This window comes from Hymenobacter telluris (assembly GCF_017313265.1).
Taxonomy (GTDB): domain Bacteria; phylum Bacteroidota; class Bacteroidia; order Cytophagales; family Hymenobacteraceae; genus Hymenobacter; species Hymenobacter telluris.
In genome coordinates this window covers 1-115,343 of the sequence record NZ_JAFLQZ010000017.1, presented here as the reverse complement: position 1 = coordinate 115,343, position 115,343 = coordinate 1, and the positions used below count along the sequence as shown (strand labels likewise).

General features: G+C 56.9%; 100 protein-coding genes, 2 tRNA genes and 1 pseudogene. 50 read left to right on the top strand and 53 right to left on the bottom strand.

Annotation, left to right across the window (positions count from 1 at the left end):
- Positions 1–252: 252 nt before the first annotated feature.
- From J0X19_RS20070 to J0X19_RS20055, 4 genes are all read right to left on the bottom strand, one after another.
- Positions 253–2,064 carry an ABC transporter ATP-binding protein gene (locus J0X19_RS20070; RefSeq protein WP_206986214.1) on the bottom strand — a complete coding sequence of 604 codons (1,812 nt, stop codon included), beginning with the start codon at positions 2,062–2,064 and terminating at the stop codon, positions 253–255.
- 100 nt (positions 2,065–2,164) lie between these two features.
- A complete protein-coding gene (locus tag J0X19_RS20065) occupies positions 2,165–2,491 on the bottom strand; it encodes a ribonuclease E inhibitor RraB (RefSeq protein ID WP_206986213.1) in 327 nt (108 codons plus the stop codon).
- Positions 2,492–2,524: 33 nt separating this feature from the next.
- Positions 2,525–2,815 carry a putative quinol monooxygenase gene (locus tag J0X19_RS20060; RefSeq protein ID WP_206986212.1) on the bottom strand — a complete coding sequence of 97 codons (291 nt, stop codon included), beginning with the start codon at positions 2,813–2,815 and terminating at the stop codon, positions 2,525–2,527.
- A gap of 72 nt (positions 2,816–2,887) precedes the next feature.
- On the bottom strand, positions 2,888–3,583 hold the full coding sequence (locus J0X19_RS20055) for a hypothetical protein (RefSeq protein WP_206986211.1): 696 nt from the start codon (positions 3,581–3,583) through the stop codon (positions 2,888–2,890).
- Positions 3,584–3,800: 217 nt separating this feature from the next.
- Here J0X19_RS20055 and J0X19_RS20050 point away from each other — a divergent pair, with 217 nt between their 5' ends.
- The gene (locus J0X19_RS20050) at positions 3,801–5,372 is read left to right on the top strand and encodes a M28 family metallopeptidase (RefSeq protein ID WP_206986210.1); all 1,572 of its coding nucleotides are present in this window, start codon (positions 3,801–3,803) and stop codon (positions 5,370–5,372) included.
- 199 nt (positions 5,373–5,571) lie between these two features.
- On the opposite strand, the gene J0X19_RS20045 is transcribed toward J0X19_RS20050, so the two are convergent.
- Together J0X19_RS20045 and J0X19_RS20040 are read right to left on the bottom strand one after the other, a co-directional pair.
- Complete coding sequence (locus J0X19_RS20045; protein ID WP_206986209.1) at positions 5,572–5,889, bottom strand: hypothetical protein; 318 nt, start codon at positions 5,887–5,889, stop codon at positions 5,572–5,574.
- Between the two features lie 166 nt (positions 5,890–6,055).
- The gene (locus tag J0X19_RS20040) at positions 6,056–7,567 is read right to left on the bottom strand and encodes a hypothetical protein (RefSeq protein ID WP_206986208.1); all 1,512 of its coding nucleotides are present in this window, start codon (positions 7,565–7,567) and stop codon (positions 6,056–6,058) included.
- Between the two features lie 198 nt (positions 7,568–7,765).
- On the opposite strand from J0X19_RS20040, the gene J0X19_RS20035 reads away from it, so the two are divergent.
- From J0X19_RS20035 to ilvA, 10 genes are all read left to right on the top strand, one after another.
- Positions 7,766–8,932, top strand: a complete 1,167-nt coding sequence (locus J0X19_RS20035) for a 2-isopropylmalate synthase (RefSeq protein ID WP_206986207.1) — start codon at positions 7,766–7,768, stop codon at positions 8,930–8,932.
- Between the two features lie 81 nt (positions 8,933–9,013).
- A complete protein-coding gene (gene leuC, locus J0X19_RS20030) occupies positions 9,014–10,408 on the top strand; it encodes a 3-isopropylmalate dehydratase large subunit (protein WP_206986206.1) in 1,395 nt (464 codons plus the stop codon).
- Positions 10,409–10,524: 116 nt separating this feature from the next.
- A complete protein-coding gene (leuD, locus tag J0X19_RS20025; protein WP_206986205.1) occupies positions 10,525–11,121 on the top strand; it encodes a 3-isopropylmalate dehydratase small subunit in 597 nt (198 codons plus the stop codon).
- Entirely contained in the window at positions 11,109–12,233 is a 1,125-nt protein-coding gene (gene leuB / locus J0X19_RS20020; protein ID WP_206986204.1) for a 3-isopropylmalate dehydrogenase, read from the top strand. The genes leuD and leuB overlap by 13 nt, the downstream gene beginning before the upstream one ends.
- 362 nt (positions 12,234–12,595) lie before the next feature.
- On the top strand, positions 12,596–13,483 hold the full coding sequence (locus J0X19_RS20015) for a branched-chain amino acid transaminase (protein WP_206986203.1): 888 nt from the start codon (positions 12,596–12,598) through the stop codon (positions 13,481–13,483).
- Between the two features lie 148 nt (positions 13,484–13,631).
- Positions 13,632–15,350, top strand: a complete 1,719-nt coding sequence (gene ilvD, locus J0X19_RS20010) for a dihydroxy-acid dehydratase (protein ID WP_206986202.1) — start codon at positions 13,632–13,634, stop codon at positions 15,348–15,350.
- The gene (gene ilvB, locus J0X19_RS20005; protein ID WP_206986201.1) at positions 15,313–17,070 is read left to right on the top strand and encodes a biosynthetic-type acetolactate synthase large subunit; all 1,758 of its coding nucleotides are present in this window, start codon (positions 15,313–15,315) and stop codon (positions 17,068–17,070) included. The genes ilvD and ilvB overlap by 38 nt, the downstream gene beginning before the upstream one ends.
- Positions 17,071–17,170: 100 nt before the next feature.
- The gene (gene ilvN / locus J0X19_RS20000) at positions 17,171–17,779 is read left to right on the top strand and encodes an acetolactate synthase small subunit (protein WP_206986200.1); all 609 of its coding nucleotides are present in this window, start codon (positions 17,171–17,173) and stop codon (positions 17,777–17,779) included.
- Positions 17,780–18,009: 230 nt separating this feature from the next.
- Positions 18,010–19,077, top strand: a complete 1,068-nt coding sequence (gene ilvC / locus J0X19_RS19995) for a ketol-acid reductoisomerase (RefSeq protein WP_206986199.1) — start codon at positions 18,010–18,012, stop codon at positions 19,075–19,077.
- A gap of 156 nt (positions 19,078–19,233) precedes the next feature.
- Positions 19,234–20,502 carry a threonine ammonia-lyase IlvA gene (ilvA, locus tag J0X19_RS19990; RefSeq protein WP_206986198.1) on the top strand — a complete coding sequence of 423 codons (1,269 nt, stop codon included), beginning with the start codon at positions 19,234–19,236 and terminating at the stop codon, positions 20,500–20,502.
- A 113-nt stretch (positions 20,503–20,615) separates the two neighbouring features.
- On the opposite strand, the gene J0X19_RS19985 is transcribed toward ilvA, so the two are convergent.
- The 3 genes from J0X19_RS19985 to J0X19_RS19975 form a co-directional block, all read right to left on the bottom strand.
- Positions 20,616–21,713: a lipase family protein gene (locus tag J0X19_RS19985; RefSeq protein WP_206986197.1), complete on the bottom strand. Its 1,098-nt coding sequence runs from the start codon at positions 21,711–21,713 to the stop codon at positions 20,616–20,618.
- 65 nt (positions 21,714–21,778) lie between these two features.
- Entirely contained in the window at positions 21,779–22,192 is a 414-nt protein-coding gene (locus J0X19_RS19980) for a DUF6756 family protein (protein WP_206986196.1), read from the bottom strand.
- Positions 22,193–22,310: 118 nt separating this feature from the next.
- Positions 22,311–23,171, bottom strand: coding sequence for a dienelactone hydrolase family protein (locus tag J0X19_RS19975; protein ID WP_206986195.1), 861 nt, complete (start codon positions 23,169–23,171; stop codon positions 22,311–22,313).
- A gap of 127 nt (positions 23,172–23,298) precedes the next feature.
- Between J0X19_RS19975 and J0X19_RS19970 the strand changes: the two genes are divergently transcribed.
- Positions 23,299–24,171, top strand: a complete 873-nt coding sequence (locus J0X19_RS19970) for a hypothetical protein (RefSeq protein ID WP_206986194.1) — start codon at positions 23,299–23,301, stop codon at positions 24,169–24,171.
- 24 nt (positions 24,172–24,195) lie between these two features.
- Here the strand turns inward: J0X19_RS19970 and J0X19_RS19965 are convergent, their stop codons facing one another.
- Both J0X19_RS19965 and J0X19_RS19960 read right to left on the bottom strand, forming a co-directional pair.
- Positions 24,196–24,567 (bottom strand): cupin domain-containing protein, encoded by a 372-nt coding sequence (locus tag J0X19_RS19965; RefSeq protein ID WP_206986193.1) that lies wholly within the window; start codon positions 24,565–24,567, stop codon positions 24,196–24,198.
- A gap of 14 nt (positions 24,568–24,581) precedes the next feature.
- Positions 24,582–24,818: a Kazal-type serine protease inhibitor domain-containing protein gene (locus tag J0X19_RS19960; RefSeq protein ID WP_206986192.1), complete on the bottom strand. Its 237-nt coding sequence runs from the start codon at positions 24,816–24,818 to the stop codon at positions 24,582–24,584.
- A gap of 341 nt (positions 24,819–25,159) precedes the next feature.
- Between J0X19_RS19960 and J0X19_RS25030 the strand changes: the two genes are divergently transcribed.
- The gene (locus J0X19_RS25030) at positions 25,160–25,594 is read left to right on the top strand and encodes a CsbD family protein (RefSeq protein WP_206986191.1); all 435 of its coding nucleotides are present in this window, start codon (positions 25,160–25,162) and stop codon (positions 25,592–25,594) included.
- 168 nt (positions 25,595–25,762) lie between these two features.
- A complete protein-coding gene (locus tag J0X19_RS19950; RefSeq protein WP_206986190.1) occupies positions 25,763–26,116 on the top strand; it encodes a YtxH domain-containing protein in 354 nt (117 codons plus the stop codon).
- Between the two features lie 558 nt (positions 26,117–26,674).
- Here J0X19_RS19950 and lysS read toward each other — a convergent pair.
- The 6 genes from lysS to J0X19_RS19920 all read right to left on the bottom strand — a co-directional run bounded on the left by lysS (position 26,675) and on the right by J0X19_RS19920 (position 34,899).
- Positions 26,675–28,240 carry a lysine--tRNA ligase gene (gene lysS / locus J0X19_RS19945; protein ID WP_206986189.1) on the bottom strand — a complete coding sequence of 522 codons (1,566 nt, stop codon included), beginning with the start codon at positions 28,238–28,240 and terminating at the stop codon, positions 26,675–26,677.
- Between the two features lie 185 nt (positions 28,241–28,425).
- On the bottom strand, positions 28,426–29,457 hold the full coding sequence (locus J0X19_RS19940; RefSeq protein WP_206986188.1) for a hypothetical protein: 1,032 nt from the start codon (positions 29,455–29,457) through the stop codon (positions 28,426–28,428).
- Between the two features lie 271 nt (positions 29,458–29,728).
- Positions 29,729–31,879 carry a carboxy terminal-processing peptidase gene (locus J0X19_RS19935; protein WP_206986187.1) on the bottom strand — a complete coding sequence of 717 codons (2,151 nt, stop codon included), beginning with the start codon at positions 31,877–31,879 and terminating at the stop codon, positions 29,729–29,731.
- 321 nt (positions 31,880–32,200) lie between these two features.
- On the bottom strand, positions 32,201–33,055 hold the full coding sequence (locus J0X19_RS25250; protein ID WP_394369125.1) for a hypothetical protein: 855 nt from the start codon (positions 33,053–33,055) through the stop codon (positions 32,201–32,203).
- A 168-nt stretch (positions 33,056–33,223) separates the two neighbouring features.
- Positions 33,224–33,526 (bottom strand): hypothetical protein, encoded by a 303-nt coding sequence (locus tag J0X19_RS19925; RefSeq protein ID WP_317194797.1) that lies wholly within the window; start codon positions 33,524–33,526, stop codon positions 33,224–33,226.
- Positions 33,527–33,708: 182 nt separating this feature from the next.
- Entirely contained in the window at positions 33,709–34,899 is a 1,191-nt protein-coding gene (locus J0X19_RS19920) for a proline dehydrogenase family protein (protein ID WP_206986185.1), read from the bottom strand.
- A gap of 161 nt (positions 34,900–35,060) precedes the next feature.
- On the opposite strand from J0X19_RS19920, the gene J0X19_RS19915 reads away from it, so the two are divergent.
- On the top strand, positions 35,061–36,158 hold the full coding sequence (locus J0X19_RS19915) for a chorismate mutase (RefSeq protein ID WP_206986184.1): 1,098 nt from the start codon (positions 35,061–35,063) through the stop codon (positions 36,156–36,158).
- Between the two features lie 97 nt (positions 36,159–36,255).
- Here J0X19_RS19915 and J0X19_RS19910 read toward each other — a convergent pair whose 3' ends face one another.
- The gene (locus tag J0X19_RS19910; RefSeq protein ID WP_206986183.1) at positions 36,256–36,711 is read right to left on the bottom strand and encodes a hypothetical protein; all 456 of its coding nucleotides are present in this window, start codon (positions 36,709–36,711) and stop codon (positions 36,256–36,258) included.
- A gap of 130 nt (positions 36,712–36,841) precedes the next feature.
- Here J0X19_RS19910 and aroB point away from each other — a divergent pair, with 130 nt between their 5' ends.
- Positions 36,842–37,882: a 3-dehydroquinate synthase gene (gene aroB, locus J0X19_RS19905; protein ID WP_206986182.1), complete on the top strand. Its 1,041-nt coding sequence runs from the start codon at positions 36,842–36,844 to the stop codon at positions 37,880–37,882.
- 119 nt (positions 37,883–38,001) lie between these two features.
- Positions 38,002–39,219, top strand: a complete 1,218-nt coding sequence (locus J0X19_RS19900; protein WP_206986181.1) for a 3-phosphoshikimate 1-carboxyvinyltransferase — start codon at positions 38,002–38,004, stop codon at positions 39,217–39,219.
- Between the two features lie 59 nt (positions 39,220–39,278).
- On the opposite strand, the gene J0X19_RS19895 is transcribed toward J0X19_RS19900, so the two are convergent.
- The 4 genes and pseudogenes from J0X19_RS19895 to J0X19_RS19880 form a co-directional block, all read right to left on the bottom strand.
- A complete protein-coding gene (locus tag J0X19_RS19895; protein WP_242583055.1) occupies positions 39,279–40,079 on the bottom strand; it encodes an ABC transporter substrate-binding protein in 801 nt (266 codons plus the stop codon).
- 81 nt (positions 40,080–40,160) lie between these two features.
- Entirely contained in the window at positions 40,161–41,231 is a 1,071-nt protein-coding gene (locus J0X19_RS19890) for a M42 family metallopeptidase (RefSeq protein WP_206986180.1), read from the bottom strand.
- 18 nt (positions 41,232–41,249) lie between these two features.
- A complete protein-coding gene (locus tag J0X19_RS19885; protein WP_206986179.1) occupies positions 41,250–41,528 on the bottom strand; it encodes a hypothetical protein in 279 nt (92 codons plus the stop codon).
- Positions 41,529–41,540: 12 nt separating this feature from the next.
- Positions 41,541–43,105 (bottom strand): annotated as a pseudogene (locus J0X19_RS19880) (acyl-CoA carboxylase subunit beta).
- Positions 43,106–43,421: 316 nt separating this feature from the next.
- Between J0X19_RS19880 and J0X19_RS19875 the strand changes: the two are divergent.
- Entirely contained in the window at positions 43,422–43,973 is a 552-nt protein-coding gene (locus tag J0X19_RS19875; RefSeq protein WP_206986178.1) for a hypothetical protein, read from the top strand.
- Between the two features lie 231 nt (positions 43,974–44,204).
- Here the strand turns inward: J0X19_RS19875 and J0X19_RS19870 are convergent, their stop codons facing one another.
- Together J0X19_RS19870 and J0X19_RS19865 are read right to left on the bottom strand one after the other, a co-directional pair.
- Complete coding sequence (locus J0X19_RS19870) at positions 44,205–46,808, bottom strand: ATP-dependent Clp protease ATP-binding subunit (protein WP_206986177.1); 2,604 nt, start codon at positions 46,806–46,808, stop codon at positions 44,205–44,207.
- 121 nt (positions 46,809–46,929) lie between these two features.
- Positions 46,930–47,577, bottom strand: a complete 648-nt coding sequence (locus J0X19_RS19865; RefSeq protein WP_206986176.1) for a WbqC family protein — start codon at positions 47,575–47,577, stop codon at positions 46,930–46,932.
- 263 nt (positions 47,578–47,840) lie between these two features.
- On the opposite strand from J0X19_RS19865, the gene J0X19_RS19860 reads away from it, so the two are divergent.
- Together J0X19_RS19860 and J0X19_RS19855 are read left to right on the top strand one after the other, a co-directional pair.
- Positions 47,841–48,662, top strand: coding sequence for a hypothetical protein (locus J0X19_RS19860; protein ID WP_206986175.1), 822 nt, complete (start codon positions 47,841–47,843; stop codon positions 48,660–48,662).
- Entirely contained in the window at positions 48,659–49,561 is a 903-nt protein-coding gene (locus J0X19_RS19855) for a lysophospholipid acyltransferase family protein (protein ID WP_206986174.1), read from the top strand. Before J0X19_RS19860 ends, J0X19_RS19855 begins: the two co-directional genes overlap by 4 nt.
- Positions 49,562–49,639: 78 nt before the next feature.
- Here the strand turns inward: J0X19_RS19855 and J0X19_RS19850 are convergent, their stop codons facing one another.
- Together J0X19_RS19850 and J0X19_RS19845 are read right to left on the bottom strand one after the other, a co-directional pair.
- Positions 49,640–50,272: an L-threonylcarbamoyladenylate synthase gene (locus J0X19_RS19850; RefSeq protein WP_206986173.1), complete on the bottom strand. Its 633-nt coding sequence runs from the start codon at positions 50,270–50,272 to the stop codon at positions 49,640–49,642.
- Positions 50,273–50,461: 189 nt separating this feature from the next.
- Positions 50,462–51,127: a T9SS type A sorting domain-containing protein gene (locus J0X19_RS19845; protein ID WP_206986172.1), complete on the bottom strand. Its 666-nt coding sequence runs from the start codon at positions 51,125–51,127 to the stop codon at positions 50,462–50,464.
- 420 nt (positions 51,128–51,547) lie between these two features.
- Between J0X19_RS19845 and mltG the strand changes: the two genes are divergently transcribed.
- The 13 genes from mltG to J0X19_RS19780 all read left to right on the top strand — a co-directional run bounded on the left by mltG (position 51,548) and on the right by J0X19_RS19780 (position 69,442).
- Positions 51,548–52,627 carry an endolytic transglycosylase MltG gene (mltG, locus tag J0X19_RS19840; RefSeq protein WP_206986171.1) on the top strand — a complete coding sequence of 360 codons (1,080 nt, stop codon included), beginning with the start codon at positions 51,548–51,550 and terminating at the stop codon, positions 52,625–52,627.
- A gap of 86 nt (positions 52,628–52,713) precedes the next feature.
- Positions 52,714–53,205 (top strand): acyl-CoA thioesterase, encoded by a 492-nt coding sequence (locus J0X19_RS19835; protein ID WP_206986170.1) that lies wholly within the window; start codon positions 52,714–52,716, stop codon positions 53,203–53,205.
- Positions 53,206–53,257: 52 nt separating this feature from the next.
- Positions 53,258–54,259 carry a YihY/virulence factor BrkB family protein gene (locus J0X19_RS19830; protein WP_206986169.1) on the top strand — a complete coding sequence of 334 codons (1,002 nt, stop codon included), beginning with the start codon at positions 53,258–53,260 and terminating at the stop codon, positions 54,257–54,259.
- 128 nt (positions 54,260–54,387) lie between these two features.
- Positions 54,388–54,474 (top strand) — tRNA-Ser (locus J0X19_RS19825).
- A gap of 63 nt (positions 54,475–54,537) precedes the next feature.
- Positions 54,538–54,622 (top strand) — tRNA-Ser (locus J0X19_RS19820).
- 308 nt (positions 54,623–54,930) lie between these two features.
- Positions 54,931–55,464 carry an RNA polymerase sigma-70 factor gene (locus J0X19_RS19815; RefSeq protein WP_206986168.1) on the top strand — a complete coding sequence of 178 codons (534 nt, stop codon included), beginning with the start codon at positions 54,931–54,933 and terminating at the stop codon, positions 55,462–55,464.
- Between the two features lie 120 nt (positions 55,465–55,584).
- Entirely contained in the window at positions 55,585–56,598 is a 1,014-nt protein-coding gene (locus tag J0X19_RS19810) for a FecR family protein (protein ID WP_206986167.1), read from the top strand.
- Between the two features lie 131 nt (positions 56,599–56,729).
- Entirely contained in the window at positions 56,730–60,182 is a 3,453-nt protein-coding gene (locus J0X19_RS19805; protein ID WP_206986166.1) for a SusC/RagA family TonB-linked outer membrane protein, read from the top strand.
- A gap of 165 nt (positions 60,183–60,347) precedes the next feature.
- Positions 60,348–61,814: a SusD/RagB family nutrient-binding outer membrane lipoprotein gene (locus J0X19_RS19800; protein ID WP_206986165.1), complete on the top strand. Its 1,467-nt coding sequence runs from the start codon at positions 60,348–60,350 to the stop codon at positions 61,812–61,814.
- Between the two features lie 183 nt (positions 61,815–61,997).
- Complete coding sequence (locus J0X19_RS19795) at positions 61,998–63,248, top strand: DUF5689 domain-containing protein (RefSeq protein ID WP_206986164.1); 1,251 nt, start codon at positions 61,998–62,000, stop codon at positions 63,246–63,248.
- Positions 63,249–63,395: 147 nt separating this feature from the next.
- On the top strand, positions 63,396–64,892 hold the full coding sequence (locus tag J0X19_RS19790; RefSeq protein WP_206986163.1) for a calcineurin-like phosphoesterase C-terminal domain-containing protein: 1,497 nt from the start codon (positions 63,396–63,398) through the stop codon (positions 64,890–64,892).
- A 522-nt stretch (positions 64,893–65,414) separates the two neighbouring features.
- Positions 65,415–67,913, top strand: a complete 2,499-nt coding sequence (locus tag J0X19_RS19785; RefSeq protein ID WP_206986162.1) for a fibronectin type III domain-containing protein — start codon at positions 65,415–65,417, stop codon at positions 67,911–67,913.
- A gap of 257 nt (positions 67,914–68,170) precedes the next feature.
- Positions 68,171–69,442 (top strand): zinc dependent phospholipase C family protein, encoded by a 1,272-nt coding sequence (locus J0X19_RS19780; RefSeq protein ID WP_206986161.1) that lies wholly within the window; start codon positions 68,171–68,173, stop codon positions 69,440–69,442.
- A gap of 156 nt (positions 69,443–69,598) precedes the next feature.
- On the opposite strand, the gene J0X19_RS19775 is transcribed toward J0X19_RS19780, so the two are convergent.
- Positions 69,599–69,790 carry a hypothetical protein gene (locus J0X19_RS19775; RefSeq protein ID WP_206986160.1) on the bottom strand — a complete coding sequence of 64 codons (192 nt, stop codon included), beginning with the start codon at positions 69,788–69,790 and terminating at the stop codon, positions 69,599–69,601.
- 306 nt (positions 69,791–70,096) lie between these two features.
- Here J0X19_RS19775 and J0X19_RS19770 point away from each other — a divergent pair, with 306 nt between their 5' ends.
- A complete protein-coding gene (locus tag J0X19_RS19770) occupies positions 70,097–70,507 on the top strand; it encodes a hypothetical protein (RefSeq protein WP_206986159.1) in 411 nt (136 codons plus the stop codon).
- Between the two features lie 24 nt (positions 70,508–70,531).
- Here the strand turns inward: J0X19_RS19770 and J0X19_RS19765 are convergent, their stop codons facing one another.
- The 4 genes from J0X19_RS19765 to J0X19_RS19750 all read right to left on the bottom strand — a co-directional run bounded on the left by J0X19_RS19765 (position 70,532) and on the right by J0X19_RS19750 (position 77,204).
- Positions 70,532–71,959, bottom strand: a complete 1,428-nt coding sequence (locus J0X19_RS19765) for a TolC family protein (protein ID WP_206986158.1) — start codon at positions 71,957–71,959, stop codon at positions 70,532–70,534.
- Between the two features lie 54 nt (positions 71,960–72,013).
- A complete protein-coding gene (locus tag J0X19_RS19760) occupies positions 72,014–75,091 on the bottom strand; it encodes an efflux RND transporter permease subunit (RefSeq protein WP_206986157.1) in 3,078 nt (1,025 codons plus the stop codon).
- A 227-nt stretch (positions 75,092–75,318) separates the two neighbouring features.
- Complete coding sequence (locus tag J0X19_RS19755) at positions 75,319–76,473, bottom strand: efflux RND transporter periplasmic adaptor subunit (protein WP_206986156.1); 1,155 nt, start codon at positions 76,471–76,473, stop codon at positions 75,319–75,321.
- Between the two features lie 227 nt (positions 76,474–76,700).
- Complete coding sequence (locus tag J0X19_RS19750) at positions 76,701–77,204, bottom strand: YciE/YciF ferroxidase family protein (protein WP_206986155.1); 504 nt, start codon at positions 77,202–77,204, stop codon at positions 76,701–76,703.
- A 132-nt stretch (positions 77,205–77,336) separates the two neighbouring features.
- On the opposite strand from J0X19_RS19750, the gene J0X19_RS19745 reads away from it, so the two are divergent.
- Positions 77,337–77,699, top strand: a complete 363-nt coding sequence (locus J0X19_RS19745; RefSeq protein ID WP_206986154.1) for an MGMT family protein — start codon at positions 77,337–77,339, stop codon at positions 77,697–77,699.
- A 10-nt stretch (positions 77,700–77,709) separates the two neighbouring features.
- Here J0X19_RS19745 and J0X19_RS19740 read toward each other — a convergent pair whose 3' ends face one another.
- The 8 genes from J0X19_RS19740 to xseA form a co-directional block, all read right to left on the bottom strand.
- On the bottom strand, positions 77,710–78,996 hold the full coding sequence (locus tag J0X19_RS19740) for a hypothetical protein (RefSeq protein ID WP_206986153.1): 1,287 nt from the start codon (positions 78,994–78,996) through the stop codon (positions 77,710–77,712).
- Between the two features lie 351 nt (positions 78,997–79,347).
- Entirely contained in the window at positions 79,348–79,755 is a 408-nt protein-coding gene (locus J0X19_RS19735; RefSeq protein ID WP_206986152.1) for a response regulator, read from the bottom strand.
- Complete coding sequence (locus J0X19_RS19730; RefSeq protein WP_206986151.1) at positions 79,752–80,570, bottom strand: sensor histidine kinase; 819 nt, start codon at positions 80,568–80,570, stop codon at positions 79,752–79,754. Before J0X19_RS19730 ends, J0X19_RS19735 begins: the two co-directional genes overlap by 4 nt.
- Positions 80,563–81,141 carry a hypothetical protein gene (locus J0X19_RS19725; protein WP_206986150.1) on the bottom strand — a complete coding sequence of 193 codons (579 nt, stop codon included), beginning with the start codon at positions 81,139–81,141 and terminating at the stop codon, positions 80,563–80,565. Before J0X19_RS19725 ends, J0X19_RS19730 begins: the two co-directional genes overlap by 8 nt.
- A gap of 264 nt (positions 81,142–81,405) precedes the next feature.
- A complete protein-coding gene (locus tag J0X19_RS19720) occupies positions 81,406–82,107 on the bottom strand; it encodes a hypothetical protein (protein ID WP_206986149.1) in 702 nt (233 codons plus the stop codon).
- 15 nt (positions 82,108–82,122) lie between these two features.
- A complete protein-coding gene (locus J0X19_RS19715) occupies positions 82,123–82,479 on the bottom strand; it encodes a hypothetical protein (RefSeq protein WP_206986148.1) in 357 nt (118 codons plus the stop codon).
- A gap of 133 nt (positions 82,480–82,612) precedes the next feature.
- Positions 82,613–82,918: an exodeoxyribonuclease VII small subunit gene (gene xseB / locus J0X19_RS19710; protein ID WP_206986147.1), complete on the bottom strand. Its 306-nt coding sequence runs from the start codon at positions 82,916–82,918 to the stop codon at positions 82,613–82,615.
- An 83-nt stretch (positions 82,919–83,001) separates the two neighbouring features.
- Positions 83,002–84,351, bottom strand: a complete 1,350-nt coding sequence (xseA, locus tag J0X19_RS19705) for an exodeoxyribonuclease VII large subunit (RefSeq protein ID WP_206986146.1) — start codon at positions 84,349–84,351, stop codon at positions 83,002–83,004.
- A gap of 127 nt (positions 84,352–84,478) precedes the next feature.
- On the opposite strand from xseA, the gene J0X19_RS19700 reads away from it, so the two are divergent.
- Positions 84,479–85,234: a glycosyltransferase gene (locus J0X19_RS19700; protein WP_206986145.1), complete on the top strand. Its 756-nt coding sequence runs from the start codon at positions 84,479–84,481 to the stop codon at positions 85,232–85,234.
- A 259-nt stretch (positions 85,235–85,493) separates the two neighbouring features.
- Positions 85,494–86,171, top strand: a complete 678-nt coding sequence (locus J0X19_RS19695) for a lipid-A-disaccharide synthase N-terminal domain-containing protein (RefSeq protein ID WP_206986144.1) — start codon at positions 85,494–85,496, stop codon at positions 86,169–86,171.
- A 68-nt stretch (positions 86,172–86,239) separates the two neighbouring features.
- Here J0X19_RS19695 and J0X19_RS19690 read toward each other — a convergent pair whose 3' ends face one another.
- On the bottom strand, positions 86,240–87,940 hold the full coding sequence (locus J0X19_RS19690) for an ArnT family glycosyltransferase (protein ID WP_206986143.1): 1,701 nt from the start codon (positions 87,938–87,940) through the stop codon (positions 86,240–86,242).
- A gap of 90 nt (positions 87,941–88,030) precedes the next feature.
- Positions 88,031–89,041 carry a GDP-mannose 4,6-dehydratase gene (locus J0X19_RS19685; protein ID WP_206986142.1) on the bottom strand — a complete coding sequence of 337 codons (1,011 nt, stop codon included), beginning with the start codon at positions 89,039–89,041 and terminating at the stop codon, positions 88,031–88,033.
- Between the two features lie 410 nt (positions 89,042–89,451).
- Between J0X19_RS19685 and J0X19_RS19680 the strand changes: the two genes are divergently transcribed.
- The 3 genes from J0X19_RS19680 (at position 89,452) to J0X19_RS19670 (ending at position 92,847) form a co-directional block, all read left to right on the top strand.
- Positions 89,452–91,584, top strand: coding sequence for a M13 family metallopeptidase (locus J0X19_RS19680; RefSeq protein WP_242583050.1), 2,133 nt, complete (start codon positions 89,452–89,454; stop codon positions 91,582–91,584).
- A 212-nt stretch (positions 91,585–91,796) separates the two neighbouring features.
- Positions 91,797–92,387 carry an SMI1/KNR4 family protein gene (locus tag J0X19_RS19675; RefSeq protein ID WP_206986141.1) on the top strand — a complete coding sequence of 197 codons (591 nt, stop codon included), beginning with the start codon at positions 91,797–91,799 and terminating at the stop codon, positions 92,385–92,387.
- Between the two features lie 94 nt (positions 92,388–92,481).
- Complete coding sequence (locus J0X19_RS19670) at positions 92,482–92,847, top strand: hypothetical protein (RefSeq protein ID WP_206986140.1); 366 nt, start codon at positions 92,482–92,484, stop codon at positions 92,845–92,847.
- Positions 92,848–92,860: 13 nt separating this feature from the next.
- Here J0X19_RS19670 and J0X19_RS19665 read toward each other — a convergent pair whose 3' ends face one another.
- The 3 genes from J0X19_RS19665 to J0X19_RS19655 all read right to left on the bottom strand — a co-directional run bounded on the left by J0X19_RS19665 (position 92,861) and on the right by J0X19_RS19655 (position 96,223).
- Positions 92,861–93,610: a peptidylprolyl isomerase gene (locus tag J0X19_RS19665; protein ID WP_206986139.1), complete on the bottom strand. Its 750-nt coding sequence runs from the start codon at positions 93,608–93,610 to the stop codon at positions 92,861–92,863.
- 168 nt (positions 93,611–93,778) lie between these two features.
- On the bottom strand, positions 93,779–94,684 hold the full coding sequence (locus tag J0X19_RS19660) for a manganese catalase family protein (protein ID WP_206986138.1): 906 nt from the start codon (positions 94,682–94,684) through the stop codon (positions 93,779–93,781).
- A gap of 303 nt (positions 94,685–94,987) precedes the next feature.
- Positions 94,988–96,223 (bottom strand): zinc dependent phospholipase C family protein, encoded by a 1,236-nt coding sequence (locus J0X19_RS19655; protein WP_206986137.1) that lies wholly within the window; start codon positions 96,221–96,223, stop codon positions 94,988–94,990.
- Positions 96,224–96,379: 156 nt separating this feature from the next.
- On the opposite strand from J0X19_RS19655, the gene J0X19_RS19650 reads away from it, so the two are divergent.
- Complete coding sequence (locus J0X19_RS19650; protein WP_206986136.1) at positions 96,380–97,417, top strand: hypothetical protein; 1,038 nt, start codon at positions 96,380–96,382, stop codon at positions 97,415–97,417.
- 105 nt (positions 97,418–97,522) lie between these two features.
- On the opposite strand, the gene J0X19_RS19645 is transcribed toward J0X19_RS19650, so the two are convergent.
- The 3 genes from J0X19_RS19645 to J0X19_RS19635 all read right to left on the bottom strand — a co-directional run bounded on the left by J0X19_RS19645 (position 97,523) and on the right by J0X19_RS19635 (position 100,248).
- Positions 97,523–98,056, bottom strand: a complete 534-nt coding sequence (locus J0X19_RS19645; RefSeq protein ID WP_206986135.1) for a CinA family protein — start codon at positions 98,054–98,056, stop codon at positions 97,523–97,525.
- A 104-nt stretch (positions 98,057–98,160) separates the two neighbouring features.
- A complete protein-coding gene (locus J0X19_RS19640) occupies positions 98,161–98,811 on the bottom strand; it encodes a hypothetical protein (protein ID WP_206986134.1) in 651 nt (216 codons plus the stop codon).
- Between the two features lie 141 nt (positions 98,812–98,952).
- Positions 98,953–100,248, bottom strand: a complete 1,296-nt coding sequence (locus J0X19_RS19635; protein WP_206986133.1) for a metal-dependent hydrolase family protein — start codon at positions 100,246–100,248, stop codon at positions 98,953–98,955.
- A gap of 212 nt (positions 100,249–100,460) precedes the next feature.
- On the opposite strand from J0X19_RS19635, the gene J0X19_RS19630 reads away from it, so the two are divergent.
- The gene (locus tag J0X19_RS19630; protein WP_206986132.1) at positions 100,461–100,721 is read left to right on the top strand and encodes an acyl-CoA-binding protein; all 261 of its coding nucleotides are present in this window, start codon (positions 100,461–100,463) and stop codon (positions 100,719–100,721) included.
- An 87-nt stretch (positions 100,722–100,808) separates the two neighbouring features.
- On the opposite strand, the gene J0X19_RS19625 is transcribed toward J0X19_RS19630, so the two are convergent.
- A complete protein-coding gene (locus J0X19_RS19625; RefSeq protein WP_242583047.1) occupies positions 100,809–101,078 on the bottom strand; it encodes a CDGSH iron-sulfur domain-containing protein in 270 nt (89 codons plus the stop codon).
- 136 nt (positions 101,079–101,214) lie between these two features.
- On the bottom strand, positions 101,215–101,733 hold the full coding sequence (locus tag J0X19_RS19620; protein ID WP_206986131.1) for a GNAT family N-acetyltransferase: 519 nt from the start codon (positions 101,731–101,733) through the stop codon (positions 101,215–101,217).
- Between the two features lie 136 nt (positions 101,734–101,869).
- On the opposite strand from J0X19_RS19620, the gene J0X19_RS19615 reads away from it, so the two are divergent.
- Positions 101,870–102,541: a hypothetical protein gene (locus tag J0X19_RS19615; protein WP_206986130.1), complete on the top strand. Its 672-nt coding sequence runs from the start codon at positions 101,870–101,872 to the stop codon at positions 102,539–102,541.
- A gap of 14 nt (positions 102,542–102,555) precedes the next feature.
- On the opposite strand, the gene J0X19_RS19610 is transcribed toward J0X19_RS19615, so the two are convergent.
- A complete protein-coding gene (locus J0X19_RS19610; RefSeq protein WP_206986129.1) occupies positions 102,556–103,038 on the bottom strand; it encodes a hypothetical protein in 483 nt (160 codons plus the stop codon).
- 141 nt (positions 103,039–103,179) lie between these two features.
- Here J0X19_RS19610 and J0X19_RS19605 point away from each other — a divergent pair, with 141 nt between their 5' ends.
- Positions 103,180–103,803 (top strand): deoxynucleoside kinase, encoded by a 624-nt coding sequence (locus tag J0X19_RS19605; protein ID WP_206986128.1) that lies wholly within the window; start codon positions 103,180–103,182, stop codon positions 103,801–103,803.
- A 76-nt stretch (positions 103,804–103,879) separates the two neighbouring features.
- On the opposite strand, the gene J0X19_RS19600 is transcribed toward J0X19_RS19605, so the two are convergent.
- Positions 103,880–104,545, bottom strand: a complete 666-nt coding sequence (locus tag J0X19_RS19600; protein ID WP_206986127.1) for a DUF2461 domain-containing protein — start codon at positions 104,543–104,545, stop codon at positions 103,880–103,882.
- A 55-nt stretch (positions 104,546–104,600) separates the two neighbouring features.
- Positions 104,601–105,449: an MOSC domain-containing protein gene (locus tag J0X19_RS19595; protein ID WP_242583044.1), complete on the bottom strand. Its 849-nt coding sequence runs from the start codon at positions 105,447–105,449 to the stop codon at positions 104,601–104,603.
- 519 nt (positions 105,450–105,968) lie between these two features.
- On the opposite strand from J0X19_RS19595, the gene J0X19_RS19590 reads away from it, so the two are divergent.
- The gene (locus J0X19_RS19590; RefSeq protein ID WP_307788485.1) at positions 105,969–106,430 is read left to right on the top strand and encodes a DUF805 domain-containing protein; all 462 of its coding nucleotides are present in this window, start codon (positions 105,969–105,971) and stop codon (positions 106,428–106,430) included.
- 58 nt (positions 106,431–106,488) lie between these two features.
- On the opposite strand, the gene J0X19_RS19585 is transcribed toward J0X19_RS19590, so the two are convergent.
- Complete coding sequence (locus J0X19_RS19585; RefSeq protein ID WP_206986125.1) at positions 106,489–108,117, bottom strand: S8 family peptidase; 1,629 nt, start codon at positions 108,115–108,117, stop codon at positions 106,489–106,491.
- Between the two features lie 430 nt (positions 108,118–108,547).
- Between J0X19_RS19585 and J0X19_RS19580 the strand changes: the two genes are divergently transcribed.
- The 5 genes from J0X19_RS19580 (at position 108,548) to J0X19_RS19560 (ending at position 115,247) form a co-directional block, all read left to right on the top strand.
- Positions 108,548–109,744 carry a T9SS type A sorting domain-containing protein gene (locus tag J0X19_RS19580; protein WP_206986124.1) on the top strand — a complete coding sequence of 399 codons (1,197 nt, stop codon included), beginning with the start codon at positions 108,548–108,550 and terminating at the stop codon, positions 109,742–109,744.
- Positions 109,745–109,975: 231 nt separating this feature from the next.
- Entirely contained in the window at positions 109,976–112,636 is a 2,661-nt protein-coding gene (locus tag J0X19_RS19575; protein WP_206986123.1) for a PIG-L family deacetylase, read from the top strand.
- A gap of 60 nt (positions 112,637–112,696) precedes the next feature.
- Positions 112,697–113,374, top strand: coding sequence for a phosphatase PAP2 family protein (locus tag J0X19_RS19570; RefSeq protein ID WP_206986122.1), 678 nt, complete (start codon positions 112,697–112,699; stop codon positions 113,372–113,374).
- Between the two features lie 41 nt (positions 113,375–113,415).
- Positions 113,416–113,556 (top strand): hypothetical protein, encoded by a 141-nt coding sequence (locus J0X19_RS19565; RefSeq protein ID WP_206986121.1) that lies wholly within the window; start codon positions 113,416–113,418, stop codon positions 113,554–113,556.
- Positions 113,553–115,247, top strand: coding sequence for a sodium:solute symporter (locus tag J0X19_RS19560; RefSeq protein WP_206986120.1), 1,695 nt, complete (start codon positions 113,553–113,555; stop codon positions 115,245–115,247). The genes J0X19_RS19565 and J0X19_RS19560 overlap by 4 nt, the downstream gene beginning before the upstream one ends.
- Positions 115,248–115,343 lie beyond the last annotated feature (96 nt).

Here is a 115,343-nt window from a genome sequence, read left to right as displayed (position 1 = left end):
AAGCATAAGTTAGGTTGCGAGGAGAATAACTATTCTTGTAATGCTTCCAAATATACTTTATTTTTTCATACTCCTGATGGCAGAGACAGGCCCCAAATTTTGGCGCTAAGGCAAGCACAAAACCCGCCTATTAATCCAAGCCGGATCAATAGGCGGGCCTTATGTAGATTTTTGATTAAGAAAATGTTGTGGTTGAATCAAAGGGGGTAGCTGACTTCAGAACGTCAGTTGCTGCCCACAGCCGAATGCTGCTTACGCCGCCGTGTCGCCCACCTCATCCTCGTCGTCTACCATCACGCGGGCCAGCTTCTCGATGTTGAGGCTGCGGGCGGAGGCGTCGAAGATTTCGCGGTAGGTGCCGCGCTGGTCGTAGAGCTGCTCGTGGGTGCCGCTTTCCACCATGCGGCCTTCTTTCATTACGTAAATGCAGTCGGCATCCACAATCTGGGCGAGGCTGTGCGAAATAATAACCACCGTGCGACCCTGCTTAATGGCCTCCAGACTGTTCTTGATTTGCTCGGTGGCAATGGCATCGAGCGAGGCCGTCGGCTCGTCGAGGAAGATGATGGGCGGGTTTTTGAGGAACAGCCGGGCAATGGCAATCCGCTGCTGCTGCCCACCCGACAGCTGCTGCGCATCCGACTCGTACTGCTTGGGCAGCTGCATAATTTGCTCGTGCAGGTAGGCCTGTTTGGCGGCGGCCTGGATTTGCTCGAACGTGGCGTCCATCACGCCGTAGCGGATATTCTCCTCGATGGTGCCCTTGAAAATGTGGTTCTTCTGGAGCACCAGCCCAATTTGCTGGCGCAGGGCGTGGGTGTCGTAGTCGGCCAGGGGCTTGCCGTCGAGCAGCATCTTGCCGTGGTCGGGGGCGTAGAACTTGCAGAGCAGGTTGATGATGGTGCTCTTGCCGGCCCCGCTTAACCCCACCAGCGCCGTGGTTTTGCCGGCTTCAATAGTTAAGCACACATCGTGCAGGGCCTGGGTGCCGCTGGGGTAGGTGAAATCCACGTTGCAGATGTCGAAGGTGCCGCGCAGGTGGTCGGGGAGGAGCTGGCCGGTGGGCTCCACGGCATCGTGCGCATCGAGAATGTCGAAGAAGCCTTCGGAATACGTGAGGGCGTCGTTCATCTCGTCGTAGATGCGGTGCAGCTGCCGGATGGGCGCCGACACGTTGTTGAACAGCAGAATATGGAACATGATGGCCCCGATGCTGATCTGCCGGTCGAGCACCAGATAGGCCGTCAGGATGATGATGAGCACCACGCCGACCTGCTCGGTGAAGGTTTTGAGGCCGTCGTAGCGGAAGTTGGTCTTGCGGGTTTGGAGCTGCGCTTCCTGGAGGTTCTGCTGGGCCTGGGCTTGTTTCTGCTCCTCGTAGTCTTCGCGCACGAAGCTCTTGATAACCACCGCCGAGTCGATGAGGTTGACGAGGCCCTGGCTTTTCGTTTCGCGCAGGCCGCGCAAGGCCCGGCGGGTACCGTTCAGCTTATCGGCCTGCCGGTAGCTGATCCAGAAGTACAGCGGCAGGATGCACACCGCCACCAGCCCCACGTACACGTTGGCCGAAAACATCACCACCAGCGCCACCAGGGCATTGGCAAACAGCGGCAGAATATCAATAAAGAAGTTCTGCACCAGCTTCATGAGGCTTTCCACGCCCCTATCAATGCGGGTTTGGAGCTTGCCGGTTTGGTTGCCGTTGTCGGAGTAGAAGCCGAGCTGGTAGCTCAGAATCTTGCGTACCGCGTCCTGCGAGAGGGTGCTCGACACGTTGATGCGGATTTTCTCGCCGTAGAACTTCTGCCCGAACTGAATGAAGGTGTTGATGATTTCCTTGCCCAGCAGCAGCCCGCTCACCAGCAGCAACAAATCGGCGCCCTGGGCCAGGCCCTTGTTCTGGTTCAGCAGTTCCTGCACCGTATCCACGGTGTAGCGCAGCACAAACGGGTTCACCTGCGCCGCCAACGAGCCCACCAGCGTCAGCAGTAACGTGCCAATAACCAGCGGGCGGTACGGCCGGACGTAGGGATAAAGGCGCTTGATAATTTCCCAAAGGCTCATGCGTAATCAGCTAAGTAAGGAGTAGCCGGTTAGACGAGTGCGGGGGAGGTGGGGTTATGAGGGAGTACTGATAAATGAACGAATCAAGATGCTACAGCAGTCATTCAATTTGCCCTACATCCCAACCATCATATAGCTCAACACTACAATGGTCCGCTAATTCGTTGAAGGCAACATTACGACGGTGTAGCTTCTCTGGTGTGAGCACATCTAGCTTGGAAACATGTAGTACCCAGTCGGCGTCACTAGCCTGATGTAATTCCTCCAGTTGATAAGCATGGCCTTCAAGCTCTGTAAACAGAGAGAGTAACTTGTCTTTGTCTTTATCAAAAAAGAAGAATCCCCATTTTAACATTAGGCTGGTATCCCAGCCTTCGTCGGCCATTTTGCTAAAAATATCGTGTAAGCTGTGCAGGGAGGCAATCATGATAAATAGGTCAAATATGATTGTTCACTGGTTTTACTTCACCACCGCGTAGTGGTTCATCTCCTGAATACTCGTGTAAAACGGCTTCACCAATTGGAAAAACGCCCCAAAATCTGCGCTTTTGCGGAAGCCGTTCAGGTGCCGTTCCACCGACGTCCATTCGATGCGCCAGATGAACAGTTCCGCATCTTCCTCGCAGTGCGCGAGTTGGTAGCTAAGGCAGTCGGGGGCAGCGGCCAGCAGCCGGTTTGCATTGCGGATGGCCCCGATAAAGGCTGGCTGCTGTTCGGCGGCAATGCGGTAGCGGATGTATTCGACGGTCATGGCAGGCAGTGAGTTAGTTACATCCTGAAAATACTCTTTTCTCTGTGTTAACTAATAAGTTCTGAATCAGCTTTAGTTGTTGATTTGAGCGTAACTGGTGGCTACATCTTTCGCGAAAATATGTATCCTAGTCTTTGTCTCGGAGGCACAGAGGTGGCACTGCTTTGTCATCGAGTTAGCAAGTATCTTCTGCGTGTTCACTGCCAACTCTTCATAGTTGCTTAGGCCACTGTAGGCGATAATTTCCACCCATCTTTTATATCGTTCCCCGGTTTTGTCTTTGTCCATGTAAGCGAAGAACTCCTGTGGGAATTTAGTGGCATAGGTTAGAGCTGGTTCACCCGGATATTCGCCCAATGCTCCATCACTGATAATGATGGTAAAATCTAGGCACCAGCGGTAGAAAGGGCGCAGTGCTTGGTCGTTAGTGGTAACCAAGTCTAATAGCCGTGTGGTCGAGTCAGTATCAGTTGGTCGGAAACGCCCCGTGTACAAAGCCTTGGCCAGCGGTGATATTTGCGGATTGGCTAGGTAAAACGAAACGGACTTACCACCGATAGAATCGGGTAGTGGATAGATGTTGCCATTGAGTTTGTCGCGCCATACAGGGCCAGTATATGCAGCCGTATCAGGAGGCACAGGCCTGCCGCGCTTTTCTGCCGGCGTAGTTACAGGTGGCGGCGGACTAGGCGGGGAGCTTGTAATAGGAGTGGGCTGGCTATTGCAGGCGCACAGTAGCAGGAGCGGCACTAGTGCTGGTGTTTTCATGGATAGTAGCGGCGGCAGTAACAAGCAACGAAGTACCGTGTAAGAATAGCAAGATGCTGAAAAACGAGCTGATGCCGCCCTATCGTTAGTCCACCAACTAACAGTGCGTAAAGCACTGCGCCGCCTCAAGTTGGAAGTGAGAGCTACCCCACACGCAACGCCAACGGCTTTCCGGTTACTTTAGCTTCCGAAGCTTCACTCACACAGCTAATCTTCTATGAACAAACTCCAACTCTTCACCTTGGCGGGCAGCCTAGCTGTTGCAGCACCTGCGCTGGCCCAACAAACCGCCGAGAAGGTAGACCAAGCCGCCATTGCCAAAATCAAGGACGAAGGCCTGAACCGCTCCAAGGTGATGGAAACAGCCTTCTACCTCACCGATGTGTGCGGCCCGCGTCTGGCCGGCTCCGACGGCCTCAAGCGCGCCTACGACTGGACCAAAAACCGCCTCACCCAGGATGGCCTCGTGAATGCCAAGCTGGAACCCTGGGGTGATTTCGGCCGCGGCTGGGACATCGAGAAGTCGTACGTGGCCATGACCGCGCCGTATTACCACACCATGATTGGCGCGCCCAAAGCCTGGACGCCCAGCACCAACGGCAACGTGAAAAAGCAGGTGGTGTATGTGAAAGCCACCACCGAAGCCGACCTCGACAAATACAAAGGCCAACTGCGCGACAAGATTGTGGTGACGGAAGTAGCCACCCCGCCCAAGGAAGGCTTCGAGCCCGATGCCAAGCGCTACACCGACGAGGAGCTAAGCAAAATGGCGGCCGCTACGGCCACACCGGCGCGCCCCGCCGCTACCACCTCCGACGCCGACCGGATGGCTACCTACCGTGCCCGTATGGCCTTACGTACCAAGATGAGCGACATGCTGATGGCCGAAGGGGCCGCCGCCGTACTCAGCACCCGCGGTGGTTCGCAAGGCACGTTCTTCACCTCCAACGGTGCACCCTACGCCGCCGATGCCAAGCCGGTATTGCCCGAAATCGAAATGTCGCCGGAAGACCAGCTGCGCATCATCCGGTTGGTAGAAGCCGGTATTCCGGTGGAAGTGGAGATGGAAACCAAAACCCGCTTCCAGAGCCAGGATTTGAAAGGCTACAACGTCATTGCCGAAATTCCGGGCACCGATAAGAAGCTGAAAAGCGAAATTGTGATGCTCGGCGGCCACCTCGACTCCTGGCACGCTGCCACCGGCGCCACCGACAACGCCGCCGGCTGCGCCGTGATGATGGAAGCCGTCCGCATCCTGAAAGCCAGCAACCTGAAACCGCGCCGTACCATCCGGATTGCGCTATGGAGTGCCGAGGAAGAAGGCTTGTTCGGCTCGAAGAATTACGTGAAAAACCACTTCGCCGACCCGGCCACCATGAAACTGCTGCCTGAGCACGAGAAGCTGTCGGCTTACTTCAACCTCGACAACGGCGGCGGCAAAATCCGCGGCATCTATCAGCAAAGCAACGAGGCTGTAGCGCCCATCTTCACCGCCTGGCTCGCGCCCTTCGCCGATTTGGGAGCAACCACCGTTACGCCCCGTAACACCGGCGGCACCGACCACCTGTCGTTTGACGGCGTGGGTTTGCCCGGCTTCCAGTTCATCCAGGACCCGCTCGACTACGGCACCCGCACCCACCATACCAACCAGGATACCTACGACCGGCTCATCCCCGAAGACCTGAAGCAGGCCTCCGTCGTAGTGGCCTCGTTCGTGTATCACGCCGCCATGCGCGACCAGAAACTGCCCCGCAAGCCGCTGCCAACCGCCACGGCCAAGGCCCAGTAACAACTGATTGAGTAACGCAAAAGCCCCGCTGACTTTCAAGGTCAGCGGGGCTTTTTTTATAGACTGCAAGTAAGAACGTCATGCTGAGCTTGCCGAAGCATCTCGCGTGCTGATTTCTGATTACTAATCTGACATCAGCACGCGAGATGCTTCGGCAAGCTCAGCATGACCGTTTGGGCGAATTGATACAGTAAGGGCGTCACTCCGCCAGCCCCAGCTTCTTCGTGACCCAGTTCTTGGGGACTTCCACTTTCACGTCCACCACATCTTGCTCGGTTTTGCGGCGGAAACGGTCGGAAAGGCGCTCTAGTCGGCTTTTATCGTCGCTGCGGGAAAGCAGAATCTTGCCGTAGTCCCGGATGGCGCTGACGGCTTTCGGGACGGTCACCACTACGGTTACTTCCTTGTAAGCTTCGTCGTCGGGAGGGGGAGTGGTTGCTCGGCGGGTTTGCGCCCAACCGCTCGTAGCCGAGAGCAGCAGGAAAAACAGCAGGCCAAGCAGTTTGCTCTTGAACATCGGAACCGGGTTGACGCTGTTAAAGATGCAGCGGCCAGCAGGAGGGTTGTCTGGGCGGAACTACAAAGCTGCCACTGTTTTGCAAGGAAGCAAGCGAAACAGTACATCAATGCCATCAGTTACCGCAGGCGCAACGCGTAGTTTGCTGACTATGAGTGTGTCTGCTTTACTTCATCAGCAGAAACTTGCGCTTCATAATCTCCTGCACTGGCACGTTGGTAATCTTGCTGTCCAGCCAGGAAATGATGTCCAGGTACAGGAACGGACGACTCTCGAACGGGTCGGCAGCAATAACCATCAGCTTCTCCCGGAGCGCCACGAAGGCCTCCCGCACCTGGTTAGGCGCAATGTTGCCCACGTTGCGCAGAAACCGGAAAATCTCCACCTGCATGGGCTGCTGGTCGTTCATCATGCCCAAAAACCGGTACACCGAGCGCACCTGATACTCCAGGCTGGCATCTTCGCCGGCTTCGTAGTGCGCAATCAAATTCAGGATGCGGGCAAAGCACTGCAAATCTTCGCGCAAGCTCAGGTCCTTGTGCTGGATGATAAGGTTCAGGTACTCAATAGCCTTGTGGTAGTGCCCGCTGCCGAAATACAAACTGGCAATCTTGTAGTAGAACACCAGCGTGCGGTGCATGTCCAGCTGCGACCTGTAGTGCTCCAGGTTTTCCAACAGCTCCGGCACGATTTCCAACCCCTCGGTGAAGCGGCCTTCCAGGAAGTACGCGTTGATGCGGTTGGTGTAGATGTACTGAAACAGCAGAATCTCGGTGTTGGGGCTGCTGCGGCGGGTCTGGTTGGCAGAAAATTCCTCCAGCGTGTTCAGAACCTGCATAAACTTGCTGTAATACAGCATGTTGTAGAGCGTGGCGAGCAGGTTGTGCAAGCCCTTGATGTAGAGCATGGCCTGCAAGTCCTTCATGTGCGGGGCCTGCTCAAACAAGTCCACCCACTTCTGCGCGTAGCGGTAGCAGGCCCGGAAATCCTGGTTGAGCGTGTAGTACCACACGTGCGCCTGGTAGTAGTACAGCTTCTCGAAAAAGCCGCCCTGGCTATCCTCGAAGGGCGGCAGATTCTCGCGGAAAAACTGGCTGATCTGCTCGTGGTCGGCGCGGTTGCGGGCGTGGCCGGCTTTCAGATACAGCCCGTATAGCCGCAACGATGCGTTGGACAGCGCGTGTAGCTTACTCAAGTGCTCTACCGTGTCGAGGGCTTCGGTGGCCAGGGTTTCGGCGCGGTCTTTTATACTGCGCGTGATGTACTGGCTTTCAATCAGCTTCTCGAAATCCAGGGCCAGCAGCACGATGTGGGGCATTTCCACCTGCCGGGCGGCCACTTTCACCTTTTCCAGCATCCGCAGGCTTTGCTGGTAAAAGCCCTTGTTATAAAGCACCCGCGCGTAGTCAAGCTGCTCGTGGAGCTGGATATCGGGGTTTTGGCCGGCGTGGTACACCCGCAAGCTGGACAGCAGCTGCTTGTAGAGGTTAGCCTTCAGGTTAGCCAGCTGCACCCGCTTCAACGAGGGTACGTGCGCCAGAATCTGGGCCTCATCATAGGTATCCAGGGCCTCTAGTGCGTCGAAGAGCTGAAGGAACTTCAAGTCTTCCGAGGAGCCCTGCCGGTTGGTAAACAGCCGAAAGTGCCGCTTTTCCGAGCGGGTCAAAGACTTTATCAACTGAAAGATGGGCTCTGTACTTCGGTTGGGCATTGTAAGAAATTAATCGGTAAGTTGCTGGTAAATAGGTTATTAAATTGTTATACCGCTTGGTCTGAAATAGTAGGAATAACTAAAGAATGGTTTTCACGACGCGCAAAAGCCCGGTACTTAGTCTCAAGTTGAACATCTGACTTTGATTCATAAGGCTATTCTAGCATGGCGCATCAGCAAATACAAATCTTTGATACCACGCTCCGCGACGGCGAACAAGTGCCGGGCTGCAAGCTAAACAGGGAAGAGAAACTTGTTATTGCCCGACAGCTAGAACTACTCGGCGTCGACGTAATTGAAGCCGGTTTTCCCGTTTCCAGCCCCGGCGACTTTGCCGCCGTGCAGGCCATAGCCGCTCAAACCCGCGAGGCTACCGTATGCGGCCTGTCCCGCGCCGTGGAAAACGACATTCGGGTAGCCGCCGAGGCGCTGCAAAAAGCCCGTTACCCACGCATCCACACCGGCATCGGCACTTCCGATGTGCACATCCTGCACAAGCTCTGCACCACGCGTGAAGATGTGCTGGCGCGGGCAGTAGCCGCCGTAAAGCTCGCTAAAAGCTTCGTGGAAGATGTGGAATTCTACGCCGAAGACGCCGGCCGCACCGATAACGAGTTTCTGGCCCGCGTCTGCGAGGAAGTTATCAAGGCCGGGGCCACCGTTCTCAACATTCCGGATACCACAGGCTACTGCCTGCCGCAAGAGTACGGCGCCAAAATCAAGTTCCTCCACGAGAATGTGCGCGGCATCGACAACGTGCGCCTCTCCACGCACTGCCACAACGACTTAGGCTTGGCTACGGCCAACTCCATTGCCGGCGTGATGAACGGTGCCCGCCAGATTGAGTGCACCATCAATGGGGTAGGGGAGCGGGCCGGTAACACGGCGCTTGAGGAAGTGGTGATGATTCTGCGTCAGCACCCGTACCTCAACCTCGATACCCGCATCAACACCCGCTTGCTGGCTGAAACGTCCGCCATGGTGTCGCACCTGATGACCATGCCGGTGCAGCCTAATAAGGCCATTGTGGGTTCCAATGCGTTTTCGCATTCCAGCGGCATCCACCAAGACGGCATCATCAAGCACCGTGAAACCTACGAAATCATCGACCCCAAAGAAGTGGGCGTCGCCGATTCTTCTATTGTGCTCACGGCGCGTTCGGGCCGCGCGGCGCTGGCCTATCGGCTCCAGAAAATCGGGTACGACTTCGAGAAAGTAGCCTTAAACAAAGCCTACGCCTGCTTCCTTGAACTCGCCGACCGCAAGCGGGAGGTAATGGACGAGGATTTGCACGCCTTGGTAGAGCAGGAAAAACTGGTAGCAGTCGGTTAATTAAAGCCACCACTCTAGCACAGCGTTCTGAGTTGCCGGAACAAGTCTAACTTCTAAGATCTAACTATCTAAGATCTAAAAATGGCCAAGTCCTTATTTGATAAAATTTGGGATGCGCACGTGGTGAAAACCGCGCCGGGCGGCTTGGATATCGTGTATATCGACCGGCACCTGATTCATGAGGTAACCAGCCCGCAGGCCTTCGACGAACTCGAAGCCCGCCAGCTGCCGCTGTACCGCCCCAACCGCATCCTGGCCACCGCCGACCACAACGTTCCGACCCGCAACCAGCACCTCCCTATCGAGGAGCCGCTGTCCCGCTCACAGGTGGATAAACTGACCGCGAACTGCGAAAAATACGGCGTGGAGCTCTACGGTTTGGGCCACGCCCGCCAGGGTATCGTGCACGTAATCGGGCCGGAATTGGGCCTCACGCTGCCCGGCGCTACCATCGTGTGCGGCGACAGCCACACGTCCACGCACGGCGCGTTCGGGGCGGTGGCGTTTGGTATCGGCACCAGCCAGGTGGCGCAGGTAATGGCTACGCAGTGCTTGCTGCTGAGCCGCCCGAAGCGCATGCGCATCACCGTGGATGGGGAGTTGCGCCGCGGCGTGACGGCTAAAGACCTGATTCTCTATATTATCTCGCAGCTCGGTACCGGTGGTGCCACGGGCTATTTTGTTGAATACGCGGGTAGTGCTGTGCGCGGCCTGAGCATGGAAGGCCGGATGACGGTCTGCAACATGAGCATCGAAATGGGGGCGCGCGGCGGCCTTATTGCCCCCGATGCTACTACGTTTGCCTATGTCGAAGGCCGCGCCTTCGCCCCGAAAGGGGTAGTGTGGGAGCAGGCAGTAGCCTACTGGAAAACCCTGTATTCCGACGATGATACGGTGTTCGACGCCGAGCACCACTTCAACGCCCGCGACATTGCCCCGATGATAACCTACGGTACCAACCCCGGTATGGGCATTGCCTTGAACGGCAACATCCCAAGCGAGGTAGCCGCCAGCGAGTCCGAGAGCTTCGATAAGTCATTGGCCTACATGGGCTTCCAGCGTGGTGAGTCGTTGTTAGGTAAGGAAATCAACTACGTGTTCATCGGCAGCTGCACCAACTCGCGCATCGAGGATTTACGGGCGGTGGCGGCGTACGTGCAAGGCAAGCAGAAAGCCAAGCACGTGGAGGCCATCATCGTGCCCGGCTCCAAGCAGGTTGAGCAGCAAGCCATTTCCGAAGGCCTAGATAAGATTCTGGCCGAAGCCGGCTTCGAGTTGCGCGAACCGGGTTGCAGTGCTTGCCTGGCCATGAACGAGGACAAGATTCCGGCCGGCGCGTACTGCGTGGCTACGTCCAACCGCAACTTCGAAGGCCGCCAGGGGCCCGGCTCGCGCACATTACTGGCCTCGCCGCTGGTAGCGGCCATTACGGCCGTGCAGGGCCGCATTGTCGACATCACGCAGTACTTGAATTAGTGCCTAGTGCTTTGTGCTTCGTGCATAGGTTGTTCTGGACTAGAAGGAGAGAGGACCTGAAAAAAATGGATAACCTAAACACGAAGCACTAGGCACGAAGCACCAAGCACTAAAAAATGGAAAAGTTTCAGACCCTACACTCCAGCGCGGTGCCGCTGCCACTCGAAAACATCGACACGGACCAGATTATTCCGGCCCGTTTCCTGAAAGCCACCACGAGGAAGGGCTTCGGCGAGAACCTGTTTCGTGACTGGCGCTGCAACGCCGACGGAACGCCGAAGCCCGACTTCGTGCTCAACGACGCGCGCTACAGCGGCCAGATTCTGTTGGCTGGCAAAAACTTCGGCTGTGGTTCCAGTCGGGAGCACGCCGCGTGGGCTCTGTATGATGCCGGTTTCCGGGTGGTGATTTCCAGCTATTTCGCCGACATCTTTCGCGGCAACGCCCTGAATACCGGCCTACTGCCGCTGCAAGTAACCGACGCCGAACTAAGCAGCCTGTTTGCCTTGGTGGAGCAGGACGCCGACACGCAATTCATCGTGAACCTGCCCGAGCAAACGCTGCACGTGCCGGCCACCAACCAAACGATTCACTTCGATATCGACCCCTACAAGAAGGAATGCCTGATTAATGGGTACGACGACATCGATTTTCTAGTAAGTCAGAAACCGGCCATCGAGGCCTACGAACAACGCAGAACATGGGCATGGTAAGCAAGAAAATAGCGGTATTGCCCGGCGACGGTATCGGGCCGGAGGTGTGTAGACAGGCGGTGAAGGTGCTACAGGCCGTGGCCGAGCGGTTCGGCCATCGGTTCGAGATGCGCAGCCATCTGATGGGCGCGTGCGCCATCGATGCCACCGGCGACCCGCTGCCCGAAGCCACCCTCACTGCCTGCCGCGAGGCCGACGCCGTACTGCTAGGCGCCATCGGCGACCCCAAGTACGACAACGACCCAAGCGCCAAGGTGCGCCCCGAGCAGGGCTTGCTGCGCCTGCGCAAGTCGTTGGGCTTGTACGCCAACATCCGCCCCGTTACGGCCTACGACGTGCTGCTGAACCACTCGCCCCTGAAGCGGGAGCGGATTCAGGGCACCGACATGGTCATCTTCCGCGAGCTAACCGGCGGCATCTACTTCGGGGAGAAAGGCCGCACCGCCGACGGTACCGGCGCTTATGACCACTGCACTTATAGCCGCGACGAAATCCTGCGCATCGCGCATCTGGCCTTTAAAGCTGCTGCGGGCCGCCGCCAGAAGCTGACGCTGGTTGACAAAGCCAACGTGCTGGAAACTTCCCGCCTCTGGCGCGAAGTAGTACGCGAAATGGCCGCCCAATACCCCGAGGTGGAGGTAGACTATCTGTTCGTGGATAACGCCGCCATGCAGATCATTCTGAATCCCACGCAGTTCGACGTGATTCTGACCGAGAACATGTTCGGTGACATCATTTCCGATGAAGCCTCAGTCATTGCCGGTTCCATGGGCTTGTTGCCTTCGGCCTCGGTAGGGGCGGAAGTGGCCTTGTTCGAGCCCATTCACGGTTCGTATCCGCAGGCGAAAGGCAAAGGCATTGCCAACCCCATTGCCGCCATTTTGTCGGCCGCCATGTTGCTCGAGCATCTGGAGTTGAACACGGAAGCCGCCATGGTGCGCGAGGCTGTGGACGAAGCCCTGCACAACGGCATCCTGACCCAGGAACTCAGCCCCAACGCTCCGTACAGCACCGAGGAAGTAGGCAGCTACATCGCCTTCTGGATTGCTGATTCCAACGAGAAGCAGTGGAACAAAAACAACGTGGAAATCGGCGCCAGCACGATTATCTAGGTTGTCCGAACAACAAAACCAGAACGTCATGCTGAGCGGAGTCGAAGCATCTCGCGTGCTGACATTGCTAAACTAACCGTCATGCTGAGCTTGTCGAAGCATCTCTACCGCCTCGTTGCACCAGCAAAAGGATTTACCACACGAGCGAGATGCTTCGGCTTCGTTACACTACGCTCAACATGACGGACTGGGTAGACCAACACAACTCGATGAATAAGAACCTGCTACTGGTGATTATAGTGATTATTCCTTGCCTCGCGGGCGCATAGGAACAGCTTTTTGTATCTCAACAAAAGCCTTTCTAAGCCCCGCGCTCAGGAAGGCTTTTCTTTTGGCTTCTCTTCTTCTCAAGTTCCACACGCATGTATTTCAATCCCGACACTCTCGCTTTTGTAGACGGCGAGTTCGTGAAAGCCGATCAAGCGCAGGTTAGCTCGTATGCGCAGTCGCTGCACTATGGCTATGCTGTTTTTGAGGGCATTCGGTCGTATGCTACACCGGCGGGCACGCAGATTTTCAAGGCCAAGGAGCACTACGAGCGGCTGCAATATTCCTGCAAGTCCGTGGGCTTGCCTCTGTCTTACTCCATCGAGGAGATGACGGAAATCACCTATCGGCTGCTTGAACTCAACAACCTGTCGGATGCCTACATCCGGCCGCTGGTGTACGCCGGCACGCCCAACATGACCTTGAAATACGCCAGCACCAGCAACCTGATGATTGCCGTGTGGGATTGGGGCAAGTACCTCGGCGACCAGTGCCTGCGCCTCAGCATCTCGCCTTACCAGCGCCCCAACCCCAACGCCGTGCCCATCGAAGCCAAAGTGTCGGGCCACTACGTCAACTCCATTATTGCCAGCTCGGAGGCACGCGGCCGCGGCTTCGATGAAGCACTGCTACTGGACATGAACGGCTTCGTGGCCGAAGGACCAGGCGCCAACTTCTTCTTCGAGAAAGACGGCGAGTTGTTCACGGCGCCTCCCAGTAGCATCCTGCGCGGCATCACCCGCAACACCATTATCGATTTGGCGCGGGAAGCCGGCATCAACGTCACCGAGAAGTTCTTCACGCCCGACGAGCTGCAAGGCGCAACCGGCGCCTTCTTCACCGGCACCGCCGCCGAAGTAATCGGCATCACCTCCATCGACGACCTGGTGTTCAGCACGCCTTACCAAGATACCCTCGGGCACGTGCTAGCCGAGCGCTACCACGCCCTGGTAACTGGCGTCACGATAGAACAAAACGCCTGAACAATGTAGAGACGCGACACTTCGCGTCTCCCGCCAGAACGAACCCCCCCATAACAAGGCAGCATTAACAACACCAGCAGCCAGACGCGAAGCAAAGGCTTCGCGCTACATCCTGAGCACCAGGCACCACGCACTAAGTACTAAATCAATGATTCTCAATAAGTACAGCCGCATCTACACCCAAGACGACAGTCTGCCAGCTTCGCAAGCCATGCTGATTGGCTCTGGCCTGTCGGATGCCGATTTGCGCAAGCCGTTTGTGGGTATCTGTTCCACCGGCTTCGAAGGCAATACCTGCAACATGCACCTCGATGGCCTGGCCGACGCGGTAAAGGTCGGGGTGCAGGCGCAAGGGCTGGTGGGGCTGCGGTTCAACACCATTGGGGTGAGCGACGGTATCACGAACGGTACGCCGGGCATGCGCTTCTCGCTGGTGTCGCGCGAAATCATTGCCGATTCCATTGAGGCCATGGCCGGCGCGCACAACTACGACGCCATTGCCACCGTGGTAGGCTGCGACAAGAACATGCCAGGCGCCCTGATTGCCATGGCGCGGCTGAATCGGCCGTCCCTGATGGTGTACGGCGGCACGATTAAGGGCGGCAACTTCAAGGGGCAGCAGCTCAACATTGTGTCGTGTTTTGAGGCGTACGGCAAGAAATTGCAGGGTCAGATTTCCGATGAGGATTACCAAGGCATCATTCACAATGCCTGCCCTGGTCCGGGTGCATGCGGTGGTATGTACACGGCCAACACCATGGCCTCGGCCATTGAGGTGTTGGGCATGAGCGTGCCGTTCTCGTCGTCGTCGCCGGCGGTGAGTGCCGAGAAAAGCCAGGAGTGCCTAGATACCGGCGTGTACCTGCGGCGCCTGCTGGAGCGCGACATCAAGCCCCGCGACATTCTGGTGCGCGAGGCCTTCGAGAATGCGCTGGTGATGATTACGGTGCTCGGCGGCTCCACCAACGCAGTGCTGCACCTGATTGCCATTGCCCACGCGGCCGGCGTGCACCTCACCATGGAAGACTTCCAGGAAGTCAGCAACCGGGTGCCGGTGCTGGCCGACCTCAAGCCGAGCGGCAAGTACCTCATGGAAGACTTGGCGGCCCTTGGCGGTGTACCCGCCGTGATGCGCACCCTGCTCGATGCCGGCCTGCTCCAAGGCAACCTGCTGACCGTAACCGGCCAAACGCTAGCCGAAAACCTAGCCAATGTGAAGCCGCTCGGTGCCGAGCAAGACCTACTGCGCCCGCTCAGCAACCCCATCAAAGCCGACGGCCACATTCAGATTCTATACGGCAACCTAGCCCCGAAAGGCGCCGTGGCCAAAATCACCGGCAAAGAAGGACTGCGGTTTGAAGGCCCGGCTGTCGTGTTCAACTCCGAGGAAGAGCTCAACGAGGGCATCGTGCAAGGCAAAATCAAACCTGGCAACGTGGTGGTGATTCGTTACGTGGGACCCAAGGGCGGACCCGGCATGCCGGAAATGCTGAAGCCGACCTCCGCCATCATCGGGGCCGGCCTCGGCGACAAAGTGGCCCTGATTACCGATGGGCGTTTCTCGGGTGGCACGCACGGCTTTGTTATCGGCCACGTCTGCCCCGAAGCCTACGACGGTGGCACTATTGCCCTGGTGGAAGACGGCGACTGGATAGTGCTCGACGCCGCCACCAACACCATGGATGTGCAGCTAGAACCCGCGCTGCTGGAGCTGCGCCGCAGCCAATGGCAGCGCCCGCGCCCCAACGCCACCCAAGGAGTACTCCTCAAATATATCCGCACGGTCAGCGACGCCAGTCACGGCTGTATCACCGACTTAGACGAAAGCTATGTTAACGAACGAGCAATCAGCGCAAACCCTGCCTGAGTTAGCCGCCCCGGCGGTACAGCCGGAAACGGAAACCATGACCGGCGCGGTGGCCACCTTACAGGCCCTGCTGGCGGAAGGTGTGGATACCATTTTCGGGTATCCGGGCGGAGCCATCATCCCGATTTACGATGCCCTCTACGACTTCAAAGAGCAGCTAAACCACGTGCTGGTGCGCCACGAGCAAGGTGGCATCCATGCGGCGCAGGGCTACGCACGCTCTTCGGGCAAAGTAGGAGTGGTGTTTGCCACTAGCGGACCGGGCGCTACCAACTTGGTAACGGGGTTGGCCGATGCGCTGATTGACAGCACGCCGCTGGTGTGCATCACGGGGCAGGTGTTCGCGCACTTGTTGGGCACCGATGCCTTCCAGGAAACGGATATCATCAACATCACCACCCCCATCACCAAGTGGAACTACCAGGTAACCAACGCCGAGGAAATTCCCGAGGCACTGGCTAAGGCGTTCTACATTGCCCGCAGCGGCCGGCCCGGCCCGGTGCTGATTGACATCACCAAAAACGCGCAGCAGCAAAAGCACGACTTTGCGCCATACGTGCCCTGCACGCACATCCGCAGCTACCGCCCCGTGCCCATCGTGCGGCCCGAGTACATTCGCGAAGCCGCGGCGCTCATCAACCAAGCCAAGCGCCCGTTCGTGCTGTGGGGCCAGGGCGTGATATTGGGCAAAGCCGAGCAGGAGTTCAAAGCCTTCATCGAGAAAAGCGGCATTCCGGCTGCCTGGACCATCCTTGGCGCCGGCGCCCTGCCCACCGACCACCCATTGAACGTGGGCATGCTCGGGATGCACGGCAACTACGGCCCCAACGTCCTCACCAACGAGTGCGACGTGCTGATTGCCATCGGCATGCGCTTCGACGACCGGGTAACCGGCCGCCTCGACAAGTACGCCAAGCAAGCCAAAGTCATTCACCTCGACATCGACCCCACCGAAATCGACAAGAACGTGGCTACCACCGTGCCCGTGTGGGGCGACTGCAAAGAAACGCTGCCGCTCCTTACGGCGCTGGTCGAGGCCAAGCTGCATCCCGAGTGGCACGAGCGGTTCCGGGTGCACATGGAGCAGGAGGTGGACGCCGTTATCCGCGAGGAACTGTTTCCGACCAGCGAGGAAATGACCATGGGCGAAGTCATCCAGCAGCTCAACGAGCTAACGGAAGGCGAGGCGGTAATAGTGACCGATGTAGGCCAGCACCAGATGGTGGCCTGCCGCTACGCCAAGCTCAACAAAACCCGCAGCAACATTACCAGCGGCGGCCTCGGCACCATGGGTTTCGCGCTGCCGGCCGCCATCGGGGCCAAGTTTGGCACGCCGCACCGCCCGGTAGTGGCCATTATCGGCGACGGCGGCGTGCAGATGACCATTCAGGAACTCGGCACCATCATGCAAACCGGCGTCGACGTGAAAATCATCATCCTCAACAACCGCTTCCTCGGCATGGTGCGGCAGTGGCAGGAGCTCTTCAACGACCGGCGCTACTCCTTCGTGGACATTCAAAGCCCTGACTACGTGACCGTAGCCAGCGGCTATGGTATCAGCGGCAAGCGGGTAGAAGCCCGCGCCGAACTGAAACAGTCGTTGCACCAGATGCTGGAGCACCCCGGCTCTTTCCTGCTGGAAATCATGGTGTCGAAAGAGAACAACATCTTCCCCATGGTGCCCCAAGGGTGCAGCGTAGCCGAAATCCGGCTGCGCTGAGGTGAACTAGTGAGATGGTGAAATGGTGAGTTTGCAGATTAACAAGCCCCTTATACCATCCACAAAACTCACCATTTCACTATCTCACTAGTTCACCGTCATGAGTCAGCAAGCATCCATCGACCGGCAGGAATACAACATTACGGCGTACACGGAAAACCAAGTGGGGCTGCTGAACCGCATTGCCATCATTTTCTCGCGCCGCAAAATCAACATCGAGAGCCTCAACGTGTCGCCTTCCGAAATCGAGGGCATTCACCGCTTCAACATCGTCATCAACGAAACCGAGGAAGTAGTTGGCAAGCTGGCCCGGCAGATTGAGAAGCAAATCGAAGTGCTGAAGGTGTACTACAACACCAACGCCGACGTGATTTGGCAGGAAATGGCGCTTTACAAAGTGCCCACTGATGTCATTGCCGAAAAGGCCATTGTGGAGCGGCTGCTCCGCGAAAACGGCGCCCGCGCCGTGGTGATTCGCAAGGATTATACGGTGTTTGAAACCACCGGCCACCGTGAGGAAACCGACAACCTCATCCGGGTGCTGCAACCCTACGGCCTCATCGAGTTTGTGCGCAGCGCCCGCATCGCCATCATCAAAGCCAGCGACGGGTTCAACAGCAAGCTCCGCGAGTTTGAGCGCCGCGAGCCAAGCACCGAGCCCGCCGAAAACGAATACCTCAACAGCCGCGACAAGGTGTTCACGATGTAGAACATGCAACATAAAAGACCGTCATGCTGAGCGCAGTGCAACGAAGCCGAAGCATCTCGCTAGTGTGGTAAACCCCTTCTACAGCAACGATTCGAGCGAGATGCTTCGACAAGCTCAGCATGACGGATATAGTCTGGCAACGTCAGCACGCGAGATGCTTCGACAAGCTCAGCATGACAGTTTAGAAAAAAGAAACCAACACACATTCACTTTTAATAGCCCACAGCAAAATGGCACAAATCAATTTTGGCGGAGTAGACGAAACCGTAGTTACCCGCGAGGAATTTCCTCTGGAAAAGGCGCTGGACGTTCTCAAAGACGAAACCATTGCCGTAATCGGGTATGGGGTGCAGGGTCCCGGCCAGGCGCTCAACATGCGCGACAACGGGTTCAACGTTATTGTTGGTCAGCGCGAAGATTCTCCGTCGTGGGAGCGGGCGCTGAAAGATGGTTGGGTGGAAGGCGAAACGCTGTTCTCGATTGAGGAAGCGGCCGAGCGCGGCACCATCATCTGCAACCTGCTCTCCGATGCCGGCCAGATTGCGCTGTGGCCTACGCTGAAAGCCAAGCTGACGCCCGGCAAAACGCTGTACTTCTCGCACGGCTTCGGCATCACCTTCAACGACCAAACCAACATCATCCCGCCTGCTGATGTAGACGTAATTCTGGTAGCGCCCAAAGGCAGCGGCACCAGCCTGCGCCGCTTATTCGTGGCCGGTGGTGGCCTCAACTCGTCGTTTGCTGTGTACCAGGATGCTACGGGCAAAGCCTACGAGAAAGTAGTAGCCATGGGTATCGGCGTTGGCTCGGGCTACCTGTTTGAAACTGACTTCAAGAAGGAAGTATACTCCGACCTCACCGGCGAGCGGGGCGTGCTGATGGGCGCGTTGGCGGGCATCATTGAAGCGCAGTACCAGGTGTTGCGGCAGCGCGGGCACTCGCCTTCCGAAGCCTTCAACGAAACCGTGGAAGAACTCACCCAAAGCCTCGTGCCGTTGGTGGGCGAAAATGGCATGGACTGGATGTTCAGCAACTGCTCGGTAACCGCGCAGCGCGGCGCCCTGGACTGGAAAGGCAAGTTCCGCGAAGCCACCCTGCCCGTCCTCAACGAGCTGTACGACAGCGTAGCCAGCGGTAAAGAAGCCGAGCGCACCATTCAGCGCGGTTCCACGCCCAACTACCGCTCGGAGCTGGAAACCGAACTCAAAGAAGTGCGCGACTCCGAACTGTGGCAGACCGGCGCTACCGTGCGCCAGCTCCGCTCGAAAGCCGCGGAAAAAGTGGAAGAGTTGAGCTAGTAGCGTACTGACCCAATGTAGAGACGCGACACTTCGCGTCTCGTCGTTGAACGATTCGTATTGCCGAAGCCAAGTATGCTTTTTGTGCAGACATCAGCAACGACGAGACGCGAAGTGTCGCGTCTCTTACAGTTTGGCACATCAAACACGAAGAACATGGAAAAGGAAGTAGCCGCGCCGCTGGCCGTCACGCTGGAAAATGTGGAGCAGGCCGCGCGCAACCTGAAAGGCGTCATCTACAAAACCCCGCTGCTGCAAAACCACGGTCTCTCACGCACCTACGACGCGACGGTGCTGCTGAAGCGGGAGGATTTGCAAGTGGTGCGCTCCTACAAGATTCGGGGCGCCTACCATAAGATGCTCACGCTGCCGCCCATTAGCGGCGAGCGGGAAATAGTGTGCGCCAGCGCCGGCAACCACGCGCAGGGCGTGGCCTACGCCTGCCAGATGCTCGGCTTGAAAGGCTACATTTTCATGCCCGCCGCCACGCCCGCCCAAAAGGTGGACAAAGTGCGGCTCTTCGGCAAAGAATACGTGGAAGTGGTGCTCACCGGTGCCAGCTTCGACGACTCGTTCCGCTCGGCCCGCGCGTTCTGCGACGAGCGGGGCAGCACCTTCATTCACCCTTTCGACGACCTCGCCATTGTGGAAGGCCAAGCCACCGTCGGTCTGGAAATCCTGAAAGCCGCCACCGTCCCCATCGACTACTGCTTCATGCCCATCGGCGGCGGCGGACTAGCCTCGGGTGTGGCCAGCGTATTTCGGCAGCTAAGCCCCACTACCAAGCTCATCGGTGTGCAGCCCTTGGGTGCGCCCTCCATGTACTCGGCTATCCGCGGCAACCAGCACGCCGCCCTCGCCAGCATCGACAGCTTCGTGGACGGCGCGGCCGTGAAGTGCCCCGGCCAGCTGACCTACGAAATCTGCCGCGAGCTGCTCGATGAAGTAGTGCTGGTACCCGAAGGCCAGATCTGCCAAGACTTGCTGAAGATGTACAACGAGGAAGGCATCGTGCTTGAACCGGCCGGTACGCTCACCATTTCGGCGCTGCACCAGTTTCGGGAGCAAATCAAGGGCAAGACGGTGGTGTGCGTGGTCAGCGGCTCCAACAACGACATCACCCGCATGGAGGATATCAAGGAGCGCGCCATGCAGCACCAGGGCCTGAAGCACTACTTCATGGTCACCTTCAATCAGGCTCCCGGCGCCCTCCGCCGCTTCGTCAACAACGTGCTGCACGAGGGTGACGACATCATCCAGTTTCAGTACATCAAGAAAAACAACAAGGAAAAAGGCCCCGTTTTCATCGGCGTCGAAGTCAGACAACCCCATGACGTCGAAGGCATCAAGGCCCGCATGGCAGAAGAAGGCTTTGGCTTCGAGTACCTGAACGGCAAACAGGATTTCCTAGCATTGTTGGTGTAGCTGCAAAATGTCTTCAGCGGATAAAGACAACCGCTAACTAAAAACGGAATCCGAACAGTGTATGGCTGTTTGGATTCCGTTTTTAGTTAGTACTGATTCTAAGCGTGAGCTACTTACGGTAGGCGCTCGGCTAGATAGAGGTAAGGCTCGAACAGATGATGCCGAAACACCTGTTTGGGGTCGTTGGGGTAGAGGCCGTAGTAGGTTGCGTCGGCCAATAAAATGACCGGTCGGCCCGCCCGGACGTAATGGTTGCTGGGGTAAAAAGCCCCGGCCTGATACTCCGGCAACTGCTTGCTCACCTGCTTGGACACCATCGTGCCCAGGTAGCGCTGAAAGTTGCGCTGCGCTTTGCGCGTGGGCCGGTCGAGCTTGTTGTACACGTGGTGCAACACCAGGCGCTGCGGTAGCTTTTGTTTGCCAATGGCTGCCTTGGCGCCGGTAAACGGGCTGGTAGGGTTGAAGTCGTTGACGGTTTGGATGGAAAACGGTACCTCGGGCACCCAGTCGGCGGTATTCACCACGTTGAAGCCCCAACCGCCGTTCGGCCCCTGGGTCTGAGCTTCGTATTCGTAGGCGTAGTAGAGGTTGCCGGGTTTGGGGCCGGCGCTGCAATAGGTTTTCAACTGGATGTTGGCGGGCAGTTTCTGCTGGCGCTGCAAACTGCGCAGGTGCGAAGTCAGCAGAAACGCAATGCCGCCGCCCTGGCTGTGGCCCATCACGAGGAAGTTGCGGATGCCGCGGCGGTGGCAGGAATCCATCTTCGCCACAATATCGTCGGCCAGATACGCCATGCCCAGCAGCCAGCCCGCGTGTACCGCAGCCTGCGGATTGGTGGCCAGGTCGTAGCGGAACGTGCGCGTTTTGCTGAGTTGTAGCTCGCCCCGGGCCGGCAGCATGGCCGCGTAGAAATTCTCCAGCCAGCTCGCCGAGTTTTGGGTGGTACCCCGAATGCTGAGCACCGCCACTGAGTCGGGGCTGGTCCACAAGTCCCAGCGGTTATTCAGCCCCACCACCGACGAGCGGTACACCATCCGAAACCGGGTCGGTCGCGGAATCTTGCCGAAAAAGGCGGTATCAGCAATGCGGGCGTGCAGCCGAATCATCTCCAGATACTCTGCCTTGTCGAACCCCGGTTTCAGGGGCCTGGCCGATAGATGCGTGTTATCTAGCAGAACCAGTAAGCCAAATACTGAGAGTAGTTTCTGCATGGCTGAGTGGCTAACTGAATTTCCTGGCGTTGTCGGTGTAAACACTTCTTATAACAGGAATACAATTATTCGACAATTACTATTAATTCATTGTGGTCGTTTTCAATCAAAAGCCACTCTATTTTTTTGCTCAATACATAATATTCAAAAAATGGAGTATTCTCTAATACTTGGCGGATTACACTTATTCGCGTGTCATAAACTGAAAGATATTCTTCCTCTGATTCAGGAATCCAATAACATTCAGTTTCTTGATCTGGAATATATTCACTTAAGTCATTAGTGAATAAGTCATACTCGTATGATTTGTAAGGTACTTTCAAGCTGAGCCACCAAGATCTAGGATTACCAATTACATATTTTGCTTTTGCCTGCTCTACTATCTGTTTCGCTGTGAAAGTATCCAAACGCTTGAAGTGGGCTGATGAAAGCTCAAGAATATCAAGCGCATTCTGAATTTCTCCTTCTACCGTCCACATAGATTTCAATGTTTTCCATACCGTGCTTGTAGCATAGTATAACTGCTTCGTTGCACTGCCTCAACTGTTGTTGCCTACATGAACTGCGTTTAGAATGTCTACAAGCAGTTCCGTGCGCCTACCCCAACTTCTCCTTAAACAGCTTCAGCGTCCGGTCCCAAGCGAGTTTGGCGGCTTCGGCGTTGTAGCGGGCGGGGGAGGAGTCGTTGTTGAAAGCGTGGTTGACGCCTTCGTACACGTACTGCTCGTACTTGATGTTGTTGGCTTTGAGGGCCGCTTCGTAGGCGTCTTTGCCGGCGTTTACCCGCTCATCAAGGCCGGCGTAGTGGAGTAGGAGCGTGGCTTTGATTTTGGGTACGTCTTCGGCTTTGGGTTGGGTGCCGTAGTAGGCCACGGCGGCGTTGAGCTTGGGGTCGGCTACGGCGAGGCTGTTGGCCATGGCCCCGCCCCAGCAGAAGCCTACGCAGCCGGTTTTGCCGTTCGAGTCTTTGCGGCCGCGCAGATAAGTGAGGGCGGCCAGGTAGTTGTTCAGGTTCTGCTGCTTGTCCAGCTTGCCAATCAGGGTGCGTCCTTCGTCCTCGTTGGCAGGCGTACCGCCAAATACCGACAGCGCATCAACGCCCAACGCCAAATAGCCAGCCTGCGCCACGCGGCGCGTTACGTCCTTGATGTGGGGCGTGAGGCCGCGGTTTTCGTGAATTACCACTACGGCACCCAGCTTCTTCTTGCTCTTCGGATGCACCAGGTAGCCCTTCATGGTTACGCCTGCGTCGCCGGGCCAAGTTACTTCTTCAGTCAGCAGGTCGTCGGTTTGCTCGGGCACGGTGGCGGCTTGGGCGTAGCCGGGCTCCAGCACGGCCAGCGCGGCGGCAGCCATAGCCGCGCCGCCGGTCAGTTTGTGCAGGCGGTCCAGAAATTCGCGGCGGCTGAGGGGGGCATGGGTGTACTCGTCGAAGAGGTTGATGATGCGCTGGTCCATGTGGCGGGAATAGGCGTGAGAGTGTAGCTGAAATATAGGTAGTTAAAGCCGAGCAAGGCTACTTGCCATAAGGAAGTGCGGCGCCATTGGCATCGGGTAGTCAAAAAACCATTGCGTAGCTTGCCGTATGAACTCGCTGATTTACCTGGCTTACGGACTGCCCGATTTGATTAATGAAGGCATTTACAGTATCCTTTCGTACCAGCGGCTGGTGCAACACGCCCCCGTGCAAATCCTGATCTACACCGATCAGCCAGCCGAGTTCCAGCACGTACTCGGTGAGCAGCCCCACATCCACTACCCGGTTGTCTCGCCCGAACAATGGCAGGCGTGGCGGGGCAGCCGGGTGTATCTGCTCAAGATTGAAGTGCTGAAACACGCTGCCAAGCACTACCCCGGCAATCTGCTGTTCGTGGATACGGATACCATCTGGCAGCAAGATCCGGCGCCTGTCTTCCAAGCCATTTCCCGCGGGCAGCGCTACATGCACGTTTGCGAAGGAGTGTTGGCGCAGGGTAATTACCTAAGCCAGAAAATCTACCGGCACTTACACGGCAAGCACTGGCAAGTCAACGGCCGCACGCTCACCATCGACCCCGACACGAAGCTTTACAACTCCGGAGTGCTCGGCTTCCCAAGCCAGGACGCGCATGCGCTGGACAGCATAAAGGAGCTGGGAGAGCAGCTGTATGCCACTTACAACAAGCACATTATGGAGCAGCTGGCCTTCAGTATGTGGTTCCAGACCCAAGCGCCTATAGCGGAAGCTGCGCCGTACGTGCTGCATTACTGGAACCTAAAGGAAATCAGGCCGGTGCTAACCCAAGTGGTGCAGCGCTATGCTTCCCAAGGGCTTGATGTGCTGTATAAACAGCTAACCCAGTTGAATATCGCGCAGCTGCACCAGCAGGAACTGGCGTACCGCAACCTACCAAGCTGGCGGCGCACCCTGCTCAAGCTGCAAGGCCGACGGTGGCGCCTGCCAGCCATCGACCTATAGCGCCGCCAGGCTTGGGAGGGCGCTTTATTCCTCTTCCCGGTGCACAGTGGCTGGGCTGAATGCCGGCACGCACACCGACCAATACTCGCACTCGGCATCAAACGGGTTGGAGTAGCGCACCCGCGCGCCAGCCTTTATTAGCAACGATTCGCCGGCACCTAGCTCCACTATGTCGCCGTCAATTTCAAACCGTTTGCGGCCGCGCACCACAATCGTTACCTCATCAAACTCCGGGCTTTGGTGCGGCTCACTCCACTGCGGCGGAGCCACCATGTGGGCCACACTATACTGGGCGGTTTGGGTGCTGGCCAACCCAATATGCTCTTCAATGAGCTTGCCATCGGTGGTGGGCACTACAAACGGATTCAACTGACGGAAATAACGCTTCTCAGACATAAATAAGGTGGTTTTTATTTTTGCGAGTCGGGGCAGGCACCGGGCTTGAAGCTGGTAACGCCGGCATTGGTAGCCACGCAGGCGTTGCTGTAGGTTTTGCCGTCGCAGCCGCATACGGGGTCGTACTGCATGGTGCACATGGCATCCGTCCTGATTTTGGCGGGGTCGATGCAGGGCTTGGTGCTGGTGGAAGTGGTGTTCTGGCAGGCGCCAGCCAGCAACAGAGTCAGTGAAAACAGCAGGGGTTTCATTGGGCAGAAAGCTAAAGAATGGAATACGAATGTAGCCGCTTAGGGCATACGGGGGCAGCAAGGTACAGGTGCACAGTGGCCGAGCAATAGATACAACTTAGTTACTACCCACGTAGCCTGGTTGGCTGGGGCTGCTGCGAATACCAGCGTTGCTGGTTATATAAAAAGGCATCTATATTGCAAGGCACAGCTTTTTTAGCTGCCAATGAAAACCTGCGCCGCTAAGCTCCGTAATAGGCTCATAATGGCTGAAACCTGATGAGCAACCGTTGTTCGTTTAAGGTAAAACCGTAATTCGGTAGCCATCTATTTGCAATTCATCACCTTTCTCTCCCTACATCATGTCGTATCACGAAGAAGACAACTCGGGTAAAATTCTCCTCGCTGCTTTGGCCGGTGCCGGTGCTGGTATCATTGCTGGTTTGCTGATGGCTCCTGACAAAGGCAAGGCCACCCGCGAAAAAATCGGCAGTGCCGCCACGAAGTATAGCGGCCAGTTCGGCGAGCAGTTCTCGAAATACACTGAAGACTTGGACGCGAAGTTCAAAGGCTACGTTGAGAAGCTGGAAGACTTGGGCATCGGTGGTGCCGGCAGCAGCCTGAAGCTGAAAGGCAACTGGGACGATGCCAAAGGCAAGCTGAAGCAGCAATACGCCCAGCTCACCGACGAAGACCTGGAGTATGCCGAAGGCAAAGGCGACGAGCTGGTTGGCCGTTTGCAGAAGAAGCTTGGCAAAGCCAAAAACGAAGTAGTGAAACTGTTGAACGACCTGTAGGCCGAAACAACAAGCCCTAAAAAACGCCCCTGCTTTCACACGAGAGCAGGGGCGTTTCTGTTAACCAATATTCAGGAAAATCGTTATTGTAGCAGCGGCTACGCTTACAGGCACCGCGTCTGAGCAAGCCGTTTACTCCACGTACTCATCACCCAACTACTCTGTTTTATGGAAGATACGAAAGGCAAAGTGATTTTTTCCTTGCTAGCTGGGGCCACCATTGGCGCCGTAGCCGGCCTGTTGTTAGCTCCCGAAACCGGCGACGAAACCCGAGCTGGCTTGAAGAAATCGGCCAGCAAGCTTGGGAAAGACCTCGACAAGCTGTTTAAAGACGGTATATCCCGCTTCAACTCTCTCACCAACCAAAGCCCCGGCACCACCAAGCAGCAAGCCGACCGTTCGGCCGCTGATGTGCTGCTTGACGCGCTTCACTCTCCTGAGAATAGCGCTGATGCTGATTCCGACTACGACGGCATTGGCGGCGACGCTCGGCATTCGGCGGGCTACGGCAAAGGAATTTAAAAAAAGTTTGCAGGCATTGTAACCTCTTTTCAGTGCCGCCGTTAAAGACTATATAACCGACTTAAAAGAAGATCGGAGAATTCAATGTTGTAAAATTGCCGGCTGCCGAGCTTCTGCTATTTGTGGTTCAAACAAACAGCAGTAAAATCTGGAGTTGCCCATCGCAAGCTTCTGCATTCGAACCCGATTGGAATGGTAAGTTTGTTGTACAAAAGGAAAGCCTCCCGCATTCAATTAGCGGGAGGCTTTCTGATTTTATGGGGTATTTGGTTGGTAAGTTTCTTCGAGAAATTAACAACCGATACGTAACCTGATTTTAACGCTACCGTTAAATACTATATAACCGGCTTGAAAGAAGTTGGTAAGCACATTTGAAGTAAAATTGCCGACAGTAGAGCTTCTGGTTAGTTGTGGTTAACTCAACCAACTAGTAAAATCGTACTTGTTCATCGCAAGCTTCTTCAAGTAGTTCTGCCAGCTAAAAGTTAGCCGCTTATAAATAGAAAGCCTCCCGCACAGTATTATGCGGGAGGCTTTCTCTATTTACGGCCAGCTTGATTAGGCGGCTGGCTCTTCCGGTTTCGGTGCGTTTTCCGATTTGGTATTTTCCGGCTTCATCTGCGGGAAGAACAGCACGTCCTGAATAGAGTTGGAGTTGGTCATAATCATGCTCAGCCGGTCGATGCCGATGCCCAGGCCGGCGGTTGGCGGCATGCCGTACTCCAAAGCCCGCAGGAAGTCTTCGTCGAGCACCATAGCTTCGGTGTCGCCGCGCTTGCCTAGCTCCAACTGCTCCTCGAAACGGGCGCGCTGGTCAATGGGGTCGTTTAGCTCCGAGAAGGCATTGCAGATTTCTTTGCCGTTGCAGATAGCCTCGAACCGTTCTACCAGGCCCGGCTTGCTGCGGTGCTTTTTCGCCAGCGGCGACATTTCCACTGGGTAGTCGGTGATGAACGTCGGCTGAATCAGCTTGGGCTCCACATGCTCCCCAAATATTTCGTCGATGATTTTGGCTTTGCCCATGCTGGGGTCGAGGCCTACTTTCAGTTCCTTGGCTGCTGCGCGCAGTTCGTCTTCGCTCTTGCCATCGATGTTGAAGCCCGTGAAGTGCTCAATAGACTCAGCCATGGTGTAGCGTTTCCAGGGGCGTTGGAAGTTGATGAGGTTTTCGCCTACCTGCACTTCGGTTTGGCCGTGCAGGGCCAGCGCCACGCGCTCCACCATTTCCTCTACCAGGTCCATCATCCAGTAGTAGTCTTTGTAGGCTACGTACAGCTCCATCTGCGTGAATTCCGGGTTGTGGAAGCGCGACATGCCCTCGTTGCGGAAGTCCTTGCTGAACTCGTACACCCCATCGAAACCGCCCACAATCAGGCGCTTCAGGTACAGCTCGTTGGCAATGCGCAGGTACAGCGTCATGTCCAGCGTATTGTGGTGCGTTTTGAAAGGCCGAGCGGCGGCACCACCGTATAAAGGCTGTAGAATTGGCGTCTCCACCTCCAAGTAGCCCTTGTCGTTGAGGTAGTTGCGCATGGCCTGCACCAACTGAGTCCGTTTGATGAAGGCTTCGCGCACGTGCGGATTTACCACCAAGTCCACATACCGTTGGCGGTAGCGCTGCTCGGGGTCGGAGAAGGCATCGTAGGTTACTTTTTCGCCGGTAGCTTCGTCGGTGCGCTCTTTCACTACGGGCAGGGGGCGTAGGCTTTTGCTGAGCACCGTGAGGCCCGTAACGTGAATGGACGTTTCGCCCACCATCGTTTTGAACACGTGGCCTTTCACGCCCACAAAGTCGCCGAGGTCCAGCAGCTTCTTGAACACCGTGTTGTATAGCTCCTTGTCTTCACCGGGGCAGATTTCGTCGCGGTTGATGTAGAGCTGAATCCGACCCGACGCATCCTGCAACTCCGCAAACGAGGCCTTGCCCTTCACCCGAATCGACATCAGGCGGCCCGCTAGGCTCACGTCCTGAAAGTTGTTCAGCTCGGGGTGGTAGTTATCGTGGATTTCCTGGGCGTAGAAATTCACGTCGAACAGCTCGGATGGATACGGTTCAATACCGAGCTTCTGGAGCTCCTCGAGCTTGCCACGACGAATAATTTCCTGTTCGCTAAGATGATGCATGGGGCAGGGCGTAAAAAGAGGGCCCGCGCGGGGCCAGAATGGTCAGGCCGCAAAAATAGCGCGGCCTGCGCGCCTAACCTAACAGGTACTTGCACCCACCGGTTTTACTGAACGCAAAAAGCGCCACCCCAAGGGGATGGCGCTTACGTGTATATGGAGTAAGATTTGCTAAAAAGGGGAGGCGCTTAAGCCGCAATACCCATCTGCGGGGCAGGAGTCTCGCCGGTGATGGTGGGCTGCACGCGCGTACGCAGGCGCTCTTCTACAAAGCCGTGGTGCAAGTGCTTCGGCAACTCATCAACAAGCTGCTGATACCGCTCCAGGCCAATGGCCTTGGCCACGTAGGTTTCGTGAATGCCGTTGAGGTAGCTTACAATATTGAGCAGCGACTGGTGAAACAGCTTGAAGTCAATTTCGGCTTCAATGAAACGCTCAATCTCGCGGCTGGTCTGCGAAATGCGCAACCGGCCCAGCAAGTCGAAAATGGTGGTATAGCCCAGGCGCCAGGTAATCTGCTGCCAGTGAGCGGCCGTCCATTTATCCAGCACCTTACCGGTTTTCTGGCTGCGGATGGCCGTATTTGGGTTGGCCTGAATCTGCTGGCGGGTAGCAGTGGCCTTCAACTTGCGCGTAGTGCGCAGGAACTGACCAATCTGGGCCTGGGCATCAATCTCCTTGCTGGCAATGTTGAGCCCGGCCTTATAGCCCGCCAGCGGCAGCCGATGAATGCTAAAGTCGCCGTAGGCACCAGCCGCATAGAACGACACGGGCCGCGGATATGCATTGCGCACAACCAACCGCCCTACCTCACGCCGCACCAACGATGGGTTGTTGCCACGTACGCCGGCCGTGTACAGGAACGCCTGCAAGCCAGCCATAATGGTGTGGTAAGCCTGCGGAAAGGTCCAGTGCAGCGCATTGCGCAGATAGTCTTCGTCGCCGAGCTCAGCCGTGGAGCGCAACGCATACTCCGTGCTCCAGCAGGAGTGCAGCAGCTTGGTCACGGCCGTTAAGTCAGCTTCAACCAGCTCGGCCTGGTGGGCCCGGAAAAAAGGCAGATGCTGCAAGCCGCCAGTAGCGTCGTCGGCCTCTTGAATGTGGTAGTTGATGGCGAAGAAATAGTTGAGGAACACCTGCGCCGGAATAGACTTGCGCCAGGTCTCGTCAGCTAGCTTCTGCTGCTCGTCCGTCACGAGCGGGATGATAGGAGTTTCCATGTCTGTCGTCATGCTAGTTCAACATGAAGGTAATAGTATTAGTTCTTATTTGCTAAAAATATTGGGCAAATATATGATAAGTATTAGTGTTGTAAATCAATGGTTTATGATGAAAATGTGGATTTTCATCAATTTATTTTTAGAGTCTATTTGCTAACGATACGGAGGGTGTTTGTTTACTACTTGATTGAGCATAAAAAAAGCCCCGGCAGCAGTAACTACCGAGGCTTTTTTGTGGCAAGAACTTAGGTGCCTGCTACTGAATTTGGAATTACATCTGGTCTTTCACTACTGACACAGCTTCACGAAGCGTGATGTCCTTGTTCAGGTTTTTGGTGAAGCGCGAAGCCCGGTTGATTTCCACTGTGTCGCTGCCTAAGGCGCGCAAATCAGTTGAAAGAGGAGCAATGGCCAAAGGCTGAGCGGCTTTCTGAGCGGCCTCATACTTATCCGACTCCACTTTGTTGGTTTGCTGCTCAGCACGGTACGCCGTCAACTTCAACGATACTTTGGTGTCGTCTTTGCGCTTGCGCATCCGCTGAGCCAACTCATTCACCAAGCGGAAGCTTGGGCTAGCAGCTACACGAGCCTGGCTGGCCGTACGCAGCTTGTCGGTAGCGGGAGCCTGCGCCCACGGACGGTAGCGGGCCGGGGTAATTTCGTCCCACTTCAGTGGGTAATCCGATTCTTTTTCGCCTTGGTCGAGGTAGCTGTATGCATCCGGCAGAATGATGTCCGGTACAACTCCTTTGAACTGGGTGGAGCCGCCGTTGATGCGGTAAAACTTCTGCGTAGTCAGCTTCAAAGAGCCAAACGGCTTGATGCTGTTGAATTCAGCCGGTAGGGCATCATCCAAGTCGAAAATGCGCTGTACGGTGCCTTTGCCATAGGTGCTGGCGGCGCCCATAATCACGCCGCGCTTGTAATCCTGAATAGCTGCAGCCAGAATTTCAGAAGCAGAAGCGCTGTACTTGTTCACCAGCACCACGAGCGGGCCGCTGTACTGTACGCGGGGGTCACGGTCGTTGAGAACGGTAGGAGCACCTTGTGGGCCTTTCACTTGCACAACCGGGCCGCTGTCGATGAACAGGCCAGCCATTTCCACGGCATCCTGCAACGAGCCACCGCCGTTGAAGCGCAAGTCAAGCACCACACCTTGCACGTTTTCCTGCTTCAGTTTCTCCAGTTCTTTCTTCACATCGTCGGCCGAGCTGCGGCCGCCGTTGTCGTTGAAGTCGGCATAGAAGGTGGGCAGTTTGATGTAGCCAATCTTTTTGCCTGCTTCATTGATGGTGGCCGACTGCGCGTAGGTTTCTTTGATAATCACTACGTCGCGAATAATCGAAACGATTTTGGTGCTGTTATCGGGCTTTTTAACCGTGAGGCGTACCTCAGAGCCTTTCTTGCCTTTAATCATTGACACAGCTTTGTCAAGGCGCATACCTTCCACCGATACAGGCTCATCGGCACCTTGCGCTACACGCAGGATAATGTCGCCAGCTTTCAGTTCGCCCTGGCGATACGAAGCACTACCAGGAATGATGTCAGTAATCTTAATCTGGCCGTCTTTCTCTTGCAGCGAAGCACCGATGCCCTCGAAGCGGCCAGTCATGGCTACATCGAAACTTTCTTTATCGCGCGGAGCGAAATACTCCGTGTGGGGGTCGTAGGTGTTGGCAATGACGTTGGCGTACATAGCCAGCCGGTCATTGGCATCATTTTGCAACAAGTCGTTGAACTGGTCGTCGAAGTACTTCAGCACCCGTTTACGCGCTTCGGCTTCCATTTCGGCCGGCGTACGGGTGGGCTCGGAAGTGGTAGCAGTAGAAGGTGTTACAGAAGTGGCAGCCAGCGGCTTATCCTTCTTCTTGGCCTGAGTGTCCATCATTTCCGAAATCCGCACCATGGTCTGGTACTTCAGAAACTTGCGCCATTCTTCGCGCTGAGCAGCTTTGTCGGCAGCGAAATTGGCTTTATCAGGCTCGGTTTCAAAGGTCTCTTCGGTAGTAAAGTCGAACGGCTTGGCCAAGATGTCGCGGTACAGAGCCTGCACGTCTTTCACGCGCTGGTCGATGAGCATATTGGTCTGGTCCATGAACTCATGGGTGCCGCGCTTCACTTCCTCATCAATATCGTTTTGGTACTTGCTGCGTAGCTGCGCAACATCAGAAGCCAGCAAAAACTTCTTGTTGGAATCAACGCGCTTCAGGTATAAGTCAAATACCCGCTTCGAGAAGGTATCATCGAGTTTTTCGGGTTGATAATGAGCCGTGGTCAGGCCGGAAAGCATGGCCTGGATAAGCACAGCGTCTTTCTGCGGTGGCCGTGAGTCGCCACGGCGGTAGAGCTTGTAGGAAGCCAGCACGAAAACTGCCAGCACCACCGCGGCATATAAGCCAATCTTGATTCGGGGGAAAGACATGAAGAATCGAGTGAAATGAAGGAAAATCAAATGTAAGCGAATGCCGTTCTCTGCTTTACGACATAGTCGCCACCCTAGTTCAAGAGGAAAACGCCGAATCCTGCCGAATAAGTGCCCAACATGCGGGGCTATTCCAGAAAACAACGCTAAACCACAAGACGCAACTATCAGGCAAGCGGCTGCTTGAAAGTATAGCCAAAAGCGCGCCAAACAGCAGAATAGCCTCTTTGGCAGAAGCAGTAATTTAGCTATTCTAGAGCTACAAAAAAAGGCCCCTCCTAGTATAAGGAGGGGCCTTTTCACAGAATGCTTATTGTCAGATTAGTAGCGACGTACTTTGTCGCCGTTGTTGCGGCGGAACTCGTCTTCGAAGTAACGAGCATCTTCGTCGTTGCGTGGGTTTACGCCCATCACAATACCACCATTCTGGATATCAGATTCGTACTCTTTGGCGTGCTCTTCTGGAATACCCGAGCCTACTAGGGCACCTACCAGGCCACCCGTCAGACCACCGGCACCAGCGCCAGCCAAGGCAGCTGCAATAGGACCCGCAATGATCAGACCCAGGCCGGGCAACGCTACCGAAGTACCAATGGCAGCAATGGCACCAATCACGGCACCAGCAGTACCACCAATGGCCGAACCTACGCCAGCACCTTCCATGGCCTTATCGCCAAGCTCAGTGTCAGCCGTATTGTCGCCGAAGTGGGTTTTGCGGGTGTCATCCGACATCAACAGGTTCACATCGTCCTTGGTATAGCCGCGCGACGACAGCGACTGATAAGCACGCTCGGCGCTGTCACGGTCACGGAACATGCCGGTCATCATACCGCCTTTGTTAGACGAGCCATACGTCGTATCGTTGCCGGTTACTGCGCGGGCGGCGTCGCCTGCGGCGTTTTGCACGGCATCAACTCCAGCACCTACAGTGGCACCAACACCACCGGCTACGGCAGCACCTTTTTGGGTTGCACTATAGTCATGGTGTGCAGCGTCGCTGTCAGCCGCGCGGAGGCTTGAATCGCCAGTGCTGGAGTTACCCAGGTTACCACCCGAAGTGGAATTGCTATTGGAGCTTGCGCCGCTACCGAAACCAGTACCTGCATTGCCGGTACCATAGTTAGAGCCTGAACCAGTACCAGTATTTGTCGGGTTATTCGAATCGTTGGTGTTCATAAGACTGAGAGAGATTAAATGAAAAGAGGGAAAGGAAGAAGCAAGTTCGGAGAGTAGGGCACCCGAACTCGCTTTGTAGATACCTAAACGCGGCCCCCCTATAGAGGTTACACATAAAATTAGGGCTTCCTCGAAACCTCTGTTCATCTAACTCATCTGTAGTCTGCCTTATCCGAAACGCTCGAAATTCGTTTCATCCTGCCAGAAAGCGCGGCATTCGCGGCGCAGATTCTTCAGGAAGTCTTCCTGTTGCTTGAGGGTGCGCCATTCGCCCATACCTAGTCGCTCGCACAGCTTATAGAAGTTGTCCCCTTGGCCTTTGGAGCCCTCTACTTTCACCAGGCTGCTGATAATGGGCCGACCGGCTTGGTACTCTTGTTCCGAAATTTCGGCTAATAGTTCGTTCAAACGGGCCTTCTCGTGTGAGATGTCGAGGTTGAGCCCCAGTTCAGCTTCTTGTACAAGGTTCAAGTAGCTGATGGTGCCTACCTGATGGCGGGCAAAGCGAATTAAATGGCTGCGAATTCGGCCGTACATGGGCAGTGAGAATGGGAGTTGGGTGTGAAAAGTACAAAAAAAGCCCGCTGTTTCGGCAAAGTGCCAAAACAACGGGCGGCGGATACCCAAAACCGTGCCGATTGGCAAAACCAACTCTAACGGCCCTGGCGGCGTCTTATTTCTTTTTGGATCAGCAAAAATTCGCGGCTGCTCTGGCCAGCAATGGCGGTGTTCTCATCGGCGCGGCGGAGCAGGTACGGCATAACTGCGTCTACGGGGCCGTAGGGTACATATTTGGCGGTATTGTAGCCGGCATGCGCCAGGTTATAGCTGAGGTTGTCGCTCATGCCATAGAGCTGCGCAAACCAAATGCGCGGGTCGCCGGGCTGCACGTCAAATTCTTGCATCACCTCGGTCAGGAGCTTGGAGCTGGCTTCGTTGTGAGTGCCTGCGCAAATGCTGATCCGGTCGATGTGTTGCACGCAATACCGCAACGACTCATTGTATAGGTCGTCGGTGGCCTGCTTACTGGGGTTGATGGGGTTTTGGTAGCCACGCTGGCCAGCCACCCGAGCTTCTTTTTCCATGTAGGCTCCGCGCACCAGTTTGCCGCCTAAGTAGTAGCCGCCTTGCTTGGCATCATCGTGCGCAGCTTTAATAGCATCCAGCCGGTCGTGGCGGTAGAGCTGATAGGTATTCCAGACGATGGCCGATTCGCGGTTGTACTTGCGCATCATCTCGTAAGCCAGATTGTCGATGGTTTGCTGAAACCAGCTTTCCTCGGCATCCACAAACACCCGTACGCCATACTGGTGGGCGCGCTGGCAAATGGCATCCATGCGGGCATGCGCCCGGTCGTAGCTGGCCTGCTCGGCTGGGGTAAGGGGCTTGCCGGCCTGCACTTTCTCCAGCAAACCGCTGTCGGCCAGCCCCGTCACTTTGAACACCGAAAATGGAATGTGGGTGGACCGATGCGCCAGGTCAATTGTGGCCAATATTTCGTCGCGGGTATGGTCGAAGCTTTTATCGTTGCCTTCGCCTTCCACCGAGTAGTCGAGGATGGTGCCGATACCGTAGCGGCCTAGCTCGGCAATGACGGGAATGCACTCCTTAATGGTTTCGCCGCCGCAAAACTGATTGAAGATGGAATGCTTAATCAAAAATTTGCTGCCCGGTATGCCCCACTTCAACGCGGTTTTCATTAAGCCGCCACCGGTTTTCACCAGCGTATTGTTGTTCATGGAAGCAAACAGCGCGTACATTTTGCGCAACTCCGCGTCCGACTTCGAGGCGAAGGCTACGGCGGTGTCATCAAATGAAACGGGTGGAGCTTGGGTTATGGGCATAGGGCGTAGCTTTGGCGGAGGAAACTGAGAAACAAAGGTAGCCTTTAAACAAGATTCCAACGGATCAGGTTATGCGCTTTGCCTTCCTCGGTTGAACATCGTTTCTTCTGCTTTCATTCACTGCCTGGGTGGCTTCGGCCGTTCGGTTTTTTGCCTCCCCTATGCCTGCTTCTGCCACTCCCGAAAATTTCTTTTCCAGCCGTTTAGTTGCCAAAGGCAGCCCGTTGCTGATTGCCGGGCCATGCTCGGCCGAAACTGAAGAACAGGTCCTGGCTACCGCGCACGGGCTGAAGGCGTTGGGCCGGGTGGATTTATTTCGGGCGGGCATCTGGAAGCCCCGGACCAAGCCAGGCGGTTTCGAGGGAATGGGCTCGGTGGCCTTGCCGTGGTTGCAGCGTGTGAAAGTGGAAACCGGCATCCCAACCACCGTGGAGGTAGCCACGCCGCGCCACGTAGAAGAAGCATTGGCGCATGGTATTGATGTGCTTTGGATTGGTGCGCGCACCACCGTCAACCCGTTTGCCATTCAGGAGCTGGCCGATGCGCTGGCCGGTACCGGGGTGCCAGTGATGGTGAAAAACCCCGTGAACCCCGACGTGGCCTTGTGGGCCGGGGCACTGGAACGGCTGGAACGCGCCGGCATCACCGATTTGGCGGCTATCCACCGCGGGTTCAGCACGTTTGCGCCCTCACGCTACCGCAATGCGCCCACCTGGATATTGCCCATCGAACTGAAAAGCCGCTTTCCGCAGCTGCCGCTTATCTGTGACCCTAGCCACATTGGCGGCCGCCGCGACTTGCTGCTGCCCATTGCCCAGAAAGCCCTCGACCTTGACTACGACGGCCTAATGATTGAAACTCACCCCGACCCTGATAAGGCCCTCAGCGACGCGGCGCAGCAAGTAACACCCGCCCGTTTAGGGGAAATCATCAGCGAGCTGCATTTCCGCTACCGCTCTTCCAACAACGCCGAGTATCTGAACAAGGCCGAAGAGCTGCGCAATAAGATGGACGAAGCCGACCGGGAAATAATGGAAGGCCTAGCTCGCCGGATGGCGCTGGTAGGAGAGCTGGCCGAGTATAAAAAGGAAAACGACGTTAAAATCCTGCAAATGGACCGTTGGAACGAGATTTTCGAGTCGCGGCAAGCGTGGGCGCGTAAGCTGCAAGTGAACGAGAAGTTTATTGCCGAGCTCTACAAGCTGATTCATATTGAGAGCATCCGGCGACAAACCGAAATCATGCAACGCCCTGATTAGTAGGCAGGAAAAAGCCCTCGTTTAGTCTAAGAGAAGTACTTAGCTGTACGCTTCTCCTAAACTGAACGAGGGCTTTCCCTAAATGAGGCCATCGAGGCTACTTTGGCGGCTGATTCAGGGTGGTAAGCTCGGTTTCGGAAGGCAAGCGCACATAGCTGTGCCGGATAGCTTTGCCTCGCGTTTCCTCCAAATACAGGATATTACCCGTTACAGAGTAATATTGGGTGCCTTCGTAGCCCCGGTACTGGATAATGTGGCGACCCGGCCGCCGGAAGCCGCCGCGCTTATGCCGTACCGTAAAGGCCGCGGCACTCAGCAAGTTACCGTCCTGGTAGAAGCGTGCCCGGCCTCGCCGGTCGAACACTACCACTAGCTGATGACCAGTGGAAGCCGGAGTTAATACAGAATTGGTGCTGCCAGATGTCTGCTGCCATTCCCAGCGGCCTACTAATTGCTGCTCCATGGTGGGCACTGAGTCGCGGTTGCAGGCACTGGTAAACAAGCTAGCAGCCAGAAGGGCGGGAAATGCGTAGCGGCAGGGTAAGGATAACATCAATAAATAGTGCGTAAAGGCTGTTATAACTGCATGATTGATTCCGAGCCCGGATAGTTGCATCAAAGCAAGCTATTTTTACACCGAAACGGGAAGCTTCTCTATTAAATTTTCTTTAAACCAGTTTGCATTGAACAATATCTTGTCGATTGGAGCAAATGCCTTGCCAGAATTAGCGGAAATGCTTCGCCAGCCAGCCGTAAGCGAAGTTTTTGTGCTTGCTGATGAAAACACAGGTCGTTTGTGTTATCCGCTGTTGCAGCCACACTTGCCGGCTAACCACACGGTGCTGGAAATTCCGGCTGGTGAAGACGCCAAAACGCTAGCGACCTGCGAGGTAGTGTGGGACAAACTAACGGAGCGGCAAGCCGACCGGTTTGCCGTGCTAGTGAACCTGGGCGGCGGAGTGGTTACCGATTTAGGTGGTTTCTGTGCTGCGCTCTACAAGCGTGGTATCCGGTTTATGCAGGTGCCTACCACGCTGCTAGCGCAGGTAGATGCCAGTGTAGGTGGCAAAACTGGCGTTGATTTTCAAGGCTTTAAAAACCATTTGGGCGTGTTTCAGGAACCTGCTGGCGTGTTCATCGACCCGCAATTCCTGGCCACTCTCGACCCGCGCCAACTGAAATCGGGCTACGCCGAAGTGGTAAAGCACGGCCTAATTGCCGACGCAGCCGCTTTTCAGGAGCAGCGCGTGAACAGCGTGTTCATCGACGACTGGACGGATACCATTCGCCATTCGGTGGCGCTAAAGCAGGAAATTGTAGCGCAAGACCCGCTGGAGGCTGGTCCGCGCAAGCTGCTCAACTTCGGGCATACGGTAGGGCATGCGCTGGAAAGCTTCTTGCTGGCACAGCCCGGCCGCGAGATTCTGCACGGTGAGGCAGTAGCGGCAGGCATGGTCTGTGAAGCCTGGCTGAGTGTGCAGCACGGCCTGCTGAGTGAAACCGAACTCGACCAAATTGAAACCTTCCTGTTTTCGGTGTACGAGAAGGTGCAGTTTGTGTCTCTGGAAACGCAAGCTATTGCCGAATACGCCCGTCAGGACAAGAAAAACGCGGGTTCCGTTATCAATTGTACCTTGCTGAAAGGCATTGGGTACGGGGTGTACAACCAACCAGTAACGGTAGCAGAAATAGCCGACTCGTTGCGTTACTACCACCGTTTGTAGCGCGGCATATGGCCGCCACAGCTTTCCTTTGCATATCAATTCATTACTGAGGCCTCGCTTCAGAGTTTACCTTCACTGCCATCAACTCGTCCATCCAACTCACCTGGCCCGGTAGCCCATTGCGGGGTACGGCCCAGCTTCCCGCCTCGAAAAGCGAAAGTAACCGCGCCCTCATCCTGCAAGCACTGGCCGGCGGCGGGCAACTCGACAACCTTTCCGATGCCAATGATACGCAACTGATGCAGCGCCTGCTGGCCGATCCGGCAGCTACGGAAGTTGATGCCGAAGATGCGGGCACCGTCATGCGTTTTCTAACGGCTTACCTGGCTGTTACCAACCGCAACGCGCTGCTCACGGGTACCGCACGGGCGCAGGAGCGGCCAATTGGGATTCTGGTAGATGCCCTGCGGGAGTTGGGGGCCGACATTGGCTATGAGAAGGAAGAAGGCTACCCGCCGTTGCGCTTGCGGGGCTGGCAGGCTGCGGAGCCACAAAATGAAAACGCAACTCAGGAAGATGAGCCGATTGAGCTGAAAGTGCGCGGCGACATCAGCAGCCAGTACATTTCGGCGCTGCTGATGATTGGGCCTATGCTGCCCGGTGGCCTGCGCCTCTGGCTGACTGGCAAGGTGGGTTCGCGCCCGTATATCCGCATGACAATGGCGCTGATGCAGCATTTCGGTGGTAACTGCCGCGACTTAGGTACAGCTCTTGAGGCGCGCCCCGGCCACTACCAGCCCGCCGATTATACCATCGAATCCGACTGGTCGGCGGCGAGCTACTGGTACGCAATGGTGGCGCTGGCTCCGGCTGGTTCGCACCTCACGCTGCCGGGGTTGCGGCGCTACTCCTGGCAAGGCGACCAGGCCATCGTCGACATCATGGCCAAACTGGGAGTTGACACCGAATTTCTTGCCGATGGTGTCCGCCTCACCCAAACCGCGCCCACCGGTGGTTTCACCCAGGATTTCACCGACTGCCCCGACCTAGCCCAAACCGTTGCCGTAGTGGCGGCCGCCCTGAACGTGCCGGTAGTAATGACCGGCTTGGAAAGCCTGCGCATCAAGGAAACCGACCGGATTTTTGCGCTGCAAACCGAACTAGCCAACTTCGGCGCCTTCCTGACCGAGGAAGCAGAAGGCCATTTCCGGGTTTCGACGGAAGAATTTCATGTAGGCGGCCAGACCGTAGCCACCTACCACGACCACCGCATGGCTATGGCCTTTGCGCCTTTGGCCTTGCGCGGCCCCATTACCGTTGATTCTCCGCAAGTGGTTCGCAAGTCGTACCCACAATTCTGGCTGGAGTTGGAAAAGGCGGGGTTTAGCGTGGTATAAGGCTGGGTTTGTGCGGGAGTCTTTAGCCCGCAGAAGTTCGCGCAGCGGACGCAGTGTTCTTACAGTGGCAATCCTTGCAGATAGGCCGCTGAGTGTTGCAACCGGCTGCCGTACCAGCTGAACAGTTCACCATCCACAATGCGCACTTCGGCAGTTGGGCAGATGGCTTGGAATTCAGCTATGTGCTTTTCACTGAACGGGTACGGCTCGGAAGAAAGCAAGATTTGCTGTGGAGCTGCTGCTGCAAGTTGTTCGGGTGTTACCGCAGGGTAGCGGCCGAGGCTGCCGAACACGTTACGGAACCCTGCGCGCTGTAGCAAATCGTCAATGAATGTGCCAGAGGCGGCCACCATGTACGGCTTGCGCCAGATGAAATACGCCGCTGCTACACTTGCAGCGGGCGTTGGTAAGGCTCTAAAAGAAGTGTCAATTTCTTCTGCCAGTGCATCGGCGCGCTCTTTGCGCCCGGTAATAAGGCCGACCCGCCGAATCATATCCAGTGCGTCGGGGAGGGTAGCAATGTCGCTGAGCCACACCGGATAATTTTCGGCTAGCTGCTCGATGCCGGCTTGATAGTTTTCCTCTTTGTTGCCCAGTATCAGGTCGGGCTTGAGGGTGTTTATTTTCTCGAAATCGAAATTCTTCGTGCCACCTATTATGGTCGCCGTTTTGCGTGCCTCCGCCGGATGGATACAGAATTTCGTGACGCCAACCACCCGTGCACCCAGTCCTAACTCGAAGAGCAACTCGGTTTGAGAAGGCACCAACGATACAATCCGCTGCGGAGGAAATGGCACCGCCACTCGCCGGCCCATTTGGTCGGTAACAGTGAGCGGCGGAAAAATGGGAGGGAGGTCCATAGAATGAAGAATACTAACCGTAACAAACAAGGCCTTCAGCTAGCTGAAGGCCTTGTTTGTTGGAACGCTATAAAGCTTGTTTTACTTGAAGTACCGGAAGTCGTGGCCGTCTTCGATGCGCAACAGCGTTTCGTAGATGAGCTTGGTGACATTCTCTACGTCTTCTTTGTGCACGGTTTCCACGGTGGTGTGCATGTACTTGAGAGGCAGCGAAATCAGGGCTGAAGCTACGCCCGCACCCGAGTAAGCAAAAGCGTCGGTGTCGGTGCCGGTGGCGCGGGTGGCTGCGGCCCGCTGGAACGGAATTTCCGCCTCCTGCGCCGTGCTGATGATGAGGTCACGCAGGTTATTCTGCACGGCAGGGCCGTAGGTTATCACCGGGCCTTTGCCGCAGAACAAGTCGCCTGCCGTTTTTTTCTCGTACATCGGCGACTGAGTGTCGTGCGTTACGTCGGTTATGATGGCCACGTCGGGCTGGATGCGGTGGGCCACCATTTCAGCACCGCGCAAGCCAATTTCCTCCTGCACGGCATTCACAATGTAGAGGCCATAGGGCAGCTTGTTGCCGTTCTCTTTCAGCATCCGCGCCACTTCGGCAATCATGAAGCCGCCCACGCGGTTGTCCAAGGCCCGGCCCACGTAGAACTTGTCGTTGAGCACCATAAACTCGTCCTCAAACGTCACGACTGAGCCCACGTGAATGCCCATCTGCTCCACTTCTTCTTTCGAGGAAGCGCCGCAGTCCAGGAACACGGTTTCAATGGTGGGGGCCTTGTCCTGCTCCACTTTGCGTACATGAATGGCGGGCCAGCCAAACACGGCCTTCACAATGCCTTTGGCCGTGTGAATATTTACTCGTTTGCTGGGCGCTACCAGCGGGTCGGAGCCACCGTTGCGGCGCAGATACAGGAAACCCGATTCGGTGATGAAGTTGACGAAGTAGCTGATTTCGTCGGCGTGGGCTTCAATCACCACTTTGTACTTGGCCTCCGGATTGATAACGCCTACCACCGTGCCATAGGTATCCACGAAATACTCGTCGATGTAGGGCTTAATGTAGTCCAACCAAATCTTCTGACCCTCTTTCTCGAAGCCGGTAGGGGAGGGATTATTGAGGTACTTCTGTAGGAAATCGAATGATTCTGGACGCATACGCGAGAAAAAAAGTAATTAAATCGATTTGCTGGCCAACGCACGGAGTAGCAGCCCGAGTATAACGCCACCGCCACCACCTAGTAGCAAATAGCGGCTGGCTTTCTGAGGAGTCGTATCAACGTCTGGGTTGTCGCTGAGCGAGTGCCAGTCACCGGTTAGCAAGGAGCCAAGTGTAAGCAGTATCCACAACGCCGCCAGCAGCCACCGCCCTACCCGAAACCGCAGCAACAATCCTATCAACAAAGCCAAAAGGCCTAAGCTAAACAGAATGTTGCCGATGGTTTCCCAGTTCATGTAGCTTACAGCTTATAAGGGGATGTTGCCGTGCTTCTTACGTGGCGTGGTGTCCACTTTGTTTTCCAGCATTTTAAAAGCTCGGATCAGCTTCTGCCGGGTCTGGGAGGGCAAAATTACCTCATCCACAAAGCCTCGGTGAGCGGCACGGTAGGGCGTGGCAAACTTTTGCTGGTATTCATCCACCTTTTCCTGAAGCTTAGCTTCCGGATCCTCAGCAGCAGCAATTTCGCGCTTGAAGATAATTTCAGCGGCACCCTTGGCACCCATCACCGCAATTTCAGCCGTCGGCCAGGCATAGTTCAGGTCGGCCCCAATGTGCTTGCTGTTCATCACGTCGTAGGCGCCACCGTAGGCCTTGCGTGTGATGACCGTGATGCGCGCACGGTAGCTTCGCAGAAGGCGTACAACAGCTTAGCACCGTTGGTGATGATGCCGCGCCACTCCTGGTCGGTGCCGGGCAGGAAACCGGGCACGTCTTCCAGCACCAGCAGCGGAATATTAAACGAGTCGCAAAACCGTACGAACCGGGCGGCTTTGGTGCTGGCATTAATGTCGAGCACACCAGCCAGCACGGCGGGCTGATTGCCTACAATGCCAATGCTGCGGCCGCCCAGCCGGGCAAAGCCCACCACAATATTCTCGGCAAAATTCTGATGCACCTCCATGAAGGTATCGGCATCAATAATGCCTTCAATCACCTCCCGAATATCGTAAGGCTGGTTGGGGTTTTCAGGAATGATGCTGTCCAAGGCAGGGCGAGCTGCGTTGCTGGCTTCATACGGCACGGCCGGCGCAGTTTCCTCGCAGTTCTGCGGCATGTAGCTCAGCAACTGCTTGAGCTGGTTGATGCAGGCCACCTCGTTTGCCGCCGTAAAATGCGTGACGCCGCTTTTGGTGGAGTGGGTGCTGGCGCCGCCCAGTTCCTCACTGGTTACGTTTTCGTGGGTTACGGTTTTCACCACGTTCGGCCCGGTCACGAACATGTAGCTCGTGTCCTCCACCATCAGAATAAAATCGGTAATAGCCGGCGAGTACACCGCGCCGCCCGCGCACGGCCCCATAATGGCCGAAAGCTGCGGCACCACGCCTGAGGCCAGCGTATTCTTGTAGAAGATGTCGGCGTAGCCGCCCAGGCTCACCACGCCTTCCTGGATTCGGGCTCCGCCCGAGTCGTTGAGGCCGATAACAGGCGCGCCATTCTTCATGGCCAGGTCCATAATCTTCACAATTTTCTCGGCGTGCGTTTCACTTAAGGAACCACCAAATACTGTGAAATCCTGCGAGAAAACGTACACCAAGCGCCCGTTCACCGTGCCGTAGCCCGTTACCACGCCGTCGCCGAGGTAATATTCCTTATCCAGCCCAAAGTCCTTGGAGCGGTGCATCACAAACTTGCCAATTTCCTCGAACGAGCCCTCATCAAGCAGCAAATCCACCCGTTCCCGTGCCGTGAGCTTGCCTTTCTTGTGTTGGGCATCAATGCGGGCCTGGCCGCCGCCAAGCAGGGCTTCCTGGTTTTTGCGTTCAAGGGTTTCCAGTTTGCTTGAGTGAACTTTTGCCTGCGGATCGGACATGGAGTGGGGTGTCAGGTTGGGTAATTAGGTGAGAGATTCAAAGGTAACGTACGAGTAAAGAAAAGCCGCACCAGAATTGTGGGGCGGCCTACTACTCGCTCATGAAGCAACTGACTATATCCGCAGTTGCGCAAGCACCTTGAAGCTATTACTTTGTTAGAGTAACCGCATTGCGGCAACCCAGCTACCGTTGGGTGGATACCTGCTATTGGGTTGCGGCAAGCATATCAATTCAGCTGCGTTTACACCATGCGAGGTTGTGCAAATACAAATGTTACCGGTAACTGTAAACAACGACCGTTCAACAATGAAATTCATGAAACGAATATTTATAATAGTCTTAATTCTAACGACAGTTGGACTTTTGTTTCGTGAGTGGTTTTACAGAAATTTAGTAACGTATAAGTCGCTTGGACTTCGGACTAATTATTCAGCAACAAACAATAAACTTGTTGACTATATTGACGCAAGTGTTGATAAACAAGCCGACACCGATATTGAGCAAATTATCAAACTTGGACTTTCAATTACATCAGGACAACTAAACTTCACAGCAGACAAAAACGACATTGATCCAAACAAACTTATAAGTTCTAAGACAGCTCATTGCGTTGGCTATGCTTCGTTCTTTGCGACAACTTGTAACTACCTTCTAAAGAAATATAACCTTTCAGACAGATGGTCAGCAAAACCACAAGTTGGACAACTTTATTTTATTGGGACAAACATTCACAAATATTTCGATTCCTCATTTTTTAAAGACCACGATTTTGTTACAGTTGAAAATAAGGAGACAGGAGAAATATTTGCAGTTGACCCAACTGTGAATGATTATTTAGATATTGACTTTATAACATATGCCAAATAACGAGCAAATCAAACAATAGAACAGAGCAGGTAACAGGCGTTTGGCTAAATGGCGGATGAAGTGGTTAATTGAACATCCTGCCTCGGATCAACTTTTGTAGTGTATTGACAGTTTTGAACTCCGAAATCCGCCGTTGCGCCAAGCGCCAAAGCGTTAGCTAAAAACCACGATAACAAAAACGGCCGGCTCCTTCACAGGAACCGGCCGTTTTTATTCTACACTGTTTGCTTGCTACTTGGTGTCAGCGTCGTCGCTGGACTCTGGCTTTTCAGCAGGTCGCTCGTCGCTGGCGAGGTTTTGCTCCTCACCGCTCTTGCTCACCTTGAACGTTAGCTCCTCACTGCCTTCCGTGAAGTCGGCCGTAATAACGTCGCCTTGGGCAATTTCCGCTTTCAGGATTTCCTCAGCAATCGGGTCTTCGATGTACTTCTGGATGGCCCGGTTCAGCGGACGAGCACCAAACTTCGGATCGTAGCCTTTCTCAGCTACGAAGTCCTTGGCAGCTTCGGTCAGCTCTACGCGGTAACCCAACGTCTGAATCCGGCCCAACAGCTTCGACAGCGAAATGTCGATGATGCGGTGAATGTCTTTCTTCTCGAGCGAGTTGAAGACAATCACATCATCCAAGCGGTTGAGGAACTCGGGCGAGAACGTCTTGCGCAAAGCGTTGGTGATGGTGCCTTTCGTCAACTCATCCATGTTTTCCTGCCGGGCCTTCGTGCCGAAGCCGATGCCTGCCCCGAAGTCCTGCAAGTCGCGGGCCCCGATGTTGGAAGTCATGATGATGATGGTGTTGCGGAAGTCCACCTTGCGGCCAAGGCCGTCAGTCAGGATGCCGTCATCCAGCACTTGCAGCAGCAAGTTGTACACGTCGGGGTGCGCCTTCTCAATCTCGTCGAGCAGGATTACCGAGTACGGCTTGCGGCGGATTTTCTCTGTCAACTGACCGCCTTCTTCGTAACCTACGTAGCCGGGAGGTGCGCCCACCAGGCGCGAGATGCTGAATTTCTCCATGTACTCCGACATGTCAATCCGCACCAGCGAATCTTCTTTGTCGAAGAGGTAGGTAGCCAGCACCTTGGCCAGCTCGGTTTTACCGACACCCGTTGGGCCCAGGAACACAAACGAACCGATTGGCTTCTTGGGGTCTTTCAAGCCAACGCGGGTGCGCTGGATGGCTTTCACCAACTGCTTAATAGCCTTATCTTGACCAATAACCTTGCCCTGCAGCTCTTCGCCCATGTTCAAAAGCTTAGCGCTTTCGTTCTGCGCGACACGGCTAACCGGAATACCAGTCATCATGGCAATAACCTCGGCTACGTTTTCTTCTTTAACGGTGTAGCGCTTTTTCTTGGTCTCCTCTTCCCAATCCTTCTTGGCCTGGTCGAGTTGCTCCAATAGCTTCTTCTCATTGTCGCGGAGCTTGGCAGCTTCCTCGTACTTCTGAGACTTCACCACGCGGTTCTTCTCGGTCTTGATGTTCTCGATGCTTTCCTCAAGCTTCAAGATGTCCTCCGGAACCACAATGTTGTTGATGTGCACGCGGGCACCCGCTTCGTCCAAGATGTCGATGGCCTTGTCGGGCAGGAAACGGTCCGACATGTAGCGGTCCGACAGCTTCACGCACGACTCAATAGCCTTATCGGTGTACACCACGTGGTGGTGGTCCTGATACTTGTCTTTGATGTTGTGCAGGATTTCGATGGTTTCCTCAGGCGTGGTTGGGTCAACCATTACCATCTGGAAACGACGGGCCAAGGCGCCATCTTTCTCGATGTACTGCCGGTACTCATCCAGCGTGGTAGCACCGATGCATTGAATTTCACCGCGGGCCAGCGCCGGCTTGAACATGTTGGAAGCGTCCAGCGAGCCTGAAGCACCGCCGGCACCTACAATCGTGTGCAACTCGTCGATGAACAGAATCACGTCGGGCGACTTTTCCAGCTCGTTCATCACGGCCTTCATACGCTCCTCAAACTGGCCACGGTACTTGGTACCGGCTACCAGCGAAGCCAAATCCAGCGTAACTACCCGCTTGCCGAACAGCACGCGCGACACTTTCTTCTGGATGATGCGCAGGGCAAGTCCTTCAGCAATTGCCGTTTTACCAACACCCGGCTCACCAATCAGAATGGGGTTGTTCTTCTTGCGGCGGCTCAGGATCTGGGCTACACGCTCAATTTCTTTTTCACGGCCCACAATGGGGTCGAGCTTGTCGTCCTCGGCCAGCTTGGTAAGGTCGCGGCCGAAGTTGTCGAGTACGGGAGTACGGGACTTCTCAGTGCCTTTCTTGGGGGTAGCGCCAGCACCGGCACCGCCGCGGCCGGCACCACCACCAAAGAGGCGGTCATTGTCGTCGTCGTCGGCTTCGGGGCCGTTGGTAGGGTTGTTCGCCGTGTTACCGTGGTAATCCAGCGAATCGCGCACAGATTCGTAGTTCACGTTGAATTTGCTGAGGATTTGAGACGAAATGTTGTCTTCATCGCGCAAAATCGACAGCAGCAAATGCTCGGTGCCGATGATTTCGCTCTTGAAGATTTTGGCTTCGAGGTAAGTAATCTTGAGGACTTTCTCGGTCTGTTTCGTCAGCGGGATAGAGCCGGTGATGCTCGTTCCCTGCGTGGCCGTATTGCGAGTAGCTTGCTCGAGGGCGTATTTGAGCTCGTCTACCGATACACCCAATTTCTTGAGCAAACCAATAGCCGTGCCTTCCCCTTCGCGAATCATGCCCAACAATAAGTGTTCGGTACCGATATAATCGTGCCCGAGCCGGATGGCCTCCTCCCGGCTCAGGGAGATGACCTCCTTGACTCGATTTGAGAATTTAGCTTCCATGCAGATAAGGTAATGAAGAAAAACGGAACCCCGCAAGCGCAGTCAGCGCGTTTTCCGGCGGGTTGGGCCGTAGTAATCTGAAAACAGATAGTAACGGGCGAAGGTTCGGGCGGCAGGTATACTACACGAGAAAACTGCCGGCAGCCGGGCCCTGCATGAACAGCAGGTCGAGGATGCTGAGCCCCGGTGCAAAATCTTTACCAAAGGTTTGGAGGTAGGGCTGGACCGACTTCCTGTCAGGTCCGGTAGCTACCAGTGCCTTTGGTGTCAGAGTATCACGCTTATCAATAACGGAAGGTGAGGAAAGATTTTCAAGCGACGTGCTGGTAGAAGGTGGAAAATATTCGGTGGTGAACTCCACGGGAATCCGCAACCGCAGGCAGCGTAGATAGAAGCGTAGGAAAGCCAGGTTCAGGTCGAAAAGGCGCTGGTGCTTCTGTACGTAGATATCGTGCAAATAGTCGGCGTAGTACTCGAAATACGGTGTGCCGCCGTAGGCGGTTTGGATGGTGCGCCAGTGCTGATGCACCCAGTGCTGCCGGTAGTCGATTTCAGTTTCCGCCGTCTTCACTTTCTCGCTGCGGTTGCCGTCCACTACCGGCACGGTAAGCGGCTTTACGCCCTGCGCGGTCAGAATCAGGCAACGGTTGCGGTAGGTTTGCTTGCGGTAGTGCTCCTGGGTTTCCAGCAGCAGGGCATTAGCCCCAATGATTTCAGCGAAAAACGAAGTGGGAGGGTGGTACTGGGATTCAAAAAGGATACTGGGCATTAGCAGCAGGCAAAAAAAGAAAACAGCCAGTAGGCAGAAGGGCACCGGCAGCCTTATGAGGCCGCAAGGAGCAAGGCCAAACCACCTGCTTTCCGAACGTATTAGGGTAAAACGTAAGTTGAGCTAATGATATACATAAAATTATGGCTACCGTCATGAAACCACATTCTTTTGAAAGTCGCCCTACCTTTACCGGCCAAACTGACACGATGCGCGCCCTATACCTTTTATTTTTACTGCTAGTATTACCGCTAGCTGGCCCAGTGCTGGCTGCGCAGCCGCAGCTGCTGCTGGATGTGGCCCGCTTTCGCAACCTCGATACCAGCGTGAAAGGCAGTGTGGTGGAAATCTACGCCACTATACCCGGCCAGTGGCTAACCTATATGCGCCGAGCCCCCAAGATGTACCAGGCGGCGGCTATCCTGACGCTGGAAATCATTCGGCCCGATGGGCAGGCGGCCTACCAGGAGAATATCACGCTCAAGCCGCCGGTACTGAGCGACACCACGGCCGCCATCAAAAATCCGCTCAGCTTTCAGAAGCGGCTGGTGCTGCCCGATGGCAACTACAGTGTTAGAGGGCTGGTGCGCGACCAATACCGCAACAGCCAGCAGGCCTTGGTGGAAATGCCTTTGGTACTGGCCTCTGCTGATGTAAAACCAACGCTCAGTGACGTGGTGCTCTTGGCAAAACCGGCTGCCAAAGGCGCCGAAGCCAGCAACTTCAGCCGCGGCGGCTTCAGCCTCACGCGGGCCCCCGGCGGTACCTACGCCCGCGGCGCCGATAAGCTCTGGCTGTACACCGAGCTTTATAATGCTGCGCCCGAGCAGGAATTGCAAGTGCGGTACCGGCTGCGCAAAGCGGGCGGCAAAACCGATGCACTAACCCAGGCCGCTACCACGCGGGGCTTGGCGGGCCGGCCTACTCCCATTACCAGTGAGCTGGACCTGAGCAAGGTGCCCGCCGGCGACTACACGCTAACCGTGGAAGTACGCACGCCCAAGCAAGTCCTGACCACGCAAACCGCCACCGTGCACCGCATCACCACCGATTACGCCCCCGCTGGCGCAGGCCCCGCCCGATGAGTAAAACCACTTCTACATCGTACCCTTGGTATTACCATGTGCTCGGTGGACTATTGCGCGGACTGGCGCATCTGCCCCTGTCGGTGCTATACGGGCTGGCCGATTTCATTTATTTCCTGTTGGCCTACGTAGTGCGCTACCGCCAAAAAGTGATTCTCACCAACCTGCGTAATTCGTTCCCGGAGAAGCCGGCGGCGGAGATTCAGCGCCTGCAAAACCAGTTCTACCGCAACTTTGCGCAGGTGCTGGTCGAGACGTTGAAGCTGGGTGCCATATCCAACGAGGAACTGAAGCGGCGCGTCACGTTCCGCAACCCGGAGGTGCTGGAGCGGCATTTCGCGCAGGGGCGCACGGTGCTGGGGTTGTCGTCGCACGCGGGCAACTGGGAGTGGGTGCTTACCTCGGGGGCGCTGTGGTTGTCGGCGCACGTAGATGGCGTGTACAAGCCGCTGATGAACCCGTTTTTTGAGCGCTTCATGCGGCAGCTGCGCACCGGTACCGGCGCGGGCCTGATTCCCATGCGCGATACGCTACGGGATTTAGTGCAGCGGCGGGGCGAAACGCGGGTGGTAAGTCTGCTGTCTGACCAGGCCGCCGGCCCCGAAGACCGGCCCTACTGGACCACCTTCATGCACCAAGACGCCGGCTTTTATACCAGCGCCGAGCGGCTGGCTACCCGTTTCAGCTGCCCGGTGGTGTACGTGGGCATTCACCGCCTGCACCGGGGCCGCTACGAAATTGTGCTGGCCGACCTGTATGACGGTGACTCGCCCTTGCCCGCCAACAGCTTTCCTATTACCGAGGCCTTCGTGCGTCAGCTGGAGGCCGATATCCGCGCCTTCCCCGCCGACTACCTCTGGAGCCACCGCCGCTGGAAGCATAAGAGAGTAACGGAGTAGCGGAGTAATCGTTCAACCATCAGCGCGATGTGCGCCATCAGAACGATTACTCAGTTACTCCGCTACTCCGTTACTCTCTTACAAATACTGCTCGATGTCGCCGGCGCCCTGGCGGACTAGCTCGAAGTCGTCGTTGGTGCAGTCGATGATGGTGCTGGGCACGTTACCCCCGAAACCACCGTCGATTACCAAATCCACGAGTAAGCGGTACTTCTCGTAAATCAGGTCGGGGTCGGTTACGTATTCTTCCAGCGTGTTTTCGTCCTCACGCACCGAGGTACTGATAATGGGGTTGCCTAACTCCTTTACCAGCTGAATGATAATCGTGCTGTCGGGCACCCGGATGCCTACGGTTTTGCGCTGGCGGCCGCCTTGGCGGGGGGCTTTGGCGCTGGCCTCAAAGATGAACGTGAACGGACCCGGCAGGGCCTTCTTAATGACTTTGTAAGTAGGCGTGGTGATGCCGTGGGCGTAATCGGCAATATGCGAGAGGTCGGAGCAGATAAAGCTGAGGTTGGCTTTGTCGGGGTTCAGGCCTTTGATGCGGCAGAGCTTCTCAACCGCCTTGGCATTATGAATATCACACCCAATACCGTATACAGTATCGGTGGGGTAGATGATGATGCCGCCTTTGCGCAACACATCTACAACTTGCTGGATACGGTTCTGAGGTGGATTATCGGGGTGAATGCGGAGCAGCGTAGCGGGCATAGGGAAACAGGGGAGTAGCTGAGTGAAACAAACGACGCAGTGGTCGGAGCGGAGCAAGGTAGCCGATGTGGCAGACTTCTGCTTACAGTTTTCGTGTAAAATTCCTGTTAGGTTTCTATGTGCCGAAAGTCAAGCCACAAAAAAAGCCTCTGCCCGGAGGCAGAGGCTTTGCTGAAAAGCACGAGTGAATTAATGCTTCACCACTTTATAGGTGGCACTTGCAGCACCATCTTGCACAGATACCACGTAGCTGCCAGCGGGCAGGCTGCGGAGGCTGAACGTGCCGTCGGCGGCGGCCGTGCCGCTCAACACCTTGCGGCCGGTTAGGTCGGAAACGCTAACAGGAGCATTGGTGGCTTTGCCGTTGATACGGATGCTTACTACATCTGCGGTAGGATTTGGGTAAATACTAACAGCTGCGTTTTTAGTGGCAGAAGCAGTGCTAAGAGTCGTGCTAACCAAGCCATAAGTGCGTACGTTATCAACTCGCCAAGATCCAGCGGCGGCTTCGGCATTGTACCCATAGATGCGAAAAGTTACTGGAGCAGTAAGCGTTGCGAAGCTAGTGGGTAAGGTCAGTTTCCTGTTGGCGCGGGTATCCGTATCATCAGGTACGTTGACCGCAATGAGGTTGGTAGCAAAGTTGTCTAAGCTGGACCGGATAGCCCAGTCGCGAATACCCGTGCCAGACCGCCGCTCGTCTAGCACAAGGCTATCAAGTCGTAAACGGAACCCAATAGCTGGCTGTACCGAAAACTCGAAGTAATCTGTGGCGTCAAGTGCAGCAGTAGACCAATCGGTGGCTGCAAACGTGTTGGCTCCAGCCGAGCCCGTAATACCAGCCCCGCGTGACATTGAGCTAAACGTTGCATTGGCGGGCTGGCTGTTAGGAGCAAATGTGGCTTCTGAGCCAGCAGCGCCTGTAAACGAATACGTTGCCAGTTGAGCGTGAGCGGCGGTGCCTATGAGGCAAAGCGCAACGGCCGTGGCTAATTTGCTATGAAGAGGAAAGTAAGACTGTTGCATATGATTAAGAAGGTAAGAAAATGCTACGTTGAATGAATAAAAACGTGATGGCAAGTCAATTTTATTGAATCAGCAAAATAAGGTGTTAAACAGCAAACGCTGCCCATGCTAACAGAGCCCACAAAATCTTTAGGTATAGGCACTGTCTTATTCCAATTACTTTTGAACCGTCAAAGCTAATCTAAATACAGCCCGCAGCCCAAACGATAGAGGCTACGCACCCTTTTCGCTTTTTGTTTTCTCGTCATCATGGCCAAACCCCGCATCGACTACAAAGCCAAGGCTACTCGTCGTCGCAACCGTTTCTCCTACACAGTGGGCATCATCGGCTTGCTGCTCATTACGTTCTCGTATTATTTCTACCAGATATTCTTTACCCCGAATATCGAAACCAAGGGCAAGCGCACCTACGTGCTGATTCCGCGTGGCGCCGACTGGAAAACGGCCCTGAACCGCATCGATACTAGTGGGGTAGTTGTGGATAAGATGTCGTTGCACTTCGTGGGGCGCATGATGAGCTACGACAAGCCGGGGGCGGTGAAGCCCGGCAATTACGAGTTGAAGGACGGCCTCACTAACCGCCAGCTCATCAACATTCTCAAAAGTGGCTCCCAGTCGCCGTTGCAGCTCACGTTCAACACCGTGCGCCTGCGCCAAGACCTGGTGGACCGGCTGGCCGCGCAGGTAGATGTGAAGCCCCGCACCCTCGATTCGTTGCTGCGCAGCCCTAGCTACACCCGGAGCCTAGGCTTCGATACCACTTCGGTGCTCACCATGTTCATCCCGAACACCTACGAGCTGTATTGGAACACCTCGGCCGAAAACCTCATGCAGCGCATGAAGAAGGAATACGAGAAGTTCTGGACGCCAGCGCGCGACGCCAAGCGCGAAAAGCTGGGCCTCACCCGCGCCGAGGTCAGCACGCTGGCTAGCATTGTGGAAGCCGAGCAGCAGCAGCACGCCGACGAGCGGCCGCGCGTGGCCGGTGTGTACCTCAACCGCCTCAAGCGCAACATGAAGCTCCAGGCCGACCCGACGGTGGTGTACGCTAACGGTGATTTCGGCATCAAGCGGGTACTGAACGTGCACCTCACCAAAGACTCGCCCTACAACACCTACAAATACGCGGGCCTGCCGCCCGGCCCCATTAACCTGCCCAGCATTGCCAGCATAGATGCCGTGCTGAACCCCGAAAGCCACGATTACTTGTATTTCTGCGCCAAAGAAGATTTCAGCGGCTACCACGCCTTTGCCCGTAACGAGCAGGAGCACCTTGTAAACGCCCGCCGCTACCAAGCCGCCCTGAGCCGCGCCGGCATCATGAAATAGGGTATTCGTTGTTGGTTTTTCGTTTTTCGATCTTAATCAAAACGTAGAACAACAGCGAAAAACAAAAAACCAACAACGAAAAACGAATGTATTCCTCCGACACCAACATCCGGGTGCGCTACGCCGAAACCGACCAAATGGGCTACGTGTACCACGGCAACTACGCGGCCTACTTTGAAGTGTGCCGCACCGAAGCCTTCCGGCAGCTAGGCATTAGCTACAAAGACCTGGAGGCCGAAGGAGTAGGTATGCCCGTAGGCGAAATTCGGACCCGTTTCCGGCGTCCCGCCCGCTACGACGACTTGCTAACGGTGCGCCTATTGCTCAAGCAGCCAGCTGAGGGCTCCCGCGTCATGTTCGAATATGAAATCTATAATGAGGCTCAGGAACTGCTAACCGAAGGCCACACGTTGATGGTGTTCGTGAGCATGGCCACCGGGCGGCCCGTCCCCGTCCCGACCCACATCCAAGCCAAACTGGCGCCCTACTTCACCGACGACGAAACGGCTGGCCTGCTCACCCCACCCAAATCTCCATCGAACGCGCCAGCCCCGGCTGCGTTCCTCAAAAAAGAGTAATACAGTAGCTTGGTCATAGCCTACTCAGTTACTCCGCCACCCAGTTACTCTCATGGCCTTACCCACTCGCCGCTACCACTTACCGGATTTGCGTCGTCGGCGTAGCTACCGACGGTTTATTGTGTGGCTGAAACGGCTGCGCTTCGCCGATGGCAAAGCCTCCGTATACGACGTGGTGGACCGCATGATTCAGGAGCTGAAACTCGACAGCGTAGAAAAGCGAGCAGGCTATATGGCCTTCAACGTAACGGTGGCGCTATTTCCAACCATCATCTTCCTGTTCACGCTCATTCCATACCTGCCCATTCCTAATCTGAACGTTGATATTCTTCAGTTTTTGGCCGATTTCATTCCGGCCGAGATGTACAAAGTGGTGTCAGGGACCATCGAAGATATTGTGAACATTCCGCACGGTGGGTTGCTCTCGTTTGGTTTTGCTACCGCGCTGGTACTGAGTAGCAACGGCATTATGGCTCTGCTCGATGCCTTCGAAAAGAAGTATCCTTCGTTCAAAAAACGGACGTACGTGCGCAAGCGGGTTATTGCCACTTTGCTCACGGTGGTACTTTCGGCGGTGTTGCTGGTATCGGTGGCGGGTATTTTCTTCGGCACCTACATCATTGATGCACTGGTCTTTCAGGAGATAGTGCCTGAAAAATACACCGGAGAGCTAATTACTATTATTAAGTACGGCTCGGTGGTTAGCCTGTTTCTGCTCACCACCTGCCTAGTGTACTACTACGTGCCCCCGGTGCACGACAAATGGCCTTTTTTCTCGGCCGGGGCGGTAGTAGCCACGCTGCTCATCTTCCTGGTGTCGTTCCTGTTCATTCTCTACGTCAAGATTTTCGATTCTTACAACACCTTTTATGGCTCTATCGGGGCGCTGGTGGGCTTTATGGTGTGGCTTGATTTCGTGTGCATGACCCTGATTGTGGGCTTCGAGGTGAACGTGAGCATCGATGTGGTAACCGGGCGCTTGCGCAACGAAGGAACCGGCTTGCGCCTGCTCGACCGGTTGCGGCGCAAAGAAGTGAAATCATTTAGCGCCTGATTATCAGCAGGCAAAGGTGCTAGTAGATACGGAACGCGCCTAAAAGCAGAAAAATATGTTGGTAAAAGTTGTGCCGAGGGCGAGGCACTGCTACTTTTGTCGTCCCAAATCGACTGATTTTACCTTTTAGAGAGGTGGCAGAGTGGTCGAATGCGACGGATTCGAAATCCGTTATACCTGCAAGGGTATCGGGGGTTCGAATCCCCCCCTCTCTACAATACCGATAGCCGGTTTCCGCTGGATTCCGTGTATCTTGCTTCCGAATACCAAGCCGAGCTAGAGAGCTGGCAGAGTGGTCGATTGCGGCGGTCTTGAAAACCGTTGAGGGTTAAACCTCCGGGGGTTCGAATCCCTCGCTCTCTACAAAAAGCCCTGTTTCTGTTATGGAAACAGGGCTTTCTTGTTTTTGGTCCATACCAAGGTAGGTGAGCAAATGAGCATGGCCGGGTTGGTATGTGGTGCAGAGCTATAAAGCCGCCTAAGGGTACGCGGCAAGCAGCATTCAGTAAGGAATAGCGCAGGCGGTGATTTTGTGGAGGAAGGTATAGCAGATATAGTGCTGGTAAGGTGCTACTCAATCATAATAAAAGGATAATCTAAGCCTATAGCTTTAGCCAGTAATTTTGGCTGTTGGTATGGCCTACGCAATAAGCTCTTCCGATCAACACTATTTGAAAGCTCTGGCGCTCGGCAACGAAGTCGCTTTCGATGCCCTGTTCACCCGTTACTACGCGGGGCTGCTTCGCTACGCCAAAGCGCTGCTGCCGTATCCCACGGATGCCGCCCAGGATGTAACGGCCGACGTGTTTTGCAGCCTCTGGCTGAACCGGGCGCAGCTGGTGGTGCAGGGTTCCCTGGCCAGCTACCTCTACGCCGCCGTAAAGCACCGCATCTACGACAAGCACCGCCAGCAGCGCCGCGCCCCCTTCGAGCTGGAAGACAGCCTGCCCAGCACCCAGGCCGAGGCCGACTACCTGCAACCCGACCAGCTGCTCACCTATCAGGAACTCAATCATCAGCTGCTGCACCTGATTGCGCAACTGCCCGAGCGCACCCGTTTGGTATTCCAGCTGCACCGCGACGGCAACCTGACCTACGACGACATTGCCGCGCTGCTGGATATATCAGTTAACTCGGTTAAGACGCACATGTTCAGGGCGTTGAAGTTTCTGAAAACGGCGCTCCACGTTTCCGGCACGCTGTAGCTACGTTACCGTAGTGTTACAGTTGTTACCCTTCCGTTAAGTGTGCTTTTGCGTGTCACGAGGTCAGCGGAGCGGGGCGTCTTTACAGCATGCGGCTAGCATAGTAGCGCCGCTTGCTGCTTGGAACAGGAAGAAATCTATTTACTCGTTACCCGCTACCTGGCCCGGCAAACGTCGTCGGAGGAAAACGAGTGGCTGGCTGTTTGGGTGGCACTTTCGCCGGCCAACGAACAAACGTTCGAGCAGCTGAAAGTGCTGTGGGAAGGCAGCAAAACGTCACCGGCTCCGCTGGAAACGGCTGCCGCGCTGCACCGCGTGAAAGCCCGCCTGGTGCAACCCGCAGGTCCCGCGCCCGTGCCCGTGCGGCGGCCGGTGAAAGCCCGTGCTTACCAGTTGGTGCTGCCGGCGGTGGCGGTGCTGGCAAGCGTGGGAGCCGCCGTGTTCCATTGGTACCCCCAGCCCACCGAACCGGTGGCGTACCGGGTGCAGCGCACCGCCGCCGGCCAGAAACTAACGCTTCAGCTGGCCGACCATTCGGTGGTGACGCTGGCGCCGCAAAGCCAGCTGCGGTACCCGCGGCAGTTTGGGGGCCCGCACCGCGACGTGTACCTGGAAGGGGAGGCGTTTTTCGAGGTCAGCAAAGACGCCAGGCGCCCGTTTCGGGTGCACAGCGGCAGCTGGGTGACGCAGGTGCTCGGTACCAAATTCAACGTGAGTGCCTTCCGGCGGGCGGCGCACACCTCGGTTTCCTTGGTGGAAGGGCGGGTGGAAGTGCTGGACGCCCACAACAAATACCTGCTGACCCCTGGCCAGCAGCTGCTAGCCGAGCCCGCCACCGGGCGCGTGTACCGGCGGGTTTTCAACCAAGCCAAAGTGGTGGCCTGGAAAAGCAACAAGCTGATTTTTCAGAACGAGAAGCTGGCCGATGTGGCCGGTGAAATCGAGCGGCTTTACAACGTGAAACTGGTGTTTGCCGACTCGGCTACGGCGGAAACCCGGCTCTGGGCCACCTTCAACAACGAGCCTTTAACCGCTGTGCTGGAGGCGCTGCAACTCGCCGGGCCGGTGGCCTGCCGGCGCGAAGGCCGGGTGATATACATCAGTGAACGGCCGGCGGCTGCTCGCAATGAATAGTGATTTTTTAGTGAGGAAGACAGTGTGTGGGGACACGCTGCCTTCCGGTAAAAAAGCTGGTAGCTACGAACTGCCGGCCAATTGGAGGCTCTTACATCCTTGGTCGATTAAAAACACTCACGCCCAAACTTATGAAAAAAACAAGGTATCCACGCAGGCGGGGTAGCTGGCTGCCCACAGTAGCTGGCCTGGGGCTGGCGGTGCTGAGCGCGGCCCCAACTCAGGCGGCCGCAGCTGAGCTGCACCAGCTGCCCGGCCTGGCCACCGTGCCCTGCGCCCTAACCGTAACGCAAACGCCATTGGCCGAGGTGTTTGCGCGGATTGAGCGGCAGACGGGCTACCAGTTTTTATACGTCGACCAAACTAACCTGCTGAGCCGCAAAATCAGCGTGGATGCGCCGCACAGTAACCTAAGCGCCGTGTTGCAACTGGTGGGCGCGCAGGCCGGGGTGGAGTTTACGCAGCAGCAGAAGCGCCTGGTAGTGAAGCCCGTGGCGCCCAAAACGGTGAAAGGACGGGTGGTAGATGCCAAAGGGGAAGGGCTGCCCGGCGTGTCGATAAGGGTGAAAGACTCCAGCGTGGGTACTACCACCAACCTCGACGGCTCGTTTCAGCTGGCCGTGGAGCCGGGTAGCGTGCTGCTGATTTCCTTTATCGGGTACGCGCCGCAGCAGCTCACCGTGGACGACAAAAGCACCTACGACGTGGTGCTGCGCGAAGATGCCACCAGCCTCGACGAAGTGGTGGTAACGGCCCTGGGCATCAAGCGCGAGGAAAAAGCGCTGGGCTACTCGGTTACCCAACTCTCTACGGAGCAGCTCACCGAGGCGAAATCCAACAACTGGACCGATGCCTTATCGGGCAAAGTGGCGGGGGTGAACCTGGTGCGCTCGGGTGGCGGACCAGCAGGCTCCAACAAGATTATTCTGCGCGGCGAAAACTCCCTGGCCGGCGACAACGATGCCCTGGTAGTGGTGGACGGCGTGGTACTGGGCGGCAGCAACCGCAACACCGGCAACGGCAGCACCGCCTACCTGCAAACCGAGTCGCCGGTGGATTTCGGGACCAGCCTCAACGACATCAACCCCGAGGATATCGAGTCGGTGTCGGTGCTGAAGGGGCCGGCGGCTACCGCGCTGTACGGTGCGCGGGGCGGCAACGGGGCCATTCTTATCACTACCAAGTCGGGTAAGCTGCGCAAGAAGGGCATTGGCGTCACGTTCAACTCCAACACCGCCTTCGAGACGATTTCGCGCTGGCCCGACTACCAGTACGAGTACGGCCAGGGCACGGTAGGGGAGAACTTCTACTCGTTTGGGGCCACCGCCGACGGGCCCAGCACCCGCAGCACCAGCTCGGCCTGGGGGCCCCGGTTCGAGGGGCAATCCTTCTTTCAGTACGACCCCGCCACCCACACCGGCAGCACCGAGCGCACGCCCTGGGTGCCGTACAAAAACAACCGCAAAGACTTTTTCGAGACGGGCCGCACGTTTACCAACACCATTTCCATCGACGGCGGCAACGAGCGCACGGCGTTTCGCCTGTCGTTGACCAACCTGAAAAACACCTGGATTATTCCCAACACCGGCTACGACCGGAACACGGTAGCCTTGTCGGTGAGCCACAAAATCACCGACCGGTTGCAGGTGTCTACCAAGGTGAACTACACCAACCGCTTCAGCGACAACCTGCCCTCTACAGGCTACAACAACCAGACGATTATGTACTGGTCGATGCTGCAAGTGCCCAACGGCAACCTCGACTGGCTGAAAGACTATTGGGTGCCGGGCGCGGTGGGCGTTACGCAGCGCTACCCGTTCAGCAGCCTCGTGGATAATCCGTACCTGATTACCTACGAGATGCTCAACAAGAGCAACCGGAACTCGCTCACCGGCAACGTGCAGGTCAACTACAAGTTCACCAAGGACCTGAACCTGATGGTGCGCTCCACCCTCGACTTCTCCTACGAAGCCCGCTCGCAGCAGCGGCCCAAGGATACCGAGAAGTACAAGGATGGCATGTACCGCACCCAGAACGTTTTCTCGCAGGAAATCAACCACGATTTCCTGCTGCAATACAGCCACCAGTTCGGCAAGTTTGCCACCACGCTGTCGGCCGGCGGGAGCCGCTTGCGCAACCGCTACCTCAAGGATGAGCTGCGGGCCGAGCGGCTGCTGTACCCGCAGGTGTTCACCTTTGCCAACAGCCGCGACCTGCCTATTTCGCTGCCGTACCGCGCCGAATTTGCGGTGAACGGGCTCTACGGGCTGGCTACCATTGCTTACAACAAGTTCCTGTACCTGGATTTGACGGCCCGCAAAGACTGGTCGAGCACCTTGGCCGGGCCCAACGGCATCGAGCAGATTCCGCTGTATCCGTCGGCCAGCTTGAGCACGATTTTGTCGGAGATTCTGCCGCTGCCGCAGGTGGTGTCGTTTGCCAAGCTGCGCGGCTCCTGGGCCGAGGTGGGCAGCGGCTCTACCACGCCCTACCTCACGTCGTACACCTACGCGGTGGCTACCGGGTTTGCCTCGGGCCTGAGCAACCCCAGCACCATTGCCAACCCCGATTTGAAGCCGCGCCGCACCCGCAGCGTGGAGCTGGGCGCCGATTTGCGCTTCTGGCAAAACCGCATCGGGCTGGACGTGGCCGTGTACCGCAACAACACCTTCGACCAGATTTTGGAAGTGCCGCTGGACCGGGCTTCGGGCTACGACAGGGCGGCCCTCAATGCCGGACTGGTGCGCAACCAGGGGCTGGAAGTGCAGGCCAATGCCACCGTCATTACCAACCCCACGGGCTTTAATTGGAAGCTGTACGGCACCTACACCGCCAACCGCAACGAGGTGGTGGAGCTGGCCGACAGTGTGTTCACCTACCAGATTCAGCGCGGCCCCGGCGGCCGGGGTACGGTGGAAGCCCGGCCCGGCGGTAACATGGGCGCCATCTACGGCCGGGGTTACCTGCGGGCTCCCGATGGGCAAATCATCTACGAAAACGGCTACCCGCTGCTCGGCGACGAGGTGAAATACCTGGGTAGCGCGCTGCCCAAGTGGAAAGGTAGCGTGGGCACCGAATTCGCCTACAAGCAATTCCGGCTGAACGTGCTGGTGGACGGGCAGTTTGGGGCCAAGGCCTACTCGATGAGCCACGCCGTACTGGCCGAGCAGGGCAAAACCAAAAACACCCTGCCCGGCCGCTACAACGGCATTATCGGCAACGGGGTGGTGCAGAACGCCGACGGCTCATTCAGCCCCAACGACGTGGTAGCCGAGAACATCTGGACCTACTACACCGCTCACTACGGGCGCGACAACGTGGAAGCCAACCTGTTCCGCACCGACTTCATCAAGCTGCGCGAGGTGCGCCTCGATTACTCGGTACCCGCCACCGTGCTCCGCAAAATCAAGCTGGAGCGCGCCACCATCGGCCTCTACGGCCGCGACCTGTTCATCATCAGCAACTGGCCTGCCTTCGACCCCGAATTCGGTACCCTCAACAACGGCACCATCGACGCCGGTTTCGAGCTGGGCCAGTTCCCGAGCACCCGCACCATAGGTATCAACCTGACTGTGGGGATTTGACCTCACCCCCCGGCCCCCTCTCCTCGGGGAGAGGGGGAGCCGAACGATACAACGTAGTCAATCAGAACATACCATGCCTCCTGCCTAGCCAGGCGCCTCGCCGACGGCTGGCTCCCCCTCTCCCTGAGGAAAGAGGGCCGGGGGGTGAGGTTTCACGAAAGCATCATGAAAAAGCTAAAACTACTTACCGGGTTGCTGCTGGCCGCCGCCACGCTGGGTCCGATTTCGGCCTGTACCGATGGGTTCGAGGAAATGAACGTCAACCCCAACCAGAACCCCAATGTGGTGCCCGAAACGCTGCTGGCCCCGGCCCTCACCGACCTGGTGAAGCGCAACATGGACCGCGCCCTGCGCCTCACCAACGACCTGATGCAGGTGCACGTGGCGCGCAACGACAACGACGAGGTGCACCGCTACGTGATTCGGACGGCCGAAGCCGACTACATGTGGAACGGCTGGTACACCCAGCTTACCGACTTCCGCGACATGTACGCCAGCGCCAAAGCCGTGAACAGCAACACGTTTATGGGCATAGCGCTGATTTGCGAGGTCTGGACGTTTTCGTTGCTGACCGACACCTTTGGCGACGTACCGTACACCGATGCCATTGGCGGCCGGTCGGGCATTCTGCAACCGCGCTTCGACCGGCAAGAGGTGATTTACGAGGAATTGTTTCGGAAGCTGGAAGAAGCCAACGAGCTGCTGAAAACCAACGTCAACCTCACCGCCGACCAAACCCAGCTCGACCCGCTCTACCAAGGCAACGCCCTGAAATGGCGCAAATTCGGCAACTCATTGTACCTGCGGCTCCTGATGCGGGTGTCGCGCAAGACCGACGCCATTGCCAACGGTATGTCGCCGCAGGCCAAGCTGCGCGACATGGTGAACACCAATGCCAGCAACTACCCGCTCATTGCCAACAACACCGAATCGGCCATTCTGCGCTGGACCGGCACGGCGCCGTACCAGTCGGTGTTCCAAACCTACCGCGTTGCCGACTTCAGCGGGTTCACCTCCATGAGTGAGTTCTTCGTCAACAACCTGGTGGAGTGGAATGACCCGCGCATTGGGAAGTGGGCCACGCTCTACAACGGCACGTACGAAGGCGTGCAGAGTGGCTACGCGCAAAACCAGGTGCCGGTAGCCAAATCCACTTACCCGAACGCGCTGATGACCGAGCCGTTGCTGGGCAACATCATCAACTACGGCGAGGTGCAGCTGCTGCTGGCCGAAGCCGCCCTCCGCGGCTGGATTTCCGGCGACGCCAAAACCTACTACGAAACCGGCGCCACCAACGGCATCACGCTCTGGGGCCTGACGGTGCCCACCAACTACCTGGCCGGCTCCGACGTGAAATGGGAGCCCAGCAGCAGCTTCGACACCAAGCTCGACCAGATTCACCTGCAAAAGTATTACGCGCTGTTTTTCACCGATTTCCAGCAGTGGTTTGAGTACCGCCGCACCGGGCACCCAGTGTTGCCGCTGGGCCCCGGCCTAAAAAACAACCGCCAAATGCCCGCCCGCCTCAACTACCCACTCTACGTGCAGTCCTTGAACCAGCAGAACTACCAAGCTGCCGTAGCCGACCAAGGCGCCGACGACATCAACACCAAGGTGTGGTGGCAAGAATAGGTTTTTGGGCTGTTAGCTGCTGGCTATTAGCTGTTAGCTTTTCTGAACAAGAGCCAGCAGCCAACAGCTAAGACGACTGGCTCCCCCTCTCCCCTAGGAGAGGGGGCCGGGGGGTGAGGCCCCCTTCAGAACGAACAGATAAAGAAACTCTTTATGAACCTGAAAAATCTTCTTCCCCTTGCTTTGCTGGGCGTTTTAGGCTTAACCAGCTGCCTGGAAGACAACCCGGACTATGCCGTTGGTACTCCGAGCCCTATTACTTCCATTGAGGATGTTCGGCGGCTGTACCAGGGCGAAAACGTGCCGTTGCAAGCCGAAGCCCTGGCGGGCGCGCACCAGATTGTAGGCTTGGTCGTGTCGGATGCTACGGGCCTGAACGTGCCCGGCGGTGCCAATACCATTGTGGTGCAAAACAAGCGGCGCGGTGCCGTGCGCGGCATGATTATCCCGCTCAGCGGGGGCGGCCCCACCTTTGCCGTCGGCGACTCGGTGGTGGTGGATATTGCCGGCGGAACTCTGGCCAAAACCAACGGCTCCCTGCGCATTGAAGGCCTGACGCCGGGCCACGTTACCAAAATCAGCAGCAACAACCCCATCCGCACCCAAGACATCAACGTGGAGGCGCTCAAGAACAACCTTGACGCCTACGAAGGCACGCTGGTGCGCATCACGGGTAGCAGCATCACGCCAGTACCCGTGTCGGGCGACACGTACAGCGGCAACAAAACCCTGGCCGACGGCTCCGGCAACCGCCTGACTCTGCACACCGAAGCCACGGCCGCATTTGCCGGCCGCCGCATTCCGGCCAGCGCCACGTTCATTGGTATTGCGGTGGGCGGCCTCGATGCCAGCCAGGAGGTAGTAAGCCAGCTGTGGCTGCGCACCGCCGCCGACGCCGTAGACCCCAGCGGCCCGATTTACTTGAACTTCCCAGAAAGCTTCGAGTCGGTGCCGCAGGCCACCAAGGGCAGCTACGATATGAACACCGCTGCCGTACCCGACAACACGGTGCGCTTTACGAGTGGCCCTTGGAAATTGTACCAGTCCATCCTAGGCAACACGTCGGGCCGCGACCGGTACACCGGTACCCAGGGCATTCGGATGCAGCAAAACCTCACCGTTCCGGCCGTGGTGGAAATGAAGTTCGATTTGCCGAACGGCGCCACCAAAGTCACGCTGATTTACGGCGCCTATTACACCGACGCGGCCAGCTCCTGGAAGCTGGAATACTCGCAAGACCAGGGCGCTACCTGGCAGCAAACCGGCCCCACCATCACCGATGCCGGCAACTGGCAGCGCTCCATCACCTTCCTGATGAATATCAGCGGGCCGGTGCGCTTCCGCATCAACAAGCTGGGGTTGGGCGTGAGCAGCCCGCCCACCATCCTGAACGGCCGTTTGGGCCTGGATGACATTGCCATTTACGAAAACTAGATAGGCCAGAAGCGGTGGCTTTCCAAACGATGTAGAGACGCGACACTTCGCGTCTCGGCATTGAACGGTCGGTAACGCCTCGCCAAGGTAAACAACATCAGCAACGACAAGACGCGAAGTGTCGCGTCTCTACAGCCAGACAGAGACATGTTTAGAAGAAAATTCCTTCAAAGTATCGGCTTGGTGGGTGCGGGTATCAGCCTGCCGCTGGCCCCGGCGGCCCTGGCCGAAGCCGCCGCCCCGAAAGCCAACGCCCACAAGCTCAGCCTCGCGCCCCTCACCCTCAAAGGCAAGGTGCACCAGAACGGCACGGGCGTGGCCGGCGTAGCCGTAACCGACGGCTACAACATTGTGCTGACCGACAAAGCCGGCCGCTACACCCTGGCCAGCAACGCCACCGCCGAATTCGTGTATATCTCGCTGCCGCGCGGCTACGCGTTTCCGCACGACAAGGGCGTGGCGCAATTCTTCAAGGCCATCAAGCCGGGCACCACGTCCCTAACGGCTGATTTCGCGCTGCAAAAGCTGGCCACTGACGACACCAAGCACACGTTTGTAGTGTGGGCCGACCCGCAGATGATTGATAAGAAAGACACCAATCAGCTAATAACCGTATCGGCACCCGATTTGAAGGCGCTGGCGGCTCCTTATGGCCCGAACACCTTTGCCATCGGGTGCGGCGACTTGGTGTGGGACCATTTCGATTTGTTCGACGACTACAAGAAGGCGGTGGAAATAACGGGCGTTCCGTTTTTTCAGGTGATTGGCAACCACGACATGAACCTGACGGCCCGCACCGACGAAGGCTCGGCCGACACGTTCAAAAGTTTGTTTGGCCCAACGTACTATTCGTTTAACCGCGGCGAGGTGCACTACGTGGTGCTTGATGACGTGTTTTTCATCGGGCCGCCGAAAAAGTACATCGGCTACCTCACCGAAAAGCAGCTGCAATGGCTGGAGCAGGACCTCAGCCACGTGAAGCCGGGCACGACGGTGGTGCTGGCCTTGCACATTCCGGTGGACAGCGGCGACAAACGACGCAACAAGCTCAAAGACGAATCGTTGGGTGGCGTGGTGTCCAACCGGGCCGAGCTGTACCGGCTGCTGAAGCCCTACAAAACGCACATCATGTCGGGCCACACCCACGTGTGCGAGAAAATCTTCCACGAAAACACCATCGAGCACACCCACGGCGCGGTGTGTGGCGCCTGGTGGACCGGCCCCATCTGCACCGACGGCACGCCCAGCGGCTACGGCGTGTACGAAGTGAACGGCCCGGACATCAAATGGTACTACAAATCGGTGGGCAAAGACCGGGACCATCAGTTCCGGAGCTACCCCAAAGGCAGCCACCCCGACCGCCCCGACGACATTGTGGTGAACGTGTGGAACTGGGACCCGGAGTGGAAAGTATCGTGGTTCGAGAACGGCCAGCTCCAGGGCCAGATGCACCAGCAAGTCGGCCTCGACCCCATGGCCGTGAAGCTGCAAGCCGGCGAAAAGCTGCCCGCCAAGCACAAGTGGGTGGACCCCACCCTCACCGACCACCTGTTCTTCGCCCGCCCCTCGAAAGAAGCCAGGGAAATCCGCATTGAAGTAACCGACCGGTTCGGGCAGGTGTACCGCGACACGATGGCCGTGTAGCCTCAAGCTGGCTGCTTTATGTTTGTATGAAGCTTGCTTATGGCACTAGCCAGCAGCCCCGCCAAGCCCGACCTTTGGGCTGTGAAAGTAGAGTGAAGAGGTTCTGAAAGGGCCGGTGTCTGGGTGGGCACCGGCCCTTTTACGTTTCTGGCTCTGTCGGGCGAGGGTGCGGCCTACGGCTGAGGTAGTCTGCATGAACCGCAAGCAGCTCGCAACGAACCACAAGCACACGAGCCGGTATTCCGATGTTTGCGTAGGAATGCTGGTTTCAAGGGAGGTGTTTGCAGGGGCTAGCTGGGCTGTTTGCCTTGTAGGCAGATAGAGGATGGAGTTGTTGGATTAAAGCTCCGAAACCGTTTGCAAATAGTGATATTAGGTGAAAAAGTCGGAAAATATTGTTGGTCAGAGGATTGCGCCTATATTGACCCGCAAGACTGATGCTGACCGCATGACTACAGTCCACCACCTTTCCATCCTTTTTCAGCACTTATGAGAAAAGCTCTACGCTCATCCTGGCGTCGCTTGAAAACCTGGCACGCCGCTCTTACCACCTCTGTTCTCTTGGGCGCTAGCCTGGGTAGTGCTCAGGCTCAGATAGATACCTATCAGTTTGCTGCCTCGCAGGGAACGTATGCCGCCCTCCCAGCCACGGCCACCCCCGTGTCAACCATCCTCAGCGACGACGCAATATCTGGGGCCGTCCCCATTGGGTTTTCGTTCTCCTTGGATGGGTTGCCTTATACCACGGTGCAGGCCAGCTCCAACGGGTTTCTTTCGTTTAATAGCTCGGCCAGCAGTTCACTAACCAATGAATTAGCTAGCCCTAGCACAACGGATTTGCCGCTGCTGGCTCCCCTCTGGGACGACCTGAGCGGGAGTGGGGCAGGGGCCGTAGCGAGCTACCAGACCACCGGCACGGCACCTAACCGGGTGTTTACGTTTGAGTGGCTGAACTGGAAGTGGAACTACTCGGCAACGGGTCCGGTGCTCTCGATGCAGGTGAAGCTATATGAAACCACCAACCGCATCGAGTACATCTACCGGCCCGAAACCACGGCTCCTAACTTACCTTCGGCTTCCATCGGGCTAGCTGGCGGCACGCCGTCTTCGTTTTTGTCGTTGAACAGCACGGCGGCCGCACCCACGGCTAGCGCCATTACTGAAACCAGCTCGCTGAACACGGTACCGGCCGCAGGGCAGGTATACGCCTTCACGCCGGCACCGCCTTCGGCCTGCCCTACGCCGCGCAACCTGACGGTTACCGGCATTACCGCCAACTCGGCTACCCTGAACTGGACGGTAACTGGCGGCGGCGGTACGTTCGTTATCAACTACGGGCCCGCGGGCTTCACGCCTGGTACCGGTGGGCAGTCGGTTACGAGCTCAACCACGAGCGTGACAGTAACCGGCCTCACGCCCAGCACCGAGTATCAGTTCTACGTAACCCAGCTGTGTGCTGGTGGTGTGGGCTCGGTACGCTCCAACGCCGGCGTTTTCCGTAGCGACTGTGTGACGCCGTTGTACGCCACGGTGCCGTTTCAGGAGACGTTTGAAAACACCTGGATCAGCCGGTGCAACACCCGCGACGTGCCCACCAATTTCTGGCGCAACTCCCCACTAACCGGGAATACCTCGTGGCGCCGCGAAGATGATGGCGTGGCCGCCAACTGGTCGAGTCCAACTTCCTACGCCTACTCGCCAACCGGCGGGCAAAGCAGCGACCATTCGGCGCGTTTCCACAGCGGAAGCGCCTCGTCACGGTCGGTGGGTACGCTGGATTTGTTTGTCAACCTAAGCGCCGCCGGAAACAAGGAATTGAGCTTCGAATACCTGAATACCAGCGGTAACGACTCCTTGACGGTGCAGCTCTCCACCGATGGCGGCGTTACGTTTGGCCCGCAACTAGTGCGGTTAGGCATATCGTCCTCGTTCCAAACCCGGACGCTGCAATTAACCAGCACTTCCGCTACGGCCGTTATCCGCTTCCGCGCCGTTGCCGACTTCGGTATAACTGACATCGGGCTCGACAACGTGACAGTAGCCAGCTGTGCCCGCGTAAGTGGAGTAGCCGTAAACAACATTACGGGAACTTCCGCTACCGTTACGTTTACGCCCGTAACCGGTGTAACCAGCTATACCGTGGTAGCAACGCCTGCTACCGGTACCCCCGTTACGGTAGCGGCCACCGGCTCGCCGGTGCAGCTCACCGGCTTGCAGGGCCTGACGCAGTACACGGTGGGTGTGGTGAGCAACTGCGGCCCCGGCCAGACGTCGGTGCCTGTAACGGCTACTTTTACTACTCTGATTCCGCCTTCCATCAATGATGAACCCTGCGGCGCCGTACTCCTGACCACCGGCCCGAATGGAGCGTATCAAACCATCCAGACCACGAACCTGGGCGCCACTACCACTGCCGTAAACGGCTACGCAAATCCGGGTTGCACCACGGCTTCGGCCCCAAAGGATGTGTGGTACCGCTTTGTAGTGCCAGCTACGGGCAGCACCAGCATGAGCTTGGTGGCTATTGGCAACCCCGCCGGACAGGTGCGCGTGTTTTCGGCTGCTAGCTGCTCCGGTCCGTTCACTCAGATCAGCTGCAAGGGTGGTACGGCCCCCAATACCGCCGCTGGTGGCCAGGTGCTAACCAGCCTGACGCCCGGCGCAACCTATTACGTGTCGGTGTCGGGGTATTCGTCGAGCGACTTTCCGGGTAGCTTCTCGCTGCAACTGGGGCAGGGCGTACTGGCCACCCGCAACGAGTTGCCAAATGGACAAGTAGCAGTGTATCCCAACCCCAGCAACACCGGCCAACTGACGCTCCGCATTGCTGGCGCCACTACCACCACCGCGCAGGCGTCGCTCTTCAACGCCCTGGGCCAGCAGGTGCTTACGCAGGCCGTAAGCTTGCGGAGCGGAACCGCCGAGCAGCCCTTGGCCGTGCGTACCCTGGCCAAAGGCCTCTACACGCTGCGGGTGCAGGTTGATGGCCTTTTCATTACGCGCAAAGTGGTACTAGAGTAGGTAGATAGGGTAGAGGACATAGTCCCCGGCCCTACCGAATCGAGTGTCTTTAGGTAGTGTTATCAAAACAAGCCCTTGGCGTACTAACGTCAGGGGCTTGTTGCATTTGGGCAGTAAAAAGCAAGCAATTGGATAGGTGCTTTCACTGTCTCCTGTACCAACAACTCTTTAAAGCACAACTCCTGTTGGGCTTGCGCGTAAAGACAGTGCTTTAACAGCGCCGGAATTTCCCGACAGCCTGTTCAGGGCCTGTTCCCATGCTCAAGTGCTTATTGCGAAGTTTGGTGTTGGTGGTGCTGTTGGTTCCGTTTTCTGCTTCCGGCTATTCGGTGCTGACGCATCAAGCCAATATCGATTCATCGTGGGTGCGTTGTTTGGCGCCGCTGCTGCAACGGCGCTACCCCGGCGCCACCGAGGAGCAACTTCTGGAGGCCAAAGCCTACGCGTACGGCGGCTCTATTTTGCAGGACATGGGCTACTACCCGATGGGGTCGAAGCTGTTTACCAACCTCACGCACTACGTCCGCAGCGGCGACTTTGTGCGCAACCTGCTGAATGAGGCCCATAACCGCGACGAATACGCTTTTGCACTCGGGGCGCTGGCGCATTACGCGGCCGATGTTATCGGGCATCCGGAGGGTACCAACCGGGCTATGCCCTCGGTGTACCCCGACCTGAAGCGCAAGTTCGGCAACAACATCACGTATGAGGAAGCTCCCATTCAGCACACGCAGCTAGAGTTTGCCTTCGATGTAGTGCAGCTGGCTACTGGCCGCTACCGCACCGCCGAATACCAGCGTTCCATCGGTTTCAAGGTATCGAAGCCGGTGCTGGAGCGGGCGTTCCAGAAAACGTATGGTTTAGAGCTAGGCAACGTGGTTTTCAACGTGGACCTGGCCATCGAGTCGTTTCGGTTTGCGGTGCGCCAGCTGATTCCTATTGCCAGCCGGGCCGCGTGGCAGTCGCAGAAAAAGGAAATCCGGCGGCTCAGCCCCCGGGCGCGGCGGCGCGAATACGTGTACAACCAGAGCGAGAAAGAGTATCGCAGGTTGTACGGTACCGATTATCAGAAACCGGGCACCGGCGCCCGTATTCTGTCTTATTTTGTGCGGGTGCTGCCCAAAATCGGGCCGCTCCGGCCGTTTGCCTTCAAGCTGCCCACTCCCGAAGCCCAGCAGCTATTCAAGGCCAGCTTCCAAAACGTGATGATTGGCTACTGCCGGTTTGTGGAAGCCGAGCCCCGTGACACCGCGCAGGTAGGCGCCCAGCGCCTGCCCAACACCGATTTCGATACCGGAAAGCCCACCAAAGTAGGGGAGTACGAGCTAACCGACGAAACCTACGGTGAGTGGCTGCGCCAACTGGCCGATAAGAAGTTTGAGGGGGTCACGCCGCCGGTCCGCCGGAACATCTTGGCCTTCTTTGATTCTTCATCTAAGCCACCCATTGATGAAGACGAGAAGGAAGCAAAAACCCGGGAAAAGACTCTGAAAGCCTTAGAGCAGCTACGCGACCTGAAGCTAAACTGATAACGGCGAAGGAATAGCGTGTTGCTGCTGCGCAATAAAAAAGGCTGCCGGAACATCCGGCAGCCTTTTTAAATGTGAGGAGAGAGGGCTAAAACCCAATGAAAATAGAGGCTAGCCGGTAGTGTAAGCGGAGCTGAAAAATGGGGGCCGCAGTGCCTAGTAGTAGCGGTGGGGCTTGTAGGCGCGGTAATTGGGACGATGCATCAGCTTCATGCGGTTCTGGTTCCTTAGGCGTAGCTGGGGCAGGAGCCGGAACGCAGGCGTGGCGGCAGTGGCTTCAAACGCGGCGCAGGCAATACCCAGAACCAGCGTTAGGAACAGAAACAGGCGGCAGATGACAGTGAACATGGTGCAACAGGTGTGTAAGGAGCGAGCCTCTACACCAGTTGCCAGCGGTGGCAAATCCGGTGAAGAAGTGCCCAAAAGTACTTGGCCGCCTGCCCCTGAAAACGCGCTTTTCGGTGAGCCGGCCCCAACCCGCCGCCAAACTCGCTCAATCCCCGACGAAGCCCGCAGACAACACTATAGAAGGAGCTGTTGAGTTTGCCACCAGGTAGCGCACTATGAAGTAGTTACCAACGGGTGCCGGATAAGTGCAAAACTCTAACCTCGACACTAGTAACCTAGCCGCCTAACGCCTGCGTTTAGGGGGCTATGCGCATTTCTATAAACATTGACCCCAAGGACGGCAGTACGTGTGAGTTGTTTTACGACGAGGAAAACCAGTGGATACGGGCCATCTGGCTGGGCTACATCGAGCCGGAACAGGCCTACGAAGGGGCTACCGGCTTCCTGGAGGCTATGCAAACCTTCCACTGTCCTTACCTGCTCAACGACAACAGCGGCCTGCGCGGCCCCTGGTTCGACTCGGTGGAATGGCTCCGGACGGTGTGGGCGCCCCAAGCTACGCGCCTCGGGCTGCGCTACATTGCGCACATCACGCAACCCAACGACCTCTTGCACGAAGTTAGCGCGCTGGAAGCCGAATCGTTTGGTGGTAATATTCAGCTGCAGGTGTTTGACGACGCCCAAGCCGCGGAGGAGTGGCTGCGTGAGCAACGATAATAATGCACGTTGTGAGTGGGGCTGCTACTGCCCGCCGCCGTTCTGCACCAGCCCACTACTGAGGCGGCGCAGCACAATTTCGGCTTGCTTGGCCTGGTAGCGAATATCAAGCAGGCGCACTTCGGCATCGAGTTGGGTGCGCTGAGCCACGCGCAGGTCGAGGGGGGTGAGCAGGCCTAGGCGGTACCGTTCCAGCGTAATAGCCACGTTTTCGCGGGCCAGCAGAATATTGGCTTCCTCTAGTTGCAGCAGTTGCAGGCGGTTTTGGTATTGGGCAAACGCCTGCTCGGCTTCCGCATCCAGCTGGAGCTGCGTTTGGCCGAGTTGCAGCTGGCTTTGCTCTTCCACAATACGGGCGTTCTGTTCCAGCCGGGTGCGGTTGAAGCCGTCGAAAATTGGTACGGAGGCCACTACGCCGTAGTTCAGCCCATACGTGCGGCCGGTGTTGGTGACCAGCTGGGTACCGAAAAAGGCTGCCCCGTTGATGTTGCGGTTGAGCCCGTAGCCCGAGGTCAGCCCGATTTGCGGGAAGCGGGAGGCACGCACCAGTTTCCGGTCGTAGGTGGCTACTTCTGTGTTAGTGCGGGCTTGTTGCAGGCGGGGGTTGTTCACCCGGATGGCTTGCAGTACCTCTTCACGCCGCAGGTTTTCCGTTACTACAATGGAATCCTGGGGCTGAAAATCCTGGTTTGGGTTGCGGCCCAGCAGATTGTTGAGACTGATTTTGGCGGTTTTCAGGAACTCCTGCTGCTGAATCAGGATAGACCGGTCGGCGTTGTAATCCACGCGGGCCGTTAGCACCTCCACCTTGGCCGCCACGCCCACATCTACGCGGGCCTGCGTCAGGTCGATGCGGGCCTGCCCGATTTTGAGCGCCTCTTCAATCGACTTGATTTTGCCGGACTCGCGCACCACCACAAAGTACGCGTCGGTAATGTTAGCTACGGCTTCCTCGATAGTGGCGCGGGTAAGCTGGCGCTGGCTTTGCTCCAAGGCCTGTAACCGGTCGTAGGCAATGAACATCCCGAAGCCATCAAAAATGGTCCAGGTGGCGGCCACGTTGGCATTCAACAGGTTGGATTTGGCTCCGCTGGCAATGCTGGGCTCGGGCCGGCTTGATGACTCCTGCCGCACGTTGTTGCGGTTGAACGTGCGGGTGAAGTTGCCGTTTACCACCGGTAGCTGGCCGGCGTTGCCGCGCGTTACGTTGTTTTCCGCAATCCGCACATCCTGCCTCGACAGCCGGATATCGTAGTTGTTTTCCAGCGCAATCCGGATGGCTTCGGCCAGCGTGAGGGGAGGGGCGCTGGCCACGGTTTCGGGCTTCTCCGTTTGGGCTTTCGACTGGGGCTGGGTTACGGGCTGCTTGGAAGGCAACACCGGTTGCTGCGCGTAGCTGAGCAGCGGCAGCGTCAGGAAGGCAAACGTGGGAAAGAAGCGGAAGGAAAACATCAGGAACTACTAACTGCTAGAACAGAAATCGGGTGGGCTGTAGGGGAAGGCAGACTAAGCCGCCACTTTTTTGTCTTGGGGCTGGGCGCTGTGCTTTTTGGCGGTAGCGAAGTACGAGTACATAACAGGCACCACATACAGCGTGAGGCCGGTAGCAAAAAACAGGCCGCCCACCACGCCAATACCCATGGCCCGGCGGCTGAGCGCACCCGCACCCGTAGCAATAGCAATGGGCAGAATACCCAAAATGGCGCACAGCGAAGTCATCAGAATCGGCCGGAAACGGGCCGTGGCGCCTTCAATCAGGCCAGTCATGTAATCTTTGCCCTGCTCTACCTGCTGGTTGGCAAACTCCACAATCAGGATACCGTTCTTAGTTACCAGCCCAATCAGCATGATGATGCCAATCTGCGAGAACAGGTTCAGCGTTTGATTGAAGTACCACAAGCTCAGCAACGCCCCGGACAAAGCCAGCGGCACCGTCACCATGATTACTACCGGGTCGCGGAAGCTCTCAAACTGCGCGGCCAGCACCAGGTAAATCAGCACCAAAGCCAGCCCGAAGGCGAAAATCAGCGACGACGAGCTTTCCTGAAAGTCGCGGGAGGCGCCGGCCAGCTCGGTGGTGAAGGTTTCGTCGAGCTGCTTGTCGGCAATAGCCTGCATGGCGGCAATACCATCACCGAGCGACTTGCCGGGGGCCAGCGAGGCCGAGAACGTGGCCGAGTTGTAGCGGTTGAAGCGGTAGAGCTGGGGCGGGGTGCTGCTTTCTTCCAGCCGAATCACGTTGTCGAGCTGCACGAGCTGGCCATCGGCGTTTTTCACCGACAGCAAACGCACGTCCAGCGGCTGGTTACGGTCTTCGCGCGCCACCTGCCCGATAATCTGGTACTGCTTGCTGTCTTTGATGAAATAGCCGTAGCGCTGCCCGCTGAGGCCCGATTGCAGCGTTTGCGAAATGCTCTGCACCGAAACCCCAAGGCTCTGGGCCTTCTCCCGGTCGATGGTCACGCGCAGCTCAGGCTTGTTGAACTTCAGGTCCACGTCGGCGTACTGGAAGGTGGGGTCCTGGCGGGCGGCGTCGAGGAATTTCGGTACGGCTTCGCGCAGCTTCTCAAAGTCCTGGGTCTGGATAACGAACTGCACCGGCAAGCCGCCGCCGCCGTTGCCAATACTCTGGTCCTGCGACACCGAAGTACGCGCCGCCGTCAGCTTCTTCACGCCCGCCGACAGCTTGGCGGCAATCTGGTCCTGGGTTACTTCGCGCTTGTCGGCATCGAGCAGCAGCACGCGGGCCCGGCCGGAGTTGGAGCCACCGCCAAAGCCCGGCGACGTCACGGCGTACACGCTGCTCAGGTTGCCGGCGCCCGTCGAATCTACGCCGAGCTTGCTGAGCTGGTCCATGTAGGCATCCATGAATTCAAACGACGCGCCCTCGGGGCCGGTGGCGTTCAGGTTGATGCGGCTCCGGTCTTCCACCGGGGCCAGCTCGGAGGGCAGCACGCCCATGAAAAACCAGATACCCGCGCCCGTACCCGCCACCATCAGCCAGGCCAGCCACCGGTTTTGCAGGAAGGTTTGCAGGCTGCTCTTGTAGCCGCCAATCAGCCGCTCGAAAAACGGCTCGGTTTTGCGGTAAAACCAGTTGTGCTTTTCCTCGCGCTTGAGCAGCACCGAGCACATCATGGGCGTGAGCGTGAGCGAAACAAACGCTGAAATCAACACCGAACCAGCCACCACAATGCCAAACTCGCGGAACAAGCGCCCGGTGATACCCGTCAGGAACACTACCGGCAGGAACACTGCCGCCAATACCACCGTGGTGCTCACTACGGCCAGCAGAATTTCCTCGGAACCTTTAATGGCGGCCGTTTTGGGGTCTTCGCCTTCCTCGATGCGCGAGTAGATGTTTTCCAGCACCACAATGGCATCGTCCACCACCAGCCCGATGGCCAGCACAATAGCCAGCAGCGTGAGCACATTGATGGAGAAGTCAAGCAGGTACATCACAAAGAAAATGCCCACCAACGACACCGGAATGGCCACCACCGGAATGAGGGTAGAACGCCAGTCGCGCAGAAACAGGAAGATGATAACCACCACCAGCACGAAGGCTTCGACAATGGTATGCTCTACCTCGTTGATGGACTGCCGGATAAACACCGAGTTGTCGAAGCCGGGCTTCAACACCAGGTCTTTGGGCAAATCCTTGCCGTACAGCTCGATACGCTTGTTGAACTCTTCGGCAATGTCAATCTGGTTGGAGCCGGGCTGCGGAATAACGGCCACGCCCACCATCGGTACGCCGTTTACTTTGAAGATGGTCTGGTCGTTTTCGGGGTATAGCTCAGCGTAGCCAATGTCGGTGAGGCGCACCAGCGAAGAGGCGTCTTTGCGGATAATGAGGTTGTTGAAATCCTCGACGGTGGTGAGGCGGCCCATGGTGCGCAACGTGAGCTGCGTGGCCTCCCCCTGCACCGAGCCGCTGGGCAGTTCCACGTTTTCGCGGGTGAGGGCGGCCTGCACGTCCACGGGGCTCACGCCCAGCGCCGACAGTTTCACGGGGTCCAGCCAGAGGCGCATCGAGTACTTCCGCTCGCCAAATACCCGCACTTCCGACACGCCCGGAATGGTTTGGAGGCGTTCCTTGAGCACGTTGTTGGCGTAGTCGGTCAACTCCAGCAGGTTGCGCTGGGTGGAGCTGAGGTAGGTCATTACAATCGGCTGCGAGTCGGCGTTGGCCTTGCTCACTACCGGCGGGTCAATGTCGCGGGGGAGGCGGCCCTGCGCACCCGAAACCTTGTCCCGCACGTCGTTGGCGGCAGTTTCCAGGTCGGCGTCGAGGTCGAATTCCACCGTAATCTGGGTGCGGCCGTCGCGCGAGTTGGACGTCAGGTTTTTGATGCCCGCAATGCCGTTGAGGGCTTCTTCCAACGGTTCGGTCACCTGGCCCTGCATTACGTCGGCCGAGGCCCCGGTATAGCTAGCCGACACCGTAATAATGGGCGGATCGACGCTGGGGTATTCCCGGACGCTGAGGTACCGAAACCCAATCACGCCGAAAATCACAATAACCAGGCTCATCACAATGGCGAGAACCGGCCGATTTATACTAGTGGAGGATAAGCTCATAATGCTGCTTGTCAAAACGGAAAGCTCCCCTCCTTAGCTAAGGAGGGGATGTTGCGGCGAGAGCCGCAACTGGGGTGGTTGGCGTCGTTGCTGATGTTGTTTGAACCAACTAAGTGGAAACGAGAAGTGGTTTAGCAGCCTAAACAACGTCAGCAACGACGCCAACCACCCCAGTCTCAGCGGTGCTGAAACATCCCCTCCTTGGCTAAGGAGGGGAGCTTTTCGTTCTACTTGGTCACTCTAACCGCATCACCTGGCTTGACTTGCAAAATGCCAGTCCGGAGTACAGAATCACCAACGGCCAAGCCATCAGTTATCTGAATTACCTTGTCAGAACGAATACCGATTTTCACTTTCTTCGGCACCATTTTGCCTTTCTCCACGGTGTACACGCTATAGCCGCTGGCTTCCGGAATTACCGATTCGGTGGGTACCTGCAAGGCATCCGTCGATTCGCCGAGTTGCAGGTTCACTTTCACGAAAGCACCGGGGCGCAGCTCGTTGTTGGTATTGGCGTAGCGGGCGCGCACCGGCTGGGTGCGGCTCACGGGGTCAATCTGCGGGTCGATGGCGTAGACTTTAGCGTCGTACTTCTTGTTGGTGCCCTCGTCCGTCACGCTCACCACGTCGCCCACGCGCACGTTGCTGGCGAAGCGGCCCGGCACGGCAAAGTCAATCTTGACCGGCCGCACCCGTGAGAGAGTGGTAATTTCCGAGCCAGGGCTTACGTAGGTGCCCACGGTGGCAGTAGTCAAACCCAACACCCCATCGAAAGGTGCCTTCACGTAGGCTTTATCCAGTGTGGCCCGCAGCGCCTGCAAGTCGGATTGGGCCGTGAGCAGCAGGTTGTTGGCTTGCTCGTATTCCTGGGCGCTGATGTATTCCTTGTCGAGCAAAGTGCGTTGGCGGCGCTCCTGGTCCCGGTAGAGGTTGATGTTGTATTGTTGCTTCTTGATGGCGGCCTGGGCCTCATCGGCGTTGATGCTGAACAGCAGCTGGCCCTTGCGCACCGGCTGGCCTTCCCGAATGTTGAGGCTGGTAATCTTGCCCGACAGCTCGCTCTTAATCACCACCGATTCGTCGGCCAGCACCGAGCCCGTAGCCGCTACCTGGTCGGAGAGGCTGGTGGCTTTCACTACGTACACCTGTACGGGCAGCTTTTGGCCACCGCCTTTGCCACCGCCGCCACCCCCGGCGCCTCCTTTGCCTGCTCCGCCCTTACCGCCGCCTTTGGCATCGGGGTTGGTGGACGGAAAATATTTCATCTTCACAAATACCAGCCCGGCCACTAAGGCCACGGCTACTACTATCCATAGCACACGGTTGCTTTTGCCGGCGGGAGCTGGCGTTACTTCTACTTGTTCTTGCTCCTTGGTTTGCATATACTGGGTGGGTTCCGGCTGAGGTACCTAACTCGTTGAAGCAGGCAACGTTCCACAACGCGAATCGGCTGATTTAAGTTGACTAACCCGCCAAAGTAGACGCGGCCAGTATGGCGGTATGACACCAAAAATGGGCCTAGGTTGCAGCCCCCGCTGTTTCAAAGAAAAACCCGGCCGACCAATCAGTCAACCGGGTTTCCGAAAGTGGTCTTCTGCAAGCTGAAATCTTAGAGAGCTTTCTGGTTGATGTAGCCTTTTGCCAGGTTGTTGAGCTTGGTATCGGCGGCTTGTTCTTCGTTGAGCGTTTCGTGCAGCAGCATGGCTGCTTCGTTCTGCCCAACGCGCTGGGCGTAGTGCGCGGCTGTGCCGTAGCCCGCAATTTCGTAGTGCTCGACGCGCTGGGCCGAGGCAATTAGGCCGGCGTCTTTTACTTCGTCGGAGGCGTCTTCATGAATCATGTCGGAGCCTTCTTTCAGGATGCCTTCCATAGCTTTGCACTTGTGGCCGGTCAGGCTGATGTCCAGCAGTTTGCCAATTTTTTCGAGACGGGCTACCTGGTTTTTGGTTTCCTGCAAGTGCGTTTGGAAAGCAGTTTTCAGGCCCGAGTCCTTGGCCTTGTCAGCCATTTTGGGTAGTACCTCCAAGAGTTGCGTTTCGGCGCTGTACAGGTCTTTGAGTTGCTCGTGGAAAAGGTCGTCGAGGGTGCTGAGTTTATCGGAGAAGAGGCCCATGATACAGAACTAGTTGAGGATGGAAAGGAAAGTGTTGGCAGTACGCGCAACCTCGGTCGGGTGTTATGGTCGGGCTTGGCTACCGGCTGCCAGCTCTCTACCTTGTTAAGGTTATTTCCATCCTTCCAGCCCATGAGCCTGCCCCGCAACCCCTCCGAAGCCAGCCGTAATTTTTTTCAGGAAGTGCACGAAGTGGTGCGCCTTATTCCGCGGGGCCGGCTGAGTACGTACGGAGCCATTGCGCACTACCTGGGGGCCAAGCACGGGGCCCGCATGGTAGGCTACGCCCTCATTGCTGCCGTACCCGCCCACGGCCTCGACGATGTTCCGGCGCAGCGTGTGGTAAACCGCAACGGGCTCCTGACCGGCCGCATGCACTTTGCCACGCCCACCGCCATGCAGGAAGCCCTCGAAGCGGAAGGCGTCCGCATAGCCGATGACCAAGTGGTGGACTTTAAAACCGTGTTCTGGGACCCGAGCGTGGAGTTGGAGTAGGAGCAAACTGCTACGGCCGCCGCATCTTCTTGGTGTAAAAAACACCTTCCTTTACGGGGGCTGCCTCCAGCACAGGCTTGTCCGTATCCGACTTCAGTTTCAGTTCCACGTAGTTGACGGCCGTGAAATCGGGAATGAAGGAATAGCAGGCCGGCGTGGCGCCCCCAGTGCATAGCGTGACTTCCTGGGTTTTGTTGGTCCAGGGTATTTCCAGCATATTGTTGGCTGGTAGTTCGCCTAAGGCTTTGCCATCGAGCAGCACGTCAACAGTGCTTTTGGCACCGCCCGGCCGACGGTATACTACTACCATAGCCGTGTCGCGCTGGCTGAGTCGTTCCATATACACAAAATCGGATACGCGGCCCGTGGCCATGTCCAGCGTGTATTCCTGGCGTTTGCCGCTAGTAGCTGCCGCAGCAATGGCCGTGCCTGCCAACCCACCAACTACTCCGGCTGTGTTCATGGCACCCGCATCGGCTCCGGCATGGCCTTCAAACAAAAAGTCGTTGCCGGCGCGCCGCAAGGGATAATAGCGGTTGCGGTGCCGAATAAATAACTGCTGACCATCAGAAAAGCCCCACACCTTGGGTAATTCAGCGCGGGTAGCACCAGTGCTGTTGTAGAGCGTAATTTCGTCGGTGTTCTGCCACTCGGCGCTGGTTCGGGGCTTGCGCTCCACCTCAAACGGCGTAGCAGTGTCAGGCTGATTGCGGCGGAAATCGAGGAAGCTGTTGTAGAGGCCGCGGGTGGGAGTGGCTGCCGTCAGAATCGGGTAGGTATAGGGGGCTGGTATCTTGCCGTTGCGGTAATGAATCTGCTCGGCGCTGAGGGGTTGCGCACCCGCTAGGCGCTGCTCCCAAGGCAGCGTATTCAGCAGCGTAAGCCCGCGCTGAATACACGTAGCAATGTTGTCATCATGAAATCCCGTCGTTTCAAGGCCGCCGTGAATTTCTTCGTCGGGGTGCCGCAGCAGTACGTAATAATTGCCGTCAGGCTGTTGCACGACAAAATCTACGTCCACGATGGCGCTGGCTTTTTCGGAGGTAGCCTTGGTTACTTCTGCCACCCGCAGGTTGTGAATACGCATGATAACCGGGCGCGCAGTGGGCTGGGCGGGCAGCTGGTTTTGGAGCCACTTGGTTAGGCAAGGCGCCGCGCCGTCTTTCAGGTTGGCGGGCGTAGGCAGGTTGTTCAGGCCCCGCTGCACCCAGCCAATGGTGTTTTTGTTGATGCGTAAGTCCAGCACTTCCGCCACATAGAACTTAGGGTTCGGTAGCGTAAGTGTTTGGGTGGTCATTTCAACCTGATAAACTGGTCCCTGCGCATAGCTAGATAAGGGCAACAGTAAAAGAGGTAAATAACGCAGCTTCATAAGATGATGGCTAATTGTTAAGTGTTCGTTTAATCTGGTTATGATGCCTGTAGCGGCTCCTAATTTGCTAACTCGGTGTGCTTACACCAAGCCACAAGAAAGTATGTCTACATGAGGGGCATGTAGGTAGCGGTAGCTTGGGCAGCTATAGAATGTGAGCGTACTACTGATAGTAAGGAGTGTAGCAGTACAAGTTCTGGGGCCAATGTGCTGAGCTAATGCAACAACTTCAAGCCTGCTAAACAGCTTTGCTTATCTGTCCTATATCTGTCCTAACTAAACCGTCAGGACAGTGCGAGATTCGTGGGTAGCAGCGGCGGCCAGAATAGCGCCGCGTACTTCCTCGGGGCTGGCGTTTTTGAGCAGGTAGCCGTGGGCGCCTTCCACTTTCAGGTTCTCAATCAGCTCTGGCTCGTCGTGCATGGAAATGATGATCACCCGGATGCGCGGATACTGCGCGCGGAGCAGGCGCACGGTTTGCAGGCCGTCGAGGTTGGGCATTTGTAAGTCCATCAGAATTACTTCGGGCAGGTTGCCTTGGTCGAGGCGCTGAAGCAATTCTTCGCCGTCGCCGGCTTCAAAGAGCACTTCCATGCCGGGAAAACCGCTGATGAGGGCGCGCAGTCCCTTTCGGAATAAAATGTGGTCGTCAACTACGGCCAAACGAATTGTTGCAGGTGTCATAGTAGGGGGGTAGTAAGAGCAGGTACTTGAGAAGCAGTAATATACGGTACAGGCAAAGAAATCCAGAACTGGCTGCCCGCTCCTAATTCCGACTGGTAGCGGAGCGTCCCAAGCAGCACCTTCACGCGGCTATGCAGGTTGGTTAGGCCGTGGCCGGTGCGGGCGCCAGTGAGGGGCTGGGTATCTATTTTGGAAGTATCGAAGCCGATGCCGTTATCGGTGTAATGTAAGGAAAGCGTGTCGGCTCCGAAATCCACGATTATGTCAATTTTATCGGCATGGGCGTGGCGCAGGCCGTTACCGAGTAGTTCTTGCACCATCCGGTATACAATCAGCTCGTAGTGCGGATCGAGGCGGCGGGGTTGGCCGCGCTGCTCTAGGTTCAGGCGGGTGGGGCCATCCGTTGGCACGGTACGGGCCAGGGCATCGAGGGCGAAGGGTAACCCAAATTTCTGAAGGGCGGCCGGCAATAGGTTACGCGAAATGCGGCGAACCTCGGTAATGGCCTGGTCGAGCAAGGCGCTGGCTTCTTGCGTGAGCGCCGGATGCCCCAGCGTGCTCAGGTGCAGCTTCACAATGGCCAGCGTGGTGCCTACACCGTCGTGCAGGTCGGCGGCAATGCGGCGGCGTTCGTCTTCCTGCGCCAGCAGGGCGGCTTCAAGGGCCTGTTGCTGAGCCATTTCGCGCACCTGCCGGATTTGTTCCTGCTGCCGGAGCAGCCGCCGTTGGTAGCGCAGCACGAAGGCCACAATGCCCAAGGCAAGCAGCAGCAGCACCGGCGTTGCCAGCAGTACAGGAACCAGCCAATTATTCATGAGTGCGAGCCGACGATAGCAAAGATGGCTGAGAGGCGTGGTAGAATGCCAAGGTAAATAACCCTAACTGAACCAAATTTACTACAGACATCAGCAGCGAAACCGCGTGCGCACCCATAGCATCGGAAGCACTTATAAAGTGGCCCGCAAATACGTACAGTAATATGGTACCCGAAAAATACATCACTATCCCCGAACTCACCAGAAACAACGAATGATTTTCGAGGTGCAGTACGGGCATTTGTTGAGCTAACTGCCGCAAATACAGTCCACTTAATCCAATAAGCAGTAGGCTCTGTACACTGTGGGTATAGGCATGCATGGAAGTGCCCTGCTCCAGCCAAGCCCAATCAAGCAGGGCAAAAGCCAAAAAGCATAGCAGCACCAGCTGTACCAACTGCCGCTGCCGTTGCTGCTGAAAAGCCAACGCGTAAATACCCCCAAAAAACAAAGTTTGTACGATGGTATAAATGTGCCAAAGCAAACTTTCGACAGCGGGGGTGGGGTGCCCCAAGGTGGCATAAGAAACCAACGCGGCCGTGATAACCAGCCCCCCTACCAGCAGGCGCAATGGCTGCGTCAGATGAGGCCACCGGAGCCCTGCTGTTGCTAATGGAGCCAGCACCAATAAGTTGGTGCCATGTTCTAGGTAGTCGGCTAGCGTGATTATCCAGGGTGGAAATGCCATCAAACAGCGCCCTGTCTATGATAGGGCCAAGCAAAGGTACTGTTTGCGTAGAGAAGCGTATGAAGCAGTATCTATGAAGAAGATAATTCTTTAACTACCACTTCAGAAGGGTTTCGGTGATGAGCAACCACTCTGTTACTTGCTAAGCTAAGCTACTTCTGCTGTATGGGTAGATAAGTGCGGTAGTAAGCTAACGGGTTTTCTGCCAACGAGCCAAAAGGCACGAGCAATAACAAGATTCAGTACAAAGCTCAGCACGGAATTAACCATCATCATCATCACCATTTGAATTCCACGTACTGAGTCTTTGAGCAGAAACACCATTGTTGTTCCAGCAAAATAAACTATTACTCCTATTCCAATTACAAACATTGGATGTTGTTCCAGCGGAGTGGTGCGGAGTTCGTGTAATGAACGCTCAAAGTATAGCAGAACAACGGTGATGAGTAATATGCTTTCCAGGGCCACTGTATATATAGTGGTGGCCTCTAAGCCGCTGATAAAGAAAAAATCAGCAGTAGCCGTAACTATAAACAGTCCGGCGGCTATGCGAATAAATGAGCGTATTATTCTGGAATTTAGGGCCAGATAAAAAGCATAGCCTAGTAGCAGGGTTTCTAACACAGTAACTATATTCCAAACGAAGAGATTATGGCGTTTGGCGGCAAACAGAATCTCGCCTACTACTGTCAGAATAGCCCACATCACGCAGCACCAGAACACGGCCTTATGCTCGGGTTTCAGTAAGTGCCGGCGCTGATAGCCAATCCATAGCGGTACCAGCAAGGCAAGCTGCGAGCTGTAGCTAAGGACGGATTGAAAAATGAAGAATGCAGAATTATGGTTCATTATTCTGCCGCCCTCTTAGCTATGATTCAACGGACTAACTGCGCACGTATCCGGACACGATTGCCCTTTATCATAAACAAGTGCCTGTCCTTCGGTCAGGTCGCCGGTTGCGGTGGCACCTACCAGCACAAAGCAGTCTTTGCCTTGGTCGTCGGTGGCGTTGTAGATGCGGATACCATCGGCACCGTATTGCTTGAGCAGCGTTTGAAACACATCGGCGCTGAAGTAAACGGCCTTTAGCTGGCCTTTATGGTCTGCCTGGTACGTCTTGGTCCAATCAATAGCCTCCTGCATCGAAATCTGAGCGCCAACGGTGGCTCGGGGTTTTCTCTCAAGGTTGTCGGACAGCGTGTCGGTAAAGTCGGGCTCCATGGCAATGAGCAATACAATGTGAAAGACTAGATTCGAATCCGCTGGTTAATTGCGGAATTCAAATATATAGCAAACTACATTGCATTGTACCTTCAGGCCTTACACTACCACTGCCGGTTGGCCGGTTGAGGCATCAGAATAGCAGGCCGCCGCCGGTATCACGCGGCGTACGGCTGGCCCGTTTGGGGGCGGGTGCCGGAGCAGGAGCCTGAATGCCCGGTTCGTCGTCGGCTAAAGAGTCGTCCTCGTCTTGGTCCAGGTTTTCAAACACCCGGTCGATGGCGTCTTCGGCGGTGCGCAGCTTCTGCTTACACAACCGAATCAGCTGGGCCGAGCGCTGCACGCGGGCCGTCAGCTCATCTACATCTACGGTATCAGTTTCCAAGGCCCGAAGAATAGTTTCGAGTTCAGCAATAGCGTCGCGGTAAGTGGTTTCCATGCGGTGAGGAGATGAAATGGTGAACGGCGAAAGCAGTAAACCAGGTGGAGTGTTTCTGGAAGCGCGGGAGAAGATGGGCCAGTTTACGGCTTCTCTATTTTGCTGCTTGCCATTTCCAGCAGCCGGACTTCGGCCCGGTGTAGCAGGCGCTCGGCAGCCAGCTGGAGCTGGTAGCGGCGGTGCAACAGCTGCTCCCGCCGTTTCCGGTGCAGGCGGCGGAAGCGGCGTGCCATCGTAATACCCAAGCTCACTAGCCGGCGCTGCTGGCCGGCGGCGGCGTGGTGCGCGGCGCGTTGCAGGGCGTGGCGCTGCTGGCTGAGCTGTGCCTCCTGCTGCCGGAGCCGGGCACGGGCCAGGGGTGCGGTGGCCCGCACGCGTTGGCGCAGCGTATTGCGGTGGTCCTCCAGGCAGGCTTGCGCGGCAAGGTGGGCCTGGTGAGCCAGCCGGTCGAGGTGGCTGGCGGCATCCTGCACCTGCTGCACGGCCAACTCCCGAATGCGGCCGGCGTAGCCATCAAATACCGCGTCGAGGCGGGCCAGACGGTCGGCGAGGAAGGCCGCTACGGCCGTGGGCGTTTTCAGGGCCAGGTGCGCCGTGAGGTCCACTACGGCTTCGTCCCGCTCGTGCCCAATACCGGTGAGGATGGGCAGCGGAAACGCGCCAATAGCTGCCGCCAGCCCGTAGTCATCGAAAGCCAGCAAATCGGTTTTCGAGCCCCCGCCCCGGATGATGACTACCGCATCAAAACGCTGCCGCTGACCCCGAATGGCATCTAGCGCCGCCCGAATGCTGCCCGGCGAGTCGTCGCCTTGCATGCTGGCCGGAAACAGCGCCAACGAAAACGCATACGCCGATTCTTCCAGCTGCCGCACAAAATCCTGGAAGCCCGCCGCCGTGGGAGAGGAGATGATAGCCAGCCGCTGCGGAGCCAGGGGCAGTGATAAAGCCCGCTGCCGGTCCAGCAGGCCTTTCTCGGTGAGCTTGCGCAGGGTTTCCAGGCGCTGCCGGGCCAGCTCCCCCACCGTATAGGTTGGGTCGATGGCGACTACATCCAGGCTCAGCCCGTACTGTTCATGAAACTTCACCTGCACCCGCAGCATGATTTTCAGGCCCGGCCGCAGCTCCTGGCCGGTGTGCTCCTCGAATACGGGGGCAAGCTGCTGGTAGCGCTGGCTCCAGATGGTGGCGCGGGCCTGGGCCTTCATTTGGGCGCCGCGGCTGGTTTGGTGCTGGTCGGTGAGGGTGAGGTAGCAATGGGCGCCATCGAAGCGCGGCAGGGTGAGGTCGGCAATTTCGGCTACCACCCAGTACGAGTCGGCAAACCGCTCACTCAGGCTCTGCTTCACGCGCAGCAGCAGCTCGGCCAGCGGCAGGGCTACGGGCGGTAAGGCAGCGGAAAGGCCCGGTTCGGGGCGGCGGTTGTAGAGGGGCATAGAACTGCAAAGGTAACAGGTGTTACGGGCTGAATAGCGGTTTGGCGGCGGGTAGGAGCAGCTAATAGCCTTTCTGCTAACGCATACGTACTGCCGCACTGAAAACACCTGTTACCTTTGCCGCCCTATGACCAAGCCCGCCGCGTTTCTCGCTCAGCAAACTTTCACGGTGCTCGTGCCCGTGTACGACGAAGAAGAAAGCCTGCCGCAGTTTGTGGTGGAGATGAACAAGTTCCTCGACCAGTCGCCGCTGCCTACCACGGTACTGTTCGTGAACGACGGCTCGAAAGACGGCTCTCTGGCGTTGCTGCGCGATATTTGCCGGCAGGATACCCGCTACGAGTTCATCAGCCTGAGCGAAAACAAGGGCCTGAGCACGGCCATTAAAGCGGGCTTCGACTACTGCCGCAGCACCTTAGTGGGCTACATTGATTCCGATATTCAAACCTCGCCGCTCGACTTCCTGAAGTTCTTCGAGTTCTTGCCCGAGTACGACATGGTGAACGGTATCCGGGCCAAGCGGCAGGACACGTTCGTGAAAAAAATGTCGTCGAAGATTGCCAATACGGTGCGCCGCACGCTCATCAACGACGGGATTGAAGACACGGGCTGCCCACTGAAAATCATCAAGATTGAGTACGCCCGCCGGATTCCGCTGTTCCACGGCATGCACCGCTTTTTGGGCGCGTTGGTGCAGCTGCAAGGCGGGCGCGTGAAGCAGCTGCCGGTGCAGCACTTCCCCCGGTTTGCGGGCACCGCTAAGTACAACCTCTGGAACCGCGCCTGGAAGCCGCTCGTGGATACGTTCGGCTTCCGCTGGATTCGGAGCCGCTGGAAAAACTACGAAATCGGGGAGCAGAGTCAGTTAAAAATCAAGAATTGAAAATTAAAATCTCACGGATGAGCAAGTGTATTCTGACCTTCGAAACCGGCCGGAATACTTAATGAAGCTGTTTAGGAAGTTGTTCGACGGTCCTGCTTGATCTAGCGTCCGCTTGCCGAAGCATCTCTACCGCTTCGTTCGGGTTACTCAACGAAGCGGTAGAGATGCTTCGGCTGCGCTCAGCATGACGTTCTTTCTCGATTTTGCATAGCTTCCTAAAACAGCTTCAATCTTTTAATTTTTAATTGATAATTTTTAATTGATAAAGATAGAGCAGGTTGCCCTGGGTATTGGGCTGACGTCGCAGCTGTTGTTCAGCAGCCGGATTGTGCTGCAATGGGTGCAGAGTGAGCGGGCCAAACGCGTATTGGTACCCACGCTGTTCTGGCAAATCAGCCTGATTTCGTCGTTTCTGATGATAATTTACGGCATGCTGCGCCACGACCCGGTAATACTGGGAGCTCAGCTCATCAGCTACGGCATCTACATCCGCAACCTGCAGCTGCTGGGCGAATGGCGCAAGCTGCACGGCCTGTTCCGATTAGGGGCGTACGTGTTTCCGCTAGCTACGCTGGCGTGGTTTGTGGTAGGCAATCAGCATTTTAGCTTGCAAGCCATGCTCAGCCACAGCATCCCGAGCGGTGTGCTGGCGCTGGGCGCCATCGGGCAGGCTATTTTCCTGATGCGCTTCGTGTATCAGTGGCTGTATTCCGAGCGCAAAGGCGAGTCGGTGCTGCCGCTGGGGTTCTGGCTGGTGAGCTTCGTGGGCTCCATCCTGATTCTGGCCTACGCCCTCCTGCGCCGCCCCATTGATGTCGTGCTTATCGTGGGCAATGTGTTTGGAACGGTGGTGTACGCCCGCAATATCGTGCTGATGCGGCGCGAAGAGAAAAGCGAGGAGCAGATCCCCGAAATCCAGCCAACCCGGCCCGATTAAGCAGGTTCAACCCTTGAAGTCGAGCTGGCAGGGCAGAAAACCAGGAAACACAGTTGCTAAATACGCTGCTATTCTGCCTCAATGGGCGTAATGAGCGTAACAAGCCAGCGGCCGTCTTTACGGCGCCGGTCGAGGTAGAAGCTGTCTACCACTTGCAGGCGTACCTGGTGGCGCCAGGCCAGCGGTAGCTTCTTGAAGGTGGAGGCTGGAATGGAACCGGAAAGCAGCGCCACCGGCCCACGCGGCTTCACCAGCACCGAATCAGGAGTGCGGGGCCAGAGGGGAGTGGCCCGGCCGGCATCCCAAATGCGCTTAACGTGCAGCTCCTCAAGGGTGTACCAGGGCAGTGAAGCCAGCACCGGGTTTTGGCGCAGCTCCTGGATGTGGCGCAAGCCAGGGTCGGCTTTGCGGTTGGTCCAGAGCGGATAGGCGGGGGCCAGCACGGAAAGTAGCAGCGCCATAGCGGTAATGGAACTGGCCATCAGCACGGGCACCTGGTATTGCCGGAAGCCCCAGCGTACAATAGCCACGGCCAGCAGCAGAAACGCCACCAGCGTAACGGCAAACGGTACCGAGCCCGGCCCGTAGGGAGGCAGCTTCATAAAAATCAATACCACCGGAAACAGGCAGCACGCCACAGCCAGTAGCCCTGCCCAAATGCGCACCAGCCTGGCATCCAGGTGCGGGCGGACTTGCTGGCGCATCACGGTTTCCAAGTGCCGCAGCAAGCCGCCAATTAGCAAGGCCAGCGGCGGCATCAGGGGCAGCAGATACCGTTCTTTTTTCTCGGGAACCAAGCTCAGCAGCAGAAACGCTAGCAGCAACCAGGCCAGCGCCGCCCGGTATGGCACGTAGCGGCCGGCCCGGTTGCGGGCAAACGGCACCGCCAGCACCACCAAGGCCACCGGGGTCCAGATGCCGGTGAAAACCGGGAAATTCCAGTAGTCCCAGAACGGTTGCACGTGCCGCTCGGCCCAGGACGTAACTTCCACGCGGGCCACGGCCATTGCGGCTGGCGCTACCGTGTGTTGCACCGATAGGTAGATTGGCCAGGCCGTGCCTACCGCCAACCCCAAAACCAAGGCCAGCAGCAGCTGGAAACGGCGCGGGCGCAAAGGGCCACGCTCCGGATAAAACCGCGTTACGCCGAAACTCGCCAGAAAGGGCAGCAGCACAGCGTATGGCGCCACCGGCCCTTTGCTAAGCATAGAGGCACCCAGCAGCAAGCCACTCAGCGTAAACCAGCCCCAGCCCGCTCCAGCGGCAAACCAGCCACGAGCCAGTGCCCACAAAGCGCCCACTAGCAAACTATTAGCAAAGATGTCCCAGTGCCCTTCGCGGCCCACGGTAATAACCAGCAGGCTGCTCGCCAACACCAGCGTGGCTAGCCAGGCCGTGCGGCCAGGGTCTTCGGTTTCGCCGGGCACGTTGCGGACAAGGGTGCGGGCCAGTCCCCAGAAGAAAAACACCAGCAGCGTAGTCATGCAGGCCGCGGGCAACCGCAGAATGCCGGGGTTTTGGGTAGGGCCCGTTACCAGTTCCACCGCCGCCACGGCCCAGGTAGGCAGCGGGGGTTTGGCTACCCGTAGAGCGCCGTTCATAGTCGGAATCAGCCAGGAGCCGCCAGCCACCATTTCGCGGGCCGCTGTGAAGTTGCGCGCTTCCATCAGGTTGACCTCGGGTGCCCCCAAATGCACGAAGCAGCTGAAAAAGCAAACGAACAGCACAGTGAGCGGCCGCAGCCAGGGAGAGGCAGTAGATGAAGGCATTACGAAGGGTCGGGTTCTGGAAATTACCGGAAAGCAAAGCGGCCAGGGCGGCACCAGCCAGCCTTGGCGGATACTACAAGTAGCCGGCCGCTACGAGGACTGCGCAGAAGCCAGCGGCTGCAAAACCGGAGCTGCTTCCTGCGCCTGTAGCCACTGCACAAACTGCCGCAAGCCCTCCGGTAGTGCGGTTTGGGGCGCGTAGCCAAGCAACTGCCGAGCCTTGCTGATGTCGGCGTAAGTTACTTCCACGTCGCCGGCTTGCATGGGTTTCAGGTCCAGCACGGGCTCCACGCCCACGGCCTCGCCCACGGCGGCTATCAGGTCGCGGAGCCTGACGGGGCTGCTGTTGCCGAGGTTGATGGTTTGGTAAGTGCCGGGGTGCGTGAGCAGATACGCCACGCCGCGCGCAATGCCATCCACGGTATCGGCCACGAAGGTGTAGTCGCGGGCAGTGCTACCGTCGCCGTACATCGGGATGGGCTGGCCGGCCAGCAGCAGGCGCGCAAACTTATGAATGGCGAGGTCGGGGCGCTGGCGGGGGCCATACACGGTGAAGAACCGCGCATTCAGCACGTTCAGTTGATACAGGTGGTGGTAGGTGTAGGTGTACTGCTCGGCGCTCAGCTTGGAAGCCGCGTACGGCGAAATGCACGTCGAAAGCAGGTTCATATCCTCCCGGAAAGGCACCTCGGTGGTATTACCGTACACCGACGACGACGAGGCAAAAAACAAGTTCTTCACGCCTGTCAGCCGCATCCACTCCAGTAGCTGCACGGTGGCCAGTACGTTGACTTCCAAATACGCAGCTGGCTCTTTCACCGACGGACCTACCCCGGCCTTCGCCGCCAAATGCACCACCACATCCACCTGCTCGGAGGCCAGCATGGTCGTAAGGGCCGCCGCACCAGCTTGCAGGTCCAGCTCATGAAACGCAAAGTTCGGGTGGTGGAGGGAGCCCGCCAGATTGGTCTGCTTGAGTTTCCGGTCGTAGAACGGGTCGAAGTTGTCCAGGCCCACTACGCGGTAGCCGTCGGCCAGCAGTCGTTCACAGAGGTGGGAGCCGATAAAGCCGGCACAGCCGGTAACGAGGGCAGTAGGCATGCAGAGTAGCCGAAATAAGCAACCAGGAAACGCTCCGAAAACCAGTTCGGGCGCACAAGGTAGCAATAGATTAGAATAGCATTAGAGCATCATTAGAACAGGATTAGAAGAAGAGTTGTTGCAACGGGCACTTAGTGCAGCTACACCCCGGCTATAAATAAGGCTGTATTTTGGCATTCCTCGAACAAAGCAGCGCTTGGTTGTAGCTGGTATTATGCCTGGAAAATAGTATAGGAAAAGTATAGCATAAACGGTGAGTAGCGCAACCTTTGTTTTGCTGGCGTTGTCTGTGATGCGCGGACCGAAACCTACGGTGCGGATGCTGCCTTATGCCGAAAGCAAGCTTTGCGCAGTATTTCGCCTGTATATTTCGCCACCGAAACCCATTGAACACACCAATTTCAATTTCCATGAAGAAACGCAACAGCATGACGCTGGCCGCCGTGGCTCTCACGGGCCTGACGCTGGCGGCCTGCTCCACCAGCGGCCCGAAAGCGCGCCCGGCTGCTACCTCCATCAAGCCAGATATGTCGGCTACCGGTAACACGTCGGCTCCGGCGGAAGCCTCCGCTCCGAAAGGCACCGGCCTGAACCTGACGAACATCGACGCGTCGGCTTCGCCGTGTCAGGATTTCAACCAGTACGCTTCCGGCAATTGGTACAAGAACAACCCGATTCCGGCCGCCGAAGTCCGCTGGGGCTCGTTCAATGAGCTGAGCGACAAGAACAACGCCGTCATGCGGCAGATTTTGCAGGAAGCTGCCGCCAACACCTCGGCCACTAAAGGCACCAATGCCCAGAAAGTAGGCGACTTCTATGCCTCAGCCATGGACACCGTGGCCATCGAGCAGGCCGGCCTGAAGTATCTGAAGCCCGAGCTAGACCGGATTCAGGGCATCAAAGACCTGAAAGCACTACAAGCGGAAATCGTACGGCAGCAACTGACTGGCACTGGCGCTTTCTTCAACGCCTATGTGGGCCAGGACGAAAAGAACAGCACGCAATATGCCTTCCAGATGGGCCAGGGTGGCCTTTCGTTGCCCGACCGGGACTACTACCTCAAGGACGACGCCCGTTCGAAAGCTATCCGCACGGCGTACGTTACGTACCTGACCAACACTTTCAAGATGTTGGGCGACGCGCCTGCCGTAGCTGCTAAAAACGCTGCTACTGTAGTGCGCTTGGAAACCCGGTTGGCCAAAGCCAGCAAGAGCCGCGTAGACCTGCGCGACCCGTACGCCAACTACAACAAAATGACCGTGGCCGAAGCCAACAAGCAGTTCCCGAACCTGGGACTGCCCACGGCGTTGCAGGCCATGAAGCTCGGAGCCGCCAAAGAGGTGATTGTGGGACAGCCGGCTTTCTTCAAAGAGGAAAGCGCCATGCTGAAGCAGGAGCCCCTGACCGACCTAAAAACCTATTTGCGCTGGCACATGGTGTCGTCGGTGACGTCGGCGCTGCCGAAAGCCTACGGCGACGAAGCCTTCCGTTTCTCGCAGGTGCTGAGCGGCGCCAAGCAGCAGCAGCCCCGCTGGAAGCGCATGAACCGCGCTACTGATGGGGCGCTGGGAGAAGCCTTCGGCCAGCTGTACGTGGACAAGGCCTTTACGCCCGAAACCAAAGCCAAGGCGCTGGAAATGGTGGCCAACATCCGTGAGGCTATGGCCGACCACATTCAAAAAGTGGATTGGATGAGCGAAGCCACCAAAAAGGAGGCCCTCAAGAAGCTGAACGCCTTCACGGTGAAAATCGGCTACCCCGATAAGTGGAAAGATTATTCGGCCCTGACCATCTCACGCGAATCGTACCTGCAAAACACGCTGGCGGCTCGCAAATGGGCCACGCTGGACAACTACAGCAAGCTGGGCAAGCCGATTGACCGCAACGAGTGGGGCATGACCCCGCCCACGGTGAATGCCTACTACAACCCGCCGATGAACGAAATTGTGTTCCCGGCTGGTATCATGCAGCCTCCGTTCTTCGACCCCAAAGCTGATGACGCTGTGAACTACGGTGGTATGGGCGCCGTTATCGGCCACGAAATCACCCACGGTTTCGACGACCAGGGCCGGCAGTACGACTCGGAAGGCAACTTGAAAGACTGGTGGACCAAGGAAGACGCCGACAAATTCACGCAGCGCGCCGACATGGTGGGCAAGCAGTATTCGGCCTTCTCGCCGCTGGACTCGGTGTACGTGAACGGCAAGCTGACCATGGGCGAAAACCTGGCCGACCTGGGTGGCCTCAACATTGCGTATTCGGCCCTGCACAAGCAGTTGAAAAAGCAGTATCCTGATGGCAACTACCCCAAATACGACGGCCTCACGCCCGACCAGCGCTTCTTCCTGAGCTGGGCACAGGTGTGGCGCACCAACGCCCGGCCTGAGTACCTGCGCCAGCAGGTAATGACCGACCCGCATTCCCCGGCGCAGTTCCGCACCAACGGCCCGCTCATGAATATGCCCCAGTTCTACGAGGCCTTCGGCTGTAAGGAAGACGCCAAAATGGTGCGCGCCCAAACCGACCGCGCCAAGATTTGGTAGAGTTTGAATGGCAGAATAGCTGATTAATGAATTGTTGAAAAGGCGGCTCGCAATGCGCGGGCCGCCTTTTTTGTATTATCGGACGTAGTGTGCTAGGTGCCGCTAAATTGGTCAACAGCAAACCGGCGAAACGCTATTCTACTGAATACCGTGTTGCCTTTGTACGTCTTTATTACTTTGCCCCATACACTTTCCACTAAAACAGAAACTGAATGACTCCGACAGATATCCGTGTAGTTCATCAGTTTGTGGATGTGGCGCTACAGAAGCTGCGTGACGTTGATTTGATGCGTTTGCCCTATGCCAACATGCCCTTGGAAATGCAGGACGAAACTGGAACGTCGGAGGATGATTGGCTGCCGTGGAAACCGGTGCCGAGCACGGTTACTGACTCGGATATAACAGAATTAGAAGCTAAAACGAAGTTGCGGTATCCTGATTTATACAAGGAGTTTCTGCATTACAAGCACTTTTACGATTTATGGCCGCAACAGGAAATCAACTTCTTCAGGCATGGCATCTATGAGTGGAAAGCAAAATTGCTTGCTCGTTATTTCGATGCCTGGGACCCATCTAAGCTGATAGAACAAGGACTTATCTACTTCGCCGATTATTCGGATTGGGGAATTGTGTGCTTTGATGCAAACAGCCAAAACAAGGAAGACCATGACTGTCCGGTTGTTATGATTGACCATGAGTTGTTGCACTCCGAACCAGTGCCGAAGCAGGTGCTGTATCCTTCTTTTGCTGCCATGATGTATAGTTTGGTGGCTGACCAGCAAGATTCAAACGTGCCTGATTAGTAGAGCGGAGAGTAGTTCAAGCAAGCCTCCGCCTGCCAATAGCCGCTGGTGGGCTTATCTTGCCAGCCAACCCCCAACCATCTTCGCTACGCCAATGCCTGCTAGTATCCGTTGCCTCTGCTTGCTGCTCTTACCGCTTTTAAGCGCCTGTTCCGAGGAGACAGTGCAGGAAAAGGTAGCCAACCCCAAAACCGGGGACGTGTACGTGGTGCAGTTTCAGCCAGCTGGTACCACCGAAACGCGCTACTTTTTCTACCACCTCTACCGCGTCACGTCCGACAGCGCCTACCTGCACCCCGCCCGCCAGGATTCGCCCACGGCCGACGCTGACCTACGCCAGCTAGCCTTCGAGCCACTGCCCAAAACCATAGCCTACACCCGCGCCGAACTAACCGAACTACTAAACGAGCAGCCCGGCGACGTCACCAAAAGCAAGCTGATTCAGGTGCGCCGCCCGTAGTTTGCGTTTATCGTTACTTCACTATTTCTATCTTGATATCCACGTCCTTCTTCGGCCATTTGTAGGGGTCTACGGGCTCGTTGGCTATTTTATCTACCACATCGAGGCCCTCTATCACTTCGCCGAACACCGTGTACTTGCCATCCAACGACGGCACGCCGCCCACGGTGGCGTAGGTGCGCTGCTGGGCAGGGGTGAGGGCGCGGCCCGCCATGGCCTGGCTTTGGGCGGACGTCATGGTTTGGCCCTGCACAAAGTAGAAATCGGTGTTTGAGGACAGTTGGCCGGGGTTTTCGTCATCGTCGTAGCGGGCCATGCCGAGGGCGCCACGCTTATGGAAGTGCTGCGGCCGGATTTCGGGGGGCAGGCGGTAGCGGGCCAGCTTAATAGTGCGGTGGTCGGAGGCGCCACCCTGCACGGCAAAGCCTTTCACCACCCGGTTAAATACGGTTTCATCGAACACACCGCGGCGGGACAAGAGCAAAAAATTGGCCTTGTGAATGGGGGTGTCGTCGTAGAGTTTCACCCGGATGTCGCCGAGGCGGGTATGCACTATCACCTCCGACGCCGGATACTGCTTGCCATAGGGGAGCAGCAGCCGGGCCGCATTGCTGTCAGCTATGGCGGTTAGGCTGGGGCCCGGTACATTGCGCTCCGCTGAGGGCGTGGGCGCCACGGTGTCGTCGGCGGGCTGCTGGCGGTTGCACGCCGCTAGTAGCAACAGGGAGAAGGCAAGCGGAAACTGGGAAGCAACGAAGCGCATAGGCAAAAACGGTAGTACGCGGTGCAAGCTAGCCGAAAAACGCAAGAGGTGGCCACCTCGCGGCAGCCACCTCAACCATAGTATCCAGTAATTTAGTATTGAGTAGGTAGTAGTGAGTATTGAGTAGTAGGATGGAGTTGCTTTCTACCTACTCAATACTAAACTTACTTACAGCTTGATGCCTAATTTCTTGGCAATGTCGGCAAACATCTGTGGGTCGTAGTCGTCGGCACCAGGCGAGTTGAGCTGGGGCTCTTCCTCCAAATCGGGGTACGGCACGCCCTCGAACCCGCCGTGAATCACTTCCAACGGCTGACCATCCTCGGGGTGAGTACCATTCCAGATAATGCCGGCCTGCTTGTAGTCTTCTTTGCTGAAGGTGTAGAGCTTGAGGTGCAGCTTTTGCTCATCTTGGAGCTTTTTAGCTTCCGGGAAGGCGTCGTTGCTCAGCTCTGGTACGGGCACCAATTTGGTTACTTCCACGCCCGTGAGATGCTCCAGCGCCTTGGCGTACGCTACCACGTGCAAGCCGCCGCGTACCAGCAAATAGCCCACCATGGCGCGCGCGCACGGGTCCGATACCATTTCGTACACTCGCATCTTGTTGGCACGGGCACCACATTCCAGAAAGAAGTTATGCAGCAAATCCAGTTTCAGGTTGCCACTGGCGTGCACGTTGTGGCCAGTCCAGGGGTTGCCCATCGAATCGACGGGTAGGGCAGCTTGGGCGCTGCTCAGGAAGTGGTAGCTGTTGCGCGCATCTTTGGCGTCGGCCAGAGGGGCCGGTACCGGGTCTTTGCCCCGCACCGTTTGGCCCGTGAGCAGCAGATTGATGGCGTACGACACGGCCTCGATATGGCTGTATTCTTCGGCCGCAATGCTACACGTAAGGTCGTAGAACGGCCGCAACCGGTTACGCCCCCGGAAATTGAACGACTGGAACGTGTAGTTCATCAGCGTCGACATCTCTCCGTACTTACCACCTAATAGCTCCTGAATGGCAGCAGCATCATTTGGCGAAGGGTTTTTGGGTTTGGGCAGCTCAACAGCCAGCCGGTCATAGCGCAAAATCATAGCTCAGAAGGTAAAGGTGAAAGGGCGAGATGCCTTGTCGACGTCACGTCAGCAAGGGTACTGAGGCTGTACGCTCAGGCTACTTGCGCGTTATGTCGAGCTTGGTCGTCGAAGTTGTAATGATATAGCTAAGCCTATTTTATAATAATTTGATTTTCAATGATATGAGCAGTGTGTGGGACAAAATCAACCAATTTGTATAGAATCCTGCCCTTTCGTGGCTGCTTGCGCTGTGCGTAGAGGAAATGCATAAAAAAAGCGTCGCTCATCTACATGAGCGACGCTTTTTGGTGCTTTATCCAGCTACCAGCCCGAGTTGGATGGGGAACCCCAGCCGTCGTCCTTTTTCTTGGCGGGCTTCTTGGGTTTCTCCTTTTGCTTGGTATTGCCTTCGTCGGTTTTCACTTTGACTTTCACCTTTTCGGCACCTTTCACGGCTGGCGCACCCGGGATGGGCGAGGCCGACGGGGTTGCTTCGGTAGGTGAGGTGGTTTCCAATACGGGTGCGGGGGCATCCACCGCCGAGTTAATTTGGTCGGTTTTGGCGGCGGCTTCCTGCTTGTTGAGGGCCAGTAGCATCTGCTGCGGCACCAGTTCGTTGTCTTTCCACACTTTCAGCTGGCTGCTCAGCAGTTCTTTTTCCTCTTTGCTGGGCTTGCTGGCTAGCATTTCGGTGAGGTTGGGACTGCCGGCGTCGCGCCAGGCCGTGAGCCACATAGAGGCCACCATTGTAGGGGCCTGCTTCAGCTGGTAAGCCACCATGCCGCCCACTTCCTTGTGGTAGGCATCGGCAAACGCATCGGAATAGGAGCGGCGGGTTTTACCATATTTGTGCGAAAACACATACTTGGTTTCGGTTTTGAAGCCGCGTGAGGCCTTCTCTTCCAGGTCGAAAGTGGCGCCCAGGAAGCCATACGACTTCTGAACTACCTGCCAGATGGCGGCCTGCGGGTCTTTCACGTAGCTCGCCGATTCCGAATCCAGCTTGTATTTGGCAATGTTGTGCTCGGGTAGCTTCGACTCCCACAGCGAGTGGATACCCTGCTGGTTGCTCAGCTGCCCATCGTAGTTGACGGTGGTGTGCAGCGGCACGAAGGCATCGGCAATGTAGTGGCACAAATCGGCGGAAAGGCGCACAATGGCCACGGTGTCGCGCGCTTTGAAGGCCGCCGTCAGGTTTTCTTTCACTTCCATGATTTCCCACGGCACCGTGCCGTACTTGCGCAGGGTATCGGCGGTGTACTTGGCTTCGGCCTTATCCCAGGTTTTGGGCATGAGCCCAAACGGGTCGTCGCCGTAGTGGTCCATGTCGATGAAATGCTTGGTGGCTTCCTTGGGGTCGGAGTCGCGCCGCTCATCGGGAGCCGTAGACAGCTTCACGATTTCCTTGAGATGCCGAAAGTAGAACGGCTGCAAATTGGACGGCAGCGCGTATACTGATATCTGCGCAATAGTACGGTGCGCGAAAAAGCCCCAGCCCGGCGACGTAAACGGCAGCAGCAGGCCCAGGCACAGGAAGAAAATAAACGGTTTTTTCATGGTATAATGACAGAGCCCGTGGATAGACGCTTAAAGTTAAGCGGTGAAATGGTGAGCTGGTGAAATAGTGAGTTTGCGGTTCTCGCCGCGCCACTTGCGCAAATTGTGCGGATAGAACGTTAAACTCACCATTTCACCACCTCACCATTTCACCTCATGGCGCTTATTTCCCGCAAAAAGCTGCACTACGCCATTCAGCCGGCGCTGCGCGAGTACCTGCACCAGTACGACCGGGAAACCCGGCTGCCGATCAGCTACCGCGACCTGACCCGCTTCAGCGGCGCATTTCCGCTCCTTGATAGGCAGGGGAATGATACGCTCTGGGAAACCGTGTTCTATGAGCCCCAAACCTTAGTGGAGCTAAGCGAAGGACTGGCCCAGGTGTACGCGCTGCTGAAAACCGACGGCGACCTGTCGTTCACCGACCACCTGCTGGCCGACCGGATTGACTACTGCCGCTTCGGCAACTCCAATCCGTTTCGGGTACGCATCATCAACCGCCTCAACGACAACTACGACTACTTCTACGTGAAAACCGCCGATGCTTCGCGCATCTACGGGCTGGAACTGGAGCACCTGCTGTCGCCCAACCGCATCAGCTACCTGGTGAGTGGCGACACGCTGATTGAGGAGCACATTGCCGGCATTCCCGGCGACGACTTCATCCGGACCCGGATTCCGCAGATGCAGTTCAACCAAGTGCGCATTGCCAAGGAGTTTGTGAAATTCAATGAGCGGTGCTTTGCCCGCTTGCTGGGAGATATGCGCTCCTACAACTACGTGATTGTGGTGACGCCTGATTTCGACGCCGAGCAATACCGCGTGCGCGCCATCGACTTCGACCAGCAGAGCTACGAGGGCCGCAAAACGATGTATCTGCCCCAGTATTTCAAGGACAACTTGGCCGTAATTCAGATGTGCAGCCGCTTTCTGAAAGCCGAAGCCATCCGGCAATACCAAACCGAGGAGCGGGTGCTCATGCTGCGCCGGGTACGCCTGGAGCGGTACCGCCTCAAGGCCCTCATGGACTGCATGCGCCGCGACGACCTAGCTCCGCCCGAAAAAATAGCCCAGCTCAAGCAGGAGCTGAACACCCACCACCAAACCACCGCCTTCAACCGCTGCCACAGCATGGGCGACTTGGTGCGCCAAAACCTAAAGCTGGTACTGGACCTGCCCAACAAGCTGGACTAGTGGTGAAATGGTGAGATAGTGAGGTGGTGAGTTTATTGTTTGGACTGCGCAATCAGCGCGCTTAGAACGTCAAACTCACCACCTCACTATCTCACCATTTCACCACTAGTTCTGCGCTAGCTTGGTTACGATGGCGTCGTTGGCGTGCTGTTCGGCGTAGTGGTCGAGCAATTCGTTTAGATGGTCGAAAATGAAATCAACGGCCAGCTGGCGTACTGTGTCGCAGTTGCCCTCGAACTCCTGACGCATCTCTTTAGCGCGGTTTTCGTGCAGGATGGTGAAGTACATAGTGCCCACCGGCTTTTCGTCGGATTCGGAGGCGCCGCCCGCGCACAGGCCCGTTACGGCTACGCACACATCGGCAGTAGGTAGATGTTTGTGCAGGCCCATTACCATTTCGTTGGTTACCTGCTGGCTTTCGGCGGTGTACATGGCCAGGGTTTTCTTTTTCACGCCTAACAGCCGCTGCTTGGCTATTGCGTGGTACGTAACTACGGAGCCCAGTAGCACTTCGCTGCTTCCTTGGGCTTTCACAAATTCCGAAGCCAGCAAACCGGCCGTGCAGCTTTCGGCAAAGGCCACCGTGAGCTTGTATTGCAGAAATTTCTTGACAAGCGTATTCAGGTCAGATGGTTTCATAGAACAGAGCGAGTGGAATCTTCCCTATACGCAAGCTGGCCCCCTGCTAGTTATAGCCGAGTTGCCGGCTGGTATTCCGCTGCTCGACTATAATTAACAGAGTATTAGCGGCCCAACCCAATGCTCATGCCCAGCGAAATTTCCAGGCCGCCGGGGCTCAAGGCGTCCACTAGGTTGCGCATGCGGGCAGACGGCGGCAACCCCGTATTTGTGGCATACAGCACCGGGTCGCCGGCAAACCGGATGCCGTAGCCCACGGTGCCCAGCAGCCCCACCCGGCCCGGTTGCCAACGCAAGCCGCCGCGCAAGTGCAGCACGCCGGAAGGCGCCATGGTGTAATTGGCTTTTTCTTCGGTAGGTGTGCCTTCGTCCAGCGTGATGTTCACGTCGTCGATCCGGCCGCTGCGGGAAATGTTGGCCCCCAGGTACGGCGAAACCCGTCTGCCGGGGCTCACAAAATACCGCGCCCCAAACCCGATTTTACCGCCTATTCCAATGCCCAAGCCGGCATTCAGGTCGATGTTGGGCGTAATCAGGTGGGCGTAGCTGAAGCCCAGGCCGCCGTAGGGTCCGCCCCAGCCCAGGTCTATGCCCAACGAGGAAACCCGGTAGTTGCTCAGGTCGAGGGGGCGGGCCAGGGGGAGTGGGCGCGGGTTGGCTGCCGGGGCAACGGGTTGCGTGTTCAGCTCTGTTTGAGCAGCGGCAGGTAGGCTGGCGGCCAGCAGCAGCGCGGGCAGCAGGGTAGAGGCTTTCATAAAGTAACCGGAAAGGAATGGGTGGCAGAGTAGCAAATGAAATTGTGCGAGAAAGAGAAAGGAGGGTGGCTTTTCGTTGTATAGCCTATTTAAATTATTGCCCCTACTTTATGCAGCGCCCCACCTGAATCCGCTTATTACCTAATCCTGCCGATATACTACGCCCTGCTTCATCACGAACCGCACCTGCTGCATCACCTTAATATCCTGGGTTGGGTCGCCTTCCACGGCCACTATATCAGCCAGCTTGCCTGGCTCCAGCGTGCCAAGGTTGGCGGTTTGGTCGAGCAATTCCGCCGCCGATACAGTGGCACTGCGGAGCGCGGCGTAGGCCGGCATACCAGCTTCCACCATGTACTGAAACTCCAGCGCATTCACGCCGTGCCGGTACACGGCCGCATCCGTCCCGAAGGCAATCTTCACCTTGGCTTTGTAGGCCCGGGCAAACGTGCTTTGCAGCTTCGGCCCAATGGCCAGGGCCTTGGGCGTTACCAGCGGAGGGTAGTAGTTCGGTATCTTAGCCGAATCGGCCACCGACTTGCCCGCCGTGATAGTAGGCACATACCACGTGCCGTTTTTCACCATCAGGCGCATGGTTTCGTCGTCCATGAGGGTACCGTGCTCGATGCTGGTGACGCCCGCCCGCACGGCCCGTTTCATGCCCTCGGCACCGTGGGCGTGGCACGCCACGCGCAAGCCCAAGTCGTGGGCCGTTTCCACTACAGCCCTGATTTCGGCCTCGCTCATTTGGGGTGCCGAGCCGTCTTTGGCCACGCTCAACACGCCGCCGGTGCTGGCAATCTTGATGAGGTCGGCACCGCGCTTGTACTGCTCGCGCACAGCCTGCCGGCCCTGGTCGGGGCCGTTGATAACGCCGTCGGCCGGGCCGGGCACACCCATCAGGCTGAGGCGGTAGCCGTTGGTAGGGTCGCCGTGGCCGCCAGTGCCGGAAATTGTTTTGCCCGATGTAAACACCCGCGGCCCCACCACCTGTCCTCGGTTGATGGCGTTGCGCAAGGCAATATTCACGCCTGAGCCGCCCAGGTCACGCACCGTAGTGAAGCCGGCTAACAGCGTTTTGCGGGCATGGTCAAGGGAATTAAACGCCACATCGGCCGGGTTTTCGGTGAAGCCTTTTAGTTGGTTGTCTTTGCTGGTTTCGCCTTCCAGGTGCACGTGGCAGTCGATGAGGCCGGGCAGCACGGTGCGGTTTTTCAGGTCGATAACCTTGTCGGTGGGGCCGCCGGTCTGGTAGCCAGCCTGTACGGCAGTCACCCGGCCGTTTTCCACTACCACAGTCATTTCCGACTGGGGCTGAGCGCGCTCCTGGCGCATATCCAGCAGCCGGCCGCACTGTACGTAGGTTTTCTGGGCCTGCGCGGATAAGGTGCTAACTATCAGCGTAAAGGCCGAGAGGAATAGAGTTTTCCGAAGCATAACAGGTGTCACGGGCTGGAAAGTACCAGCGCAGTGCTATATAGCTGTTTCCTGGCAAAGTCCCGCGGAGCACTTGGTTGGCAAGCAAGGCGCTGGGGTGGGCGTAAGGGGCCAGCCAGCTAATTCAGATAAAGAATAGTCGGCATGCAGCCTAAAAATTAATTGCTGTGTGTACCTTCATTCATCCAATCATTCCTTCATCCAACCCCTCTATGGCCACTCCCGAAGAATTTGAAGCCGCTGCCGCCCGCAGCAAAGAACTCCCCAGCAAACCATCCAACACGGTGCTGCTCCAGCTGTATTCCCTCTACAAGCAAGCCGCCGAAGGCGACGTAAGCGGTGAGCGGCCCGGCGGCTTCGATTTCAAAGCCATTGCCAAGTATGATGCCTGGAGCAGCCTCAAAGGCAAAAGCGCCGACGATGCCCGCCAGGAGTACGTTGACCTGGTAAATTCCCTGTTTCAGCAGGCATAGCCGGACTTATCAGGCTTCCTGGAAAACGCAACAAGCCCCGGCTACCGCGCGGTAGCCGGGGCTTGTTGCGTTTTCAGTGAACCAAGCTTAGCCCAGCGTGGTGCCAGGGGTTGGGGGCGCTACGGGCGGGGTAGTAGGCTTGGGCGTGGGCAAATCGAAGGCCACGGCGGCGTGCTCGAAATGGCCTTTGTGCGAACCGTCGCAGAAGGGTTTCTGGTTGGAGAGGCCGCAGCGGCAGATGCTGATACGCTCGCGCCCGCCCAAACCATACGGCTGGCCTTGGGCGTCAACTAGTTCAATGTCAGTGCCCTCCACGCGGAGGGAGCCATTGCTGAGAACAGTGAGTTTGATAGACATGATGGTGAGTGGTGAGGTGGTAAAATGGTGAAATTGTGAATTTGCGAAGTGGTGAGTTTATGTTCGAACCGCGCCAGTGGCGCAGAGCCGTGCCGCCAGAACGTCAACTTCACCATTTCACCACTTCACAATTTCACTAATGCAGCTCCTTGCGCATGATGTAGTCGTTCATCCAGAACGGACCAATCGGAATGTCTTCTTCCCGGTTGCGGGTGAAACCCTGATGCTCGTAGAACGCCAACGCCGGGTTGTGGCGGTTCACGTTCAGTTCCAGCGCCTGGCCCCCGGCCGTGCGGGCGGCGGCTTCCACGGCGGCTACCAGGTGCTGCCCCAGGCCCTGGCCCTGGTGCGAAGGCAGTACGTAAATCTTGTGCAGCTTGAACACATTGTGCTCTACGGGCAGCCGCGAAAACGACGCAAAACCCGCCGGCTGGTCGTCGGTGAGCAGCAGCAGAAAGGTATGCTGGTCGTCGGTCATCTGGCGCTGCAACGAGGCCGGCGTGTAGATGACGCGGTACATGTAATCAATCTGCTCTTTGGAAATGATGAAGCGGTACGTGGGTTCCCAGGTGGCTTCGGCCAGCTGAATGATGGTCGGAATATCGGCCAAGTCGGCGGGGCGGATGGCAATAGCAGCGGAAGCAAAAGCAGACATAGGATGCAAAAACGGCATTTTCCGGGGAACCACCGAACTTCCCCCCAGATTTCGCCGTTTTGGGCCGGAAATTGCCTGCTAACGTATAAATGACCTGTCTTTGGCCGTTATCAGGCTAATCCCAATCCCCATTCTCATGAAACGTCTCGCTCTTTCGGTGTCGGTCTTGCTGACTACTTTGGCACTGGTTCCCACCGCTCACGCCCAGCAAACTTCCCCATCCAAGTCCACTTCGCCTACATCCCAATCCGCCCAAACGCCGTCCGCCATTGAGCGAGATTTACGGGTTTTCAGCTCGTGGGTGAGCGACAAAATAGACCGCGCCGAAGCGGGGGTGCGCCGCGAGATGCCGAAAGTTTCGGCGGAGTTCGACCGCCAAAGCCGCCGCATCGACCGGGGCGTGGACAGCCTCTCGGCTCAAGGCAAGCGCGAGTACGCCGACCAGAAACAGCGCTACAAGGATTGGGCCGCCCGCCAGGATAGCCTGGATGCCCGTGCCCGCCGCCCCGAAACCGCGCAGCAAATCCAGGACCGGTTGTTAGGCGAGAAAGTGGTGATGAGCCGGGTGCGCGCCAGCGAAATGCCCGATTTGTACGCCCGCTTCATTGAGGCTACGCGTAGCCAGCGCCGCCAGTGGTCGGCCACCGACTGGAGCAACGCCAGCGCCGTATTGGCCAACCTGAATGCGCGCTACGAGCAAGTACGGGAGCAAATTCCGCTGGAAGATAAAATCCGCATCCGGTCGTGGCAGGGTGAGTTTCGCACCTTAGAAGCCGCCCGCGACGCCAAAGAAGTAATCAGTAAATAACCGCCCCGGCTTGGTTAGTGCAGCCGCTGGTTGCGTAGCCAAGCCAAGGCAGTTTCGGTGTCATAAAACACCTGAATAGATAGCAGTTGCTTGGCGCGGTTCACAAAGTCCAGCGAGGCTAGCTGGTTGTTCAGGTCGGGCGCAAAAACGTAGGCAAAAGCCCGCAGGCCCAATCCGTGGGCCTGCGGCATCCATTCAAATTCCAGCCATTCCATGGCTTCCGTCCAGTCGCCGGTAGAGGTTTGCTTGTCGTTGAGCAACGCCAAGCACGGCAGTTTCTGCTGAGTTTCCAGTACGGCTCGGGCCCCTGTTACCACTCCCTCGGCTGTGAGGTTGCCAAACCACTGCACGTAGAGCAGCTGCTCGTGAGGATAATAGAGCTGGCGAAGTAAAGGTGCGCCGTGCGCGTCGTGTAGCAGCCCTAAATCTTGGCTGTTATTATCCAGCGAATGCCCGGATAGTTGCTCGGTGTGAGCGGATAGTGGAGAGGCTAGCATAGGACACGGCAATTGGGTAGGGAGATGAATATACTAGATAATGCATATAAAAAATAGCATTGCTGCTCCCGATTTCTGATTCAGTACTTTTGTGGTTCAGGTTTAGCCACGGAGGCCGGCCAGTATTCTTTTTCAAGCGTTATGCATATTGCCATCGTCGGCAACATTGGGGCCGGCAAAACCACGTTGGCCAACAAGCTGGCTCATCATTTCAACTGGGAAGTATTTCTGGAAGACGTCGACCACAATCCGTACCTCAAGGATTTCTACGACGATATGCCCCGCTGGGCCTTCCACTTGCAGGTGTACTTCCTGAACAGCCGCTTCCGGCAGACGCAGCGCATCAAGGAGCTACAGAACACCGGCAAAGGCGTCATTCAGGACCGCACGATTTACGAGGACGCGCACATCTTCGCCGCCAACCTGCACGATTCGACTTTGATGAGCGAGCGGGACTACCAGAACTACCTGAGCCTGTTCAACTCAATGATTGAGATGGTGCGCCCGCCCGACCTGCTGCTCTACCTGCGCGCCGACTTACCCCGGCTGATTCACCAGATTCAGAAGCGCAACCGCGACTACGAAAACAGCATCAAAATCGAGTACCTCCAAAACCTGAACCAGCACTACGAGAAGTGGATCAGCGGCTACAAGCACGGTAAGCTGCTCATCGTGGATGTCAATAACCTCGATTACGTACAGAACCCCGAGGACCTCGGCACTATCATCGAGCGAATCAACGGCACGCTTTTCGGCCTGTTTTAGATAAACAGTAAGGCAGTAAAAGATGCGGGACGAATAGCAGCCATTCGTCCCGCATCTTTTACTGCCTTACTGTTTATCAGTCTCTCAGCCCTTCGTTCAGGAAACGCACCAAAGGTTGCGCGGCCCGAAAGCCGGCCAGCACGCGGGGCACAAAGTCAGGGCGTAGCACGTCGGCATCGGCAATGGGTTGGACGACCGTGAACTGCTTGAGCTGCAGCCACTCTAAATCGGGGGTGTGCCTGTCGTAGCCGCGAGGCGGGCGTTGGAGCTGTTCGCCCTGCACACCGGCCGGGAAATGCTGCTGCAAGTCGGCGGCTTCCCGTACTGCCTGAAACTCGGCGCCGTTGTAGTGGATTTCCTGCCGGATTCGCGTTAGCCCAGTTGTATCGGGCCGCCAGATGCCGCCGCCCATCCAGGAGTGGCCTTCGGGCTGAATAGCTAAAAAATAACCGGCCCACGGCGCGTGCCGGCCGTCGCGCTTCATGCCGGCTCCCATGCGCCGCTTATACGGCTCCGGGTCGCGCTGCGACCGGTCGTTTTTGTTGATGCGGAACATGACATCGGCCGGCGTGAGGCCGCGCACTTCCGGCTCGAAGGCCTGCAACCCCGTCAGGACTTCCTGCACCAAGGCTGTGTAAATAGCCCGCGCCTGGTGGTAGTCGGCGCGGTGGGCGTCCATCCAGGTTTTGTGGTTGTTGGCGGCCAGATTACGCAGAAAATCGAGTAGGAAAGCGCGGTCCATGAGTGGCAATAAGGAACGGGGTGAGTGCTGCTAACGCAGTTTCCTAGCCTGTCGTTCACTTTACCAGCTCGCCCACTTCCGCTTTGACGCTGAGTATTTCCACGGCGTCGCCCACTCGAAGCAAGCCCTGGTTGGCACTCGTTACGTTCTGGCCGAACATCACTTTCCTGCCCACTGTGCGGTAGCTAGCCAGGGTTCGGAGCGGTTCTCCGGCGGGGCTCTTTTGGGCGGTTTGCTGGTCGACGGTGGTCATTACGCACCGCCCACAACTACGCACGGCCCGGAACGTTACGTTGCCAATCCGAAATTGCTCCCAGGTGTCTTCGCCAAAGGCCGGGCCGCCACTGAACACCAAATTAGGCCGGAATCGGTCCATTGATACGGGCTCGGCGAGGCGGGTATTCAAATCATTCAGAGAACTTTGGCCGATAAGCAGAAACGGGTAGCCATCGGCGAAGCTCACCAGCTGGCCTTCCGGGTTCAGCTCAGGTTCCACATCACGCCGCACCATATCCGACATAAACACCAGCTTGCAAGTCAGGCCCAGGGCGTTGCTGAGCCACTCATCGGCCTCGCGGGAGCCACGCCAGCCAAATACCATATCGTCCCAAATGGTCACGAAGAGAGTGCGCTCCGGCGTGGTTTCGAAGGGGATGTAAAGCGGCAGTAAATCGGGCCGCTGGGCGTGCGTGAGCAGGAAGCCGTTGTAGGCGGGGGCTACGCGCAGCAGCGCCATAGCCGGCGTCTGGCGCTGGGTCATGAACTGGTTGTGGGCATCTACTAGCACCCAACGTCGGTCGTGGCGCAGGCCCCGGGCTGCCGTTTCTGATTCCGTGAGCCGAATGCCCCCCAGTGACTTAATTGGATAGATGTATAGGTCTTGTAAAATCAAAGAATCAGCCATGCAGCGAAATTAGAGGACTTACGCGAATGGATTGCCTGGCAAACCTGCTTATTTCTTGGTAGCGCAACTCAGCTAGTACCCGCTGAAGCCGTTTGGACGCCCCCTGCCAAAGTCCCCACTCCGAGCTGGTCAAGGAATAATGTCTGCTATTAGCATAATGGCCGTTGCTGTCTGGCTGCTGTCCGCACAGCCTAAAACGGCTCAATTATAGAAACGGGAATACCACTTTGGGTTGGATGAGGAAATAATTTCACTTGTACGGTTAGCTGTGCTAAGTAAGGAGAAAAACACAGTAATTAAAATAGTGCAATTTATTCAAAGGAAATACTGTTGTATGTGAACTGGTGTATTAATTTGTCAATAGTATTGAGAGGTGTATTTGTGGTTTATTTTGGAGCAAGTAAAAGGCTATTTATAGGCTGATTTAAATAAGTAAAATTATATATGGCATAAGCTGAACAATGCTGGGGCACATAGTTGCTGTGGGGAAAATGGGAAGTGGCGTGGCTTTTGGCTGTGATGCGCTACGCTCTGATTACCGCACTACTTAACACACCCTATTTTATGGAACTGCCCGCTTTCTTGGAAGGCCGCCAAGGCCGTCTTGCCTATGCAACACAATTGCTCGTGATATTTCTACCGCTACTGGTTGCTTATCCGCCCTCTCATACCAGCAATTGGGCATTGCTACTACTTGCTACGCTCCTGATTATTGTTTGCACTGGTACAGCGGCCTTGCTGGCAGTGCGCCGCTTCCATGACATAGGCTTGAGTGGCTGGTACACCCTACTTCTTATAATTCCGGGCCTGAATTTGCCGGGGTTGCTGCTACTGGCTTTGCTGCCAGGTGCGCCAGTGCTGAACCGTTGGGGTGCCGCTGCCCCGGCCAGAATCAGTAAGTCGCGCTTCAGCCTCAATGGGTACTATTTCACGGTATTACGCTACCTCCGCACTGGGTTGATTCGGACGGTGGCGCACTAGCAACAAGCCCCTGGCCTATCTGAGTATGCCAGGGGCTTGTTGCTCGAAGGTGCAAGGGTTAGGGGTTTTGGCTGGCCGCCAACTGAACCGCTTGGTACAGATTTACCAGCCCGCCGGTGCTGGATAGCTCCGCGAAATCCACCTCCTGATTGGTGCCGGGCTTTACCACTTTCGTGTGGTACACCACCGCCGATTGCAGAATGATGCGTTTCAGGTCGGTGGCGGTTAGCTTGGGAAAATAGGATTTCAGGACGGCGGCAATACCCGTCACTACGGGCGAGGCCATGCTGGTACCGCTCTTGTTGCCGTATTGTTGGCCGGGCAGCGTAGAATAGATTTGATGGCCGGGCGCAAATACGTCCACGTTTTTCTTGCCGTAGTTAGAAAAATCGGCGGCTAAGTGGTTGTCGTTGAGGCGGGCAGCGGCCCCCACGGTTATCATGTTCGGCACGCGCTTGCCGTTCGGGTACACCGGCGACGGATATTCCACTGCCGTGTCGATGTCCTGGCTTTCGTTGCCGGCAGAGTGCACCAGCAGCACCCCTTTCTTTTCGGCGTACTGCATGGCAGCATCCACGGCCTCCCGCTGCGGGGAGTAGTACTTGCCGAAACTCATATTGATGATGCTGGCTCCGTTGTCTACGGCGTAGCGGATGGCATTGGCAATATCCTTGTCCCGCTCGTCGCCGTTGGGTACGGCCCGCACGGCCATCAGGCGCACGTTATCGGCTAGGCCCAGGATGCCTAAGTTGTTGGTGCGGTCGGCGCCGATGATGCCGGCTACGTGAGTACCGTGGCCGGGGTCGGGGCCGTGGGTGTCACGGTTGCCGTATAGTCGGTCGGTGGTGTTGGTGGGGTCGTCGCCGATGATGGTGGCGCGCGGGTTGAACTTCGGGTTCAGGCTGTAGTCGAGCAAATTCTTGCTCTGGTCCATGCCCTCTTTCATATCATTCACCACCGATTCCAAGTCGGGGTAGCCAGCAGCGCGCAGGTTGGCTTCGAGGCCCTGCGTGGCGCGTTGCAGGTTGGGGTCGGTGGGGCGCAGCTGGCGTAGCGTAGCGGTATCAAGCCGCGGCACATTCAAAATCTGGCGCAGATTATCGGCCATAGATTTTGTTTGGGTGTAGCTTTCACTAAGCGACTGGTACTGCTGCGTGTTTTCGGCTATTTTATCGGCTTGCGTACGCTTCACCTTTTGGTACAGGTCGAACTCGGCGCGCTTGGCGGCGGGTACTGCGGTGCGGGCTTTGTTTTCGTAGAGCGGCTTCAGCTTGGCTAGCAGGCGGGTATCTTCATACGTATCCACGTCCACGTTGCGGCCATCGGCGTTGCCCAGGAAGTTCCAGCCGCGTACATCATCCACGTAGCCGTTTTTGTCGTCGTCTTGGCCGTTGCCGGCAATTTCGCGAGGATTGCTCCAGAGCAGGCGCTTGAGGTCCACGTGCGCAGTATCAATACCGGCATCAATTACGGCTACCACCACCGGCGTTGACACCCGGTTTTTCAGCAGTTCCTGATAGGTGCGTTTGGCACTAACGCCCATTACACCGTCCGCCGTTGGGTCGAGCAAATACCACTGCTGCACAGGAACTTCAGGCTGAGTTGGAGCAACCGTTTGGGCTGTAGCCAGAACCGGCAGCAGCAACGCAACGCCGAGCAGTTGGCGGCGGAAAGAAGGGAAGAGCATGGGAAAAATAATCAGTCGGAAAGCACAAGTGTACGCAGCCTAACAAAATCTGGTCCGCAGAATTCACCTTTCAGTAAGACAACCGGCAAATTCAGCCACACAGACTCTTTTGTGCGCCACAAAGACGCACGACAACTAAGAAAGAGTGAGAAGAGGGTTTGTATAAGCTTATTTGAATATTTATAATGGGTGCAATTATTTCCAAATAATACACCAACAAGAATTGATTTTTAGTAATTTTGCATCACTGAATCAATACAAAATATGGTTCTGCTGGAAATCGGCGCTACACAGAGAGGAGAAGAGGACGTTAGATGTTACGGTGCGCTTTCTTCTATCATTTCTACTTGTAGTTACTCATGTGCAGGCTGTCAAACGCAGCAATTGGTCTTATATGCCCCCTAATCCCATCCTTTTCTACTTAGAAAGAATGAAACACAGTTTACAAGTTCGTTTTTCAGCGCCAGTTAGCCTCTTCACTACAACCCGCAAGCTGAGCTTGCTCTTGGTATTTCTGCTCTGTGCTTTCGTGCCTACCGAGCTACTGGCTGGCTCCGGCATCTTTCAGGGCTTTGTAGTGCTGAACACCAAGAATACGCGTAATATTTTTTACGACCTAAATCCTAATACCCAAACGGGTAACGCAGACTTCAACGGGGTGTCATTCGGTGATTTTAAAACCGATGAAACCTTCACCCTCAGAGGTGGTGAAATCAACACGTATAAGAATGGGCGTACCGATGTTCTGAACGGCCGGCTACGGTACCGGGTGTATCCAGCGGGGCCAGCACCTGCCAACGCCAGATTCGACTTTATCAACTTGCCTTATAACAGCGAGATTAGTGGTACTCCTGGTGACCAGAAATGGCAGGAAGTGAATGCTAACATCAATCTGCTTGCGGGGCTTACACCTGGCAGCTATGTGATTGAGGTGTACATGGAATCCGATTTCAATGAATACACCGCTAGTGGCTTCGATTACTCGGGTACTAATTACTACAGCAACGATGGTGCTAACTACATAGCGTTTTTTACCGTGAGCCAGGGGGCCATTCCGCTGCCGGTTGCTCTCACGCGCTTTGCAGCCCAGCGGCAGGAGAATGATGTAAAGCTGAGCTGGGAAACGGCTTCCGAGCAAAACAACCGCGGCTATGAAGTGCAGGTGTCAACCGACAGCCGCACGTTCCGGGCGCTGAGCTTTGTGCCCAGCCGCGCCGAAGGCACCAGCAGCACCCGCACTACCTATAGCTACCTCGACACCGAAGCCGGCAAATCCGGGGTGCGCTACTACCGCCTGCGCCAGGTGGACCGCGACGGCACCGAGAAATTCTACGGTCCGCAAGCCGTTAGCTTCAGCAAAGCAGGCTCCTTAGTGGCTTTGCAGGCAGCGCCCAACCCTTTCACCAGCGAGCTGACGCTGAGCTTGCCGTCGTTGGGGAATGCCCGCACCGGCACGGTGGTGCTAACCGATATGCTGGGCCGTACGGCGCTCAGCCAGCCGCTCACGCTGGCGGCTGGAGTTGGTGAGGTGCGGTTGCCCGCACTGAACAATCTGCCTACCGGTATGTATCACCTGCGCCTGAACCTGAACGGCGAGCTGCAGACGATGAAGCTGCTGAAAGAGTAGTTTCTTGTAATTCTTAAATGAAAAGTCCTCCCACCGGGAGGACTTTTTTTGTGCGTTCCGGTGACTGTTCACTCTTGCTGATGACGCGTACTTTGGTTTTTGTGCAACACCTTACCTATTCAAGGGTTCCAACGATACGCGAAGCAAAGGCTTCGCGCTACAACCAAGCTGCGCCCAACCTGCCGCGCCCGCCTGTATCTTTACCGTCCTGCTACCTTTCTGCTTCAACCGATGCGCCTTTCCACTTTCCGCGCCGCCCTGCTGGCATTTTTAATTTTTAATTCTCAATTTTTAATTGGCGTAGCCCAGGCCCAGGCGCCCAAAACCTACTCGTCGTCGGAAATCCTGCTGGGGCTCAAGAAGTTGAACGTGCTGGGCTCGGTGCTGTACCTGGCCGCCCACCCCGACGACGAAAACACCCGTCTGATTGCCTACATGGCCAACGGCCGCCTGCTGGAAACCGGCTACCTGAGCTGCACCCGCGGCGACGGGGGCCAGAACCTCATCGGCCCGGAGCTGCGCGAACAGCTCGGCGTAATCCGGACCCAGGAGCTGTTGGCGGCCCGGCGGATTGACGGCGGCCGGCAGTTCTTCACCCGCGCCAACGACTTCGGTTTCTCGAAAACCTCCGACGAAACCTTCACCATTTGGGACAAAGAGCAAGTGCTCTCCGATATGGTGTGGGTGATTCGGCAGCGCCGGCCCGATGTGCTCATCACCCGCTTCCCGCCTGACCCACGCGCCGGCCACGGCCACCACCAGGCCAGCGCCATTCTGGCCGCCGAGGCCTTCGACGCCGCCGGCGACCCGAAACGGTTTCCCGAGCAATTGAAATACGTGCAGGTGTGGCAGCCCAAGCGCCTGTACTGGAACACCGGCAGCTTCTTCGTGAAGCCCGGCGAGAGTATGGACGGCTACCTCAAGCTCGATGCCGGCGGCTACAACCCGCTGCTGGGGCAGAGCTACGGCGAAATTGCCGCCCGCAGCCGCAGCCAGCACAAAAGCCAGGGTTTCGGCTCGGCGGCTACCCGTGGCGAGGCACTGGAGTATCTGCAATACGTGAAAGGCGACAAAGCCAAAACCGACCTGTTCGAAGGTATCGATATGACCTGGAATCGGGTGCCCGGCGGCGCGCCTATCGGGAAGATGCTGGACGAGGTGATTCGTAAGTACGACGCGGCGAATCCGTCGGCGAGTGTGGCGGGGCTGCTGAAGGTGCGGAAGGCTATTTATTCAATCTATGAAACACCTGCCAAGACCTATCAAGCCGCTGACGCCGTACAGGGCACAAACCGTATAGAAGCAGAGAAGGAATTAAATCATTTGCAGTTTTGGATTACAACCAAGATAGAGCAAATAGACGAGTTATTGAAAGCATGTATTGGTCTTTACGTTGAGGTCACAGTCCCTGCTAATACAATTGCGTCAGGAGAAGAGGTAGAATTAGCGTTAGATATAGTTAATCGCTCAACTACTCCTGTTAATGTAGTTGGTGCTATTGTTAGTGGTTTCAAGAACAATGGCGTCGAAGTCAAGGAAAGTATACAAGCTGGTAAGAGTGTTAGAAAAGATTTGCACTGTATAGTACCTTCAGATATGTCAGTTTCACAGCCTTATTGGCTGCGTGAGGTTGCTTCTGTCGGGATGTATAGTTTGCCAAAAGAGTTGTCTACTGGCAGTTTACCTGCGGGGTATATCAATCAAGACAACCCTAACATAAAACTGGGCTTCTTGCCACAACAAATATTTGTTGGCCTTCCTGAAACCCCCCCTATTCCGCTTATATATCTTACTGTACTGGTAGATGGTAAGGCAATTGCTTACCAAGTTCCCGTCCAGTACAAAAGCACCGACCCGGTAGAAGGAGAGAAGTACCGTCCGCTGGTGGTAGTGCCGCCCGTGGCTGTGAACATAGCCGGTCGAGCCTACGTGTTTGCCGACAACCAGCCTAAAACGGTACCTGTGACCTTGCGCGCCGGCAAGGCGGGCGTGAAAGGCTCGTTGGCCCTCACGTTGCCCGCTGGCTGGAAAGTGGAGCCGGCCAGCTTCACCTTCGATATTGCCAGCAAAGACGCTGAACAAACTGTACAGTTTCGGGTGCAGCCCGGTGCGGGGGCGCAGGAAGGCAAGTCGGAGCTACGAGCGGTGGCTACCGTGGACGGGCAGGTGTATTCGCGCGGGTATCAGGCCATCGAGTACAACCACATTCCCACCCAAATCCTGTTCCCCGAAGCCGTGGCGCCGCTGGTGAAGCTGGACCTCAAGCGCAAAGGCCAGGAAATCGGCTACCTGATGGGGGCCGGCGACGAAGTGCCCGACGCCCTGCGCCAGATTGGCTACACCGTCACGCTGCTCAAGCCCGAGGACATCACCGACCAGAACCTGCGCCGCTTTGATGCGGTGGTGCTGGGCATCAGGGCCTACAATACGCTCGACAAGCTCAAAACGCTCCAGCCGACGCTACTGAAATACGTGGAAAACGGTGGCAATATGGTGGTGCAGTACGTGGTGAGCCGAGGCACCGTCATGAGCCAAATCGGGCCGTACCCGCTCACCCTCTCCAACGACCGGGTAACGGTGGAAAACGCGCCCGTTACGTTTCTCAAGCCCCAGCAGCCCCTGCTCAACACGCCTAACAAGATAACCACCAAGGACTTCGAAGGCTGGGTGCAGGAGCAAGGACTCTACTATCCCAGCTCCTGGGATGCCAAATACCAGCTCGTCATCAGCTCCCACGACCCCAACGAGCCCGCCAAGGAAAGCGCCATTCTGGTTGCCGACTACGGCAAAGGGCACTACATCTACACCGGCCTCAGCTTGTTTCGGGAACTGCCGGCCGGCGTACCCGGTGCGTACCGCTTGCTGACCAACATGGTGTCATTGGGTAAGTAGATAAGTACGCCCGTTTGCTCCTGAATTCAGCGCGGTTGCACTATTATTTGGCTACGCTCTATGCCTCCAATACGTTTGTATGGCCGCTTGTTGCTGGCTGCGTTGCTTGCGCTGCCAGTTGTCTTGTTGCTGAGTTGGTGGGTGGATGAGCCGCTGTCCAAGCTGCTGCATTGGCATGGAGAATCTTTGCGGCCATTCTTTACGGGCGTGATGCGCCTGCACGATGCTCTGATAGACACAGTGGTGATGCAGCAGCCACTGTACTTGTGGCTGGGGTTGCTGTGCTTGTTTTGCATTACGCGCCTGTTGCGGCAGCGGCACTGTACTATCTGGCTGGTAGCCGTGCTAACGTTGGTAAGCAGCCAGGCAGTACGCAACTTATTGGCGGTGTATTTCAACCGGCCGCGGCCTTTTCAAGTGTTCAGTCAGGTGGCACCCGATGGCGGTTTTTGGCAGGTGGTAGGGCAGTTCGATGCGTTTCCGTCGGGGCATGCTGCTGGTACGGCGGCTTTGCTATTGCCCTGGACACTACGGTTTCCCAAGGTCCGGCCGTGGCTGCTGAGTTGGCTGGGGCTTATCTGTATAGGCCGGGTGGTGCTGGAGTATCACTGGCTCAGCGACGTAGTAGCTGGGGCCTCAATCGGGCTGATGCTTACGTGCGGTTGGGAGCTTGGCACCCGGTGGCTGCGTCCTTCTTCTACGGTTGAGGCTGCGTCGGTAGCTGCCGGTGCAACCTGAGACTGTATCTTTCGCCCTTCCTACCTACTCGCTTGTTCGCTGTGTCAAACCATCCCCATCCATCCGAAGCTGATAAGCCTCCACTGCTGCCTTCGTGGCGGGCTTGGTATTGGCTGGTGCTGGGGGCGCTGGCTGCGGAAGTGGCCCTCTTCACGTACCTGACCCAGCTTTTCACCGCATGAGTATCCTCGACTGGCTGGTACTGGGTGGCACGCTGCTCTTCATTGTGGGGTACGGCACGTGGCGCACCCGTCGCGCCGACCACACCATGGATTCCTACCACCTCGGCGACCGGCAGGCCCAGTGGTGGGGTATCGGGCTGAGTATTATTGCCACCCAAGCCTCGGCCATCACCTTCCTGAGTACCCCCGGCCAAGCCTACGACGACGGCATGCGGTTCATTCAGTTCTACTTCGGCCTGCCGCTGGCCATGGTGCTGATTGCCATGTTCGCCGTCCCGATTTACCAGCGGCTCCAGGTATTCACGGCTTATGAGTACCTGGAAGGTCGTTTTGATAGGCGCACCCGTACGCTGGCGGCGTTGTTGTTTCTGGTGCAGCGCGGCTTCAGCAACGGGCTTTCCTTGTACGCCCCGGCCCTGGTGTTGTCGGCTATTCTGGGCTGGAACATCAACCTCACGGTGTGGCTGATTGGGGGGCTGATGATTTTTTACACGGTGGTGGGCGGCAGCCGCGCGGTGGCCGTTACGCAGCAGTGGCAAGTGGCCGTCATCTTCACGGGTATGGTGGTGGCGGGCTACCTGTTGGTGCATTACCTGCCGGCCGATGTGGGCTTCACGGAGGCTATGCAGGTGGCCGGCAATCAAGGCAAGCTCAACCTCGTCGATTTCCACTTCGACCCCAACGACCGGTACAATTTCTGGTCGGGCATGACGGGGGGCTTGTTTCTGGCCCTCTCGTATTTCGGCACCGACCAAAGCCAGGTGCAGCGCTACCTGGCCGGCCGCAACATTACGGAAAGCCGGCTGGGCTTGCTGATGAACGGGCTGGTGAAAGTGCCCATGCAGTTTGGCATCCTGCTGATTGGGGTACTGCTGTTCGTGTTCTACCAGTTCAACGCCCCGCCGCTCACCTTCAACCGCCCCATCCACGACCAAGTAGCCGCCAGTGCCACCTACGGTCCGCAGCTACAGGCGTTGGAACAGCAGCACGCCACCCTGTTCGAGGCCAAGCGCGAAGCCACCAGCCGCCTTGTGCAGGCCCTGCGCACCCACGATACCACCGAGCTGGCCGCCGCCCAAACGCACCTGCAAACCACCAACGCCGCCACCCGCGGCCTCCGCACCGAAGCGCAGGCGTTGCTCAAACAAGCTGCTCCGTCCGCCGAAGCCAAAGACACCGACTATGTCTTCCTGACGTTCGTGCTGCGCTACCTGCCGCAGGGCCTGGTGGGGCTGCTGATTGCCGTGGTACTGTCGGCGGCTATGGGCTCGGCAGCCTCGGGGCTTAATGCCCTGGCTTCCACTACGGTAGTGGACCTGTACCAGCCCACCCGCCCGCACCTGACGGGCGCGCAATGCGTCCGGGCCTCGCGCTGGGCTACCATCTGGTGGGGCGTGCTGGGCATTGCCTTCGCCACGTTTGCCGCCCGCCTCGAAAACCTTATTCAAGCCGTGAACATCCTGGGTTCTCTGTTCTACGGCACCATTCTGGGTATTTTCGTGGTGGCGTTTTTCATGAAGTTCATTGGTGGCAAAGCGGTGTTCTGGGCGGCCATTCTCGCGCAGCTCATCGTGCTGCTGCTGTTCTGGCGTACCGACATCGGCTACCTCTGGTTCAACATCATCGGCTGCGGGCTGGTTGTGCTGTTTGGCAGTGTGCTGGCTGTGACTGGCAACCGAAAAGCAGAGTAACGGTGAGGCGCATACAAGTTTAGCCCGCAGAGGACGCAGAAGGGGCGCGGAAGACGCAGTGTTCTAACGGATTCAATCCAGAACACTGCGTCTTCC

Bases quoted from the DNA above. Each gene is read 5' to 3' on its own strand.
- J0X19_RS19855 (WP_206986174.1), top strand. From the start codon at position 48,659: ATGAGTAAAACCACTTCTACATCGTACCCTTGGTATTACCATGTGCTC.
- J0X19_RS19655 (WP_206986137.1), bottom strand. From the start codon at position 96,223: ATGAAAAAACCGTTTATTTTCTTCCTGTGCCTGGGCCTGCTGCTGCCG.
- J0X19_RS20035 (WP_206986207.1), top strand. From the start codon at position 7,766: ATGGCGCATCAGCAAATACAAATCTTTGATACCACGCTCCGCGACGGC.
- J0X19_RS19875 (WP_206986178.1), top strand. From the start codon at position 43,422: ATGAAACGAATATTTATAATAGTCTTAATTCTAACGACAGTTGGACTT.
- J0X19_RS19835 (WP_206986170.1), top strand. From the start codon at position 52,714: ATGTATTCCTCCGACACCAACATCCGGGTGCGCTACGCCGAAACCGAC.
- J0X19_RS19980 (WP_206986196.1), bottom strand. From the start codon at position 22,192: ATGTGGACGGTAGAAGGAGAAATTCAGAATGCGCTTGATATTCTTGAG.
- leuD (WP_206986205.1), top strand. From the start codon at position 10,525: ATGGAAAAGTTTCAGACCCTACACTCCAGCGCGGTGCCGCTGCCACTC.
- J0X19_RS19685 (WP_206986142.1), bottom strand. From the start codon at position 89,041: ATGCCTACTGCCCTCGTTACCGGCTGTGCCGGCTTTATCGGCTCCCAC.
- J0X19_RS19865 (WP_206986176.1), bottom strand. From the start codon at position 47,577: ATGCCCAGTATCCTTTTTGAATCCCAGTACCACCCTCCCACTTCGTTT.
- J0X19_RS19715 (WP_206986148.1), bottom strand. From the start codon at position 82,479: ATGGAGCCCGACTTTACCGACACGCTGTCCGACAACCTTGAGAGAAAA.
- J0X19_RS19605 (WP_206986128.1), top strand. From the start codon at position 103,180: ATGCATATTGCCATCGTCGGCAACATTGGGGCCGGCAAAACCACGTTG.
- J0X19_RS19675 (WP_206986141.1), top strand. From the start codon at position 91,797: ATGACTCCGACAGATATCCGTGTAGTTCATCAGTTTGTGGATGTGGCG.
- J0X19_RS19690 (WP_206986143.1), bottom strand. From the start codon at position 87,940: ATGCCTTCATCTACTGCCTCTCCCTGGCTGCGGCCGCTCACTGTGCTG.
- J0X19_RS19950 (WP_206986190.1), top strand. From the start codon at position 25,763: ATGGAAGATACGAAAGGCAAAGTGATTTTTTCCTTGCTAGCTGGGGCC.
- J0X19_RS19790 (WP_206986163.1), top strand. From the start codon at position 63,396: ATGTTTAGAAGAAAATTCCTTCAAAGTATCGGCTTGGTGGGTGCGGGT.
- J0X19_RS19660 (WP_206986138.1), bottom strand. From the start codon at position 94,684: ATGATTTTGCGCTATGACCGGCTGGCTGTTGAGCTGCCCAAACCCAAA.
- ilvB (WP_206986201.1), top strand. From the start codon at position 15,313: ATGTTAACGAACGAGCAATCAGCGCAAACCCTGCCTGAGTTAGCCGCC.
- J0X19_RS19920 (WP_206986185.1), bottom strand. From the start codon at position 34,899: ATGCCCATAACCCAAGCTCCACCCGTTTCATTTGATGACACCGCCGTA.
- J0X19_RS19800 (WP_206986165.1), top strand. From the start codon at position 60,348: ATGAAAAAGCTAAAACTACTTACCGGGTTGCTGCTGGCCGCCGCCACG.
- J0X19_RS19830 (WP_206986169.1), top strand. From the start codon at position 53,258: ATGGCCTTACCCACTCGCCGCTACCACTTACCGGATTTGCGTCGTCGG.
- J0X19_RS19735 (WP_206986152.1), bottom strand. From the start codon at position 79,755: ATGACACCTGCAACAATTCGTTTGGCCGTAGTTGACGACCACATTTTA.
- J0X19_RS19760 (WP_206986157.1), bottom strand. From the start codon at position 75,091: ATGAGCTTATCCTCCACTAGTATAAATCGGCCGGTTCTCGCCATTGTG.
- J0X19_RS19775 (WP_206986160.1), bottom strand. From the start codon at position 69,790: ATGTTCACTGTCATCTGCCGCCTGTTTCTGTTCCTAACGCTGGTTCTG.
- J0X19_RS19895 (WP_242583055.1), bottom strand. From the start codon at position 40,079: ATGGACCTCCCTCCCATTTTTCCGCCGCTCACTGTTACCGACCAAATG.
- J0X19_RS19975 (WP_206986195.1), bottom strand. From the start codon at position 23,171: ATGGACCAGCGCATCATCAACCTCTTCGACGAGTACACCCATGCCCCC.
- J0X19_RS19885 (WP_206986179.1), bottom strand. From the start codon at position 41,528: ATGAACTGGGAAACCATCGGCAACATTCTGTTTAGCTTAGGCCTTTTG.
- J0X19_RS19650 (WP_206986136.1), top strand. From the start codon at position 96,380: ATGGCGCTTATTTCCCGCAAAAAGCTGCACTACGCCATTCAGCCGGCG.
- J0X19_RS19730 (WP_206986151.1), bottom strand. From the start codon at position 80,570: ATGAATAATTGGCTGGTTCCTGTACTGCTGGCAACGCCGGTGCTGCTG.
- J0X19_RS19805 (WP_206986166.1), top strand. From the start codon at position 56,730: ATGAAAAAAACAAGGTATCCACGCAGGCGGGGTAGCTGGCTGCCCACA.
- J0X19_RS19770 (WP_206986159.1), top strand. From the start codon at position 70,097: ATGCGCATTTCTATAAACATTGACCCCAAGGACGGCAGTACGTGTGAG.
- ilvD (WP_206986202.1), top strand. From the start codon at position 13,632: ATGATTCTCAATAAGTACAGCCGCATCTACACCCAAGACGACAGTCTG.
- J0X19_RS19720 (WP_206986149.1), bottom strand. From the start codon at position 82,107: ATGAACCATAATTCTGCATTCTTCATTTTTCAATCCGTCCTTAGCTAC.
- xseB (WP_206986147.1), bottom strand. From the start codon at position 82,918: ATGGAAACCACTTACCGCGACGCTATTGCTGAACTCGAAACTATTCTT.
- J0X19_RS20015 (WP_206986203.1), top strand. From the start codon at position 12,596: ATGTATTTCAATCCCGACACTCTCGCTTTTGTAGACGGCGAGTTCGTG.
- J0X19_RS19560 (WP_206986120.1), top strand. From the start codon at position 113,553: ATGAGTATCCTCGACTGGCTGGTACTGGGTGGCACGCTGCTCTTCATT.
- J0X19_RS19680 (WP_242583050.1), top strand. From the start codon at position 89,452: ATGAAGAAACGCAACAGCATGACGCTGGCCGCCGTGGCTCTCACGGGC.
- J0X19_RS20045 (WP_206986209.1), bottom strand. From the start codon at position 5,889: ATGTTCAAGAGCAAACTGCTTGGCCTGCTGTTTTTCCTGCTGCTCTCG.
- J0X19_RS19910 (WP_206986183.1), bottom strand. From the start codon at position 36,711: ATGTTATCCTTACCCTGCCGCTACGCATTTCCCGCCCTTCTGGCTGCT.
- J0X19_RS19745 (WP_206986154.1), top strand. From the start codon at position 77,337: ATGAGCCTGCCCCGCAACCCCTCCGAAGCCAGCCGTAATTTTTTTCAG.
- J0X19_RS19965 (WP_206986193.1), bottom strand. From the start codon at position 24,567: ATGTCTGAGAAGCGTTATTTCCGTCAGTTGAATCCGTTTGTAGTGCCC.
- ilvN (WP_206986200.1), top strand. From the start codon at position 17,171: ATGAGTCAGCAAGCATCCATCGACCGGCAGGAATACAACATTACGGCG.
- J0X19_RS19625 (WP_242583047.1), bottom strand. From the start codon at position 101,078: ATGTCTATCAAACTCACTGTTCTCAGCAATGGCTCCCTCCGCGTGGAG.
- J0X19_RS19915 (WP_206986184.1), top strand. From the start codon at position 35,061: ATGCCTGCTTCTGCCACTCCCGAAAATTTCTTTTCCAGCCGTTTAGTT.
- J0X19_RS20055 (WP_206986211.1), bottom strand. From the start codon at position 3,583: ATGAAAACACCAGCACTAGTGCCGCTCCTGCTACTGTGCGCCTGCAAT.
- J0X19_RS25250 (WP_394369125.1), bottom strand. From the start codon at position 33,055: ATGAACACCAACGATTCGAATAACCCGACAAATACTGGTACTGGTTCA.
- ilvA (WP_206986198.1), top strand. From the start codon at position 19,234: ATGGAAAAGGAAGTAGCCGCGCCGCTGGCCGTCACGCTGGAAAATGTG.
- J0X19_RS19940 (WP_206986188.1), bottom strand. From the start codon at position 29,457: ATGGAAACTCCTATCATCCCGCTCGTGACGGACGAGCAGCAGAAGCTA.
- J0X19_RS19700 (WP_206986145.1), top strand. From the start codon at position 84,479: ATGACCAAGCCCGCCGCGTTTCTCGCTCAGCAAACTTTCACGGTGCTC.
- J0X19_RS19870 (WP_206986177.1), bottom strand. From the start codon at position 46,808: ATGGAAGCTAAATTCTCAAATCGAGTCAAGGAGGTCATCTCCCTGAGC.
- J0X19_RS19970 (WP_206986194.1), top strand. From the start codon at position 23,299: ATGAACTCGCTGATTTACCTGGCTTACGGACTGCCCGATTTGATTAAT.
- mltG (WP_206986171.1), top strand. From the start codon at position 51,548: ATGGCCAAACCCCGCATCGACTACAAAGCCAAGGCTACTCGTCGTCGC.
- J0X19_RS19780 (WP_206986161.1), top strand. From the start codon at position 68,171: ATGCTCAAGTGCTTATTGCGAAGTTTGGTGTTGGTGGTGCTGTTGGTT.
- J0X19_RS19890 (WP_206986180.1), bottom strand. From the start codon at position 41,231: ATGCGTCCAGAATCATTCGATTTCCTACAGAAGTACCTCAATAATCCC.
- J0X19_RS19765 (WP_206986158.1), bottom strand. From the start codon at position 71,959: ATGTTTTCCTTCCGCTTCTTTCCCACGTTTGCCTTCCTGACGCTGCCG.
- J0X19_RS19750 (WP_206986155.1), bottom strand. From the start codon at position 77,204: ATGGGCCTCTTCTCCGATAAACTCAGCACCCTCGACGACCTTTTCCAC.
- J0X19_RS19580 (WP_206986124.1), top strand. From the start codon at position 108,548: ATGAAACACAGTTTACAAGTTCGTTTTTCAGCGCCAGTTAGCCTCTTC.
- J0X19_RS19570 (WP_206986122.1), top strand. From the start codon at position 112,697: ATGCCTCCAATACGTTTGTATGGCCGCTTGTTGCTGGCTGCGTTGCTT.
- lysS (WP_206986189.1), bottom strand. From the start codon at position 28,240: ATGCATCATCTTAGCGAACAGGAAATTATTCGTCGTGGCAAGCTCGAG.
- J0X19_RS19635 (WP_206986133.1), bottom strand. From the start codon at position 100,248: ATGCTTCGGAAAACTCTATTCCTCTCGGCCTTTACGCTGATAGTTAGC.
- J0X19_RS20050 (WP_206986210.1), top strand. From the start codon at position 3,801: ATGAACAAACTCCAACTCTTCACCTTGGCGGGCAGCCTAGCTGTTGCA.
- J0X19_RS19665 (WP_206986139.1), bottom strand. From the start codon at position 93,610: ATGCGCTTCGTTGCTTCCCAGTTTCCGCTTGCCTTCTCCCTGTTGCTA.
- ilvC (WP_206986199.1), top strand. From the start codon at position 18,010: ATGGCACAAATCAATTTTGGCGGAGTAGACGAAACCGTAGTTACCCGC.
- J0X19_RS19615 (WP_206986130.1), top strand. From the start codon at position 101,870: ATGAAACGTCTCGCTCTTTCGGTGTCGGTCTTGCTGACTACTTTGGCA.
- J0X19_RS19985 (WP_206986197.1), bottom strand. From the start codon at position 21,713: ATGCAGAAACTACTCTCAGTATTTGGCTTACTGGTTCTGCTAGATAAC.
- J0X19_RS19620 (WP_206986131.1), bottom strand. From the start codon at position 101,733: ATGTCTGCTTTTGCTTCCGCTGCTATTGCCATCCGCCCCGCCGACTTG.
- leuC (WP_206986206.1), top strand. From the start codon at position 9,014: ATGGCCAAGTCCTTATTTGATAAAATTTGGGATGCGCACGTGGTGAAA.
- J0X19_RS19960 (WP_206986192.1), bottom strand. From the start codon at position 24,818: ATGAAACCCCTGCTGTTTTCACTGACTCTGTTGCTGGCTGGCGCCTGC.
- J0X19_RS20065 (WP_206986213.1), bottom strand. From the start codon at position 2,491: ATGATTGCCTCCCTGCACAGCTTACACGATATTTTTAGCAAAATGGCC.
- J0X19_RS19935 (WP_206986187.1), bottom strand. From the start codon at position 31,879: ATGTCTTTCCCCCGAATCAAGATTGGCTTATATGCCGCGGTGGTGCTG.
- J0X19_RS19670 (WP_206986140.1), top strand. From the start codon at position 92,482: ATGCCTGCTAGTATCCGTTGCCTCTGCTTGCTGCTCTTACCGCTTTTA.
- J0X19_RS19600 (WP_206986127.1), bottom strand. From the start codon at position 104,545: ATGGACCGCGCTTTCCTACTCGATTTTCTGCGTAATCTGGCCGCCAAC.
- J0X19_RS25030 (WP_206986191.1), top strand. From the start codon at position 25,160: ATGTCGTATCACGAAGAAGACAACTCGGGTAAAATTCTCCTCGCTGCT.
- J0X19_RS20070 (WP_206986214.1), bottom strand. From the start codon at position 2,064: ATGAGCCTTTGGGAAATTATCAAGCGCCTTTATCCCTACGTCCGGCCG.
- J0X19_RS19755 (WP_206986156.1), bottom strand. From the start codon at position 76,473: ATGCAAACCAAGGAGCAAGAACAAGTAGAAGTAACGCCAGCTCCCGCC.
- J0X19_RS19610 (WP_206986129.1), bottom strand. From the start codon at position 103,038: ATGCTAGCCTCTCCACTATCCGCTCACACCGAGCAACTATCCGGGCAT.
- xseA (WP_206986146.1), bottom strand. From the start codon at position 84,351: ATGCCCCTCTACAACCGCCGCCCCGAACCGGGCCTTTCCGCTGCCTTA.
- J0X19_RS19595 (WP_242583044.1), bottom strand. From the start codon at position 105,449: ATGGCTGATTCTTTGATTTTACAAGACCTATACATCTATCCAATTAAG.
- J0X19_RS19590 (WP_307788485.1), top strand. From the start codon at position 105,969: ATGCGCTACGCTCTGATTACCGCACTACTTAACACACCCTATTTTATG.
- J0X19_RS19845 (WP_206986172.1), bottom strand. From the start codon at position 51,127: ATGTCACGCGGGGCTGGTATTACGGGCTCGGCTGGAGCCAACACGTTT.
- J0X19_RS20060 (WP_206986212.1), bottom strand. From the start codon at position 2,815: ATGACCGTCGAATACATCCGCTACCGCATTGCCGCCGAACAGCAGCCA.
- J0X19_RS19740 (WP_206986153.1), bottom strand. From the start codon at position 78,996: ATGACCACCCAAACACTTACGCTACCGAACCCTAAGTTCTATGTGGCG.
- J0X19_RS19640 (WP_206986134.1), bottom strand. From the start codon at position 98,811: ATGAAAGCCTCTACCCTGCTGCCCGCGCTGCTGCTGGCCGCCAGCCTA.
- J0X19_RS19850 (WP_206986173.1), bottom strand. From the start codon at position 50,272: ATGCCCGCTACGCTGCTCCGCATTCACCCCGATAATCCACCTCAGAAC.
- J0X19_RS19630 (WP_206986132.1), top strand. From the start codon at position 100,461: ATGGCCACTCCCGAAGAATTTGAAGCCGCTGCCGCCCGCAGCAAAGAA.
- leuB (WP_206986204.1), top strand. From the start codon at position 11,109: ATGGGCATGGTAAGCAAGAAAATAGCGGTATTGCCCGGCGACGGTATC.
- J0X19_RS19645 (WP_206986135.1), bottom strand. From the start codon at position 98,056: ATGAAACCATCTGACCTGAATACGCTTGTCAAGAAATTTCTGCAATAC.
- J0X19_RS19575 (WP_206986123.1), top strand. From the start codon at position 109,976: ATGCGCCTTTCCACTTTCCGCGCCGCCCTGCTGGCATTTTTAATTTTT.
- J0X19_RS19585 (WP_206986125.1), bottom strand. From the start codon at position 108,117: ATGCTCTTCCCTTCTTTCCGCCGCCAACTGCTCGGCGTTGCGTTGCTG.